Annotated in this window: 114 protein-coding genes and 2 tRNA genes (1 of these 116 running past the window's edge); 70 read left to right on the plus strand and 46 right to left on the minus strand. The window is 56.7% G+C overall.

What is annotated here, in order from left to right; all coding sequences use genetic code 11:
* Positions 1-261 carry the start of an ABC transporter ATP-binding protein gene (locus BSK21_RS04505; RefSeq protein WP_067549307.1) on the minus strand. 738 nt of this gene lie to the left of the window's left edge, so 261 of the gene's 999 nt are visible here — the first part of the coding sequence; the start codon lies at positions 259-261; its stop codon lies off the left edge, out of view.
* A gap of 273 nt (positions 262-534) precedes the next feature.
* Here BSK21_RS04505 and BSK21_RS04510 point away from each other — a divergent pair, with 273 nt between their 5' ends.
* The 5 genes from BSK21_RS04510 (at position 535) to BSK21_RS04530 (ending at position 5572) form a co-directional block, all read left to right on the plus strand.
* The gene (locus BSK21_RS04510) at positions 535-1875 is read left to right on the plus strand and encodes an FAD-binding oxidoreductase (RefSeq protein ID WP_067549304.1); all 1341 of its coding nucleotides are present in this window, start codon (positions 535-537) and stop codon (positions 1873-1875) included.
* A gap of 64 nt (positions 1876-1939) precedes the next feature.
* Positions 1940-3103 (plus strand): M20 aminoacylase family protein, encoded by a 1164-nt coding sequence (locus BSK21_RS04515; RefSeq protein WP_067549723.1) that lies wholly within the window; start codon positions 1940-1942, stop codon positions 3101-3103.
* A 57-nt stretch (positions 3104-3160) separates the two neighbouring features.
* The gene (locus BSK21_RS04520; protein WP_067549301.1) at positions 3161-4084 is read left to right on the plus strand and encodes a Gfo/Idh/MocA family protein; all 924 of its coding nucleotides are present in this window, start codon (positions 3161-3163) and stop codon (positions 4082-4084) included.
* Complete coding sequence (locus BSK21_RS04525; RefSeq protein WP_067549298.1) at positions 4081-4788, plus strand: acylneuraminate cytidylyltransferase family protein; 708 nt, start codon at positions 4081-4083, stop codon at positions 4786-4788. The genes BSK21_RS04520 and BSK21_RS04525 overlap by 4 nt, the downstream gene beginning before the upstream one ends.
* Positions 4781-5572 (plus strand): SDR family NAD(P)-dependent oxidoreductase, encoded by a 792-nt coding sequence (locus BSK21_RS04530; protein ID WP_067549295.1) that lies wholly within the window; start codon positions 4781-4783, stop codon positions 5570-5572. The genes BSK21_RS04525 and BSK21_RS04530 overlap by 8 nt, the downstream gene beginning before the upstream one ends.
* Here the strand turns inward: BSK21_RS04530 and BSK21_RS04535 are convergent.
* From BSK21_RS04535 to BSK21_RS04550, 4 genes are read right to left on the minus strand one after another with little or no spacing between them, the layout of a single operon-like run.
* The gene (locus BSK21_RS04535) at positions 5559-6857 is read right to left on the minus strand and encodes a 3-deoxy-D-manno-octulosonic acid transferase (RefSeq protein WP_067549292.1); all 1299 of its coding nucleotides are present in this window, start codon (positions 6855-6857) and stop codon (positions 5559-5561) included. The genes BSK21_RS04530 and BSK21_RS04535 overlap by 14 nt on opposite strands.
* Before the next feature lie 4 nt (positions 6858-6861).
* Positions 6862-8103 carry a 3-deoxy-D-manno-octulosonic acid transferase gene (locus BSK21_RS04540; protein WP_082959407.1) on the minus strand — a complete coding sequence of 414 codons (1242 nt, stop codon included), beginning with the start codon at positions 8101-8103 and terminating at the stop codon, positions 6862-6864.
* Complete coding sequence (gene neuC / locus BSK21_RS04545) at positions 8096-9217, minus strand: UDP-N-acetylglucosamine 2-epimerase (protein ID WP_067549290.1); 1122 nt, start codon at positions 9215-9217, stop codon at positions 8096-8098. The genes BSK21_RS04540 and neuC overlap by 8 nt, the downstream gene beginning before the upstream one ends.
* A 34-nt stretch (positions 9218-9251) precedes the next feature.
* Entirely contained in the window at positions 9252-10280 is a 1029-nt protein-coding gene (locus BSK21_RS04550; RefSeq protein WP_067549288.1) for an N-acetylneuraminate synthase family protein, read from the minus strand.
* A gap of 104 nt (positions 10281-10384) precedes the next feature.
* On the opposite strand from BSK21_RS04550, the gene BSK21_RS04555 reads away from it, so the two are divergent.
* Positions 10385-11089, plus strand: coding sequence for a tyrosine-protein phosphatase (locus BSK21_RS04555; RefSeq protein WP_082959406.1), 705 nt, complete (start codon positions 10385-10387; stop codon positions 11087-11089).
* Here BSK21_RS04555 and moaA read toward each other — a convergent pair.
* The 6 genes from moaA to glmU all read right to left on the minus strand — a co-directional run bounded on the left by moaA (position 11086) and on the right by glmU (position 17162).
* On the minus strand, positions 11086-12090 hold the full coding sequence (moaA, locus tag BSK21_RS04560; RefSeq protein ID WP_067549716.1) for a GTP 3',8-cyclase MoaA: 1005 nt from the start codon (positions 12088-12090) through the stop codon (positions 11086-11088). The genes BSK21_RS04555 and moaA overlap by 4 nt on opposite strands.
* Positions 12091-12172: 82 nt before the next feature.
* Positions 12173-12856, minus strand: a complete 684-nt coding sequence (locus BSK21_RS04565; RefSeq protein WP_067549285.1) for a DNA alkylation repair protein — start codon at positions 12854-12856, stop codon at positions 12173-12175.
* A gap of 1 nt (position 12857) precedes the next feature.
* The gene (locus tag BSK21_RS04570) at positions 12858-13448 is read right to left on the minus strand and encodes a GNAT family N-acetyltransferase (protein WP_156529562.1); all 591 of its coding nucleotides are present in this window, start codon (positions 13446-13448) and stop codon (positions 12858-12860) included.
* Positions 13448-13996 carry a pyridoxamine 5'-phosphate oxidase family protein gene (locus tag BSK21_RS04575; protein ID WP_067549279.1) on the minus strand — a complete coding sequence of 183 codons (549 nt, stop codon included), beginning with the start codon at positions 13994-13996 and terminating at the stop codon, positions 13448-13450. The genes BSK21_RS04570 and BSK21_RS04575 overlap by 1 nt, the downstream gene beginning before the upstream one ends.
* Complete coding sequence (glmS, locus tag BSK21_RS04580) at positions 13996-15813, minus strand: glutamine--fructose-6-phosphate transaminase (isomerizing) (protein WP_074038966.1); 1818 nt, start codon at positions 15811-15813, stop codon at positions 13996-13998. The genes BSK21_RS04575 and glmS overlap by 1 nt, the downstream gene beginning before the upstream one ends.
* Before the next feature lie 2 nt (positions 15814-15815).
* On the minus strand, positions 15816-17162 hold the full coding sequence (glmU, locus tag BSK21_RS04585; protein WP_067549275.1) for a bifunctional UDP-N-acetylglucosamine diphosphorylase/glucosamine-1-phosphate N-acetyltransferase GlmU: 1347 nt from the start codon (positions 17160-17162) through the stop codon (positions 15816-15818).
* Positions 17163-17279: 117 nt separating this feature from the next.
* Between glmU and BSK21_RS04590 the strand changes: the two genes are divergently transcribed.
* From BSK21_RS04590 to BSK21_RS04635, 10 genes are all read left to right on the plus strand, one after another.
* On the plus strand, positions 17280-17942 hold the full coding sequence (locus BSK21_RS04590; protein WP_067549272.1) for an HAD-IA family hydrolase: 663 nt from the start codon (positions 17280-17282) through the stop codon (positions 17940-17942).
* Positions 17943-17981: 39 nt separating this feature from the next.
* Positions 17982-19187 carry a DegT/DnrJ/EryC1/StrS aminotransferase family protein gene (locus tag BSK21_RS04595; protein WP_067549269.1) on the plus strand — a complete coding sequence of 402 codons (1206 nt, stop codon included), beginning with the start codon at positions 17982-17984 and terminating at the stop codon, positions 19185-19187.
* Positions 19184-19687, plus strand: coding sequence for a hypothetical protein (locus tag BSK21_RS04600; protein ID WP_067549266.1), 504 nt, complete (start codon positions 19184-19186; stop codon positions 19685-19687). Before BSK21_RS04595 ends, BSK21_RS04600 begins: the two co-directional genes overlap by 4 nt.
* Before the next feature lie 88 nt (positions 19688-19775).
* A complete protein-coding gene (locus tag BSK21_RS04605) occupies positions 19776-20936 on the plus strand; it encodes an isovaleryl-CoA dehydrogenase (protein WP_067549264.1) in 1161 nt (386 codons plus the stop codon).
* On the plus strand, positions 20933-22525 hold the full coding sequence (locus BSK21_RS04610; protein WP_067549261.1) for a carboxyl transferase domain-containing protein: 1593 nt from the start codon (positions 20933-20935) through the stop codon (positions 22523-22525). The genes BSK21_RS04605 and BSK21_RS04610 overlap by 4 nt, the downstream gene beginning before the upstream one ends.
* An 8-nt stretch (positions 22526-22533) precedes the next feature.
* Positions 22534-23019 carry a hypothetical protein gene (locus tag BSK21_RS04615; protein WP_067549259.1) on the plus strand — a complete coding sequence of 162 codons (486 nt, stop codon included), beginning with the start codon at positions 22534-22536 and terminating at the stop codon, positions 23017-23019.
* Positions 23020-23046: 27 nt separating this feature from the next.
* Positions 23047-24972, plus strand: coding sequence for an acetyl/propionyl/methylcrotonyl-CoA carboxylase subunit alpha (locus BSK21_RS04620; RefSeq protein ID WP_067549256.1), 1926 nt, complete (start codon positions 23047-23049; stop codon positions 24970-24972).
* Positions 24969-25628 carry a glutathione S-transferase family protein gene (locus BSK21_RS04625; RefSeq protein WP_067549253.1) on the plus strand — a complete coding sequence of 220 codons (660 nt, stop codon included), beginning with the start codon at positions 24969-24971 and terminating at the stop codon, positions 25626-25628. Before BSK21_RS04620 ends, BSK21_RS04625 begins: the two co-directional genes overlap by 4 nt.
* The gene (locus tag BSK21_RS04630) at positions 25625-26491 is read left to right on the plus strand and encodes a hydroxymethylglutaryl-CoA lyase (RefSeq protein ID WP_067549250.1); all 867 of its coding nucleotides are present in this window, start codon (positions 25625-25627) and stop codon (positions 26489-26491) included. Before BSK21_RS04625 ends, BSK21_RS04630 begins: the two co-directional genes overlap by 4 nt.
* A 4-nt stretch (positions 26492-26495) precedes the next feature.
* Positions 26496-27275 (plus strand): crotonase/enoyl-CoA hydratase family protein, encoded by a 780-nt coding sequence (locus tag BSK21_RS04635; protein ID WP_067549247.1) that lies wholly within the window; start codon positions 26496-26498, stop codon positions 27273-27275.
* On the opposite strand, the gene BSK21_RS04640 is transcribed toward BSK21_RS04635, so the two are convergent.
* On the minus strand, positions 27272-27925 hold the full coding sequence (locus BSK21_RS04640) for a GGDEF domain-containing protein (RefSeq protein WP_198039380.1): 654 nt from the start codon (positions 27923-27925) through the stop codon (positions 27272-27274). The two genes, BSK21_RS04635 and BSK21_RS04640, sit on opposite strands and share 4 nt — an antisense overlap.
* A gap of 258 nt (positions 27926-28183) precedes the next feature.
* Here BSK21_RS04640 and BSK21_RS04645 point away from each other — a divergent pair, with 258 nt between their 5' ends.
* The 26 genes from BSK21_RS04645 to BSK21_RS04770 all read left to right on the plus strand — a co-directional run bounded on the left by BSK21_RS04645 (position 28184) and on the right by BSK21_RS04770 (position 50877).
* On the plus strand, positions 28184-28549 hold the full coding sequence (locus BSK21_RS04645; RefSeq protein WP_067549241.1) for an NADH-quinone oxidoreductase subunit A: 366 nt from the start codon (positions 28184-28186) through the stop codon (positions 28547-28549).
* Positions 28540-29073, plus strand: coding sequence for an NADH-quinone oxidoreductase subunit B family protein (locus BSK21_RS04650; RefSeq protein WP_197498147.1), 534 nt, complete (start codon positions 28540-28542; stop codon positions 29071-29073). The genes BSK21_RS04645 and BSK21_RS04650 overlap by 10 nt, the downstream gene beginning before the upstream one ends.
* A 12-nt stretch (positions 29074-29085) precedes the next feature.
* Entirely contained in the window at positions 29086-29691 is a 606-nt protein-coding gene (locus BSK21_RS04655; RefSeq protein ID WP_067549238.1) for an NADH-quinone oxidoreductase subunit C, read from the plus strand.
* Positions 29692-29695: 4 nt separating this feature from the next.
* On the plus strand, positions 29696-30592 hold the full coding sequence (locus BSK21_RS04660; RefSeq protein ID WP_067549234.1) for a sulfotransferase: 897 nt from the start codon (positions 29696-29698) through the stop codon (positions 30590-30592).
* Positions 30592-31806: an NADH-quinone oxidoreductase subunit D gene (locus BSK21_RS04665; protein WP_197498156.1), complete on the plus strand. Its 1215-nt coding sequence runs from the start codon at positions 30592-30594 to the stop codon at positions 31804-31806. Before BSK21_RS04660 ends, BSK21_RS04665 begins: the two co-directional genes overlap by 1 nt.
* Positions 31806-32066: a hypothetical protein gene (locus BSK21_RS04670; RefSeq protein WP_067549229.1), complete on the plus strand. Its 261-nt coding sequence runs from the start codon at positions 31806-31808 to the stop codon at positions 32064-32066. Before BSK21_RS04665 ends, BSK21_RS04670 begins: the two co-directional genes overlap by 1 nt.
* A gap of 70 nt (positions 32067-32136) precedes the next feature.
* Positions 32137-33216: an NADH-quinone oxidoreductase subunit NuoE gene (gene nuoE / locus BSK21_RS04675; RefSeq protein WP_067549227.1), complete on the plus strand. Its 1080-nt coding sequence runs from the start codon at positions 32137-32139 to the stop codon at positions 33214-33216.
* 165 nt (positions 33217-33381) lie between these two features.
* The gene (locus tag BSK21_RS04680; protein WP_067549224.1) at positions 33382-34224 is read left to right on the plus strand and encodes a hypothetical protein; all 843 of its coding nucleotides are present in this window, start codon (positions 33382-33384) and stop codon (positions 34222-34224) included.
* A gap of 10 nt (positions 34225-34234) precedes the next feature.
* Positions 34235-34450 carry a DUF5337 domain-containing protein gene (locus tag BSK21_RS04685; protein WP_067549222.1) on the plus strand — a complete coding sequence of 72 codons (216 nt, stop codon included), beginning with the start codon at positions 34235-34237 and terminating at the stop codon, positions 34448-34450.
* A 13-nt stretch (positions 34451-34463) separates the two neighbouring features.
* Positions 34464-35744, plus strand: a complete 1281-nt coding sequence (nuoF, locus tag BSK21_RS04690) for an NADH-quinone oxidoreductase subunit NuoF (protein WP_067549219.1) — start codon at positions 34464-34466, stop codon at positions 35742-35744.
* Positions 35745-35876: 132 nt separating this feature from the next.
* Positions 35877-36380, plus strand: a complete 504-nt coding sequence (locus BSK21_RS04695; protein ID WP_067549216.1) for a DUF5333 family protein — start codon at positions 35877-35879, stop codon at positions 36378-36380.
* Between the two features lie 117 nt (positions 36381-36497).
* A complete protein-coding gene (locus BSK21_RS04700) occupies positions 36498-36887 on the plus strand; it encodes a DUF5333 domain-containing protein (RefSeq protein WP_067549213.1) in 390 nt (129 codons plus the stop codon).
* Between the two features lie 4 nt (positions 36888-36891).
* Positions 36892-37074: a hypothetical protein gene (locus tag BSK21_RS16015; RefSeq protein ID WP_198039381.1), complete on the plus strand. Its 183-nt coding sequence runs from the start codon at positions 36892-36894 to the stop codon at positions 37072-37074.
* A gap of 154 nt (positions 37075-37228) precedes the next feature.
* Entirely contained in the window at positions 37229-39250 is a 2022-nt protein-coding gene (gene nuoG, locus BSK21_RS04710; protein WP_067549207.1) for an NADH-quinone oxidoreductase subunit NuoG, read from the plus strand.
* Between the two features lie 39 nt (positions 39251-39289).
* The gene (locus BSK21_RS04715) at positions 39290-39646 is read left to right on the plus strand and encodes a hypothetical protein (RefSeq protein ID WP_231924775.1); all 357 of its coding nucleotides are present in this window, start codon (positions 39290-39292) and stop codon (positions 39644-39646) included.
* A gap of 10 nt (positions 39647-39656) precedes the next feature.
* Positions 39657-40694, plus strand: coding sequence for an NADH-quinone oxidoreductase subunit NuoH (gene nuoH / locus BSK21_RS04720; protein WP_067549197.1), 1038 nt, complete (start codon positions 39657-39659; stop codon positions 40692-40694).
* A gap of 3 nt (positions 40695-40697) precedes the next feature.
* Positions 40698-41192, plus strand: coding sequence for an NADH-quinone oxidoreductase subunit NuoI (gene nuoI / locus BSK21_RS04725; RefSeq protein WP_067549194.1), 495 nt, complete (start codon positions 40698-40700; stop codon positions 41190-41192).
* A complete protein-coding gene (locus tag BSK21_RS04730) occupies positions 41189-41602 on the plus strand; it encodes a carboxymuconolactone decarboxylase family protein (protein WP_067549191.1) in 414 nt (137 codons plus the stop codon). The genes nuoI and BSK21_RS04730 overlap by 4 nt, the downstream gene beginning before the upstream one ends.
* Positions 41599-42204 carry an NADH-quinone oxidoreductase subunit J gene (locus BSK21_RS04735; protein ID WP_067549188.1) on the plus strand — a complete coding sequence of 202 codons (606 nt, stop codon included), beginning with the start codon at positions 41599-41601 and terminating at the stop codon, positions 42202-42204. Before BSK21_RS04730 ends, BSK21_RS04735 begins: the two co-directional genes overlap by 4 nt.
* A 40-nt stretch (positions 42205-42244) precedes the next feature.
* A complete protein-coding gene (nuoK, locus tag BSK21_RS04740; protein ID WP_074038967.1) occupies positions 42245-42547 on the plus strand; it encodes an NADH-quinone oxidoreductase subunit NuoK in 303 nt (100 codons plus the stop codon).
* A 6-nt stretch (positions 42548-42553) separates the two neighbouring features.
* On the plus strand, positions 42554-44674 hold the full coding sequence (nuoL, locus tag BSK21_RS04745) for an NADH-quinone oxidoreductase subunit L (protein ID WP_067549182.1): 2121 nt from the start codon (positions 42554-42556) through the stop codon (positions 44672-44674).
* On the plus strand, positions 44674-46227 hold the full coding sequence (locus tag BSK21_RS04750) for an NADH-quinone oxidoreductase subunit M (protein WP_074038968.1): 1554 nt from the start codon (positions 44674-44676) through the stop codon (positions 46225-46227). Before nuoL ends, BSK21_RS04750 begins: the two co-directional genes overlap by 1 nt.
* Before the next feature lie 12 nt (positions 46228-46239).
* A complete protein-coding gene (gene nuoN, locus BSK21_RS04755) occupies positions 46240-47676 on the plus strand; it encodes an NADH-quinone oxidoreductase subunit NuoN (RefSeq protein ID WP_074038969.1) in 1437 nt (478 codons plus the stop codon).
* 67 nt (positions 47677-47743) lie between these two features.
* Positions 47744-48427, plus strand: coding sequence for a biotin--[acetyl-CoA-carboxylase] ligase (locus BSK21_RS04760; protein WP_067549712.1), 684 nt, complete (start codon positions 47744-47746; stop codon positions 48425-48427).
* A 12-nt stretch (positions 48428-48439) separates the two neighbouring features.
* The gene (locus BSK21_RS04765) at positions 48440-49213 is read left to right on the plus strand and encodes a type III pantothenate kinase (RefSeq protein WP_067549176.1); all 774 of its coding nucleotides are present in this window, start codon (positions 48440-48442) and stop codon (positions 49211-49213) included.
* On the plus strand, positions 49210-50877 hold the full coding sequence (locus tag BSK21_RS04770; RefSeq protein WP_067549173.1) for a ribonuclease J: 1668 nt from the start codon (positions 49210-49212) through the stop codon (positions 50875-50877). Before BSK21_RS04765 ends, BSK21_RS04770 begins: the two co-directional genes overlap by 4 nt.
* A gap of 53 nt (positions 50878-50930) precedes the next feature.
* Here the strand turns inward: BSK21_RS04770 and BSK21_RS04775 are convergent, their stop codons facing one another.
* The 4 genes from BSK21_RS04775 to BSK21_RS04790 all read right to left on the minus strand — a co-directional run bounded on the left by BSK21_RS04775 (position 50931) and on the right by BSK21_RS04790 (position 56493).
* On the minus strand, positions 50931-52415 hold the full coding sequence (locus tag BSK21_RS04775; protein WP_067549171.1) for a DEAD/DEAH box helicase: 1485 nt from the start codon (positions 52413-52415) through the stop codon (positions 50931-50933).
* A gap of 145 nt (positions 52416-52560) precedes the next feature.
* On the minus strand, positions 52561-54168 hold the full coding sequence (locus BSK21_RS04780; RefSeq protein WP_067549169.1) for a peptide chain release factor 3: 1608 nt from the start codon (positions 54166-54168) through the stop codon (positions 52561-52563).
* Positions 54169-54215: 47 nt separating this feature from the next.
* Positions 54216-55400, minus strand: a complete 1185-nt coding sequence (locus BSK21_RS04785) for a globin-coupled sensor protein (RefSeq protein WP_067549166.1) — start codon at positions 55398-55400, stop codon at positions 54216-54218.
* Positions 55401-55494: 94 nt separating this feature from the next.
* Positions 55495-56493, minus strand: a complete 999-nt coding sequence (locus BSK21_RS04790; protein WP_067549163.1) for a Hint domain-containing protein — start codon at positions 56491-56493, stop codon at positions 55495-55497.
* 117 nt (positions 56494-56610) lie between these two features.
* Between BSK21_RS04790 and BSK21_RS04795 the strand changes: the two genes are divergently transcribed.
* Positions 56611-57390 carry an SDR family oxidoreductase gene (locus BSK21_RS04795; protein ID WP_067549160.1) on the plus strand — a complete coding sequence of 260 codons (780 nt, stop codon included), beginning with the start codon at positions 56611-56613 and terminating at the stop codon, positions 57388-57390.
* A gap of 79 nt (positions 57391-57469) precedes the next feature.
* Positions 57470-58552, plus strand: coding sequence for an ABC transporter ATP-binding protein (locus tag BSK21_RS04800; RefSeq protein ID WP_067549157.1), 1083 nt, complete (start codon positions 57470-57472; stop codon positions 58550-58552).
* Here the strand turns inward: BSK21_RS04800 and BSK21_RS04805 are convergent.
* Positions 58542-59204 (minus strand): YafY family protein, encoded by a 663-nt coding sequence (locus tag BSK21_RS04805; RefSeq protein ID WP_067549153.1) that lies wholly within the window; start codon positions 59202-59204, stop codon positions 58542-58544. The genes BSK21_RS04800 and BSK21_RS04805 overlap by 11 nt on opposite strands.
* A gap of 178 nt (positions 59205-59382) precedes the next feature.
* Here BSK21_RS04805 and BSK21_RS04810 point away from each other — a divergent pair, with 178 nt between their 5' ends.
* The 4 genes from BSK21_RS04810 to BSK21_RS04825 are packed head-to-tail and all read left to right on the plus strand — an operon-like array spanning position 59383 to position 61741.
* Positions 59383-59598, plus strand: a complete 216-nt coding sequence (locus tag BSK21_RS04810) for a twin-arginine translocase TatA/TatE family subunit (protein WP_067549150.1) — start codon at positions 59383-59385, stop codon at positions 59596-59598.
* A 21-nt stretch (positions 59599-59619) separates the two neighbouring features.
* Positions 59620-60054 (plus strand): Sec-independent protein translocase protein TatB, encoded by a 435-nt coding sequence (tatB, locus tag BSK21_RS04815; protein WP_067549147.1) that lies wholly within the window; start codon positions 59620-59622, stop codon positions 60052-60054.
* The gene (tatC, locus tag BSK21_RS04820) at positions 60051-60905 is read left to right on the plus strand and encodes a twin-arginine translocase subunit TatC (RefSeq protein ID WP_067549144.1); all 855 of its coding nucleotides are present in this window, start codon (positions 60051-60053) and stop codon (positions 60903-60905) included. Before tatB ends, tatC begins: the two co-directional genes overlap by 4 nt.
* Positions 60902-61741 carry an ATP-binding protein gene (locus BSK21_RS04825; protein WP_067549141.1) on the plus strand — a complete coding sequence of 280 codons (840 nt, stop codon included), beginning with the start codon at positions 60902-60904 and terminating at the stop codon, positions 61739-61741. The genes tatC and BSK21_RS04825 overlap by 4 nt, the downstream gene beginning before the upstream one ends.
* Positions 61742-61795: 54 nt before the next feature.
* Here the strand turns inward: BSK21_RS04825 and BSK21_RS04830 are convergent, their stop codons facing one another.
* The 16 genes from BSK21_RS04830 to pyrC all read right to left on the minus strand — a co-directional run bounded on the left by BSK21_RS04830 (position 61796) and on the right by pyrC (position 76803).
* Positions 61796-62992, minus strand: a complete 1197-nt coding sequence (locus BSK21_RS04830) for a LysM peptidoglycan-binding domain-containing M23 family metallopeptidase (RefSeq protein WP_067549137.1) — start codon at positions 62990-62992, stop codon at positions 61796-61798.
* Between the two features lie 46 nt (positions 62993-63038).
* A complete protein-coding gene (locus tag BSK21_RS04835; RefSeq protein ID WP_197498145.1) occupies positions 63039-63677 on the minus strand; it encodes a protein-L-isoaspartate(D-aspartate) O-methyltransferase in 639 nt (212 codons plus the stop codon).
* Entirely contained in the window at positions 63674-64459 is a 786-nt protein-coding gene (surE, locus tag BSK21_RS04840) for a 5'/3'-nucleotidase SurE (RefSeq protein ID WP_067549135.1), read from the minus strand. The genes BSK21_RS04835 and surE overlap by 4 nt, the downstream gene beginning before the upstream one ends.
* Positions 64460-64525: 66 nt before the next feature.
* Positions 64526-65179 carry an SDR family oxidoreductase gene (locus tag BSK21_RS04845; protein WP_067549132.1) on the minus strand — a complete coding sequence of 218 codons (654 nt, stop codon included), beginning with the start codon at positions 65177-65179 and terminating at the stop codon, positions 64526-64528.
* A gap of 64 nt (positions 65180-65243) precedes the next feature.
* A complete protein-coding gene (locus tag BSK21_RS04850) occupies positions 65244-65498 on the minus strand; it encodes a hypothetical protein (RefSeq protein WP_156529560.1) in 255 nt (84 codons plus the stop codon).
* A gap of 208 nt (positions 65499-65706) precedes the next feature.
* Positions 65707-67158 (minus strand): amidophosphoribosyltransferase, encoded by a 1452-nt coding sequence (gene purF, locus BSK21_RS04855; protein WP_067549126.1) that lies wholly within the window; start codon positions 67156-67158, stop codon positions 65707-65709.
* 112 nt (positions 67159-67270) lie between these two features.
* Positions 67271-67822 (minus strand): CvpA family protein, encoded by a 552-nt coding sequence (locus tag BSK21_RS04860; RefSeq protein WP_067549123.1) that lies wholly within the window; start codon positions 67820-67822, stop codon positions 67271-67273.
* A gap of 8 nt (positions 67823-67830) precedes the next feature.
* A complete protein-coding gene (radA, locus tag BSK21_RS04865) occupies positions 67831-69207 on the minus strand; it encodes a DNA repair protein RadA (RefSeq protein WP_067549120.1) in 1377 nt (458 codons plus the stop codon).
* 43 nt (positions 69208-69250) lie between these two features.
* Positions 69251-69700, minus strand: a complete 450-nt coding sequence (locus BSK21_RS04870) for a paraquat-inducible protein A (RefSeq protein ID WP_067549117.1) — start codon at positions 69698-69700, stop codon at positions 69251-69253.
* A 39-nt stretch (positions 69701-69739) separates the two neighbouring features.
* Positions 69740-70441 carry a DNA repair protein gene (locus BSK21_RS04875; protein ID WP_232230450.1) on the minus strand — a complete coding sequence of 234 codons (702 nt, stop codon included), beginning with the start codon at positions 70439-70441 and terminating at the stop codon, positions 69740-69742.
* A 308-nt stretch (positions 70442-70749) separates the two neighbouring features.
* Positions 70750-71496: an ABC transporter ATP-binding protein gene (locus BSK21_RS04880; RefSeq protein ID WP_067549112.1), complete on the minus strand. Its 747-nt coding sequence runs from the start codon at positions 71494-71496 to the stop codon at positions 70750-70752.
* Positions 71493-72269, minus strand: coding sequence for an ABC transporter permease (locus BSK21_RS04885; protein WP_067549110.1), 777 nt, complete (start codon positions 72267-72269; stop codon positions 71493-71495). Before BSK21_RS04885 ends, BSK21_RS04880 begins: the two co-directional genes overlap by 4 nt.
* Complete coding sequence (gene alr, locus BSK21_RS04890; RefSeq protein ID WP_067549109.1) at positions 72266-73303, minus strand: alanine racemase; 1038 nt, start codon at positions 73301-73303, stop codon at positions 72266-72268. Before alr ends, BSK21_RS04885 begins: the two co-directional genes overlap by 4 nt.
* 43 nt (positions 73304-73346) lie before the next feature.
* Positions 73347-74837, minus strand: coding sequence for a replicative DNA helicase (locus tag BSK21_RS04895; RefSeq protein WP_067549105.1), 1491 nt, complete (start codon positions 74835-74837; stop codon positions 73347-73349).
* A 193-nt stretch (positions 74838-75030) separates the two neighbouring features.
* Complete coding sequence (locus BSK21_RS04900) at positions 75031-75705, minus strand: orotate phosphoribosyltransferase (RefSeq protein ID WP_067549102.1); 675 nt, start codon at positions 75703-75705, stop codon at positions 75031-75033.
* 45 nt (positions 75706-75750) lie between these two features.
* The gene (gene pyrC, locus BSK21_RS04905) at positions 75751-76803 is read right to left on the minus strand and encodes a dihydroorotase (protein ID WP_067549099.1); all 1053 of its coding nucleotides are present in this window, start codon (positions 76801-76803) and stop codon (positions 75751-75753) included.
* A 136-nt stretch (positions 76804-76939) separates the two neighbouring features.
* On the opposite strand from pyrC, the gene BSK21_RS04910 reads away from it, so the two are divergent.
* From BSK21_RS04910 to BSK21_RS04925, 4 genes are read left to right on the plus strand one after another with little or no spacing between them, the layout of a single operon-like run.
* The gene (locus BSK21_RS04910) at positions 76940-77845 is read left to right on the plus strand and encodes a MoxR family ATPase (RefSeq protein WP_067549096.1); all 906 of its coding nucleotides are present in this window, start codon (positions 76940-76942) and stop codon (positions 77843-77845) included.
* A gap of 9 nt (positions 77846-77854) precedes the next feature.
* The gene (locus tag BSK21_RS04915; protein WP_067549093.1) at positions 77855-79114 is read left to right on the plus strand and encodes a VWA domain-containing protein; all 1260 of its coding nucleotides are present in this window, start codon (positions 77855-77857) and stop codon (positions 79112-79114) included.
* 2 nt (positions 79115-79116) lie between these two features.
* Positions 79117-80088 (plus strand): XdhC family protein, encoded by a 972-nt coding sequence (locus BSK21_RS04920; RefSeq protein ID WP_067549090.1) that lies wholly within the window; start codon positions 79117-79119, stop codon positions 80086-80088.
* Positions 80085-81077 carry a molybdopterin-binding protein gene (locus tag BSK21_RS04925; protein WP_074038971.1) on the plus strand — a complete coding sequence of 331 codons (993 nt, stop codon included), beginning with the start codon at positions 80085-80087 and terminating at the stop codon, positions 81075-81077. Before BSK21_RS04920 ends, BSK21_RS04925 begins: the two co-directional genes overlap by 4 nt.
* A gap of 51 nt (positions 81078-81128) precedes the next feature.
* Here BSK21_RS04925 and infC read toward each other — a convergent pair whose 3' ends face one another.
* Positions 81129-81644: a translation initiation factor IF-3 gene (gene infC, locus BSK21_RS04930; RefSeq protein ID WP_067549087.1), complete on the minus strand. Its 516-nt coding sequence runs from the start codon at positions 81642-81644 to the stop codon at positions 81129-81131.
* A 226-nt stretch (positions 81645-81870) separates the two neighbouring features.
* On the opposite strand from infC, the gene BSK21_RS04935 reads away from it, so the two are divergent.
* The 4 genes from BSK21_RS04935 to BSK21_RS04950 all read left to right on the plus strand — a co-directional run bounded on the left by BSK21_RS04935 (position 81871) and on the right by BSK21_RS04950 (position 83267).
* Positions 81871-82581: a hypothetical protein gene (locus BSK21_RS04935; protein WP_067549084.1), complete on the plus strand. Its 711-nt coding sequence runs from the start codon at positions 81871-81873 to the stop codon at positions 82579-82581.
* A gap of 188 nt (positions 82582-82769) precedes the next feature.
* Positions 82770-82846: transfer RNA gene (locus BSK21_RS04940), tRNA-Asp, on the plus strand.
* A 31-nt stretch (positions 82847-82877) separates the two neighbouring features.
* Positions 82878-82954 (plus strand) — tRNA-Asp (locus BSK21_RS04945).
* Between the two features lie 94 nt (positions 82955-83048).
* Positions 83049-83267: an RND transporter gene (locus BSK21_RS04950; RefSeq protein ID WP_067549081.1), complete on the plus strand. Its 219-nt coding sequence runs from the start codon at positions 83049-83051 to the stop codon at positions 83265-83267.
* A 38-nt stretch (positions 83268-83305) separates the two neighbouring features.
* Here BSK21_RS04950 and BSK21_RS04955 read toward each other — a convergent pair whose 3' ends face one another.
* Positions 83306-84046, minus strand: coding sequence for a DsbA family protein (locus tag BSK21_RS04955; RefSeq protein ID WP_067549078.1), 741 nt, complete (start codon positions 84044-84046; stop codon positions 83306-83308).
* A 126-nt stretch (positions 84047-84172) separates the two neighbouring features.
* On the opposite strand from BSK21_RS04955, the gene BSK21_RS04960 reads away from it, so the two are divergent.
* Positions 84173-85321 carry a pyridoxal phosphate-dependent aminotransferase gene (locus BSK21_RS04960; protein ID WP_067549075.1) on the plus strand — a complete coding sequence of 383 codons (1149 nt, stop codon included), beginning with the start codon at positions 84173-84175 and terminating at the stop codon, positions 85319-85321.
* Entirely contained in the window at positions 85318-86538 is a 1221-nt protein-coding gene (locus BSK21_RS04965) for an N-acetylmuramoyl-L-alanine amidase (RefSeq protein ID WP_067549072.1), read from the plus strand. The genes BSK21_RS04960 and BSK21_RS04965 overlap by 4 nt, the downstream gene beginning before the upstream one ends.
* Here the strand turns inward: BSK21_RS04965 and BSK21_RS04970 are convergent.
* On the minus strand, positions 86525-87139 hold the full coding sequence (locus tag BSK21_RS04970) for a class I SAM-dependent methyltransferase (RefSeq protein WP_067549069.1): 615 nt from the start codon (positions 87137-87139) through the stop codon (positions 86525-86527). The two genes, BSK21_RS04965 and BSK21_RS04970, sit on opposite strands and share 14 nt — an antisense overlap.
* 153 nt (positions 87140-87292) lie before the next feature.
* Here BSK21_RS04970 and BSK21_RS04975 point away from each other — a divergent pair, with 153 nt between their 5' ends.
* From BSK21_RS04975 to BSK21_RS04985, 3 genes are all read left to right on the plus strand, one after another.
* Positions 87293-89812, plus strand: a complete 2520-nt coding sequence (locus tag BSK21_RS04975) for a penicillin-binding protein 1A (protein WP_067549066.1) — start codon at positions 87293-87295, stop codon at positions 89810-89812.
* 91 nt (positions 89813-89903) lie between these two features.
* Positions 89904-91031: a peptide chain release factor 2 gene (prfB, locus tag BSK21_RS04980; protein WP_067549063.1), complete on the plus strand. Its 1128-nt coding sequence runs from the start codon at positions 89904-89906 to the stop codon at positions 91029-91031.
* A gap of 155 nt (positions 91032-91186) precedes the next feature.
* The gene (locus tag BSK21_RS04985; protein WP_231924766.1) at positions 91187-91909 is read left to right on the plus strand and encodes a DUF2189 domain-containing protein; all 723 of its coding nucleotides are present in this window, start codon (positions 91187-91189) and stop codon (positions 91907-91909) included.
* Positions 91910-91959: 50 nt separating this feature from the next.
* Here the strand turns inward: BSK21_RS04985 and BSK21_RS04990 are convergent, their stop codons facing one another.
* The 4 genes from BSK21_RS04990 to bcp form a co-directional block, all read right to left on the minus strand.
* Complete coding sequence (locus BSK21_RS04990; protein ID WP_067549057.1) at positions 91960-92457, minus strand: polymer-forming cytoskeletal protein; 498 nt, start codon at positions 92455-92457, stop codon at positions 91960-91962.
* Complete coding sequence (locus tag BSK21_RS04995) at positions 92447-93745, minus strand: M23 family metallopeptidase (protein WP_067549709.1); 1299 nt, start codon at positions 93743-93745, stop codon at positions 92447-92449. The genes BSK21_RS04990 and BSK21_RS04995 overlap by 11 nt, the downstream gene beginning before the upstream one ends.
* A 167-nt stretch (positions 93746-93912) precedes the next feature.
* Positions 93913-94752: a ferritin-like domain-containing protein gene (locus BSK21_RS05000; protein ID WP_067549054.1), complete on the minus strand. Its 840-nt coding sequence runs from the start codon at positions 94750-94752 to the stop codon at positions 93913-93915.
* A gap of 75 nt (positions 94753-94827) precedes the next feature.
* Positions 94828-95301, minus strand: a complete 474-nt coding sequence (gene bcp / locus BSK21_RS05005; RefSeq protein ID WP_067549051.1) for a thioredoxin-dependent thiol peroxidase — start codon at positions 95299-95301, stop codon at positions 94828-94830.
* A 94-nt stretch (positions 95302-95395) separates the two neighbouring features.
* On the opposite strand from bcp, the gene BSK21_RS05010 reads away from it, so the two are divergent.
* The 5 genes from BSK21_RS05010 to lpdA all read left to right on the plus strand — a co-directional run bounded on the left by BSK21_RS05010 (position 95396) and on the right by lpdA (position 103179).
* On the plus strand, positions 95396-98674 hold the full coding sequence (locus BSK21_RS05010) for a DUF3971 domain-containing protein (protein ID WP_067549048.1): 3279 nt from the start codon (positions 95396-95398) through the stop codon (positions 98672-98674).
* 12 nt (positions 98675-98686) lie between these two features.
* Complete coding sequence (gene queA, locus BSK21_RS05015) at positions 98687-99739, plus strand: tRNA preQ1(34) S-adenosylmethionine ribosyltransferase-isomerase QueA (RefSeq protein WP_067549044.1); 1053 nt, start codon at positions 98687-98689, stop codon at positions 99737-99739.
* Positions 99740-99836: 97 nt separating this feature from the next.
* Complete coding sequence (locus BSK21_RS05020; RefSeq protein WP_067549041.1) at positions 99837-101096, plus strand: MFS transporter; 1260 nt, start codon at positions 99837-99839, stop codon at positions 101094-101096.
* Positions 101093-101659: a DUF924 family protein gene (locus tag BSK21_RS05025; RefSeq protein WP_067549038.1), complete on the plus strand. Its 567-nt coding sequence runs from the start codon at positions 101093-101095 to the stop codon at positions 101657-101659. Before BSK21_RS05020 ends, BSK21_RS05025 begins: the two co-directional genes overlap by 4 nt.
* 125 nt (positions 101660-101784) lie before the next feature.
* On the plus strand, positions 101785-103179 hold the full coding sequence (gene lpdA / locus BSK21_RS05030; RefSeq protein WP_067549035.1) for a dihydrolipoyl dehydrogenase: 1395 nt from the start codon (positions 101785-101787) through the stop codon (positions 103177-103179).
* Between the two features lie 71 nt (positions 103180-103250).
* Here lpdA and BSK21_RS05035 read toward each other — a convergent pair whose 3' ends face one another.
* The gene (locus BSK21_RS05035; RefSeq protein WP_067549032.1) at positions 103251-103613 is read right to left on the minus strand and encodes a rhodanese-like domain-containing protein; all 363 of its coding nucleotides are present in this window, start codon (positions 103611-103613) and stop codon (positions 103251-103253) included.
* 181 nt (positions 103614-103794) lie between these two features.
* Here BSK21_RS05035 and uvrA point away from each other — a divergent pair, with 181 nt between their 5' ends.
* A complete protein-coding gene (gene uvrA, locus BSK21_RS05040; protein ID WP_067549029.1) occupies positions 103795-106650 on the plus strand; it encodes an excinuclease ABC subunit UvrA in 2856 nt (951 codons plus the stop codon).
* 25 nt (positions 106651-106675) lie between these two features.
* Here uvrA and BSK21_RS05045 read toward each other — a convergent pair whose 3' ends face one another.
* The 5 genes from BSK21_RS05045 to BSK21_RS05065 form a co-directional block, all read right to left on the minus strand.
* Positions 106676-106879, minus strand: coding sequence for a DUF2892 domain-containing protein (locus BSK21_RS05045; protein ID WP_067549025.1), 204 nt, complete (start codon positions 106877-106879; stop codon positions 106676-106678).
* 75 nt (positions 106880-106954) lie between these two features.
* Positions 106955-107830 (minus strand): 3-hydroxyisobutyrate dehydrogenase, encoded by an 876-nt coding sequence (mmsB, locus tag BSK21_RS05050; RefSeq protein ID WP_067549022.1) that lies wholly within the window; start codon positions 107828-107830, stop codon positions 106955-106957.
* Between the two features lie 14 nt (positions 107831-107844).
* A complete protein-coding gene (locus BSK21_RS05055) occupies positions 107845-108876 on the minus strand; it encodes an enoyl-CoA hydratase/isomerase family protein (RefSeq protein ID WP_067549019.1) in 1032 nt (343 codons plus the stop codon).
* Entirely contained in the window at positions 108873-110012 is a 1140-nt protein-coding gene (locus BSK21_RS05060; protein ID WP_067549016.1) for an acyl-CoA dehydrogenase family protein, read from the minus strand. Before BSK21_RS05060 ends, BSK21_RS05055 begins: the two co-directional genes overlap by 4 nt.
* A gap of 103 nt (positions 110013-110115) precedes the next feature.
* Positions 110116-111615, minus strand: a complete 1500-nt coding sequence (locus BSK21_RS05065) for a CoA-acylating methylmalonate-semialdehyde dehydrogenase (protein ID WP_067549008.1) — start codon at positions 111613-111615, stop codon at positions 110116-110118.
* A 110-nt stretch (positions 111616-111725) separates the two neighbouring features.
* On the opposite strand from BSK21_RS05065, the gene BSK21_RS05070 reads away from it, so the two are divergent.
* The 3 genes from BSK21_RS05070 (at position 111726) to coaD (ending at position 113657) form a co-directional block, all read left to right on the plus strand.
* Positions 111726-112607: a LysR family transcriptional regulator gene (locus tag BSK21_RS05070; protein WP_156529570.1), complete on the plus strand. Its 882-nt coding sequence runs from the start codon at positions 111726-111728 to the stop codon at positions 112605-112607.
* A 56-nt stretch (positions 112608-112663) separates the two neighbouring features.
* Positions 112664-113098, plus strand: coding sequence for a CBS domain-containing protein (locus BSK21_RS05075; RefSeq protein ID WP_074038974.1), 435 nt, complete (start codon positions 112664-112666; stop codon positions 113096-113098).
* A gap of 64 nt (positions 113099-113162) precedes the next feature.
* Complete coding sequence (gene coaD / locus BSK21_RS05080; RefSeq protein ID WP_067549002.1) at positions 113163-113657, plus strand: pantetheine-phosphate adenylyltransferase; 495 nt, start codon at positions 113163-113165, stop codon at positions 113655-113657.
* Positions 113658-113702: the final 45 nt, after the last annotated feature.

The following is a 113702-nucleotide window of genomic DNA, read 5'->3' on the forward strand; positions in this document are numbered from 1 at the left end:
ATCATCCGAAAGTTGTAAAAGGTCCCGCCCGTCGAACATCGCGCGGCCATTTCGGACCTCTGCAGGTGGCATCGGCAATAGCTTCAGCAACGACATCATGGTGACCGATTTGCCCGATCCGCTCTCACCGACCACACCCAATAGCTCCCCTGCGCGGAGATCAAAATCGACGTGGTTGACCGCATGGATTTCACCCTTGCGGGTGTTAAAAACGGTCTGAAGCCCCTCCACACTGAGGATGGGCTTAACAGTGTCTGGCACGAGGCGACCCTCCGCAAGTGGTTCAAATCAAAGTAGAAAACGTCTGTTCTTTGATCTGTGAAACGTAGAATTTGACCAAACGGTAGCATGAAAAAGCTGACTCGCAAGACGAATTTGTGACAGTCGTAGGCTGACCTTACGAAACTATGAGGTGTGATCGCTGAAACCCTTTGCTGCTAAAGATTTAAGCGTTTGGTCAAAAATTTTCGTTGCCTCACGCTAAAGACTTGCGAAGGTGAAATCGGCGGGTCAGCTTTGGGATGAGAGGTAAAAATGATCAAATTCCCGATTCTCGACTCATCTCCAGTTGAACACGATGCGCCGCTTCCTGATGCGGCCGACGTCGTGGTGATTGGCGCTGGTGTGGTCGGTGTGATGACCGCGTGGGAACTGGCGCGCCAGGGGCAAAAGGTCGTGCTCTTGGAAAAAGGGCGCGTGGCCTGTGAGCAGTCGTCGCGGAATTGGGGCTGGATACGGGCGCAGGGGCGCGACCCTGCAGAGCTTCCGATCGTCATGGAAGCGCGGCAGATGTGGCGCGATATGGCGGCCGAAGCTGGCGAAGATATTGGTCTGCGGACAAGCGGCGTGGCTTACCTCGCGAGACGTGAAAAGGACTTGACCGATTACGAAGCGTGGATGCCCTATGCCCGCGATGCGGGGCTCGATACTCGAATGCTGACGCGGGCTGAGGCCGCTGATCTGCTGCCCTCACAGAAATGGGCGGGGGCTATGTATACGGCCTCTGACATGAAGGCAGAGCCGTGGTTGGCCGTTCCAGCGATGGCACGTGCTGCTGCGCGTGCGGGCGTTATGATCCGCGAAAATTGCGCCGTGCGTGGGTTGGACATCGCGGCAGGTCGCGTGGTTGGTGTTTTGACCGAGGTGGGCCGTATTGCGGCGGATCGTGTTGTTCTGTCGGGCGGGGCGTGGTCGTCGTTGTTCTTGCGACGTCACGGTATTTCGATCCCACAACTTTCCGTGCGGGCGACCGTTGCCGCGACGACGCCGTTGCCAGAGGTCTTTGCGGGCGGAGGCGTCGACGATCAGATCGCATTCCGTCATCGCGCCGACGGTGGCTATTCACTCGCGGCTGGTGGGTTCCATGAGTTGTTTATCGGACCAGACGCGTTTCGGGCGCTGCCGAAGTTTCTGAAACAATTGGCCAAGGACCCTTTTGGGACGCGCTACAAACTCTGCGCGCCAAAGGGCTACCCCGATGCGTGGACGACCCCTCGAATCTGGTCAGACGATGAAGCGTCGCCGTTTGAGGTGATGCGTATTCTGAACCCTGCGCCGAACCTGCGCAAAATCGAGGATGTCCGCCAAAAATTCGCCGAATCCTTCCCGCAATTGGGTGCGGTGAAAATCGCGACCGCTTGGGCGGGGATGATTGATACGATGCCCGATATGGTGCCGATAGTGGATCATGTTCCGAACCTGCAGGGTCTGACGCTTGCAGCGGGTATGTCTGGTCACGGGTTTGGCATCGGGCCAGGGATCGGGCGGGTGACGGCACAGTTGGTCAACGGGCAAACACCGTCGCATGACCTGACACGTTTCCGATTTGACCGCTTCACGGATGGCAGCCCTATCTGCATGGGGCCGAGCCTCTGACCCCTTGAACCGCTGCGTGCTTTGCACCAGTTTTGAATAAATGATCAAAAGAATGGAGGGGCACATGCCCGTCAAAAATCGCCTAGCAGAATTGCACCATGAGATCACCGAATGGCGACGTGATCTGCACGAACACCCCGAAATTCTGTTTGAAACCCATCGCACCGCCGCTGTTGTTGCTGAAAAGCTCGAGAGCTTTGGCTGTGATGAGATCGTCACGGGCATCGGTCGTACGGGCGTTGTCGGTGTGATCAAAGGTAAGACCGACACCAAAGGCATGGTGGTTGGCCTGCGGGCGGACATGGATGCGCTTCCGATCCTTGAGGCAACAGGTCTGCCCTATGCGTCGAAAACCGAGGGCGCGATGCATGCCTGTGGTCACGACGGCCACACCGCGATGCTCTTGGGCGCTGCGAAATACCTTGCAGAAACGCGGAACTTTGACGGTACAGTCGTCGTGATCTTCCAACCCGCCGAAGAAGGCGGCGGCGGTGGTCGCGAAATGTGTGCGGACGGCATGATGGATCGTTGGAATATCCAAGAGGTCTACGGCATGCACAACTGGCCGGGTGTTCCTGCCGGATCGTTCGCCATTCGTCCGGGTGCATTCTTTGCTGCGACCGACCAGTTTAAGATCGTCGTTGAAGGGCGGGGCGGTCACGCAGCAAAACCGCATGAGACGATTGATCCGGTTGTCACATCGGCGCAGATCATTACTGCGCTTCAATCCATCGCGAGCCGTAATGCCGATCCCGTCGAGCAGATCGTCGTTTCGGTCACATCCGTTGAGAGCAGCTCGACCGCGTTTAACGTGATCCCGCAGCGCGTCACACTCAAAGGTACCGTGCGCACCATGTCCCGTCACAACCGCGATCTGGCCGAGGATCGTCTAAGCAAAATCGCTGATCTTACCGCAGCTGCGATGGGGGCGAAGGCCGAGGTGAATTATTATCGCGGTTATCCTGTGATGGTGAACCACGAAGAACAGACCGCCTTTGCGGCTGAGGTGGCGACATCTGTGTCGGGTGCCTGTGCCGAAGCGCCTCTTGTTATGGGCGGTGAGGACTTTGCCTATATGCTGGAGGAACGTCCTGGGGCCTATATCCTCGTCGGGAACGGGGACACCGCGATGGTCCACCACCCCGAATATAACTTTAACGACGAAGCCATTCCTGCGGGCTGTAGCTGGTGGGCGGAAATCGTTGAACGGCGGATGCCAGCCGCCTGATCCCGTTGCAGAAACGCGCCGCATGTGCCATTCCAGAACAAAGTAATGGGAGGTCACATGCGGATTGCGGTGATCGGTGCTGGCTCAATCGGTCGGCGCCATTTTGATAACCTTGTTTCTCTCGGCATTGACGCGGTTCAGGTGCCATATCGCAGCTATCGCCCTGATGTTCTGGATGACTGTGACGCTGCGGTCATTGCGACCGCGACTGATGTGCGCACGGGTCCGATTGCGGATGCGGCGGATCGCGACCTCCCGATGTATATCGAAAAACCGCTCGCCTTTCGGGCGGCTGACTTGGCAACGATCGAATGCCTGACAGCGAAAGTTGCAGATCGCACGATGCTGGGTCTGATGATGCGCTATCACCCCGCATTCCGTGCATTGGCTGATATGGACATGTCGACTGCGGTGCGTTTTAGCCTCGATATCGGGCATGACGTTACGCAATGGCGGCAGAACTGGAAATTCTCGGAAAGCTATGCGGCCAAGGCTGACGGAGGCGGAGTACTACTGGACCTCTGCCATGAGATCGACATGGCCTCGGTTCTGTTCCCAGACCTCATGCTCAAATCGGTCACGTCTGTCGGTCATTCAAACTATGACGGCGTCGATTTTTCATCGCGTCTGACCGTGCAAACAGGGGCGGGGGCCGAAGGGTCGATCGGGATGGACTATCTGACCCCGCAGCTTCACCGTCGGACCATCGTTTATGGTGTCGATGCGATTTATGATTTCGATTTCGCGGCACAGCGCTACGAAGTCAAAGATGCCGCAGGGTCTCGCCTGATTGATCTGCCGCTCGAACGGAACGAGATGTTCGTGGGGATCACGCGCGATTGGATTGCCCTTCTTGAGGGGCGCGAGATTACAAATCGACTGCTGCCACGCATTGACCGTGTGACCACCAGCACAGCGCTCACCGCTGCCGCGTGGGAAGCGCGGCAGTTCGTTGGGCACATCACAAAGGAGATCCCATGATTTTGGGTCATATCGGCGTCCGCAAGGGCTCTAAGGGCGTTCCGCGTAAGAACTTTAAGCCGATCTGCGGCAAGCCGCTGATCGATTGGTCGCTTGAACAATTGCTCGAACATCCGCAAGTGGATGCAGTTGTTGTCTCGACCGATGACGAAGAGATTTACGAACACGCCGTTGCCAAGGGCACGCTGGCGATTGGGTTGCGCCCCGATCACCTCGCCACGGACGCGGCAGGTAAATGGGGCGTGTGGCAGCACGCGCTTGATGCGTCTGAGGCGCTGATCGGCAAAGTCGACGCGTTTCTGGACCTCGATGCGACATCGCCACTGCGGTTGCCATCAGACATCACCGATGCGCTGGCACTCTATGAGGCAGAACACCCCGATATGGTCATGTCCTGCTGTGAGGCGCGCAAGAACCCGTATTTCAACCTCGTTGAACCCGATGAAACAGGCGCTTTGCACGTGTCGAAACCTCTCCCTGGTGGGGTGGTAGCGCGTCAGGCGGCGCCGACCGTCTATGAACACGCGGCAAGCACATATGTGGTCAAACCAGACTACCTCAAGACCGCGAAATCGCTCTACGAGGGGCGCGTCATTCCCTATCTGATGGATGCTGATCGTTGCGTCGACATCGATAGCCCCTTTGATTTCAAACTCGTAGAATTCTTACTTAACGACCGACTGAAAGAGGCATCTAATGGCTGATCAACTCAAGGGCCGCACGGTTTTCATCACTGGCTCTGGCGGTGTTCTGGGCTCGACCTATGTGCGGCGGATGCTGGATGAAGGTGCGCGCGTCATCGCCTCTGACCTCAAGGGCCATCGTGCGGATGCGCTGGTTGAAAAACACGGCTCGAACGAGAACTTCCGTTTTTATGACCTCGACGTTGGCGATGAGGACGGCTGTTCCGAGATATTCAAACGCATTCTGGCCGATGGTTGGGAGCCGAACGTGGTTCTCAATAACGCGGCGATCACGGGCGAGTTGTTAATGGGAGCGGGCAAACCGTTTCCTGATTTCGCAGACACCAGCGTCGAAGATTTCGAACGCACCCTGCGTACCAACCTGACAGGCGCGTTCATGATTGCGCGTCAGATGGACCGTGACATCGTCGGAAAATGGCCTTGCACGCTGATCAACGTCGCGTCGATGTATGCGCTGAACGGCGCCCACCACCCGATTTATGACGGCATGCCGTTTAAGAACTTCTCGGCCTATGGCGTGACCAAAGCGGGTATTCACGGGCTGACCGTTTGGCTGGCTGGCTACTGGGCACCGCGCAAGGCGACGGTGAACACCATTGCGCCTGGGGCTGTGTTCAACAACCATTCCGAGGAATTCCAACGCCGCGTCGGCGAATTGATCATGGCGGGCCGTATGTGCGAGCCTGATGAGATCGCGGACGTGATGTTGTTCCTTGCCAGCCCGCAGTCGGGGTACATGACAGGCCAGTTGGTCAACGTTGATGGTGGCTTTAGCGCGTGGTAAAGGCGTCTATCGCGGTGAGCGTTTTTTGAACGGCGCCCGTATGTTCGGTAAAGAACGCTTCAATTTGATCGGGGTCGGCCTGCGGGTCGGCCCCGATTGCGTTTATCAACTCTGCCGTTGACTGAACGTGGGTGCAAACGCCTGCGGCAATTGCCTCAACTGCGGGGTATTCGATGGTGTGGATGTCTGGCCCAACGATCACGGGTTTCTTCATCGCCAACGGTTCGATGACGTTATGGGCGCCGAAGGGTGTAAAGCCACCGCCAACGATGACCTTATCCGCCATGGCGAGATAGAAATACATCTCGCCAATGCTGTCGCCCAAGAGGACATCGACCTGCGGTGCGTTGCCTCGGCCTTGCAATAACGCATCGAAACAGGCTGTGCGATTCACCACGTAAAGTCCCGCGTCGCGGAGCATCGTCGCCACCTCGGCAAAGCGCTCTGGCTTGCGGGGCACGTAGACAAAGAGCGGGGCATTCTCGCCGCGCGTCGCCTTGATCGCGTCGATATAAACCTCGTCTTCGCCCTCAACGGCGCTGGCGATGGTGATCACAGGACGATCGGGGGCCAACCATGCGCGCGCCGCGACACCAGCGACGGGCAGCTCAGCAGGGATCGGCTGTTCGAACCGTGTTTCACCCGTGATTGCGATGTTGGTGACACCCACGCTCGCGAAACGATCCTGTTGCAGCGCGGATTTCACCAGCGCACCCGCAAAGCCGCGCATCAGGTCGGCACGGGCAGGGGTTTTGATTTGATCGCGTTCATAGCTCTTGGACGGATATTGCGCGTTGCACATAAAGAGCGGCACTCCCTTGCGACGACATTCGGTAATCATCGCAGGCCAAATCTCGACTTCCATCACCAGCCCGTATTTGGGCGTGAAGGCGCGAAAGAACTTGGCATAGGTCCAGCGATATTCGAACGGCACCCAAACAGCGCGAAGTCGCCCAGCGGCAATTTCTTCGGCAAAGACACGCTCGGCCTCGCGACGTCCTGTGGGAGTGAAGTGGGTGGTGACAACCGTTTCGCCACGGTCAAGGAGCGCCCGAACCAGAGGGACTGCGCTGCGCATTTCGCCCAGTGAAACCGCATGGATCCAGACCGATTTCGGCATCGGCTTGTGCATGCCAAAGCGTTCCTTAAGGTGCTGAAAATACAGTGCATCCTTTTGTCCACGACGCCACAGGTAGATCAGGATCAGCGGAAATCCGACAATCCAAGCCGCCTTGTAGAGCGACAGCCAGCGGCGCAAGCGCGGAGTGGGGAACTGTGCAATCATTGCGTTAGTTTATCAACGAAACGAGACGGGCCGCCAGAACAAGTTTTCGATCCCGCTCTGCAGCGATCAATGCCGTTGCGGCACGTGTTTGCGCAGAGAGCGTCGCGGGGTCCAAGGCGACGATCTCTTTCGTCCCATTGATGGGCAAGGCACCGCCAACACCGTTGAGCATTTTGTAATCTGCGGCGAAATTCGCGGTGCGCGGGCCGTGTAGAACAGGGCAATTCAGGTTAACGGATTCCCATGGATTATGGCCCTCAATGTCGCAAAAGGTACCACCGATCAGCGCGAACTCTGCCAGCCGATACCAGAGCCCCATTTGCCCAAAGCTGTTGTCGATGATGACATCGGCATCTCGGAGCGATGCGCTATCTGCGCCTATCGCCACCTTCAATCCGCGCTCTGTCGCCGCCGCGACGATGTCATCGGTGCGTTCGGGACGACGCGGCGCAATGACCAAGAGGCTGCCCGTTCGTCGGGTTTGAGCATCGAGCGCAATCGCCTCGTCCGCAGGGTGGCTCGACGCGCAGAGCCATAGTGACCGTCCGTTCAGGCCTCTTTCAATCGCAGCGCTTTCGTTTGGCCAGTCTGACAAAGGCGGGGCAATCGGTTTGAGCGATCCCGAAACCGTCACATCGCGGCCACCCAGTTTGGTCAGGTTCGCTGCGGTTTCATTGTCTTGGGCGTCAATGATCGCGATCCGAGCGAGCGCTGCGCCGTATAGCTTAGCGGCCTTGGCTCTTTTCGCAAATGCATCGTTGTTAAGGCGCGCATTGACGATGGCTTGACCGATCCCACGTTCCGCTACCCGCCAGACCATCGCAGGCCAGAGGTCCTGTTCTGCCCAGATTGCAAGGTCAGGTTTCCAATGCGTCAGGAAGCGATTCATCGCGTTCGGGAGATCAATCGGAAGGAACTGATGAACCGCACCCTCAATCGGGTTACGATCCCATGCTGTGGCCGAATTGAGCGCGGTAGAGGTGATCAAAAACTGCAGGTCTGGACGCATCTCGCGCATCATGAGGATTAACCCGCGCAGGGCCATAACCTCGCCCACTCCAACGCCGTGCATCCAAACGAGTGCCCCGTTGGGGCGGGGCGCGCTTGGGTAGCCGAGCTTTTCACGCCAACGCGTTGGGTGTTCTTTGCCGAGTTTGAGCCTGCGTCTAAGGATAATCGGCGCGATGGGTTCGATCACCCCCGTCGCAATCATCAAAAGACGCAGGGAAAACGGCGGCTTACTCACTGTCCGTAAACGCTTTTTGCAAGGACCCTGACCAGAAGCTCTCTGTCCCGAGGATCGTCATGAAACGCTCTGCTGCGCTGCCTTCGCCAAAGGCCGCATGGCGGTCGTAGCGTTTACCCCAGTTCGAGGCGAGGAACTCTGCAATTGCGGGGCGGTCATAAGCAGAGACGTGGCGGATGCTTTCTGCCTGCGCGCGGTTGGTCTGGCGGCTGCCCACGTCTAACGATGGGATGCCGATAAACGGTGCCTCGCGCACGCCCGCGCTGCTGTTCCCGATCATTGCCGAGGCATTGCGCATCAGTTCCGAGAAATGGGCAAAGCGCATGGAGGGCAGGATGCGGAACCGATCCTTTGGCAGGGTGTCCATCGCGGCGAGAATACCATCCGTCCCCGGATCGTTGTTCGGTGCGATCACAACATAGGATTTCTCAGAGGCCACCAGCTCCGCGTAAAGCGATGCAGCCTGATCACCCATCGTTTCTGCCTCAGAGGTGACGGGATGGAAGACCACGATGCCAAAGTCGTCAAACGGGATGGCATAGCGCGCTTTCACGTCCTCAATCGTCACGCCCGACGGTTGGGAGTGGAAGTCCAACTCAGGTGAGCCGATCACATGGATCGCCCCTTCGGGTTCACCCAGTGCCATCACACGGCGGCCTGCATCCTGCGAGGACACAAAATGGTGGCTCGCGAGTTTGGAGTTGCAGTGGCGGAAGACCTCATCAATCGTGCCCGACACTTCACCGCCCTCAATATGCGCCGAACGAATGTAGTTCGTAGCACAGACCAGCGCACAAGCGAGTGCTTCGATCCTGTCGCCGTGGATAACGACGAGGTCGGGTTTGTGCTCCATACAGAAGTCAGAAAACCCGATCACAGTTTTCGCTAGGATCATATCCTGCGGATCGCCTGCCCGTTGGTTGAGGAACTCATGCACCTGAACGCCAGGGACACGATGAACCTCAATCTTCGTCATGCCGTATTGTTCGAGCATATGCATGCCCGTGACAAAAAACGATACATCAAAGCCCGCGTCGCGGCACGCAATCGCAAGTGGCTCTAGCTTGCCAAAATCGGCACGAGTGCCAGTGACGAAGAGAATGGAACGGGTCATGACTGCTCTTTTAGCGCAATAGGCTAGTGAAATGCTAACGCAAATCGCTCCACTTAAGCTGGGTGTTCCGTGTTACAGAACGGGTCAGCGTCTTGCCAACGACCTTATCAAACTCGTAGCCAGCAATTTCACCAGAGCCAGGGCGACGGGCCCAGATGTCGGCTTCGGTGATGACGTGACCTTCGGGAAGGTCCTTATCCGCAACGACCGAGGCACGGGCGAAGGCGTAGACAGGCTCTTCGGCTTCGGTGCGTTGTTTGGGGTTGTTGGCTGCGATCCAAATCTCTTTGGAACGGTCGATAATGTGGCGCAGTTCGGACGGGTCCATTGAGTTGATGATGTCTGGTCCCTTGCGGTAGCGCGTATCGGTGTAGTGACGTTCAAGGATGCAGGCACCCAAAGCCACCGATGCCAGTGCCATTTCCGGCCCGATCGAGTGGTCAGAGAAGCCAACAACCGCGTTCGGGAATGCATTTTTCAGGTCGGTGACGCCACGCAGCGAAACGATTTCGGCAGGCGACGGGTAGAGGTTCGTGCATTCGAGGAGAGCATATTCAACGCCCGCATCCTCAAGGATTTGAACCGACGCGCGGATGGTGTCGATGGTCTGCATGCCTGTCGACATAATGACTGGCTTGCCCTTTTTCGCGATGTGACGAATGAGCGGGAGGTTATCCGCCTCACCAGAGCCGATCTTATAGGCGGCAACGTCGAGTTCCTCGAGGAAATCGGCTGCGGCGCGGCTGAACGGGGTCGAAATCCAGATCATCCCCAATTCTTCGGAATAGCGCTTTAGCTCTGCCTCTTCGTCTTTGGACAGGGCGCAGCGTTCCATGACATGCCAGATCGAAACGTCCGCGTTCGGCGGAAAGATCGACTTTGCCTCATCGGTCATTTCATCTTCGATGATATGGGTCTGGTGCTTGATCATCTCACAGCCAGACAAAGCAGCGAGGCGCACCATTTCCTTGGCCACGTTCAAGTCGCCGCCGTGGTTGATACCGATCTCAGCGATGACGAGAGGGGGGTGGTCAGGTCCGATTTTGCGGCCAGCGATTTCCATGGGTAACTCCAAAACGAATTTGTTCTAGACCTAAGCGGGAACGGGGCGTCCTGCAATCGGCAATCTGGGCATGAAAGGTTGCATTCTGAGGCCCCATAGCCCAAATGATCCCAGCGAACGACAAAGGGCAGGGTATGCTAAAGAACCTCTGGAATAAGGCGAAGGCTTGGGAGAAAGCCCGCAATAAATCCTATGAAAAGCCCATCGTGACCGCAGAAGACCGCGAGCGTGCACACTATTACGCAAAGTGGATCGACCATGGGTTCCTACGCGTACGCTGGACGAATTTCGACCAGATCGCCGAAGGAGTTTATCGGTCTAACCATCCTAGCCCCGAACGTATGGCCGAAATGGCGGAGATGGGCATCAAGACGGTGATCAACCTTCGGGGTGGTGCGAATATCCCGACATCGCTGCTTTCGGCTGAGGCGGCTGAAAAATACGGCATGAAGGTTATCACGATTGGCATGTCCGCCCGCAGCGCCCCCAATCCGCGTCAGATCGTCGAGTTTATGGATGTCATGGAAACGGCGGAAAAGCCTGTTCTGATCCACTGTAAATCGGGCGCAGATCGCACGGGATTGGCTGCTGTGATTTACTTGACCGAGATGCTCGGCGTGTCGGTCGAGGACGCCAGCGCGCACCTCAGCAGCAAGTATCTGCATTTCAAATGGTCGAAGACGGGCGTGCTGGACCTGTTTTTCGAAAACTATCGCAAAGCCCATGACGCGACAGGCATCGGTCTGCGCGAATGGGTGACGACCGTCTACGATCAGGACGCATTGAACCGCGAGTTTGCTTCGCGTTAACCGCCTGTATGGCTCATGTGGCGGCTGACGCGGCCATCGACCGTTTGACGCGAATAATCGAAATCGTGGCCCTTGGGTTTCAGACCGATAGCGCGGTGAATGGCGGCCTCTAGGACATCGTCGTCGTTTGACGCGCGGAGCGGTTCGCGCAGGTCGGAATGACCCTCTTGCCCCAGACAGGTGTAAATTTCGCCCGTGCAGGTGATCCGCACGCGGTTACAGCTTTCGCAGAAGTTATGGGACATTGGCGTGATGAGGCCGATCTTTTGGCCTGTCTCTTCGATGCGAATATACCGCGCAGGCCCGCCAGATCGTTCGGCTAAATCGGTGAGGGTAAACCGTTCGCCCAGTTGCTTGCGCAGATCATTGAGCGACCAATATTGGCCCAGACGATCCTCGTTTCCGATATCGCCCATCGGCATCACCTCGATAAAGGTGAGGTCCATGTCACGGTCGGCGCACCAGCTCTGCAGAGTAAAGAGTTCGTCCTCGTTGAAGCCTTTCAGCGCAACCGCGTTGATTTTGACGCGCAGCCCTGCCTTTTGGGCGGCATCAATCCCCTTGATCACTTGGGGCAAGCGGCCCCAGCGAGTGATGTCAGCGAATTTCTGATCGTCAAGCGTGTCGAGCGATACGTTCACGCGTCGCACGCCTGCCGCATAAAGGTCGTCCGCGTATTTCGCCAACTGACTACCGTTTGTGGTCAGCGTCAGTTCCTTGAGCGCTCCACTGTCGAGGTGGCGCGTCATCGCGTTGAAAAACGTCATGATCCCGCGCCGAACGAGCGGTTCACCCCCCGTGATCCGCAACTTTTCGACGCCAAGACCGATAAAGGCGCTGCACAGTCGATCCAACTCTTCGAGCGTCAGGAGGTCCTTTTTGGGGAGAAACTCCATATTCTCTGACATGCAATAGACACAGCGAAAATCACATCGGTCTGTGACGGACACCCGAAGGTATTTGATCGCGCGTGCGAAGGGATCAATGAGCTGCTTTTCCATGATCGCGAATGTAGGGCGGTGCATGGGGTCCTGCAAGGGGTAAGCGATAGGTGATTTTTATCTATTCGACCAAAGTCGCGCTCTAGTTTTTTATCAAACGGAGGGCTTCTTTGCGGGCAAAGGGCTTCATCGCGGTGCCATGAGCGTCGATAAAGCTACGCACCCGTTCAGGGTCGCGCTTCGACAAATCCCGCAGCCACCAGCCGATGGCCTTTTGAATAAACCAGTCGTGGTCGCGCACATAGCTGCCCGCCCAATCGAGAACGCGTTCGCGGATCGCGAGGTCGGCCTCTTTGGGGAATGTCATTTTCGTCCACGGTAAGGTGATGACGAGGGCCGCGCGGCGGGTCCACATATGGGGTGAGACAGTCCAATTTTCGACCTGATCAATCCGCGACGGATCGGCAATCAGGCGTTTCTCGCCGGATTTGCAGACGTGATCCGCGATGGACCAACCATCAAAATCGGGCACCCAGCTCGCGATGAGGTCCCATGCCGCTGTGTCGTCAGGACGAATTCGGGCTTGCTCTAGCAGTTTTGCTGCCAGGACACGGGTCTCGTGAATATCTGCTGACCAAAGGTCGGAACAGAGTGCGAGACGTTCGTCCAAGGTTACAGCTTCGCGGATCTCTTTGGACATATCCGTGAGCACAGGCACCTTGATCCCCAAAACGCGGCGCGTGGTTTTGTGGTATTTCGCCATTTCAACCGCGTCGGCGGGATTAGCCAGCGCGTCGAGTTGGGCAAGGATATCGTCGATGGTCATATTAATTCCGTGGCTTTTCTAGTTGCCAAGTGAGGTGCGTTTTCACCGTGGGCCATTCGTGCGCAAGGATCGAATAGACGCAGGTGTCCCGCAGCGAACCATCAGCCATCACCATATGCGACCGTAGAACACCATCAAGTTTCGCGCCAAGCCGTTCAATCGCAGCGCGGCTTTGATGGTTCATGAAATGAGTGCGGAATTCGACGGCATTGCAGCCCAACGCCTCAAACGCGTGGGTGAGCATTAGACGTTTGACTTGGGTGTTCATCGGGCCGCGCTGGACCGATTTTCGATACCACGTTGATCCGATTTCCAGCCGCTTATTGGCGGCGTCAATATTCATATAGGTGGTCATGCCGACGGCCTGACCCTTGGGCGTGAGGATCGCGAAGGGCAGCATCGCCCCTTTTTCCAAGAGACCCAATCGGCGATCAATTTCTGCCTCAACCCCATCGGGGGCCGGGATCATCGTGTACCAGAGCTTCCACAATTCGCCGTCAGCGGCAGCCTCAATCAGGTCGGCTGCATGGCCTTGGCTCAATGGTGCGAGCGTAACGCTGGTATCAGAAAGCGTAATAGGTGCGGGCCACATCAGATGTAATCCTCAATTCCCGTGGGTTTTCCGTCAATGGTGACGCGGTTCTTCTCGTCCCAATAGTCGTGAATGCCAGCCTCGCCTTTGCCGTCCGACCACGTGTCCAAGGTCTCACGATGCCCTTGGTGATCGAAATAAGGGACGGCATAACCGCAAGAGGTCTGCACGAGGTCGACGTTCAGGTCGTATATTTGCCGTGCACCCACGTGGGCATCAAAATGGCTGTTCAGCTCTGCCCAATCCACATCCCCCACATGAACCGCGCGAGCGGTGCCATAGGCGCGCAGTATGAGGGGGCGCTTTTCAAAGCCGCACCACATAACCGTCATGCGGCTGTTTTCCCGAAGGTGCCCCGCCGTTTCATTGCCAGACCCCGTCAGGTTCCGCCAAATCAACCTATTTGGTCCCAGAATACGCAAACTATCGCCGCCCTTAGGTGACAGATTGACCCGACCGTCGGCCGCAGCGGTTGCTACAAAGTAGATATGCTGCGCTTCGGCAAATCCTCGGGTGTTGTCATCAAAGGACGGAAACTGTTTCGCCATTATTCCACCGTCACAGACTTCGCGAGGTTGCGTGGTTGGTCCACGTCGGTGCCTTTGGCAACAGCGGTATAGTAGGCCAACATTTGCGCAGGGACCGCATAGAGGATCGGGGCAAGGAAGTCGTCGACCTCTGGCATGATCAATGTCTGCCAAACGCCTTCGCCAGCCTCATCCGCGCCTTTCTTATCCGTGACCAAGAGGACCTGACCACCACGGGCCATGACCTCTTGCATGTTGCTAACGGTCTTGTCGAAGAGCGCATCGCGAGGCGCCATGACGATCACTGGCACGTGCTGATCCACAAGGGCGATAGGCCCGTGTTTCAATTCGCCCGACGCATACGCCTCGGCGTGGATGTAGCTGATTTCTTTGAGTTTCAGCGCCCCCTCAAGCGCGAGCGGATACATCTGCCCGCGACCCAAGAACAGAATGTCACGCGCCTCTGCCAATTTGTGGGAGAGCGTCTCACAGCGGGTTTCAATTGTCAGGGCAGTGTTCAAGATCCCCGGCAGAGCACGCAGGGCCGTAATCTTTTCCGCTAAGTCCGCATCGGTCAATCGTCCACGCTGACGGGCGGCACTTAGGACCAGCATGGCGAGCGTCATCAACTGATTGGTAAAGGCCTTGGTCGAGGCAACGCCAACTTCAACGCCAGCAAGGATCGGAAGGACCAGATCGCTTTCCCGCGCGATAGAGCTTTCTGGGACGTTGACGACAGCGACGATCTTGTCGGCTTTGCCAGCGCAATACCGCAGGGCTGCGAGGGTATCAGCGGTTTCGCCAGACTGGCTGACAAAGAGTGCAACAGTGCCTTCGGTGATCGGCGGCTCGCGGTAGCGGAATTCTGATGCCACGTCGATTTCGACCGGCAAACCAGCGATCTGCTCGAACCAATATTTGGCAACATTACAGGCGTAGAACGCGGTGCCACAGGCAACCATCGTCAGACGATTGATCCGTGTGAAATCAAGCCCGCCATCAGGCAAAGTGACGGTATCACCTTTGAGGTAGCGGTTCAGGACTTCGGACATGACGACCGGCTGTTCCGCGATCTCTTTGGCCATGAAGTGTTTGTAGCCACCTTTGTCGATACGGGCCGCGTCGATGTTGACCTTGCGCACGTCGCGGTTGACCTGCTCTCCATGCGTGTCCCGAATTTCGAGCGATGTGCGCGTGATCACCGCCCAGTCGCCTTCGTCGAGATAGGTGATGGTGTCGGTCAGCGGCGCCAGCGCAATCGCATCAGAGCCGACAAACATCTCACCCTTACCGTGGCCGATGGCGAGGGGGCTGCCCTTGCGTGCTGCGATCAACAGGTCTTCTTCGCCTTCAAACAAGAGGCAGAGAGCGTAGGCGCCCTCAAGGCGAGCGATGGTGTTCTGTGCGGCCTCACGGGGGCTTTGCCCTTGCGCCACGAAATGCTGCGCGAGGAGGGCGACCGTTTCCGTATCGGTGTCGGTTTCATGAGCGATGCCGTGTTCCGCTAGGAATTCGCGCAGCTCGCGGAAATTCTCGATGATGCCGTTATGAACAACGGCTACTTTGCCCGAACGGTGCGGGTGCGCATTGACTTCGGTGGCGGCACCATGCGTGGCCCAACGGGTATGGCCAATACCTGCCTTACCAGCGAGAGGCTCATGCACCAAACGGTCGGACAGGTTTACCAATTTACCAACCGCCCGACGACGATCCAGAACGCCGTTGTTCACGGTCGCAATACCCGCCGAGTCATACCCGCGGTATTCGAGCCGTTTCAAAGCTTCTACCAAAATTGGCGCGGCTTCGTGGTTGCCGAGAACTCCTACAATCCCACACATAATTAGGACCCCTTTGCCTTTTTGGCTTTGAGCATTTCAAATAATTTAACAGCGAACCCAGCTTTGTTTTCTTGCTTGGTCCGCGCGATGGCCATTGCACCATCTGGAATATCTTTGGTCACAACAGTGCCCGTGGCGGTCATGGCGTTGTTGCCAACCGTGACAGGGGCAACCAGCATCGTTGCAGAACCGATAAAGCTGTTCGCGCCAATGGTGGTCTTATGTTTGAACACACCGTCGTAGTTGCAGGTGATTGTGCCTGCGCCAACGTTGGTCTTTTTGCCGATGAAGGCGTCGCCGATATAGGTGAGGTGGTTAACCTTCGCGCCCTCATCAACCGTCGCGTTTTTGATCTCAACAAAGTTGCCGATATGGACGTCTTCGTTGAGTTCCGCACCGGGGCGGAGACGTGCGAATGGACCAACAGTAGAACCACGGCTGACGTGGCAACCTTCGAGGTGCGAAAAGGCACGGATGGTCGCGTCGGATTCCACCGTCACGCGGGGGCCAAAGACAACGTTCGGCTCAATAATCGCGTCACGGCCAATGACGGTATCATGAGCAAAGATCACGGTGTCTGGGGCGTGTAAGGTCACGCCGTTTTCCATCGCTTCTGCCCGCATCGCGTTTTGGAACAATTGTTCGGCCCGAGCGAGCTCAGCGCGTGTGTTGATGCCGAGCGTTTCAGCCTCATCACAGCGCACAACGGTTGCGGACAGACCACGGTTGCGCGCGATACCCACGATGTCGGGCAGGTAGTATTCGCCCGATGCATTGTCGTTGCCCACTTCGTCAAGCAGGGAGAACAACAGCTGGGTATCAACGCAGATCACACCTGAATTGCAGAGCGGGATTTCGCGCTGCGCCTCTGTTGCGTCCTTGAATTCGACAATCCCCGTCAGGTCATCGCCGTTGGTGACCAAGCGGCCATAGCGGACAGTCGGGTCATATACCTCGAACCCGAGGACGATGACGTCATGGGTTGCGCGAGCGTCGAGCATGGACTGTAGTGTTTCAGGGCGAATGAAAGGCGTGTCGCCGAAAGCTACAAAAACGTTGCCATCAATCCCAGCCAGCGCCTCACGCGCTTGAAGCGCCGCGTGACCCGTGCCGAGCTGTTCCTCTTGGGTCACTACGACCGCATCGGGGTTCCAGTCTTTTACCGCAGCTTCAACCGCTTCACCACCGTGACCGACAACGACAACCGTATGATCGAGTCCCAGAGCCTCGCCTGATTTCATCGCGTGAACGACGAGCGGGGCACCCGCGATTTTATGCAGAACTTTGGGCAGGTCGGAGTTCATCCGTGTCCCCATACCCGCAGCCAAAACGATCAAAGAATTGCTCATATTCGCCTCTTAAAATTTGCCCCTGTATGGCGTTCCTTGGGGCTTACCGCAAGATTTGGGGCTTCACATCACCTTTCGCTTCGTTACACCTGTGGCAAAACTGAAATGGGGATGACTATGCGCACTGTGATTTTCGACTTGGACGGGACCTTGGCGGATACCAGTGTCGACCTCATCAATGCCGCAAACACCTGTTTTCGTGGGCTCGGGCTGGGAGATTTGCTTGATCCAACGCAGGATGCAGCGATTGCGGTCCGCGGTGGCAGAATGATGCTGACCGAAGGGTTCAAACGCGCTGGTAACATCGATCCAGCAGAGATCGACCGTCAGTATCCTGTTTTGTTGCAGGCCTACGCGCAGGATGTTGCCACTCATACGACACTCTATGACGGTGCGATGGATGCGGTAGAGCAGTTGAAATCCGATGGGTTCGCTGTGGGTGTTTGCACGAACAAACCCGAAGGCCTCGCGATTGCCGTGCTCGACGCGCTGGGCGTGCGGAGCGCGTTTGGATCGCTGATCGGTGCTGACACTCTGCCTGTTCGCAAGCCCGATCCAGCACCTCTCCGTGCAGCGGTCGAACGAGCAGGGGGTGATCCGATGCGGTCGCTTCTGGTGGGCGACAGCATCACTGACCTCGATACGTCGCGGGCGATGAATGTCCCGAGCGTGATGGTCACCTTTGGCCCTGCAGGGATGGCGGTCGCCGACCTGAAACCTGATGCGCTGATCCATCACTATAACGAACTGCCTGCTGTTGCGGCAGAACTCCTGTCGTAACCCATTGACCCTTTGGGGGCGATCAGCCACCGTATTGGTATGACTGAAGTATTCACAGGCTCTTTCACCCAGCAGGAACCGATCCCCGAAGAGGCGATCGGGGCCGCCGTTCGTGTCATGCAGACGGGGCGCTTGCACCGTTACAACACGGTCGGAGATGAAATTGCGGAAGCCGCGCTCCTTGAAGAAGAATTCGCCGAAGCGATGGGGGCGAAATATTGCCTCGCTGTCGCCTCGGGTGGGTATGCGATGACAACCGCACTCAGGGCGGTTGGGGTGAAACAAGGTGATCCTGTGCTGACAAATGCCTTCACGCTCGCCCCTGTTCCGGGTGCGATCGCGGCAGTAGGGGCAAAGCCGATCTATGTCGATGTGGACGAGGGGTTGGTGATCGACCTCAATGATCTGCGTGCAAAGATCGGGCAGGCTAAGGTTCTGCTCTTGTCCCACATGCGCGGGCACATCTGCGATATGGACGAACTGATGCGCATTTGTGGCGCGGCAGGTGTGACCGTGATCGAGGATTGCGCCCATACGATGGGGGCCACGTGGCATACGATCCCATCTGGGCGGTTTGGCACCTTCGGCTGCTATTCGACCCAGACCTACAAACACATGAATTCGGGCGAAGGCGGTTTGCTGATCAGCGATGACGCCCAAGCCATGGCACGGGCGATCATGCTGTCTGGGAGCTATATGCTCTTTGATCGGCATCGCGCGGCACCCAAGCCAGAGATTTTCGCGCAGATCAAATATGAGACCCCGAACATCTCGGGCCGCATGGATAACTTGCGAGCCGCGATTTTGCGTCCGCAGTTGCGGCGGCTGAACGAACAATGTGGGAAATGGAACGCACGATATCGCGTGGTTGAGGCAGGATTGCGCGGTACCACGGGTTTGACGCTCATTGATCGTCCCGAAGAAGAAGGCTTTGTCGCGTCCTCTTTCCAGTTTTTGCTCTTGGACTGGGCGCCCGATAAAATCCGTGATGTTATTGGACGCTGTGCGGCGCGTGGGGTTGAACTGAAATGGTTCGGCAACGATGAACCTGTTGGATTTACGTCGAAATACAGCAGTTGGCGCTATGCCGATTGCGAACCGATGCCAAAGACCGACCGTATCCTCGCAGGGATCATGGACATGCGGTTGCCGCTGACATTCTCGCTTGAGGATTGTGCACAGATCGCGCGGATCATTCGGGCCGAGGTGAATGCCGTGTGGCAGCAAGAGGCAAAAACACCGTGAAACGGTCCGAAGTCGAAGAGGAAATTCGTGGATTTTTGGCGCAGTTGAAACGGCCAATGCCTGAGTTTGCTTTGGCGACAGAACCCACAGGCGACGGCTGGCCCGCCGTTTTGGGTGATGGCCCTGTATTCACTTGGGTGATCACCGAACGCGGCGTCGAACGGGATCGCCGCGTTGTCGATGGGCACGAGGTCGTGTTCCTTTGCATGGAAATTCTGACCGCTAGGTTTGCCCGCGAAGCCGAGAAAAAGACCCGTCAAACCAAACGCGCCAGCCTATGGACTAGGCTAAAGGCGCGCGGCGATTTTGGGGTCGGTTTGGATGATTATTCGCGTCAAACGTGGATGGAAGGGCATGTTCGTTTGATGAAATCGCTTCATTCTGGATGGGGCACGCGGGTTAAGCTAAATTACGAAATGATCCTGCGAAAATATCCGCTTACGGCCAATGAACGCCGTGATGCGCGGGTGCTCGACCTCTCTGAATTCGGTCTGAACTAACCGTCATGTGAAAACGGTGGATTGACGCGACTCGAATTCTGCGCCTAGAAATGAACGAGCGTTCAATAAAGCGCAGGGAGGAATGCATATGTTCACCGCGTCGATGAGATTCGATCTGGGAGAAGAGGTCGAGGCCATTCGCGATACCGTCCATTCGTGGGCGCAGGATCGGGTCAAGCCGATGGCGGCCCATGTGGATCAGTCCAACGAATTTCCCGCAGAGCTGTGGAAGGAAATGGGCGACCTTGGTCTTTTGGGTATCACCGTGCCCGAGGAATACGGCGGCGCTGAGCTGTCCTATCTTGCCCACACCATCGTGGTCGAAGAAATCGCACGGGCGTCGGCTTCGGTATCGCTGTCCTACGGCGCGCACTCGAACCTCTGTGTGAACCAGATCAAACTGAACGGCACGCACGAACAGAAACAGAAATATCTGCCCGGTCTGATCTCTGGCGATCATGTCGGTGCGCTGGCTATGTCCGAAGCGGGCGCTGGTTCGGACGTTGTGTCCATGTCGCTGCGTGCGGAAAAGCGGAACGATCATTACCGTCTGAACGGCAACAAATATTGGATCACCAACGGTCCAGATGCGGATACGCTGGTCGTCTACGCCAAGACCGATCCTGCCGCTGGTCCCAAAGGCATCACCGCCTTTATCGTCGAAAAATCGATGAAGGGTTTCAGCACGTCTAAGCACTTTGACAAAATGGGGATGCGTGGATCGAATACGGCTGAGCTGGTGTTCGAGGATGTCGAGGTCCCCTTCGAAAATGTTCTCGGCGAAGAGGGCAAGGGCGTTCGGGTTCTGATGTCTGGTCTAGACTATGAACGTGTTGTTCTGGCAGGCATCGGTACGGGTATCATGGCGGCCTGTATGGATGAAATCATGCCCTACCTCGCGACCCGCAAACAGTTCGGTCAGCCCATCGGGAACTTCCAGTTGATGCAGGGTAAAATCGCGGACATGTATACCGCCCTGAACACCGCGCGTGCCTATGTTTATGAAGTGGCCAAAGCCTGTGACCGTGGTCAAGTGACCCGTCAGGATGCGGCGGCCTGCGTGCTTTACTCTTCTGAACAGGCGATGGTTCAGGCGCATCAGGCTGTCCAGGCGATGGGCGGTGCAGGCTTTATGAACGACAGCGCTGTCAGCCGTCTGTTCCGTGACGCCAAGCTGATGGAGATCGGCGCGGGTACCTCGGAAATCCGTCGTATGTTGATCGGTCGCGAATTGATGGGGTCGATGTGAAACTCTCGACTACATTCATTCCCAACCCCGAAGGTCGTGCGCGTCACCTAGATATGATCGCACTCATCGCCGATGCTGCTGAAAAGGCTGCGGCAGGCGGCGGGGAAAAGGCACGGGAACGCCATGTGTCACGCGGTAAAATGCTGCCGCGTGAACGTGTCGCCAATGTCTTGGATGCGGGATCTCCGTTTCTGGAAATCGGCGCGACGGCGGCGCATGGGCTCTATGATGGGGCGGCGCCTTGCGCTGGTGTGATCGCGGGTATTGGCCGTGTGAACGGGATCGAATGTATGATCGTCTGCAATGATGCCACCGTCAAAGGCGGCACCTATTACCCAATGACGGTGAAAAAGCACCTTCGTGCCCAAGAGATCGCAGCCCAGTGCAATCTGCCCTGCGTATACCTCGTAGACAGCGGCGGTGCGAACCTCCCGAACCAAGACGAAGTGTTCCCGGATCGTGACCACTTTGGCCGGATCTTCTTTAATCAGGCGAATATGTCCGCGGCGGGTATCCCGCAAATCGCAGCGGTCATGGGGTCTTGCACGGCCGGTGGCGCCTATGTGCCTGCGATGTCCGATGTGTCAGTGATCGTGAAAGAGCAGGGGACGATTTTCCTTGCAGGTCCGCCACTGGTCAAAGCGGCAACGGGCGAGGTCGTCAGTTCCGAAGATCTGGGCGGCGGTGATGTGCATACGCGCCACTCTGGTGTTGCGGATTATCTGGCAGAAGATGACGCCCATGCGCTGTGCCTCGTGCGTCAAGCTGTGGCGTCAACCTCGCGTCAGACCCCGATGACAGTAAAACGCGAAGCGCCCGAATTGCCTGCTTGTGATCCCGAGGAACTGTTAGACATCGTGCCGCCAGACCTAAAGACGCCTTATGACATCCGGGCCGTGATCGCGCGGATTGTGGACGGCTCGCGGTTCGATGAGTTCAAGGCGCGGTTTGGCGAAACGCTGGTCACGGGATTTGCTCATATCGACGGCTGGCCCGTGGGCATCGTCGCCAATAACGGAGTTTTGTTCTCTGAGGCCGCGCAGAAGGGTGCGCACTTTGTCGAACTGTGTTCGCAACGAAAAATCCCGCTGATCTTCTTGCAGAACATCACGGGCTTTATGGTGGGTCGCAAATACGAAAACGAAGGTATTGCTCGCCACGGTGCAAAGATGGTGACAGCCGTTGCAACGACCAAGGTTCCAAAGATCACCGTGTTGGTCGGCGGGTCGTTTGGCGCGGGCAATTATGGCATGTCTGGAAGGGCTTACAGCCCGAACTTCTTGTGGTCATGGCCCAATTCGCGCACCGCGGTGATGGGGGGCGAACAGGCTGCTGGCGTGTTGGCGACCGTGAAACGCGATGCGATCGAACGGGCTGGCGGCACGTGGTCGGCAGACGAAGAAGCGGCCTTCAAGAAGCCAACTCTGGACATGTTCGAGGAACAGTCGCATCCGCTTTATGCATCGGCGCGGCTCTGGGATGATGGCGTCATTGACCCGCGCAAAACGCGCGATGTGCTTGCACTTTCGTTGTCAGCATCGTTGAACGCCTCCATTGAAGACACGACATTCGGCGTGTTCAGGATGTGAGGGCGATCATGGCAAAAATGCCGGAAGAAGGCCGTTTCGAATACGGCAAGATGGACAAACAGACGGGCGCTCAGTGGGTGCATGTCACGCCAGAAATGGCGCGGGCACATCCGCAGGGGAAACTCAACCTCCCGCTCTGGCTGATCACTGGCGTTTTTGCAGCTTTCGGCCTGTTGCAACTGGTTGAGTTCGCTCAGTTTGGAGACTGGCTGGCCTTGTTCAAGGCCGTTCTCCAACTGCTCACCGCGATCATGTTGGTGATGCGGGCGCCGATTTCCCTGATGTTGGCGGGGGCACAGCTTTTGCTCTCGGTCTTTGGGGCTGTCACGGGCGGAATGCTGAAAAACATGTCCGAGTTGAGCGGGACGGGTGGCTTCGTTGTGCTGGCCTATCTGATCTTTTGCGGTTTGTCGCTGTTCTATCTGTTTGAGGGCGACCGCCCCAACCTGATTTACCGCCACCGCTTCCGCAGTTTTCGCGGCGCGAAGGACTAACACGAGGGGTAGGGAGGCCCCGCTGGTATGTTCGGAAAAATTCTGATTGCCAATCGGGGCGAAATTGCGTGCCGTGTGATCCGCACAGCGCGGGCGCTGGGTGTGAAAACTGTTGCGGTTTATTCCGATGCCGACGCGAATGCGCTGCATGTCGCCATGGCGGACGAAGCCGTGCGTCTGGGGCCAGCGCCTGTCGCCGATAGTTACCTGCGCGGTGACCAGATTATCGAGGCCGCCTTGAAAACGGGTGCCCAAGGGATCCATCCTGGATATGGGTTCCTATCTGAGAACCCTGATTTCGTTGAGGCAGTCGAAAAGGCTGGCCTGACATTTATTGGACCTTCGGCCACCTCTATTCGGGCGATGGGTTTAAAGGACGCCGCTAAGGCGCTGATGGAAAAGGCGAACGTGCCTGTGGTCCCCGGTTATCATGGCGCCGATCAGTCGCCAGATTTTCTCGCTCAGCAGGCTGCAGAAATCGGCTATCCCGTCCTGATCAAAGCCGTCGCAGGTGGCGGTGGTAAAGGGATGCGCCGCGTTGATGACGCAGCCCACTTTGCCGAGGCGCTGGCCTCTGCGCAGGCCGAGGCGCGGACAGCTTTCGGCAATGCGGACGTTCTGATCGAGAAATACATTCTTAGCCCGCGCCACATTGAGGTGCAGGTTTTCGGTGATGGCACCTCTGCTGTGCATCTGTTCGAGCGGGACTGTTCACTCCAGCGTCGTCACCAGAAAGTCATCGAGGAGGCGCCCGCACCGGGCATGACGCCTGATCTGCGCGACCGGATGGGGGCCGCTGCGGTCAAGGCGGCTGAAGCTATCAACTATTCCGGTGCGGGCACGGTCGAGTTCATTGTCGATGGCACGACGATGGATTTCTGGTTCATGGAGATGAACACCCGCCTTCAGGTCGAACACCCTGTGACCGAAGCGATCACGGGCGTTGATCTGGTGGAATGGCAATTGCGTGTCGCCTCGGGTGAGCCGCTACCGATGTCGCAATCTGATCTGACGATCACGGGGCACGCGTTTGAAGCGCGCCTTTACGCCGAAGATGTTCCAGCGGGTTTCCTCCCCGCAACGGGTCGTATCGCCCACTTGCAATTCGCTGACGATGTTCGCGCCGACAGTGGCGTGCGTGCGGGCGATACGATCACCCCTTGGTACGATCCGATGATCGCCAAACTGATCGTGCATGGTCCTGACCGTGACACCGCTTTGCGCCAACTGGCCCGCGCCTGTGCAGAGACTGAAGTGGCGGGCACTGTCACCAACCTCGGGTTCTTGGGTGCGCTTGCACGGCATGATGGCTTTGCGGCAGGTAAGGTCGATACGGGCCTGATCGAGCGTGACCTCGATGCACTGACCCATTGTGCGGCACCTACGGCCGAGACGATTGCCTTGTCCGCGTTGATCGCGATGGGGCTGGATGCGAACCCCGCACCACAAACAGGGTTTACGCTCTGGGCACCTGTTCCGCAGACCATCACGCTGTCGGTCGAAGGGGATGAGGTTGCGGTAAAGGTCACGACTATCTCTGGTGACCGTTTCGAGGTTGCCGTGGGGGACATCACCGTGGCTGTTCGACGGTCGAGCGGTGGCTTGCGTCTGAACGATCAGGCCGCACCCAACTACATAAAACATGGCGACCGCATTACGATCTTTGCTGACCCTGTACTTGAGGTCACGATCCCAGATCCGCTGGACCGTGGCAGCGCAGAAGCAACAAGTGACGCGATTTTGTCCCCGATGCCCGGTCTCCTCCGTGCGATGGAGGTCATAGCGGGCCAAATGGTCAAGGCTGGCGACCGCCTAGCCGTGCTAGAGGCTATGAAAATGGAACACATCCTTCGTGCCCCACGCGATGGTGTGATTGCAACGGTCGGCGCCACGGCAGGGTCGCAAGTCGAAGCAGGCGCGTTGCTCATTGCGCTAGAAGAGGAAGTCGCATGATCCGTCTACACCACTGTGCTGAAACCCGCTCCATGCGGACGCTCTGGCAGCTCAACGAGATCGGCTGCGAGTTCGAAATCCAACGCTACGACTTTGGCAAGGCTCTGCGCTCGGATGAATTCAAGGCGATCAACCCCGTCAGCCGAGTCCCTGCGTTGGAAATCGACGGTGAAGTGCTGATCGAAACGGGCGCAATCGCGGAAATCCTCTGCGAGAAGTTCCCTGAAGCTGGCTTGGGTCGTCCGATTGGCGATCCTGAACGCAATATGTTCCTCCAGCTTATCCATTTCGCAGAGACGATCAGCCAGCATTGCGCAATCCTCACTCAACAGCATGTGATGCTCTATGAAGATCACATGCGGTCCCCGATCCTGACGCAGTTGGAGCCCAAGCGGCTCGCGAAAACCATCGGCTTTATCGAAGAGCGGATGGCGGGCGATTTCCTTCTGTCCGATTTCAGCGCGGCGGATATTTGCGTCGGGCAGGCGATCTACATGGCGCAGCGCTTTGTTCGGCTCGACCCGTTCCCGCGTGTGGCGTCATGGATGGCGCGGATGACCGAACGGCCTGCGTTCCGTGCCTCACTCCCGCTGGAAGGGGAACCGCGTCTATATAATCAGTCGTTCTTTGAACCGATCCCGTCGGAGGGTGCATGACCCACGTCCGCATATATGAGGTCGGCCCACGAGATGGTTTGCAGAACGAAAAAGCTGTTATTGCGGTCGACGATAAGGTCGCGCTGATCAAAGCCTTGGTTGACGCGGGGCTTAAGGACATCGAGGTCGGGTCGTTCGTGTCGCCCAAATGGGTGCCGCAGATGGCAGACACCGACCGCGTGATGGCCGCTCTCGATTATACGAACGATGTCAACTACGCGACCTTGGTCCCGAATGTTAAGGGATGGGAGGGGTTCGTTCAGGCCTCTGCCAATTTGCCACGCAACGCGGGAGAGATCGCTGTTTTCATCGCGGCATCCGAAGGGTTCTCTAAGGCCAACCTCAATTGCACGGTCGAGGAAAGCTTGTCGCGCCTCGCCCCGGTGGTGGAGGCTGCGCAATCCGCAGGCGTTCCCGTGCGGGGCTATGTGTCTTGCATCACCGACTGTCCGTTTGACGGACCGACCCCGCCAGAAGCCGTCGTTCGCGCGGTCGAAGGGTTGCGTCGTCTGGCACCTATGCCTGTCTCGTTGGGTGATACGATCGGGGCAGGGACACCAGAGACCGTGACCCGCGTGATCAAAGCGGTAGCGGAGACGATGCCAATTTCTGATGTCGCAGGGCATTTCCATGACACGGGCGGACGGGCCTTGGACAATGTTCAGGCGTCGCTCGAGCTCGGTGTTCGGGTGTTTGATGCGGCTGTCGGTGGTTTGGGCGGATGTCCCTATGCGCCCGGTGCGCCGGGGAATGTCGCGACCGAAGCGGTGGTCGAACGTGTCGAGGCGCTCGGTTATTCGACGGGGTTAGACCATGCAGCCTTGGCACGGGCTGGGGTCATGGCGCGAAAGCTGCGAGGGTAGGGCGATGGAAACGATCCGCATTGATATTGATGACCGTGGGGTCGCGACGCTGACCTTGGCTCGCTCGGAAAAGCACAACGCACTATCTGCGCAAATGATGGATGAACTGACCGAGGCGGCGCGGAACTTGGGCGCTGATCCTGCCGTGCGTGTCGTGATCCTCGCCGCTGAGGGCGCGAGTTTCTGTGCGGGCGGTGACCTCGGTTGGATGAGAGCGCAGTTTGATACCGATGCGGCGGGACGCGATGTTGAGGCTCGCCGACTTGCCAATATGCTCAGGGCGCTGAACGAAATGCCAAAGCCGTTGATTGGGCGTGTGCATGGGAATGCCTTTGGTGGCGGGGTCGGTATGGCCTGCGTTTGCGATATTGCGATTGCGGCTGATACGGCACTGTTTGGTTTGACAGAGACGCGGCTCGGTCTGATCCCCGCGACCATTGGGCCTTATGTCCTTGCTCGGATGGGGGAGGCGATGGCACGCCGCGTGTTCATGTCGTCGCGGCGGTTTGGCGCGGATGAGGCCGTCACGCTGGGGATCGTTGCAAAGTCGGTTGCGGCAGATGATCTGGATGCTGCTGTTGAGGCCGAGGTCGCGCCTTACCTGTCCTGCGCCCCCGGTGCGGTGGCCGAGGCCAAGGCGCTGGCCCGTCGTTTGGGGCCGCCGATCAATGATCAGGTTATCGACGACACCATTGCGGCCCTCGCGCAGCGTTGGGAAAGCTCTGAGGCGGTCGAAGGCATCGGTGCCTTTTTCGACAAACGCAAACCGCAGTGGCAGAGTTAAGCCGCGATTTCCATTCGTGCACGGCCTGCAGTTTTCGCCCGATAGAGGGCGATGTCTGCGTCCCGCAGAGCCTCGTCCAATGTCATATGCGGACCAACGGTTGCCGCCCCGACAGAAACGGTGACCTGCAATGACGCACCCGTGCCAGTTTCGACCAACAGGCCCATACTGATCTGCTGTCCGATTTGGCGCGCGGTTTCCATCGTGACGTCGGGGAGGAAGATCGCGAACTCTTCGCCTCCGACACGGCCAATGACATCATTCGACCTCAGCAATCCTTGCAGGTGATCGGCCATGACCTGAAGACAATGGTCGCCCGCCGCATGGCCGTAGTTGTCGTTGATGTCCTTAAAGTGGTCCGCGTCCAGCAACAGCATAACACCCTTGTGGCGTGACAGCGCTGACCGTGCCCGCTCCATAAAGGCGCGACGATTTGGGAGACGGGTGAGCATATCGGTGGTCGCCATTTCAACCAATCGGTCCTTGGTCGCGACCTGCCGAGCCCCAATGAATTGCCCACCCAGCATGAACGGCGTTCCGACGATTGATGTCAAAAGAACGATATCCACCAACGGAATCGCATTGGAGCCAAGAACAAAGAACTGAACCACAATCGCCAACAGATTCAGCGGAACAAGTAAAACAACCAAGTTGAAAATTGCACGGCGAACAGACCGAGGTGACATAAAGAAAATGAGGAGCCTTAACACAATATACCTATAATAAAGGGCGATTGGGCGACCCTAGTTCGAAAGTGTTAAGAGTTCCTTGTCATTTGGCCCTGAATTTTGAGTGAGAAAAACAGCGTCAACTATAGCGGCGCTTGGTTGACCCTCTGACGCGGCAGGGGTAAAGCCATGTCGAACGAACGGACCGTGATAGGTCCGTCCTGCAGGAAAGGACCTGTCGTGGAAGAGATGCTTCGCGAATACCTCCCCATTATCGTGTTCCTTGGCCTAGCCATCGCTATCGGCTTGATTCTGGTTCTGGCCGCTGTGGTGGTTGCCGTGCGGAACCCTGACCCAGAAAAAGTGTCGGCCTACGAATGTGGCTTTAACGCCTTCGACGATGCGCGGATGAAATTTGATGTTCGGTTCTACCTTGTGTCGATCCTCTTCATCATCTTCGACCTCGAAGTCGCGTTCCTCTTCCCATGGGCCGTCGCATTCAAGGATCTGAGCATGGTTGGCTTCTGGTCGATGATGGTATTCCTCGCCGTTCTGACGATCGGCTTTGCCTATGAGTGGAAAAAGGGAGCTCTGGAATGGGAGTGATGACTGGCGTCAACACCGCCGGCGTAGACAAAGAAGTTGTCACGCAGGAGATCAACCGCGAGCTTCAGGACAAGGGTTTCCTTGTTACGTCCACTGCTGACATCATCAACTGGGCGCGTACCGGTTCGCTGCACTGGATGACCTTTGGTCTGGCGTGCTGTGCGGTTGAAATGATGCACACCTCTATGCCGCGTTACGACCTCGAACGTTTCGGCACCGCACCGCGCGCATCTCCGCGCCAGTCGGACCTGATGATCGTTGCGGGCACGCTGACCAACAAAATGGCGCCTGCGCTTCGTAAGGTTTACGACCAGATGCCAGAGCCGCGCTATGTGATCTCGATGGGGTCCTGTGCAAACGGCGGTGGGTACTACCACTATTCCTATTCGGTTGTTCGTGGATGTGACCGCATTGTTCCGGTTGACGTTTACGTTCCGGGCTGCCCTCCGACAGCAGAAGCTCTGCTCTACGGTATCCTGCAGCTTCAGCGCAAAATCCGCCGCACCGGCACTATCGTTCGCTAAGAGGGGGTTGTCATGTCCGAAGCACTAAAGGAACTTGGCGCTCTACTCGAGCTGAAGAAGTCCGATGCCGTTCTCGGTTGGGATGTCACCTATGGTGAGCTGAACGTCGATGTTGCGCCGTCGCAATTGGTAGCTTTTGTCGAGTTTCTGAAAACCGACCAGTCCTGCCAGTTTTCGTCGCTTGTCGATATTACTGCTGTTGACTATCCGGGCCGCGCAAAACGGTTCGACGTGGTTTACCACTTCCTGTCGATGTATCAGAACCACCGCATTCGTCTGCGTGTGTCGATCCGCGAAGAAGAAATGGTTCCGTCGATCATTGAAGTTCACCCCTCGGCCAACTGGTTCGAGCGTGAAGTCTTTGACATGTTTGGTATCCTGTTCTCGGGTCACCCAGACCTGCGCCGCATTTTGACCGACTACGGTTTCCGTGGTTATCCGCTGCGCAAGGACTTCCCTACCACTGGTTACACCGAGGTTCGCTACGACGAAGCGCAAAAGCGCGTTGTTTATGAGCCCGTTAAACTGGTTCAGGAATATCGTCAGTTCGACTTTATGTCGCCGTGGGAAGGTGCTGAATACATCCTTCCGGGTGACGACAAGGCAGCGGCGAAGTAATCGAATGACCGATCAGACCCTCCTTTACTGTGTAGGCGCGACGAAGGCAGGCACGTCCTGGCTTTATCGTATGCTGCATGGTCATCCGGAGTGTCTGGTACGCGACGTGAAGGAAGCCCACTATTGGGATACCTTCGACGCGAAACGCTGTGCGGGCCAGTTGTCGGCCTTCGCTGCCAATCATTCGAAAATGCTCGAGACCCGCGAAATGGTGCGCCGCAATGGCAACAAGCACCGTGAGGCTAACCTGACCCGTCAAATCGACGATATGGTTGGTCTGGTCGACGTGCTGGAGAGCCCACGTGACGATGATGCTCGCTATTGGGCATGGTTGTCGAGCGGCGGAGAGGGCAAACGTGTGGTGGCAGAGATGACCCCTGCGTATGGTCTCTTGGATGAGGCGATGCTGACACGCATGTCTGCGCTGCGTCCGATGACAAAGTTTGTCTATCTGATCCGTGACCCGCTTGACCGTTTGTGGAGCCATATTCGCATGGTGGTCTCGCGCCAGCATGGTGATGCCAACCTCGAGGCGCGCGCCAATGATGCGATGGCGAAAGTGATCGCTGGGCAGAAGCACGCGGATGTCGCTGAACGCGGTGACTATCGCGCGACCATCGAAAAACTGCGCCGCGTAGTTCCGGCATCGCGGTTGCTGGTAGAATTTTCCGAACGCCTGATGACGGCGGAGGGCTGGGCGCGTGTTTGCGCGTTTCTGGGCCTGACCCACATCGCGGCGGACAAAGAACGCAAAGTCCATGAAGGCGCCAAGGCCCGCATGGACGCAGGGCTGGCAGCGGATGCTGTTCGGTTCCTCAAAGATCAATACGATTGGGTCGCCGAAAACGTCGGCCCGCTGCCATTGAACTGGCAGAATAACCTTGCGAGGGCATACGCATGATGGATGGTGGCAAAGGCTTCGAGGACGCTCAGACGGGCGAACAGAAGATCCGTAACTTCAACATCAACTTCGGCCCGCAGCACCCTGCGGCTCACGGCGTGTTGCGTCTGGTTCTGGAACTGGACGGTGAGATTGTTGAACGCTGCGACCCGCATATCGGTCTGCTGCACCGTGGCACCGAAAAGCTGATGGAAAGCCGCACCTATCTGCAGAACCTTCCGTATTTCGACCGTCTCGACTACGTGGCGCCGATGAACCAAGAACACGCTTGGTGCTTGGCCATCGAACGTCTGACCGGCACTGAAGTTCCGCGTCGTGCTTCGCTGATCCGCGTTCTCTATTCCGAGATTGGCCGCGTCCTGAACCACCTTCTGAACGTCACAACGCAGGCTATGGACGTTGGTGCGCTGACACCGCCGCTCTGGGGCTTTGAAGAGCGTGAGAAGCTGATGATTTTCTACGAACGTGCCTGTGGCGCACGTTTGCACGCAGCATATTTCCGTCCCGGCGGTGTTCACCAAGACCTGCCAGACGCGCTTCTGGACGATATCGAAGAGTGGGCGAACCACTTCCCGAACGTTCTCGATGACATCGACGGCCTGCTGACCGAGAACCGTATTTTCAAACAGCGTAACGTTGATATCGGCGTTGTGACCGAAGAAGACATCCAGAAATGGGGCTTCTCGGGCGTGATGGTGCGTGGCTCCGGCCTTGCATGGGACCTGCGTCGTGCGCAGCCCTACGAATGCTATGATGAGTTTGAGTTCCAAATTCCCGTTGGCAAAAACGGCGACTGTTTCGACCGCTATCTCGTCCGCATGGAAGAGATGCGTCAGTCGACGTCGATCATCAAACAAGCGATTGCGAAATTGCGGGTTGAAGGGGGCGACGTTCTGGCCCGTGGTAAGATCACGCCGCCGAAACGTGGCGACATGAAGACCAACATGGAATCTTTGATCCACCACTTCAAACTTTACACCGAAGGCTTCCACGTGCCTGAGGGCGAGGTTTACGCAGCGGTTGAAGCTCCGAAAGGCGAATTCGGCGTCTACCTGAAGGCCGACGGCTCGAACAAACCATATCGTGCTAAACTGCGCGCACCGGGCTATCTGCACCTGCAGGCAATGGACCACATTGCGTCTGGTCACCAGCTCGCTGACGTGGCTGCCATCATCGGTACGATGGACGTTGTGTTCGGGGAGATTGACCGCTGATGAAGCGTTTTGGGTTGGTTGTGTTAGCCTGTCTGCCCGGTAGTGTGTTTGCCGATGTTACGGCTGATAAGGCCGCGCTGTCCAAGGCTATTGAGGCCGCAGGTTGTGTGGTTACCGCCGATAACGGCGATGAGATTTTTCAGGCCTCTGGTCTGACCGAAGAGCAAGTATTTGCTGCCGTAGCCGCGCTTTATGAGTCGGGGCAGGCGGTTCTTCAACCCGACGGGAGCATGTCGCTCCAGACTGAGGCGTGCAAGTGAGCCGCCGCGCAGAAATTGAAACCAAGGTTGGTGCATACCGCGCCGCCGAAAAGACCGGAGCCTGACGCCGATGCTTCGCCGTTTGCACCACGAACAGCCCTCGTCCTTTGCTTTTACCCCTGCGAACCTTGCATGGGCTGAAGGTCAAATTCAAAAGTACCCCGAAGGCCGTCAGGCATCAGCGATCATTCCGCTGCTGTGGCGTGCCCAAGAGCAAGAAGGTTGGCTGACCCGTCCAGCAATCGAAACGGTCGCTGATATGCTCGGTATGGCCTACATTCGTGCGCTTGAGGTGGCATCGTTCTACTTCATGTTCCAACTGCAACCCACGGGTTCGATCGCTCATATCCAGATCTGCGGTACGCTGTCGTGCATGATCTGCGGTGCTGAAGACCTGATCGGAGTCTGCAAAGAAAAGATCAACGAAGCGCCGTTCACTCTGTCTGCTGATGGCAAATTCACTTGGGAAGAAGTGGAATGTCTGGGTGCTTGCACCAACGCGCCGATGGCTCAGATCGGTAAAGACTACTACGAAGACCTCACCGCTGATGGCCTGCGTAAACTGCTCGACGATCTTGCTGCTGGCAAGGTTCCGACACCGGGTCCGCAGAACGGCCGTTACGCGGCAGAGCCTCTGTCGGGTCTGACCTCGCTGACCGATCACGAGAGCGGTAAGCACCAGTACAACGCCTCCGCTCAGTTGGCTGTTGATATCGGTGACACAGTAAAACGCATCGACGGCACCGAAGTTCCGCTTTTGACACCGTGGATCAAATCTGGCGCGACCGCTGCAAAAGCACCTGCCAAAAAAGTAGCTACGAAACCTGCTGCGAAGAAAGCTCCGGCAGAGAAGGCGGCAAAGCCTGCTGCTGCACCGGCGAAAGCGGCTGAGGTTACTTCGGTTGACGAAAAACAGCCGGAAGTTCTGACCGCACCGCGCGCGTCTGGTAAAGACGACCTCAAGAAGATCTCTGGCGTTGGTCCGAAGCTCGAGGCGCTGTTAAACGAGCTCGGCTTCTATCACTACGACCAGATCGCGAAATGGACTGCTCAAGAAGTCGCATGGGTTGATGCCCGTCTGACCTTTAAGGGTCGCATCGAGCGTGATGATTGGATGGCTCAGGCTGCGAAACTCGCCTCTGAATCGTAAGAATATCGCCTCAGGTCGCGCCTAGACTGTGTAAATATTACACTTTAGGCGCGATCTGAGGTGGATTTGCTATCAAATTTTACAAATTTGAGTAGTCTTCCTTTAGAAGGGCACAGAGGCCTCCAGCAAATGAGAGGCTCATGGGACGTTGAAGGAGTTTAGACTATGACTAATTCGAATACAGGTTGGGGTTGTCGGCAGATCAGCTGGCTCGCTGCCGCTATTATTGGTGTTGTTGCAGCCATCATTCTTGGCGTTGCTGCACACTGGGGATGGTTCCTCGCTGTTCTTGCAGGGATTGTTGTGGCTGTGATTGCGGGCCTGATCCTGACGTATTTCTTCTGCGGCGAGGCCACTGCGCCTGCAAGCAGCGCATCTACATCATCCACACCTGCGGCCTCAGAGGCTCCCGCTCCGGTTGCTGCGGCACCTGCTGAACCCGCACCGACTGCAGCTCCTGCCGCGGTACCCGCTGCCGCACCTGCTGCTCCTGCCGCTCAGATCAAACCGTCCAAAGCTCTCGCTGGCGAAGAAGAACTCGCCTCTCAGAAGGGCGATTGGAAATACGAAGCGCCTGCTGCTGAGCCAGCAAAACCAGCTAAGAAAGCCGCAGCAAAACCAGCCGCCAAAGCGGCGCCGAAAGCTGAAAAAGCCGCGAAGCCTGCTGCGAAAACGACCAAGTCAAAGGCTACTGCTGCGAAGGCACCTACTCCAGCTGCCGACGGGGGTAAACCAGCGGCGCTGAGCGCACCGCGTGGTGGCAAAGCGGACGACCTGAAGGTCATCGAAGGCATCGGCCCGAAATTGGAAGAATTGGTAAACAGCTACGGCGTGTATCACTACGACCAAATTGCGGCTTGGAGCGCGGAAGAGGTTGCTTGGATGGATAGCAACATGCCGCGCTTTAAAGGGCGTGTGACCCGTGACAAATGGGTGGCACAGGCTAAAATTATTGTTGAAGAAGGCATCGAAGCATTCCTTGAACGTGCCAAGACCAACGATTACTAACTGACTCACCATGACCCACGATCCGAAACAACCGACACCTCAAAATGGCCAACGTTCCGCGTTGTTCCTCGCTGGTGTGGGTGTGTTTTGGATCGTGGCGACATGGGCCGGAGGTCAATTTGGGCTGTCCAATCGGACTCGTGCCCTTTTTGATATTATCGCCCTCGTCGGATTCGGCTGGGCTTTATGGATGACTTATGGCATCTGGCGGTCACGCCAGAAGTGATGAAAGGTGAGCCATGCTCAAGGATCAGGACCGGATTTTCACCAACCTCTACGGCATGCACGACCGCACCCTCGCTGGTGCGAAGGCGCGCGGGCATTGGGATGGTACTGCGGATATTATTAAAAAAGGCCGCGACTGGATCATTGATGAAATGAAAGCCTCCGGTCTGCGTGGCCGTGGTGGCGCGGGCTTCCCCACCGGTTTGAAGTGGTCCTTCATGCCGAAAGAATCAGATGGTCGCCCCAGCTACCTTGTCGTTAACGCCGACGAATCAGAGCCGGGCACCTGTAAAGACCGTGAAATCATGCGCCACGATCCGCATACGCTGATCGAAGGCTGCCTGATTGCGTCTTTCGCAATGAATGCACATGCCTGCTACATCTACATTCGTGGTGAATACATCCGCGAACGTGAAGCGCTGCAAGCTGCGATTGACGAAGCTTATGACGCTGGCCTTCTGGGTAAGAACGCTGCTGGCTCTGGCTGGGACTTCGATCTTTATCTGCACCACGGTGCAGGCGCTTACATCTGTGGTGAAGAAACCGCGCTGCTCGAAAGCCTCGAAGGTAAAAAGGGTATGCCGCGCATGAAGCCGCCGTTCCCTGCTGGTGCAGGTCTCTACGGATGCCCGACCACTGTAAACAACGTTGAATCGATTGCTGTTTGCCCGACCATCTTGCGTCGTGGTGCGTCGTGGTTCTCTGGCATGGGGCGTCCGAACAACGTCGGCACCAAACTCTTTGCGATCTCTGGTCACGTCAACAACCCCTGTGTTGTTGAAGAAGAGATGGGCATCACCTTCGAAGAGCTGATCGAAAAGCACTGCGGTGGCATCCGTGGCGGCTGGGATAACCTTCTTGCCGTTATTCCGGGTGGTTCGTCTGTTCCCTGCGTTCGCGGCGAAAAGATGAAAGACGCGATCATGGACTTCGATTACCTGCGCGGTGAACTGGGCTCTGGCCTAGGTACTGCGGCGGTGATCGTCATGGATAAATCGGTCGACATCGTGAAAGCGATCTGGCGTCTTTCCAAGTTCTACAAACACGAATCTTGTGGTCAGTGCACTCCGTGCCGTGAGGGTACAGGTTGGATGATGCGCGTGATGGAACGTCTGGTTCAGGGCAATGCATCGGTTGAAGAAATCGACATGCTTTGGGACGTGACCAAACAGGTTGAAGGCCACACTATCTGTGCGCTCGGCGACGCGGCGGCTTGGCCGATCCAAGGTCTGATCCGCAACTTCCGCCCAGAGATCGAAGAACGTCTCAAGGGTCGCGCCATCGCAGCAGAATAATCGAGACTGACAGAGTTTCATGAGGCCACCCTTCGGGGTGGCCTTTTTCGTTACGGATGGGCTGAAAATCCTTGCTTGTTATGGGTGAAATATAGAGTGATAAATCGCCAATAGATTTAATTGGAGGATATTATGAGATCTTTATTTGGTGCAGGATTTGTTGCTGTTTTGGTCGTGGCTGGGTGTGTTGAAACTCAAGCACCAATGACGACGGTCGCCGCTTCGGCTCAAGCAGCGCCAGTGGTGAGCCAGACAGATCGTGTTCGCGCAGGCGCGAATGGGAATCGGTCCGCGCTACGGAGCCAGCTCGAAATCGAAGTGTTGGATGCTGTAATGCCCGTTGTTCTAGCGCAGCGCATCAGTCGCAATTGCGGGCGACAGTTCACGTTCCTGTCGAACAAGGCGGATACATATTACGCCGACCTTGAGGAACAAATGCGAGATCGTGGATATTCTTCGCAGGATTTCGAACACGTAGTCCGCAATCTTCCTGAAGCAGAGGCACAAGCGCGTGTAATTTCCTGGGTTCAAGAGCGAAGTGTCGTGATTACGGACAGCGCGACTTGGTGTCCTGCTGGACAAGCGGAAATTGCTGAAGGCACAGAGATTGCTAATTTCCTTCGCGCTCGTGGTTAACGGCGAAAACTGACCGATAAACACGATAACGCGCCGTTGCTATTGAATAGCAGCGGCGTAAGTCTTTTTTATCCGCACATGATCCGGACCGATCAACGCCGGAAGATCGGATATTAGATGCGTTACCTCTTGCCGTTCACTTTTGCGCTTATGGCAACCCAAGCCTCGGCTCTGCCGCCTCTCAAGGACGTTGCTGAAATCCGCGACGGGATTATCGCGGCAGGGATGGCGATTGAGATTGGGGATAAATGCGACAGCATCTCGGTTCGGTTGCTGCGTGGGGCGTTGTTCTTGAACAGTCTCAAATCGCGGGCCGAAGAGCTGGGGTATTCGCGGGCCGATATAGATGCCTATGTCGATGATAAGGTCGAGAAGGCTCGGCTCGAAGATATCGCACGGGCGCAGCTCGCGGATCTGGGTGCGGTGACGGGGCAGGGGGACACCTATTGTGTCGTTGGACGGTCCGAAATGGATGCGCAAACCGCCGTTGGCCGACTGTTGCGTTGATTCTATGTTCAAATCAGAGTGCTGCGGGGACTGTGGCGTTCCCCTTTACAAAACCGATGTCGATTGCCCCGTTTGTTCGGTCAGAAGCACCGCACAGGCCCCAGCCCCCTTTTTCATAGCGGTTTTCGTTGTTTTGATCGCAATTTTCGCCGCTGTGCCGATCTTTGCCGCAATGCTGCTGATCTAAAAGAAATCGGTAAAACCTGAAATTTACCTCAGTTTTGGTGACGTTCGCGCTGGCATAGCGCGGCAAGCCGCGTTAGAACCGCCGCGACTGTATGCATCTGCGTGCGTGCCATGCGGAGCTTTGGGTCGTAGCGACAAGAACCAAAAGGCTGGCCATGTCCGATCTTAAGAAAATCATCATCGACGGGATTGAGGTAGAAGTGCCCGGTGCCATGACCCTGATTCAAGCCTGTGAAGAGGCTGGGGTTGAAGTTCCGCGTTTCTGCTATCACGAGCGTTTGTCCATCGCGGGCAACTGCCGCATGTGCCTCGTTGAGGTGGTCGGCGGCCCGCCGAAACCTGCGGCTTCCTGTGCGATGCAGGTCAAAGACTTGCGCCCTGGCCCTGAGGGTCAGCCGCCTGTTGTGAAAACCAACAGCCCGATGGTTAAGAAGGCGCGTGAAGGTGTGATGGAGTTTCTCCTGATCAACCACCCGCTGGACTGCCCGATCTGTGACCAAGGTGGCGAATGCGACCTTCAGGATCAGGCGATGGCCTATGGCGTCGACTTCTCGCGCTACCGCGAACCCAAGCGTGCGTCGGACGACCTGAACCTCGGTCCTCTCGTTGAAACACACATGACCCGTTGTATTTCGTGCACCCGCTGCGTGCGCTTTACCACCGAGGTCGCTGGTATCACGCAGATGGGCCAAACCGGCCGTGGCGAAGATGCAGAGATTACATCGTACCTGAACCAGACGCTCGACTCGAACATGCAGGGCAACATCGTTGACCTCTGCCCCGTTGGTGCTCTGGTTTCGAAGCCTTACTCGTTCACCGCTCGCCCGTGGGAACTGACCAAGACCGAAACCATCGACGTGATGGATGCGCTTGGTTCGAACATTCGCGTTGATACCAAAGGCCGCAAGGTCATGCGTATTTTGCCGCGCAACCATGACGGCGTGAACGAAGAGTGGATTTCGGACAAGTCGCGTTACGTTTGGGACGGCCTGAGCCGCCAGCGTCTCGATACACCTTATATTCGTGAGAACGGCAAGCTGCGTAAAGCGGGCTGGGACGAAGCACTGACCGCTGTTGCTGCAGCGATGAAGGGCAAGAAAGTCGCTGGTCTGATTGGTGATCTGGCGAACGTCGAATCCGCATTCAGCCTCAAAACCCTGATCGAAGGTCTGGGCGGCAAGGTTGAGGCACGTACCGATAAGGCGCGTCTGCCTGCTGGCAACCGCTCTGCATATGTCGGCACCGCGCTGATCGAAGACATCGATCACGCTGATAATATTTTCATGATCGGTACCAACCCACGTGTTGAAGCGCCGGTTCTGAACTCCCGTATCCGCAAAGCGTGGCTGCGTGGCGCAACCGTTGGTCTGGTGGGTGAAGCTGTCGATCTGACTTACGATTACACCCACGTGGGCACCGATCGCGCAGCGCTTGAACAGCTGATGGCGATGGACCACTCTGACAAACAAGGCACCAATGGTGTCATTATCGTTGGTCAGGGCGCATTGAACGAAGCTGATGGTGAGGCTGTTCTGGCTGTTGCACAATCGCTTGCTGAAAAGGGCGGTGCTAAACTTCTCGTGCTGCACACTGCTGCGGCTCGCGTTGGTGCGCTGGACGTAAACGCTGTGACCGAAGGTGGCCTTGAGGCTGCTCTTGATGGCGCGGAAGTTGTCTACAACCTCGGCGCTGACGAAGTTGAGATCGGTGACGGCGCATTTGTGATTTACCAAGGTTCGCATGGCGACCGTGGCGCTCATCGCGCTGACATCATCCTGCCGGGTGCTGCTTACACCGAAGAAAACGGTCTCTTTGTGAACACCGAAGGTCGTCCGCAGCTCGCAATGCGCGCGGCATTTGCACCTGGTGAAGCAAAAGAGAACTGGGCGATCCTGCGTGCACTGTCCGCAGAGCTGGGCGCAACCCTTCCGTGGGATTCACTGGCTCAACTGCGTCAGGCACTGGTCGCTGCGGTCCCGCATTTGGCTGATATCGACGTTGTCGCTGAAAACGCTTGGGCTCCGCTTCCTTTGGCGAAGCTGGGCAAAGCGACCTTCCGCAACGCAGTTAAAGATTTCTACCTGACCAACCCGATTGCTCGGTCGTCTGCATTGATGGCTGAACTTTCGGCAGCGGCCAAGGCTCGCGCCGAATCGACCAAGGTCGCGGCGGAGTAAAAAAACATGAGAGCCATCGTCATATCGGCGTTGGCTCTTATGGGGTGCACCGCATCCCACGACACTGGAGCAGGGCAGGGACCATCGGTCCCAACTTACAAAGGTGTCGAAACACGGCTCTTAGACGGCGACCTTGTTGGTTTTAAGGTTGCAATGACAGGGGCAAGGGGGCCAGAGGACGTAGAACGCTACGCCCGATGTGCCGCCGCACAATACACGCTGATCCGTGGATACGGGTTTGCACGACACGTTCGCACTCTAGTCGATGAAGAGGCTGGAACTTGGGTCGCGGATGCTGTTTACACCATCTCGCCGGCGCTACCGCGCGGGTTAAGAACAATAGACGCCGAAGTTACGGTGGCCGATTGCGGCGCATCGGGCATACCGACGGTGTAAGGGGACGAATATGGTTGAATTTTTCACCACGACCAACCTTGGGATCCTTCTGCTGACAGTGGGTCAGTGCCTTTTGGTTCTGGTACCGCTTCTGGTGGCTTTGGCCTTCCTGATGTACGCCGACCGCAAGGTCTGGGCTGCGGTGCAGATGCGTAAGGGCCCGAACATCGTAGGTGCGTTTGGTCTGCTGCAATCCTTTGCGGACTTTATCAAATATATCGTGAAGGAAATTGTCGTGCCGGCTGGCGCTGACAAATTCGTCTTCTTCCTCGCGCCACTGATTTCGTTCGTGATGGCCGTGATCGCGTGGGCGGTGATCCCGTTCAACGACGGTTGGGTCCTCGCTGACATCAACGTCGCGATCCTCTACGTCTTTGCGATCTCGTCGCTCGAAGTTTATGGCGTGATTATGGGCGGTTGGGCGTCGAACTCCAAATACCCGTTCCTCGGCTCGCTACGTTCGGCTGCACAGATGATCTCTTATGAGGTCTCGATCGGTCTGATTATTATCGGTGTGATTATCTCGACCGGTTCCATGAACTTTGGCGACATCGTTCGTGCGCAAGACGGCTACGGCATCCTTTCGTGGTACTTCATCCCGCACTTCCCGATGTTGTTCCTCTTCTTCATCTCGGCATTGGCTGAAACCAACCGTCCGCCGTTCGACCTTCCCGAGGCGGAATCGGAACTGGTTGCCGGTTATCAGGTTGAATATTCTTCGACCCCGTTCCTTCTGTTCATGATCGGCGAGTTGACCGCTGTTGTGCTGATGTGTGCGTTGGTGTCTCTGTTGTTCCTTGGCGGCTGGTTGTCGCCCGTAGAATTCCTGCCCGATGGCATCCTCTGGATGGTCGCTAAAATGGTATTCTGCTTCTTCATCTTCGCGATGGTTAAGGCCATCACTCCTCGTTACCGTTACGACCAACTGATGCGTCTGGGCTGGAAAGTGTTCCTGCCGATGTCTCTGGCTTGGGTCGTTCTGGTGTCGTTCCTCGCTAAATTCGAAGTCCTCGGTGGGTTCTGGGCCCGCTGGGTGATTGGAGGCTAATCCATGACGCAGATCGATTACGGCCGCGCGGCCAAATATTTCCTGCTCGCTGACTTCATCAAAGGCTTCCGTCTCGGGTTCAAATACTTCTTCGCGCCCAAGGCGACGTTGAACTACCCGCACGAAAAGGGCCCGCTTTCGCCGCGTTTCCGTGGTGAACACGCGCTGCGTCGTTATCCCAACGGCGAAGAGCGTTGCATCGCATGTAAACTCTGCGAAGCGATTTGCCCGGCTCAGGCGATCACCATTGACGCGGAACCCCGCGAAGATGGCTCGCGCCGCACCACGCGCTACGACATCGACATGACTAAATGCATCTACTGCGGCTTCTGCCAAGAAGCCTGCCCAGTTGACGCAATCGTCGAAGGTCCGAACTTTGAATTCTCGACTGAAACCCGCGAAGAGCTGTTCTACGACAAGGCGAAACTCCTGTCGAACGGCGACCGTTGGGAAGCCGAGATTGCGCGTAACCTCGAAATGGATGCGCCTTACCGATGACCTCTGGATCTAACCCTTTTGAAGCCATGATGAAGGCGGGGCAGGACTGGGCAAAATCGCTCAACCCTGCGCTTGAGTCGTTTATGCCCAAAGGGTTTGAGACCATGTGGCCCACCATGTCTGCGGATATGATGGAAGCAACTATGGGCAAGACCTTTAATCCTGAAGGTCTGGATGCCAAAACCCGTCTGCTTTTGACCCTGACCGGATTGACGATCATGGGTGCCCAAGCCGACGCACAGATCCGCCTGACTGTCCGCCATGCGCGCGAGGCAGGGGCCACCAAACAGGAGATCGCTGAGACCATTGCACAATCCGCAATGTTCGGAGGCGTTCCCGCAATGACCAAAGCCATGACACTCGCGAACGAGGTTATGGAAGAGGACGCTAAAAAGGACCGGGACGAATGAGTGTAGCCGCTATCGCCTTTTATTGTTTTGCGCTGACCACCGTTGCAGGCGGCCTGTTCACAGTCGTGAGCCGGAACCCTGTCCATTCGGTTCTCTGGCTAATCTTGTCGTTCCTCTCTTCGGCGGGGCTTTTTGTTCTGCTGGGCGCGGAATTCATCGCGATGCTCTTGATGATCGTTTACGTCGGTGCGGTCGCAGTTCTGTTCCTCTTTGTGGTCATGATGCTCGACATCGACTTTGCCGAGTTGAAAGCAGAGATGGCGAAATATATGCCGCTCGCGCTTCTCATCGGTGTGATCATCCTCCTGCAGCTTGCGATGGCTTACGGCTCTTGGGCATATTCGGACGGTTTCGAAACCCGTCTGGCCGCACCGCAGGGCGATATGCAAAACACCGCCGCGCTGGGTCTCTTGGTCTACGACAAATACATCATGCTATTCCAACTGGCAGGTCTAATCCTGTTGGTCGCGATGATCGGGGCCATCGTGCTGACCCTGCGCCACCGCCAAAACATCAAACGTCAAGACGTTCTTGCCCAGCTTTACCGTGATCCGGCCAAAGCAATGGAGCTGAAAGACATCAAACCGGGGCAGGGGCTGTAATGCCAAAATTCGCGAAAAACAAAAGCGAGGGACGGAAGAAATGATCGGAATTGAACACTATCTCACAGTTGCTGCGGCACTGTTCGTCATCGGGATTTTCGGGCTGTTCTTGAACCGCAAGAACATCATCATCCTGCTGATGTCGATTGAATTGATCCTTTTGTCGGTCAATATCAACTTCGTCGCTTTCTCGTCCTTCCTGAACGATCTGGTTGGTCAGGTGTTCACCCTCTTCGTGCTGACCGTTGCTGCTGAAGCGGCGATCGGCCTCGCGATCCTCGTCTGTTTCTTCCGCAACCGCGGGACCATCGACGTTGAAGACGTCAACGTGATGAAAGGCTGATCCGACATGGAAAAGTTTATCCTTCTTGCCCCCTTTGTCGGGTCGCTTATCGCGGGTTTCGGCTGGCGCTTTATCGGTGAAAAGGGCGCTCAGTGGCTGACCACTGGCATCCTGTTCCTCTGTGCTGCGCTAAGCTGGGTGCTGTTCTTGAATTTTGACGGCCAAGCCTACACGATCCACCTGCTGGACTGGATCAACTCTGGCACCCTGAGCACCGATTGGGCGATCCGTATCGACCGCCTGACCGTTATCATGCTGATCGTTGTGAACACAGTTTCGTCGCTCGTGCACCTCTATTCCATGGGCTACATGGCACATGACGAAAACTGGGGTCATCACGAACACTACAAGGCTCGTTTCTTTGCCTATCTGTCGTTCTTTACCTTCGCCATGCTCATGCTGGTTACGTCTGACAACCTCGTTCAGATGTTCTTTGGCTGGGAAGGCGTGGGCGTCGCATCCTATTTGCTGATCGGTTTCTATTACAAAAAGCCGTCTGCAAACGCTGCTGCGATGAAGGCCTTCGTTGTAAACCGCGTTGGTGACTTCGGCTTTGCTCTGGGTATCTTTGGTCTCTACATGCTGACCGACAGCATCCAGTTCGACGTGATCTTTGATAACGCGCCACATCTGGCTGAAACCCAGCTTCACTTCTTGTGGAGCGATTGGAACGCTGCAAACCTGCTGGCCTTCCTGCTCTTTGTTGGTGCGATGGGTAAATCGGCTCAGCTGATCCTGCACACTTGGCTGCCTGATGCGATGGAAGGTCCGACACCTGTTTCGGCTCTGATCCACGCTGCAACAATGGTGACCGCAGGTGTGTTCCTCGTTTGCCGCATGTCGCCTCTGTTCGAATACGCACCGGAAACCAAATCGTTCATCATGTACTTGGGCGCTGCGACCGCATTCTTTGCGGCAACCGTCGGCCTCGTTCAGAACGACATCAAGCGCGTAATCGCATATTCGACCTGTTCGCAGCTGGGCTACATGTTTGTTGCGGCTGGCGCGGGTATCTACGGCGCTGCGATGTTCCACCTGTTCACACACGCGTTCTTTAAGGCGATGTTGTTCCTCGGCGCTGGTTCGGTCATCCACGCGATGCACCACGAACAGGACATGCGGAACTACGGTAACCTGCGGAAGAAAATCCCGTTCACCTTCTGGGCGATGATGATCGGCACGCTGGCCATTACAGGTGTTGGTATCCCGCTGACCTACTACGGTTTCGCTGGCTTCCTCTCCAAAGACGCGATTATCGAGAGCGCTTATGCTTCGGGCAACGGTTTTGCCTTCTGGGCACTTGTTATCGCCGCTCTGTTCACCTCGTTCTACTCGTGGCGCCTGATGTTCATGACCTTCTACGGCCAAGAACGTGGGGATCATCACGCACATGAACACGCACACGAAAGCCCGCTGGTTATGCTGGTGCCGCTCGGTGTTCTTGCAATGGGCGCGATCTTTGCTGGTATGATCTGGCTGAAGCCGTTCTTTGGTGACCACGAAAAGATGACCGAATTCTTCGGAATGCCGCACCATGTTGCTGCAACTGAAGAGGGCGCTGCAACCGATCACGCTGCACCTGCAGCGGAACACGGCGCGACTGACGCGGCCCATGGTGAGGTCGCTGCAGATGCGTCGCACGCAGCAATGGCCGCAGAACATCACGGTGCAGAGCGTGGCGCGATTTACATGTCGGACGCTTCAAACGAAGTTCTCGACGCTGCGCACCACTCGCCGGTTTGGGTCAAGGTTAGCCCGTTCATTGCGATGCTGATCGGTTTCGTCACCGCTTGGGTGATGTATATCCGCAAGCCGCACCTGCCAGCACAGCTGGCAGCGAACCAGGCTCCGCTTTACAACTTCTTGCTCAACAAATGGTACTTCGACGAGCTGTATGACTTCGTTTTTGTCCAGCCTGCCAAGGCCATCGGTCGCTTCTTCTGGAAACGCGGTGACGAGCAAACAATCGACGGCGGGATCAACGGTCTTGCGATGGGTATTGTGCCCTTCCTGACCAAACTCGCAGGCCGCGCCCAGTCCGGTTACGTCTTTACTTACGCCTTCGCGATGGTTCTGGGCATCGCGGTCATTCTGACCTGGGTGACGCTCACCGGGGGATCGCACTAATGGAAAATCTTCTTTCGATCGTAACCTTCATCCCGCTCTTGGCCGCGGCCATTCTGGCCCTGTTCCTGCGTGGGGACGATGAAGGCGCCCGTAAGAACGCCAAATGGGTGGCGATGATCGCGACCGTTGCGACCTTCCTTGTCTCGCTGTTTATTCTGACTGGTTTCGATCCGTCGAACACTGGAATGCAGTTCGTCGAAGACCGCGAGTGGCTCTTTGGTCTGCACTATAAAATGGGTGTAGACGGTATTTCGCTTCTGTTCGTGATGCTCTCGACCTTCCTCATGCCTTTGGTGATCTGGTCGGCATGGGATGTGACGCACCGCACCAAAGAATACATGATCGCGTTCCTGATGCTGGAAACGCTGATGCTCGGCGTGTTCATGGCGCTTGATCTGGTCCTGTTCTACGTTTTCTTTGAGGCAGGCTTGATCCCGATGTTCCTGATGATCGGTATCTGGGGTGGTAAGAACCGCATTTACGCGTCGTTCAAGTTCTTCCTTTACACCTTCCTCGGCTCTGTGCTGATGCTGGTTGCGATGGTTGCGATGTATGCAGACGCGGGCACCATGGATATCCCGACCCTGATGACCCACGAATTCTCGACCGCTGGTTTCTCGGTGCTCGGTATTCAGGTGGTTGGCGGTCTTCAGACTATGCTGTTCCTTGCGTTCTTCGCGTCCTTCGCCGTGAAAATGCCGATGTGGCCTGTTCACACTTGGTTGCCTGACGCACACGTTCAAGCACCGACCGCTGGTTCCGTTGTTCTGGCTGCTATCCTGTTGAAGATGGGTGGCTACGGCTTCCTGCGCTTCTCGCTTCCGATGTTCCCCGTTGGCTCTGCCGTGATGGGTGATCTAGTTCTCTGGATGTCTGCGATTGCGATCGTTTACACCTCGCTCGTTGCGCTGGTCCAAGAGGACATGAAAAAGCTGATCGCTTATTCGTCGGTTGCACACATGGGCTACGTGACTATGGGCATCTTTGCGATGAACCAGCAGGGTATCGACGGTGCGATCTTCCAGATGATCAGCCACGGGTTTATCTCTGGCGCACTGTTCCTCTGCGTAGGCGTGATTTACGACCGCATGCACACCCGTGACATCGACGCATACGGTGGTCTCGTGAACCGGATGCCGGCTTACGCGCTGCTGTTCATGTTCTTCACAATGGCTAACGTTGGTCTGCCGGGTACGTCGGGCTTTGTCGGTGAATTCCTAACGCTCATGGGTATCTTCCAAGTAAACACTTGGGTGGCTGCTGTAGCGGCGCTCGGCGTGATCTTCTCGGCGGCTTATGCGCTGTGGCTTTACCGCCGCGTCGTCATGGGTGAGCTGATCAAGGAAAGCCTCAAATCCATCACCGACATGACTGGCCGTGAAAAGATGATCTTTGCACCGCTCGTCATCATGACCTTGCTCTTGGGTATCTACCCGAGCCTCGTGACCGACCTCATCGGGCCGAGCGTTGAAGCACTGGTTCACCACGTCCACACCGCCATCGAGGCGAGCGACCTAACCGTCGCCGCTGTGGCCGAAGTCGCTGCACACTAAGGAGCCGGACAAATGATCTCGAGCGATATCCAAATCGTCCTTCCGGAAATCATCCTAGCGCTCTTTGCGATGGGTGCACTGCTGGGTGCAGTCTACACCGGCAAAGACAAAACCGCGTCTTTCCTGACATGGCTCACCGCTGGTGTGTTCCTCGTGCTCGGCGCGTGGATTGGCCTAAATGGGCAGGGCACACAAGAAGCCTTCGGTGGTATGTTCATCAACGACAGCTTCTCGCGCTTTGCCAAGGTTGTGATCCTGTTCTCGGCAGCTGCGGTTCTGATCGTCAGCATCGATTACATGGCGAAACGCGACCTTCTGCGCTTTGAGTATCCGATCCTCGTTGCCCTCGCGACTGTGGGTATGATGGTCATGGTTTCGGCTGGTGACTTGATGTCCCTCTATATGGGCCTCGAACTGCAATCGCTCGCTCTCTACGTCGTGGCTTCGCTGCGTCGTGACAGTGCGAAATCGACTGAAGCTGGTCTGAAGTACTTCGTCCTCGGCGCTCTGTCTTCCGGTCTGCTGCTCTACGGTGCATCGCTCACCTACGGCTTTGCTGGCACCACGCTGTTCTCGGGAATCCTGACTGCTGTTGGTCATGACGTCTCCATCGGCCTGCTGTTCGGCATGGTCTTCATGATGTCGGGTTTCGCTTTCAAGGTATCGGCAGCGCCATTCCACATGTGGACCCCTGACGTTTACGAAGGTTCCCCGACCCCAGTGACTGCGTTCTTTGCGACCGCACCCAAAGTCGCTGCGATGGGCCTGTTCGCGCGTGTTGTTTATGATGCCTTCGGTGGTGTTGTTGGCGACTGGCAGCAGATCGTGATGATGCTCTCGATCCTGTCGATGTTCGTCGGTGCAATCGCTGCGATCGGTCAGACCAATATCAAACGTCTGATGGCTTACTCCTCGATCGCTCACATGGGTTTTGCCCTGATGGGGCTGGCTGCTGGCACCGCAATGGGCGTCGAAGCAATGCTGGTCTACATGTCGATCTATGTGACCATGAATATCGGTACATTCGCCTTCATTCTGTCGATGGAAAAAGACGGCAAACCAGTCACCGAGATCAAAGCTCTTTCGATGTATTCGAAAAAAGAGCCGCTCAAGGCACTGGCCTTGCTGGTCCTGATGTTCTCGCTCGCGGGTGTGCCACCGATGCTTGGCTTTATGGGCAAGCTGGCTGTGTTCCGTGCAGCGCTTGAGGCCGATCTGGTCTGGCTCGCTCTGGCCGCTGGTATCGCGTCGGTGATCGGTGCGTTCTACTACCTGCGTGTCGTTTACTACATGTACTTCGGCGAAGACTCCGATGCTCTTGATGGCACCATGTCTCCCGTTGCATGGGGCATGTTGGTGGCATCCGCTGTGATCATGCTGGTTGGTATCGTGAACCTCTTTGGTATCGTGCCGATGGCAGCTGAGGCGGCGCAGGCGCTTGTCAACTGATCTAAACGCAGGGCCACGTTGGCCCACGGGCGTTGACCTTGTCGTCTTGGACGAGGTTGATAGCACAATGACCGAGGCTGCCTTACGGGCGGCCTCGATCCGTGTTCCGACATGGATTATGGCCAAACGCCAAACCGCAGGGCGGGGACGGCGTGGAAAGCAGTGGATGGACCCGCGCGGAAACCTCGCTGCGACGCTGGTCTATAAGCCCCAAGCCACACCACAGGACGCTGCCCTACGGTCGTTCCTCGCCGCGGTTGCGTTGTTTGAAACGCTGGCTTTCTGGGTGCCGCGCGAACGGCTTTCGTTGAAATGGCCGAATGATGTTTTGCTCGATGGGGGCAAGGTAGCGGGCATTTTGCTTGAAAGCAGTGGCACGGCAGAGAGTGTGAATTGGTTGTCAATCGGCGTGGGTGTGAACCTCGCGATGGTTCCTCAAGGCGTCCAAGATGCCGCATTCCCACCGGTGAGCGTTTCGTCCGCAGTGGGGCATGTGATCCGGCCCAAGGATTTTCTGAGCCTCCTTGCGACGAATTTCATTACCCAAGAAAACAAACTGACCTATTTCGGGTTCGAACGTATTCGTGCGGATTGGCTCCGCAATGCGGCGCGGCTGGGGGAAACGATCACAGCCCGCACCGCCCAAGAGACTTTGACAGGTATCTTTGATACCATCGACCGCGACGGTAATTTGGTGCTGATCACAGGGCGTGGCCCCGTTACGATCAGCGCAGCCGACGTGCATTTCTAGAGGGGGCAGGCCATGCTTTTGTGCATCGACTGTGGCAACACAAATACCGTGTTTTCTGTCTGGGATGGGCAGGACTTTATCGCGACGTGGCGGACCTCAACGGAACACCAGCGGACGGCGGACCAGTATTTTGTCTGGCTCTCGACACTGATGGCCCACCAGAAGATCAACGTAGAAATCGATCAGGTCATCATTTCGTCCACGGTCCCACGTGTGGTCTTTAACCTGCGCGTTCTGGCCGATCGTTATTTCAACTGTCGCCCGCTCGTTGTGGGTAAACCAGAATGCTTTCTCCCGCAGCAACCGCGTGTGGATGCAGGTACGACCGTTGGTCCTGACCGCTTGGTCAACTCTGCCGGTGCGTTTTCGCGGCACGGTGGGAACTTGATCGTTGTGGATTTTGGCACTGCGACCACCTTTGACGTTGTGGCAGAGGATGGTGCCTATGTGGGCGGCGTGATTGCTCCCGGTGTGAACCTCAGCCTAGAGGCACTGCACCGTGCGGCTGCGGCCTTGCCTCATGTCGATATCAGCCGTCCCCAAGCGGTGATCGGCACCAATACCGTTGCTTGTATGCAATCGGGCGTGTTCTGGGGCTATGTTGGCCTCATCAAAGAAATCTGCGCGCGCATCCGCGATGAATATGATGCGCCGATGAAAATCATCGGGACAGGCGGGCTCGCTCGTCTTTTTGAACAGGTCGATAACCTCTTCGATGTGATCGAGGATGACCTGACCATGCACGGTCTGACCGTGATCAATGATTACAATAAGGAAACTACATGAGCAGTGAACGACTGATTTACCTGCCGCTCGGCGGCGCGGGCGAGATCGGCATGAACGCCTATGTCTACGGATATGGTGCACCAGATAAGGAACGTTTGATCGTTGTCGATCTGGGCGTGACCTTCCCTGATATGGACGGGAGCCCCGGCGTTGACCTGATTTTCCCTGACATCACGTGGCTCGAAGAGCGTAAGGATCAGATCGAAGGGATCTTTATCACCCACGCGCACGAGGACCACGTGGGGGCTGTTGGCCTCTTGTGGGAACGCCTCGGCGCGCCGATTTATGCGAGGACTTTCACTGCGAATATAGCGACCCGTAAGCTGTCTGAGAAACACCTGCCCGAAGGCATCGTGCGCACTGTTGGGGCATATCCTGCGGTCACGAAATGCGGCCCGTTTACCGTTTCGGTCGTACCGATGAGCCACTCGATCCCAGAGAGCGGCGGCCTGTTGATCGAAACGCCGACCGAACGCGTGTTCCACTCGGGCGACTTCAAGATCGATAAAACGCCAGTTGTTGGTGAACCCTTTGACGAGGACATGCTGTCTGAGATCGCGAAGGGTGGCATCAAGGCGCTTGTCTGCGATTCCACCAACGTCTTTTCAGAACACGCAGGGCGGAGCGAGGCGGAACTCGCCAAACCGCTTCAGGCGTTGATCGAAGAGCAAAAAGGCATGGTCGTGGCGACCACCTTTGCGTCGAACATCGCGCGTTTGAAAACGCTGGCCGTTGCCGCGCAGAATGCGGGTCGTTCGATCTGCCTCTTGGGTCGTGCGATGCGTCGGATGGTCGAGGCAGGGATCGAGACGGGTATTCTGTCAGACTTCCCTTCCGTCATTTCGCCCGAAGATGCGGCGAGCATTCCGCGTGAAAACGTCATGCTGCTGGTCACAGGGTCCCAAGGCGAACGTCGCGCGGCCTCTGCCCAATTGTCCCAAGGCAAATACCTCGGCCTGTCTCTCAAAGAGGGCGATACGTTCATCTTTTCGTCCAAGACCATTCCGGGCAACGAACGCGGTGTGATCCGCATCATGAACGCGCTGTCGGAAAAGGGTGTTGAGGTGATTGATGATCGTGGTGGCCTCTACCACGTCTCAGGCCATGCGAACCGTCCTGATCTGAAGAAATTGCACCAGATTATGCAACCGCAAATGCTGATCCCGATGCACGGTGAACATCGCCACCTGCGAGAACATGTAAAGCTTGGCGCAGAGAGCGGGATCACGGGTGTGATTGCGGTGAACGGCACGATGGTGAACCTGTCTGCCAATCGCCCAGAGGTGTGTGGCTATGTCGAAACAGGTCGCACATACTTGGATGGTTCGGTGCAGATTGGTGCGCTTGATGGCATCGTGCGCGACCGTATCCGAATGGCGCTGAACGGTCATGTGACAGCGACGCTCATCATCGATGAACATGATGAACCGCTGGGTGATCCGTGGTGCGAATTAATGGGGCTTCCTGAAATGGGCCGCAACAACGCGCCGCTCGTTGATGTTCTCGAAGAGGACCTGAGCCAGTTCATCAACCGCGCGGATGATAAAACGCTCTTGGACGATGATGAGCTGGAAACTCAGTTGCGTCGCATCATTCGGAATTCTTGCCAGAATGAGATTGGTAAAAAGCCCGAAGTGACGATCATCATCAGCCGATTGAACTGATCGGCGAGACAATAAAAAAGCCCGCGAAGAGTGATCTTCGCGGGCTTTTTTGTTTAGGCTTTGCGGCGTTCGTCAAAGCTGAGCCGGATAAACGCGGGGGCATCGTCGCCCATTCCGATGACCTGATCGTCGCGATCACGCCGGCGGTCACGACGCTGGCCACGGTCACGATTGTTGTCTCGGTTGTTGTCGCGCTGCGGACGCTGGTCGCGCTCCACCGGCTTTTCAATGGCAGCTACGTCTTCGACGACCTCAGGGGTAGGGGCCTCAACCACCTGTTCCTGCGGTTTCACTTCGTCGTCTTTCTTGCGCGCTCCACCACGGCGGCTACGGCTGCGCTTTGGTTTGTCGTCAGACGCTTCAGGCTTGTCCTCGGACGCTTCAATTTGGCCCAGCGGGTTTTCCAGAACAGGAATGTCCTTGCCCAACAGCTTTTGAACGGCGTCAAAATTCTTTTCGTCGCGCGGTTCGCAGATCATGATCGCCTTACCGTCGCGGCCGGCGCGACCTGTGCGGCCAATACGGTGCACGTAGTCCTCTGGGTGACCCGGCACGTCAAAGTTAAAGACGTGGGTCACGGACGGCACGTCCAGACCACGAGCCGCCACATCAGAAGCCACCAAGATCTTGATCTTGCCTTCGCGGAAGGATTCAAGGGTGGAGTTCCGCTGGCTCTGGTCCAGATCGCCGTGGATCGGGGCCGAGTCATAACCATATTTGCTCAGCGATTTGTGGCAGATATCAACGTCCGACTTGCGGTTACAGAAAATCACACCGTTCTGCAGTTTATCGCCTTCAGCGTCGATCAGCGCGCGGAGGAGCTGACGTTTCTCGCTCGCTGCGCGGTCACGACGGGACCCTTTGAAATGCACGACGTGCTGTTCAATACGCTCGGACGCGGTCGCCTGACGGGCAACTTCGACCTTGGCGGGCGTGTGTAGGAAGGTATTCGTGATGCGTTCAATCTCGGGCGCCATTGTGGCCGAGAAGAACAGCGTCTGACGGGTGAACGGCGTCAGGTTAAAGATGCGTTCGATGTCAGGGATAAAGCCCATGTCGAGCATACGGTCAGCTTCGTCGACGACCATGATCTGCACGCCAGTGAGCAGCAGTTTACCGCGCTCAAAATGGTCGAGCAGACGGCCAGGGGTCGCGATCAGAACGTCAACACCACGATCGATCGCAGCGTCTTGGTCTTTGAACGACACGCCGCCGATCAACAGGGCCTTTGTGAGTTTCGTATGCTTTGCGTAAACGTCAAAGTTCTCAGCCACCTGAGCCGCCAATTCGCGGGTCGGACAAAGAACGAGTGAACGCGGCATCCGTGCACGTGCGCGACCACGACCCAGAAGGGTAATCATAGGCAGCGTGAAAGATGCGGTTTTTCCCGTGCCCGTTTGCGCAATGCCTAGAACATCGCGGCCTTCGAGGGCGGCGGGAATGGCGCCAGCCTGAATAGGGGTTGGGGTTTCGTAGCCAGCTTCGGCAACCGCCTTGAGAACCTTTGCATCAAGGTTCAGATCGGAGAATTTTGTCATATGTGTCCATAGTCGCGGCCCGTCGGGGGCCGAAGGTTATGGGACGCAACATGCCAACGCGCCCCGCGTCAATAGTTCCCGCAAGCGGGCTGCGGCCTTCTATACCGAAAACCGCCTTCAGGTCAATCGGAGCGGCATTTGCCCCTCAAACCATCATTTCCTTGGTCGCGGTCAGTTTGACATCGGGGTAATCGCGTTCCACGCGGTCGATGTCCCACTGCAGGCGGGTTAGGAACACAACATCGCCGTCGTTGTCATGGCTGATGTGCTGTTTGTTGGCTGCGATGAATTTATCGACCGCCGTTTTATCTCCCTGAACCCAACGGGCAGAGGTGAACTGCGACGGTTCAAAGCGCACGGGCAGGCCGTATTCCAACTCGATCCGGCTAGCGAGAACTTCGAACTGAAGCTGGCCGACGACGCCGACAATAAAACCAGACCCGAACGCGGGTTTGAACACCTTTGCAGCGCCTTCTTCGGCGAACTGCATGAGTGCCTTCTCAAGGTGTTTGGCCTTCATCGGGTCGCCCGCGCGGCAGTTCTGCAAAAGCTCTGGCGCGAAAGACGGGATTCCCGTGACCTTGAGGTTTTCGCCTTCGGTGAGGGTGTCACCGATGCGCAATTGCCCGTGGTTCGGAATGCCGATGATATCGCCAGCCCAAGCCTCTTCGGCCAATTCACGGTCCGAGGCGAGGAACAGAACAGGGTTCGAAATCGCCATCGGCTTCTTGGAGCGGACGTGGGTCAGCTTCATACCGCGATGGAAGTGACCAGAGGCCAAACGGACAAAGGCCACACGGTCACGGTGTTTCGGGTCCATATTCGCCTGCACCTTGAACACGAAGCCAGCGACCTTGTTTTCTTCGGGCATAACCTGACGCGGGTCAGCGGACTGCGGCTGCGGTTCGGGACCGTATTTGCCGATGCCGTCCATCAGTTCTTTGACGCCAAAAGAGTTGATCGCAGAGCCGAACCAAATCGGGGTCATGTGGCCCTCAAGGACTGCTTGATGGTTCAGTTCTGGCAGCAGTTCGCGAGCCATTTCGATCTCTTCGAGGAATTTCTCCAGAAGATGCGCTGGAATGTGTTCCTTCAGCGCGGGATCGCTGAGGCCTTTGATCTCGATGCTCTCGGCGACGCGGTTACGGTCCGCACGATCCATCAGTTCGAGACGGTCGTTAAGTAGGTCGTAACAGCCCATGAATTCTTTACCCATCCCAATGGGCCAAGACGCAGGCGTCACGTCGATCGCAAGGTTTTCCTGAATTTCGTCGATGATGTCGAACACATCGCGGCTTTCGCGGTCCATCTTGTTACAGAAGGTCAGGATCGGAAGGTCGCGTAGGCGGCACACTTCGAACAGCTTTTGGGTTTGGCTTTCCACACCCTTTGCGCCGTCGATCACCATCACGGCGGCATCAACAGCCGTCAGCGTGCGGTAGGTATCTTCGGAGAAGTCCGAGTGACCGGGGGTGTCAACGAGGTTGAACCGAAAGTTCTTAAAGTCGAACGACATCGCAGATGCGGACACGGAAATCCCGCGATCCTTTTCCATCTGCATAAAGTCCGACCGAGTGCGTCGTGCTTCGCCCTTTGCGCGGACCTGACCTGCCATCTGGATCGCACCACCGAACAACAGAAACTTTTCGGTAAGAGTGGTCTTACCAGCGTCAGGGTGTGAAATGATCGCGAACGTGCGGCGACGTGCGATCTCAGCGGGCAGGGCGGGGCGATTTGAAGCGGTATCGAGCATGCTCGTGCCTATAAGGTGACGGGCATGCCCTGACAAGTTAATCCGCGTCAGTTGGTGTCAAGACTTTCCATGCGGCGAAGGTAATCGTCCGCGGTCGCGCGGAGTGTGTGGGCCTGTTCCGCAACGTGTTCAGATCCGATGCGAGACTGATCGACGCTAGACATGATGACGCTGTTTAAAGCCTCTCCTTGAACGCGAAGCGCATCTTGGACAGAGACGGAGGCGTTGTTCACTTGAGAGACTTGTTCAGAGATCGCACCTACGCTCTTTACAGCGGAATTCGTCTCGACACGTACGGCCTCAATCAGGCTATTGATGTCTTCAGTGACTTTGGTGGTCTGCGCCGCGAGGTTTTTCACCTCACCCGCAACCACATTGAAACCGCGACCAACGGCACCTGCACGCGCCGCCTCGATTGAGGCGTTCAATGCCAACAGGTTGGTTTGGTTCGCAATATCATTGATCATCTGAACCGCTTTCGAAATATTTTCGACTTTTTGAGCTAGGCGTTCCACCTGATCCGTCGCAGTCTGGGCATATTGCGCTGCCGTTGTTGAGAGCAAAGTGGCTTTTTCCATCTCACCACGAATGCCGCTTGCGGAGTTCGACAGTTCTGATGCTGACATTGAGGCTTGTTTCACGCTGGCCGAAGTTTGTTCAGCCGCACCCGCAAGTGTCTCAACAATCTTGCCTAACGAGTCCGAGAAATCGCGGCTCATCTCGTGTTTTAGCGAGGCAGAGCGTTCGGCTGACGTCGTCAGGTAGCTGCTTAGGGACAAATCCATGTCAAAGGTCACAGCGCGACTGATCGCATCGGCCAAGGCATTGTTGCGTTTGCGGAAAAAACCACTGTGACCTGCGTGTTCGATCAGGCCGACCCTCATGTGTGTGTAGCCCGCAATTTGAAGGGAGGGTGCGAGATTGATGCGGGTATGCACCGCTGCGATGTGCTTTACCGATGCAAGGTATTCTTCGCCAAAGTCTGCGTTCGCGATGAACGTCCAGTGTTTGATGAAACTTGCACCAACACGTTCGAGACGGTTTTTTTCGCTAAGCATCGTGCCGAACGGCTGCTTATCATCAATGAATTTCAACAGGCTATCCAAGGCAAGCGGAATGGCCTTTTGAATGTTATGGTGATTTTGACGAATGAGGCCCAAGCGAGCGTCATTCAAGCCATGGTTCAAAAGCCGTTTGCGCATTTCGGCGATGTCGAGCGAGCTCGGTTCCAACGGTGCAGTCCTCGGTGCAATGTACATACGTGTCCGAGGGAACGGCGTTTATCCGAAAAAATGTAGGATTTCATTCAAATAAATTGAATATTTGTCAGCTACTCGACGCCTTACGTAAAACCTCGGCTGCGTTTTGGTGTGGCAGTAAGGTTTCGGTCACTTCGAAATCGTGGTGATGGCGATAAGTGTGACGTTGTGTGTCGACTGTTGCCGGAATGGCGGATCGGGTGCGTGGGTCGATAAGCAGGGATTCCGCAGCGATCCCTTCGGCATAGATGATTTGGTGTTCGTCAAAGAGGACTTGGAAGTAATCAACATAACCACCGTCCTGTTGGTACACGGTGTCGCCGTTAATCAGGTGGCGAACCCGCACCAAGACCTCGGCTCGACCTGCGCCCAAATGATCCTCGCGCTGGTAGATGAAGACACGGTGATCGGGCGACAGCATAAGATCATTTTCGTTGTGCAGCGTGCCCTTGCGGATGACGACGGGCGCAAACTCGCCCACAGCGCGGAGCGTTGTTTGACCGATCCAGCGCACGGATTGCGCGCCGTCGTCACGCGTTAGGACGCGGTCGCCGACCTTGAGGTCTTCGATCTTCCGCTGCTCACCTGAGGCCAGCGTAATATGAGTGCCGCGTGCAAACGATACGCAGGCCATTTCGGCAAAACGGCTCAGCGCAGCATCGCGATTAATGCCGACGAGCCGGAAATCTTTGCGAGCAGGCATGGGGGCGAGCGGAAGGATATACACCTCCTCGACGCCACCATCTTCGACTTCGACGAGAACGATGACCTCGCAAGTGGTGCTGTCGGACATCATAAGCGTCAGGCAGGAGTCGAGGTAAATCGCATTGCCCGCCGATCCGATTGCGGATTGCATCGCGACGGTCAGCGCGCCTGTTTCAGGGTCCATTGCCACCGACAAGGGTAAACGCTGCGCCGTTTCGGTGATCTGGTAGATGTCATCCATCAGCAGTTCGTCGGCAAAGCTTATCGGGTCCCCTTCGGCAACGCCATTGGTCACGACAAAATCACGGCTCCGATGAACGGGCAGGGTTTGGGACGTGTGAGCGTTTTTCAAATGAGACATAAACCAACCTTAAAACTCGTGATGCTATTGAAACGGGTAACTAGTGAATAATCTATATATTCGTCAACGAATGGGAAACATAAAGCAACCCAACAAAAAGATCAGGGAGATTGAGCTGTGGAACTAGGGATATCTGGTAAACGAGCATTGGTCTGTGGCGCTTCCAAAGGTTTGGGGCGCGGCTGTGCAGAGGCATTGGCCGAAGCAGGGGTGAATCTGGTGATCAACGCGCGGACCGCTGAGACGCTTGAACAGACGGCTGCTGAAATCCGCGCGAAATATGGTGTGACAGTAGAAACGGTTGCCTGTGACGTTACCACCTCAGAGGGGCAAAAGCAGGTGATCAATGCGGCGCAAGGTGTTGATATCCTTGTCACCAACGCCGGTGGCCCGCCTCCGGGGATGTGGTCGGATTGGAACCGCGACGATTTCATCAAAGCGCTTGATGCAAACATGTTGACGCCGGTTGCGCTAATGACCGCCCTGATGCCTGCAATGATTGAAAAAGGTTGGGGCCGCGTGGTGAACATCACCTCTCAGTCGGTGAAGGCGCCGATACCGCAATTGGGGCTGTCGAACTCTGCACGAGCGGGATTGACAGGGTTTGTTGCTGGGACATCGCGTCAAGTCGCGCCCTTTGGTGTGACGATCAACAATATGCTGCCCGGTTTGCATGACACGGATCGCGCACTCTCTCTCGATACTGGCGTGTCCAATGCCGAAGGGATCACCGTTGCCGATGCGCGTGCCAAACGCGAGGCCACCATTCCAGCGCGGCGCTATGGAACGACGACCGAATTCGGGGCTATGTGCGCGTTTCTCTGTTCGGAAAAGGCGGGCTTTATCGTGGGGCAGAACATCATGCTCGACGGGGGTGCGGCGAATATGACCATGTGATCCATGGACTTGCCCAAGGCCGGCGAGGTTGATAGGACGGGCCTATACCCGATTGAAGCTGTCGGAAATAGGAACCATCGTGCCGAACCCACCCCGCCTTGAAATCCGCAACATTCGCCGTTCGTTTGACGGACTGCCTGTTGTGGATGACGTATCGCTCTCGGTGATGCCGGGGCAGGTGACTTGCCTCTTGGGGCCGTCTGGCTGCGGTAAATCGACGACACTGCGGATCATCGCGGGTGTTGATATGCAGGACAGCGGTGAAATTTATGTCGACGGCCAATTGGTTTGCGACACAGTTTACCGTGTCCCGCCCGAAGGCCGCTCCATCGGTTTGATGTTTCAGGACTTCGCCTTGTTTCCGCATCTCAGCGTCGCGGGCAACGTTGCTTTTGGCCTCAAAGGGGACAAACAGGACCAACGCCGTCGAGTCGAGGAACTGCTCGATAAGGTCGACATGCTCCGTCATATCGACAGCTATCCGCACGAATTGTCTGGTGGGGAACAGCAGCGCGTTGCGCTAGCGCGGGCCCTGGCGCCGCGGCCTCGTATCATGCTGATGGACGAACCGTTTTCGGGCCTCGATAACCGCCTGCGAGACGGCATCCGCGATCAGACGCTAGAGGTTCTCAAGGACGAAGGCGCGGCTGTTCTGCTCGTCACCCACGAACCCGCTGAGGCTATGCGTATGGCGGATGAGATCGCGCTCATGCGCCGTGGTAAGATCGTTCAACAGGGTGCGCCCTATAACGTCTACAACGCGCCCGTAGATAAATCTGCTGCAGCTTTTTTCAGCGATATCAATGTGATACACGGTAAAGTTCAGGGTGCTTTGGTCGAAACGGCCTTTGGTCAGTTCTTTGCGCCGGGGCAGGCCGATGGCACTGATGTGGACATCGTTATTCGGCCTCAGCACCTTCGGATCGACTTTGATCGACATGGGCGCGGCCCGAACCCGACCGTTGGCGACGGCGCACCTGCGCGGGGTATCGTCACTCGTTCGCGGTTCATGGGGGCGGAGAGCCTCGTTGAGTTCAAGATGGATTTCGACGGATCCGTTTTGAAGGCTCAGGTCCCGAATGTATTCCTGCCTAAACCTGGAACGGCTCTCTGGCTTATGATGCGGCGCGATCGCTGTTTCGTTTACCCTGTTAAGAAATAGAGCGCGCCGCCCTGTAGTCCGCCAGCGTTTTGCCCGTTTCGTTCACAAAGAGCGATGGGAGTTTGCGCAGTGCCGTGATGTCCTCAATTGGCAGATCATCAAACCCACGGGTCGTTTCGCACCACACCGTGCAGGTCCAAACCCGCCCCCAATAATCCAGCCGCAAGGGCCGTACCGTGCGATCCTGTCCGTTGAGAGTTACGACCAGTTTTTGCCGCGCACGGATCGCTTGCCGAAGGGCGGGCAGGTGAACGACGCTCTGCGTGCGGCTTGTGAAGGGGTAAATGGCAAGCCCATTCGTTGTCGTATGATCCACGTCTTCGGGCAGGGCAGCATCGAGTTTGTCGGCCAAGGTCTGTGCGGCTTCGGTCAGATCGGCCTCGCCCGATTGGGCGACGGCCATAAGACCGAGGTGCAGCGCTTCAAGCTCTGCCATTGAGAGGTTCATCGCGGGCAGGGTGATCGGCGCGGTGATCCGATAGCCCGTTCCGCGAGCCCCAACCATCGGCACGCCCGAGGCCATCAGTGTTTCCATGTCGCGATAGACTGTGCGCACGGTGACGCCCGTTTTCTCAGCAATATCAACGGCACGGTGCAGATCACCGTCCCGCAAAATCCGTATCAACTGTCGCAATCGATCCGTTCGTTTCATACGGCTTTGTCGCAGCAGAATTCACTACTGACAAGTTTTTGTCACAAATATCGACAAACTTTTCAGAAACTCGCCGCCAGAAGCGATTTCGCGCTTTTCACCGCTTGGGAAACTCGCAACAGTCGGGGTCACAGAATTTTCGGGCGGCAGAGGCCGACCCGCACATAGGGAGACTATCATGCTCAACAATATCGGCCCGATGGGCCTCATCCTGATCGCAGTTGTTGTTCTGGTCATGTTTGGCCGCGGCAAAATCTCGGGCATCATGGGCGAAGTGGGTAAAGGCATCACCTCGTTCAAAAAAGGCATCAGCGAAGGCGAGAAAGAGCTGGAAGCTGCAAAAGCTGAAGCAGCGAAAGACGTCACCCCCGAGTCTGAAAAAGACAACGCCTAATCAACGCGAAGGAACGCCGCTATGTTTGGCATGGGCTGGAGCGAGATGGTCCTCATCGGCATCGTCGCGCTGATTGTGGTTGGACCGCAGGAATTGCCGGGATTGTTCCGCACCGTCGGGCAATACGTCGGTAAGGCCAAAGGGATGGCCCGCGAATTCAGCCGCGCGATGGATCAAGCGGCGGATCAGTCGGGGATGAAGGACATCAACAAAACCCTGAAGGCCGCGTCGAACCCGACGCAGTTCGGCAAGGATGCGATCAAATCGACCTTGGATACCTCTTCGCTCACACCTGAGCGAGCAGAGACCAAGGAAAAGATGGATGCAGCCATGGCGAAGGCCGCTGAAGAGCGCAAAGCCCGCGAGGCTGCCGCAGCAGAGGCCGCTCTTGACGAGGCCGAAGCAGACTTGGCCGCGCTGCGTGACCCAAGCCCCAAGACCGAGGCACAAGAATGAGCAACGCAGACGAAATCGAAGATACCTCTGCCCCGTTGATCGAACACCTTGCAGAACTGCGGTCGCGGCTGATCAAGTCGCTCGGCGCTTTCGTAGTGGCGATGGTGATCTGTTTTACTGTTTGGAACCCGATATTCGATTTCCTGACGCAACCGCTCTGTGATGCTCTGGCTGAGAACGGCCAGCAGGATTGCGGCCTCGTGATGATCGCCCTCCAAGAGGGTTTCTTTGTCGCGGTGTCAATCTCGATGCTTGGTGGTTTGGTCCTGTCGTTCCCAGTGATCAGTTACCAGCTTTGGCGGTTCGTGGCGCCTGGTCTGTATAAGTCGGAAAAGAATGCGTTCCTGCCGTTCCTTTTGGCCTCGCCGATCATGTTCATCCTCGGTGCTGCCTTTGCGTTCTACGTTATCACGCCGATGGCCTTCACGTTCTTCCTGAACTTCCAACAGGCAGGGGCGACCGCTGGGACCGAGGCAACTTCGGCAGGGATCAATTACCTCGGCTCGGCCCAGTCCTATCTGTCGTTAACGATGAAGTTCATCATCGCCTTTGGCCTCTGTTTCCAGTTGCCCGTTCTGCTGACCCTTATGGGCAAGGCGGGGTTGGTTTCTGCGAATGGTCTGCGGTCGGTTCGCAAATATGCGGTGGTCGGTATTCTGATCCTCGCTGCGATCGCGACTCCGCCTGATGTGGTGAGCCAGATTATCCTCTTCTCGGTCGTTTATGGCCTGTACGAAGTGTCGATCCAACTGGTGGCCCGTGTTGAAAAAGCGCGCATCGAACGCCTCAAGGCCGAAGGTCTGTATTTCGAGGACGATGAGGACGAAGCCGACGACGAGGCAAAGGCATGAACGACGCGACCTTAACGCGTATCGCAGAGGCGCTAGAGCGGATCGCTCCGGCGCCTTTGGCCGCTCCGGACTTTGCCGCTGCCCAAGGGTTCGTTTGGCACACCAGCCCCGACCGGCTCGAACCAGTGACCAAGGTATCGCGGGTTGATGTCTCGCTCCTCGTTGGGGTGAACAGATCGCGCGACACGTTGATGGCCAACACCGAACAGTTTGCCCGTGGGATGCCCGCCAACAACGCCCTTCTGTGGGGCGCGCGTGGTATGGGGAAATCCAGTTTGGTTAAGGCTGTGCATGGGAAGCTGGGCGAAACCTATCCCGACCTCAAGCTGATCGAGATCCAGCGCGAAGACCTTCCGTCGATTACGCGGTGCCTGAACTTGCTACGCGGCCGTCCTGAACGCTTTGTCCTGTTCTGTGACGACCTGTCGTTCAGCAATGATGATGCCCATTACAAATCGCTGAAGGCGGTGTTGGATGGCGGGATTGAGGGGCGTCCTGACAATGTGGTGCTCTATGCGACGTCGAACCGTCGCCACCTTATGCCGCGCGACATGATCGAGAACGAGCGCTCCACCGCGATCAACCCTGCGGAAGCGGTCGAAGAGAAGGTATCGCTCTCGGACCGGTTTGGTCTGTGGCTCGGTTTCCATCCGTGTTCGCAGGATGATTACCTCAATATGATCCGCGGATATTGCGCGTCCTATGGCGTCGAAATCGACGAAGAGACGCTCTGGGCCGAAGCCATCGAATGGCAAGCCACCCGAGGGAGCCGTTCTGGCCGTGTGGCGTGGCAGTATTTCACGGACCTTGCTGGGCGCAAAGGCGTGACACTCTAACGAAAACGGGCGGGGATTTCCCCGCCCGATTTATATCTTGGTGCTATGACCTGATTAGGGCAGGTAGTCTTCGGGGTTGGCCGATTTCATACCCGACAGGCGCACTTCAAAATGGACGACCGCAGGGTTCGTGGCTTTCACCACGCCGATTTTTTGTCCCTGACGGACGTTTGCGCCCTCAGCGACAGTCAAACCGTCGAGGTTGGTGTAAACGGTCAACAGATCGGTCGCGTGACGGATCACAACAATCGCAATACCGTTGGTATCGCGGGTGATGGCTGCCACGGTCCCAGCGGCGGCGGCAACCACTTCGTCGCCCGCGCTCGCCGCGATGTCGATGCCTTCGTTGCTTCCAGCGGAGTAAGCGCGCACGATGTTACCGCGTACTGGGTAAATCAGCGGAGCATTCGGGTTTGCCGCTGGCGTTGGCGTGCCGAGGTCAGGCGCAGCCACTGGGGCCACGGTTGCGGCTGCTGCAGGCGTTGTTGTCTCGGTCGGAAGTGGTGTTGCAGCCGACGGTGGAACTGGCGTTTGTGTGCCTTCACCCGGGGCGCTTTCTGGCTCTGTGATGAGCGTCACGCCGCTTTGCGGGATCAAGAGCGACTGGCCTTCGCGGACGGAAAGGTCAGACCCTAGACCGTTCCATTCGGCCAAGGTCCGCACAGGCAAATTATAGAGACGCGCGATAGAGTATGCGGTCTCGTTCGGGCGCACGGTGTGGCGCAGTGGTTCAACGCCATCCATGATGGTCGCGGTTTGAGGTGCCGCCGCTGCGGGGGCGGTCGTGGTGGCTTGCGGACCAGCGCGGTCAATTGCGGCGGCGGCAAGCGTTGTCACATCAACCTCGGTCGGCTGGATAGGACCAGAGATGACAGCGCCCGTAGCAGCCGAGGGTTCAGCCACGCGGTTCGGCAAGAGCAGTACAGCGCCTTGGTTCAGTGCAGTATCAACGCTGAGTGCGTTGGCACGGGCCAGCTCTGCTGCGTTGATGTCCAGACGTTGGGCCACGGTTGTGACGGTGTCGCCGCGGATCGCTACGACCACTTGATAGTTCGGGTAGGAAATCACACCGCGATTATCGGGCTCTGGACGGGGCGGCAGGTTGCGCGCCGCATTCGTGGTATCGAGCGTGTTGCCGCCCAAGTCCCGCATGTCCAAATCGAAATTCTCAAAGGTGTCTGCGCAGCCTGCCAATAGCGTCAGTGCGGCACCTGTGAACAGCGCAGTGCGCAGGGAATTTGCCTTGATCATCACTCGATCCTCGTCTCTCTCGCCCTGTTGATCAGAGCTGTTTAGGTCAGTCGCCCAAGCCCTCGACCAGAGGGACAAAGCGGACAGGGCGTAATTCGTCGTAGTCAAATCCGTCCTCAGTGCGGGTGACACGGATCAGGCTCTGAACCGCATCGGATTGCCCCACTGGCAATACCATAATACCGCCAACGCGCAATTGCGCCAAGAGCGGACCGGGCGGGTCTTCGGCGGCTGCGGTCACGAGAATGCGATCAAACGGGGCCTGATCTGGCAAACCAAAGCTGCCATCGCCCACAAAAGGGATCACATTCGTCAGGTCGAGCCGTTCAAAAATCGCCTTCGCGTCGGTCACAAGGCGACGATAACGGTCGATGGTATAGACGCGGCGGGCGAGGTGGCTGAGGATCGCGGCTTGATACCCAGAGCCTGTACCGACCTCCAAAACCTTATCGCGGTTGGTGACATTGAGGGCTTGGGTCATGATGCCAACGACCGACGGCTGGCTGATAGTTTGACCTGACGCGATGGGCAGCGGCATGTCCTCGTAGGCACGATCCGCAAAGATGCCTTTGACGAACATTGCGCGGTCGACCCGTTCCATCGCCGTGAGCACACGTGCGTCCGTCACGCCCTTTGATCGTAGGGCATAAAGGAATTGCATCTTGGCTTCGGCGTCAAAGGTCACTCGAGCGCATCCCGCAGTTGGGCGAGGGTCGCGTGATCGGTGAGGTCCGCGCGCATCGGCGTCACGCTGATGTAACCATCAAGGTTGAGGGCCACGTCCGTGTCGGGCAGGGTGCGAACCCGCTGATCGCCACCTTTGACCCAAAGGAACTTGCGGCCCGAAGGCGATTGATGCGGCTCAACGGTAAAGGCGGTACCACGGCGGAAGCCCTGTGCGCCAACCTTCATCCCTTGAACATCGGCAGCGGCGACGGGAGGGAAGTTGACGTTGTAGAAGAGGCGATAATCCTCATCACCCCAGAGGCCGTTTTTCAGCAAACGCCTCACAACGTCAGCACCGTGCTGGGCTGCGGCTTCGAACGGTTGGTCGAGGTCGGCATTGGCAGGGCCAAAGAACTGCGACATCGCGATGGCAGGGACACCCTGTAGCGAGGCTTCAATCGTGGCGCCGATGGTGCCCGAATACATGACGTTTTCGCCTGCGTTGTTGCCACGGTTCACACCAGAGAGCACGAGATCGGGCTTTTTGTCTGACATTACATCATAAAGACCAGCCAGAACGCAGTCCGCAGGCGATCCTTCAGCAGCGAAACGTCGTTCACCCAATTGCGCAATCATCGTGGGATGGGTGTAGCTGATGCAATGTCCCACGCCCGACTGTTCAAAGGCAGGCGCGACGGTCCAAACTTCACCATCGGGGCCAGCAACCTCTTGTGCGATTGCGTGCAGCACCTTTAGGCCCGGTGCGTTGATCCCGTCATCGTTGGTAATAAGAATGCGCATGCTCACCTCTTTTGCTGACCTTCCTAAGCAGTTGAAGGCAAAGCGGCAAGCATTGTCAGACCTGTTTTACGATAGGATTTCTGGCAGGAGACGTGCCGCCTCTTCGCGGATGTCGGTCAGTGGCGCGCGGTCTTCACCAGGGAAGAAGCGTGCACGCACGGCTGTCGGCATCGGGCGCGGGGTTAAAATCTTAACCATCGGGCCGATTTTAGCGGTTTCAGTCTGCCAGCTGCGCGCCATTGCGATCTGTGCGGCCTTGGACGCGCCATAGGCGCCAAAGAACGCCTCGCCCGCGCGTGGATCATCAAAGAACACTGCGCGGCCAGTGTTGCCCAAGAGTGGGGCCACATAGCTGATCAAGCGCTGGGTTGCTTTGACGTTGGTCAGAAATGCCTTGTCGTAGTCTTTTTCCGGCATGTCCGGAGCAGGCGACAGGGGCGGGGAAAAGATCGCGGAGTGGATCCAGAGGTCCAGTTTGCCCCAGCGGTCATAGACCGAGCGGCACAGCTGCTGCATCGCGGCTTCAACGGTGATGTCCATCGGCGCAAGTGACGCTTCACCACCCTTGGCCTGAATGCGATCATCCAGTTCCTCAAGCGCGCCGGTGGTTTTGCCCACGGCGATAATGTGGTGCGTTTCGGCAAGCTGTTCGGCCAAGGCAGAGCCAAGTCCGCGGGAAGCGCCGGTGATCAGAGCGGTGGGGCGTGTATCTTGCGTCATAGGCTCCATTTCGCACCTTGTTGCGTTTGGTGCAAGTGGGCTGTGATGCGGCGCTTTGGTCGGGTTAGTTCACCATCTGCAGAACAAGCTGCCCGTCCATTCCGGTGAGGATCACCGACTGTTCATCAATCGCGGTAATGCGGCCCGACAGTGTCGTGTCTCCCACCGAAACAAGGCGGACATATCCGATCCTGTTGCGCAGGATCGCTTGAGTGCCATCTGGTTTCACAATCGTGCCAATGAGTGCCATTTGATCCAAAGGCAGCACATCGACGACCGTTGCCGCTTGCGCGACAACGTTGTTGGTCATGCTCGTCATTTTCGGTCCATTACCCGTGAGTGGTCGGACTGAGGTGGCATGTGGAAAACAGTAAAAAAACCCCACCTTGCACGTAAGGATAGGAGGCATAGGCGGGGAACTGCCAGTTCCTTGATTTCGATATATGCAAAAGAAATAAGGGCCGCCACATTGGGCGACCCTGATCTTGCACGACCGAGCAAGGTGATTTCCGAACGGTTAAGTCACCTTAGGACTTCAGTTCGAATCCCTTGGCGATCATATCGGTTGGTTTGATCGGATATTCACCCGAGAAACACGCGTCACAGAATTGCGGACAGGCGGTGTTGCGGCCCTCTGCGTGACCCGCTGCGCGGTAAAGACCGTCGAGCGAGATAAAGCGCAGGCTGTCGACACCGAGGTGTTCGCGCATTTCGTCTTCGGTCATTGTTGCAGCAATCAGTTTTTCTCGCTGCGGGGTGTCCACACCATAGAAGCACGGCCACGCGGTGGGTGGGGAGGCGATGCGGAAGTGTACCTCTGCCGCGCCCGCATCGAGAAGCATATCCTTGATCTTGCGGGTCGTAGTGCCACGCACAACCGAGTCGTCCACAAGGATGATCCGTTTGCCAGCGATCAGCGCTCGGTTCACGTTCAGTTTGAGACGAACACCCATGTTTCGGATCGCATCGGTCGGCTCAATAAAGGTGCGGCCCATGTATTGGTTGCGAATGATGCCCATGCCGTAGGGAATGCCGCTCTCGTGGCTGAAACCAATCGCTGCTGGCGTGCCCGAATCTGGCACGGGACAAACGAGGTCTGCCTCTACAGGTGCTTCGCGAGCGAGCTCTACACCGATCTGGCGGCGAGTTTCATAAACCGAACGACCAGACAGGATCGAGTCAGGACGTGAGAAGTAGACCTGTTCAAAGATACAGAAGCGTGGTTCCTGACGGCGGAAAGGGAAATGGCTCTGCACGCCGTCTTTGGCCGAAATGACTACCATTTCACCCGGTTCGATTTCACGGACGAATTCGGCGCCAATGATGTCGAGTGCACAGGTTTCCGATGACAGCGCCCAGCCATCACCGATTTTGCCCAATACCAGCGGACGCACGCCCAGCGGGTCACGAACGCCCATCAGTTTCGTACGGGTCATTGCAACGACGGAAAACGCACCTTCGGCTTTGCGAAGAGCTTCTTCCATACGATCAGGAATATTGCGACCCATAGAGCGCGCCATCAGGTGGATGATGCATTCAGAGTCCGACGAAGATTGGAAGATCGCGCCACGATCAATCAGGTCACGGCGCAGCGCGGCTGCGTTGGTCAGGTTGCCGTTGTGCGCAATCGCAGCACCGCCCATCGAGAATTCGCCAAAGAACGGCTGAACGTCACGGATCGCGGTTTGACCTTTGTTGCCTGCAGTCGAATAGCGGACGTGACCGATACCGATGTTGCCAGGAAGGGTCTGAAGCAGCTCTGCACTGGTAAAATTATCGCGGACATAGCCCATGCGACGCGCAGAGTTGAAACCGTGCTCTGCATCGTGCACCACGATCCCGCCAGCCTCTTGGCCGCGGTGTTGCAGGGCATGGAGGCCAAGGGCGACAAAGTTGGCCGCATCGGCAACGCCGACAACGCCGAAAATCCCGCACTCCTCCTTTAGCTTGTCATCGTCAAAGGGGTGGGCGAGGGGCATCGTTCTGGACACGAGTGTTTGCTCCGAATCCGATATGGGAAGGGTTCGCCCCCTGATAAGCGTTCAGGGGGCCAGTGTCACGAAACTATCATACACTTTATGCGACGATAATTTATTCGCAGGTTCCGAGAAGGTCGTTGTAGTGGCTGGTCAGCCAACCCAATGCAGCTTCGGGGTCTTGCTCTTCGATCTGACCCGTCAAGTTGTTAAAGATTTTGGCCGAGCGACTGTCATCCACGATCGCCATGCCCTGCGAGGCGAGGATCGTGTTGTACAGAAAGAACGCGACAGCGATCAGGATGATCCCGCGCACCACGCCAAAGAGGAACCCGCCTGCCTGATCAAACGCATCCAGAGCGGTGTTCCGCACCAGCGACGACAAGAGAGGCGTGAAGATCGAAAAAATCGCCAGAGCGACGGCAAAAACTGCGGCAAATCCGACGATAAGTTGCAATTCGCAGCTGCTATCAATCAGACTGCCGATCACGGGAAGGTTTCCGACGAACACGCCGGCAGGCGCCGCAAAGCTGAACGCGACAACCGCCGCGGCAATCCAGCCGAGGATCGACAGCGCTTCGCGGACGATGCCACGGCTATAGGCCAAGAGGGCCGAAACTACGATGACGATGGCAACAACGCCGTCGATAATGGTGAAACCGTCCATTTTGTCCCCTATACCGTCCCGTCTCGCGGGCCGAAAATGTCGTTCACGAAGCCAGAGAGGTCCTGCATCTGTTTCAGGTCCATCTCTGGTGCCGCTGCTCTTTTGGATAGGTGCGGCAGAATTGCCGACGTGAAACCAAGTTTTTGCGCTTCTTTCAACCGATTTTCGGCCTGAACCACCTGTCTGATGCTACCAGAGAGGCTAATCTCGCCAAAGATGACACAGTCAGACGGCAGCGCGGCATCTTCTCGTGCTGAAATGAGAGCGGCCGCGACCGCGAGGTCTGCCGCAGGTTCGGTGATCCGCATCCCGCCTGCGACATTCAGATAGACATCGAGCCCCGCAAAAGCGATCCCGCACCGCGATTCCAGAACTGCGAGGATCATGCCCAAACGTCCCCCATCCCAGCCGACGACCGACCGACGGGGCTGTGGCGTTGGAGAGGGGGCGACAAGCGCTTGAATTTCGCAGAGCATGGGGCGCGATCCCTCAACGCCCGCGAACACCACCGAACCAGGGGTGGGTTTGCCACGTTCGGACAGGAACAAGGCGCTGGGGTTCTTCACCTCTACCAGCCCTTTTCCCGTCATTTCGAACACGCCAATCTCCGACGCTGGGCCAAAACGGTTTTTGACAGCCCGCAAAATACGGAACTGATGGCCGCGCTCGCCTTCGAAATAGAGGACTGTATCGACCATATGTTCGACAACACGCGGCCCCGCGAGAGCACCTTCTTTGGTGACGTGACCCACGAGGATCGTCGCGATTCCGCTCTTTTTGGAGAAGGTTACGATCTCATGCGCCGAGGCCCGCACCTGACTGACCGACCCCGGCGCGCTGTCAACGGTATCGGCCCACATGGTTTGGATCGAGTCGATGATCACCAAATCAGGCTGTTCGGCCTCAAGAGTGGTGAGGATATCGCGCAAGTTGGTTTCTGACGCGAGTTTGACGGGGCTTTTCTCGAGCCCCAACCGCCGCGCACGCATCTGGACCTGAGCCGCCGATTCCTCGCCCGAGATGTAGACGACCTTTAGACCATTGCGGGCAAAACGCGCGGCAGCCTGAAGAAGCAGAGTGGATTTCCCGATCCCTGGGTCGCCGCCAACCAAAATCGCCGAGGCCTTAACCAAGCCACCGCCAAGTACGCGGTCCAACTCTGCCACGCCCGCTTCTGTGCGGGGCGGTTCGGCCTCTTGAGCGGCAAGATCGGTGAGGGCGATTGTTTGTCCTCGCCGACCAGAGAGGCTCTTGCTCCCGTGGCTGGTGGCGAGTGGTTTTTGTTCGCTGATCGTGTTCCACGCACCACAGGCGTCACAACGGCCAGACCATTTTGTGGAACTCGCGCCGCAGTCGGAACAGATGAAATTGGGTTCTTTTGCCATGCTCGCCTTGTCCCTTATTCGACCCGCCACAGCAACGAAAAAGTCAGTCTTTGTGCGGGACGAGCGCGATCAAAACCGATGCAATCACACAGCCCGAGAACAGATAGAGCCCCCATGCAGTTTCCAATCGCCCGACGCCCACGCCCTTGACGATAACCACGTAGAGCGCCAGCAGGAAAACATCGGCCATGGCCAGTTTGCCCAGCCATATCAGGACAGGTTTGACGCGTGTGTCGAGCAAGCCAAAGTGGAGTAGTGCGAGTCCGATGGTTTTTAGATAGGGCGCAAAAATCGCTAGGACGGTCACTAGTAGCGCCAGATAAACATCCGTTTCCCAGAGACTCTGTAGACCAGAAACGACCGAGATTTCATGCGTTCCGAAGAGTGGCAAAAAGCCCGCACGCATGAGCGGGGCAAACCACGCCAGCGGGAAGAGAACCAACAGGCACAGGTTGGCGAATTTGGCGAGAGAACTGGTGCGAGAAACTGTCATATCCGATGAAGTGGCCAGAGCGCCCCAATTTGGCAAGCGTTATTCTGCTGCCGGCTTGGCCGTCATTGGGACCACATTGGTTTCAGGTTCTTCAATTTCTTCCTGCTCGAACCCATAACCGAGGGTCGGCAGCACGGCTTGAAGTTTATCGTCGAGACGCGCCAACTGGTTGGCGATCACGCTCTCTTCGGTATCGAGTTGCTGCGCCCATTTTTCGATTTCCTGACAGGTGTGCAGGGCTTCAATGATCTGGCGTTGTTGCCGCTCAACCTCTTCTTGGCGCTGGCGCAGGAAGGTACGTGCATGGGCGACTTTTTCGTCGGAATAGATGTCGGCCAGACCTCTGGACCTCTCGCTCATTTGTGCGGCGACAGTCAAAATATCGCTTTCCAGATCGGATAGATCAGGATGGTCGCGCATGAACTGGATGCGTTCGCGCACGGCATCAAATTCTGACGACATGGTAAATACGCCCTCACGGTCAGCGGCATGGCAGCGGTAATAAGCGCGGGCAACGTCGTCCATATTGATGCGAAAATTCCGATGCGATTTTTCCAGTGACATGATGCGGCCATTGGCGGGGGCAAAGAACATCATCGAAAAAAGGAACGCCGTAATGGCCAACTGGATATACATGCCCGCGTCTTCGATCTGAATATCGCCGAATGCCACTGATGCAGTGAGCCAAGGCGCGAGGTCGAAGGCACACATCACCGTGTAGCCGACCACGAAAGCGGACATCAGAACCAAAACCAAAAATGAAAACGCATGAAATGTGCGGACATATAAGCCCGATTCAGCCGTAAAATTCATAACTCGGCTTCCCCAAAAACCTCGTTGCACTATACCTTAAAGGATAGGTTAATTAATCCATGTGGGCGAAGGATTTTGTCGTGAAATGGGCAAAATCGATTGGATTACTGGATAATCACGTTTTGGGTGTGTGATTGTTTCTATTTGCCGCACAGTTTGCAGCGCAGCCGCGAAACACTACTCACTTCGGCGAGCAGCTGTTTCCAATCCGACCGCGACGCGTCTTTCCGATTCGATCAGCGCAGGGTTTCGATGGGACCTGAAGCACGACCGTGGATGAATTGATCGACATAGGGGTCGTTGCTGTGATCCAGATCGGCAATTGGACCTTCCCAGCGGATTTTACCCCGATGTAGCATCGCCACCCGATCCGAAATTGCCCGAACGCTGGTCATGTCATGGGTGATAGTGATCGCGGTCGCGCCCATCTCAACCACAATTTCGCGGATCAAGTCATTGATCACGCCCGACATAATCGGATCGAGTCCGGTGGTTGGTTCGTCGAAAAAGATAATCTCGGGTGAGGCGGCAATCGCCCGCGCAAGGCTGACCCGTTTTTGCATGCCGCCCGACAGTTCTGCGGGTAGACGATCCGCTACATCGGGACCCAGTCCCACGCGGCGTAGTTTTTCGATGGCGATCTCGCGGGCTTCTGCTTTGGGGCGTTTCAACGCGCCGCGCATCAGACGAAAGGCTACGTTTTGCCAGACGGGGAGGCTGTCGAATAGCGCGCCGCCCTGAAACAACATCCCGAACCGAGCGAGGAACGCATCACGTGGTTGGCGGGTGACATCGACGCCGTCAACTTCGATCACGCCACTGTCGGGTGTCACAAGGCCAAGAACGGATTTGATCAAGACGGACTTCCCCGTGCCCGACCCACCGATGACGACCATCGATTTACCCTTAGGCACGTGCAGATCAACGCCACGCAGGACGTCGTTGGTGCCAAAGGATTTATGAACGTCAGTGAGCCGGATCATGCGGAAAAGAAGGCCTGTGTGAGAAGGAAGTTCGCAGCGAGGATCAAGATCGCCGCCGCAACAACAGAGGTTTTGGTGGCGCTGCCCACGCCTTGGGCGCCGCGACCAGAATTCATGCCGTAGTAGCACCCCATCAGTGCGGCGATGAAACCGAACACGCCGCCTTTGATCAGAGATGAGAAAATATCCATGAATTCAAGGAAGTCAGCGGTATTTTTGATATATGTCGAGGCGTTAAAGCCCAGCGTTTCGGTGGCAACAAGATAGCCACCCAGAATACCGATGGTATCGCCGATCCCTACCAGAACAGGCATAACGAGCGTAGCGGCCAGAACGCGCGGTAGGGTCAGATACTTCATCGGATTCGTTGAGAGCGTAATCAGCGCGTCGATCTGTTCGGTCACACGCATCGTTGCGATTTCGGCCGCAACAGAGGATGTGACCCGTGCCGCGATCATAAGACCTACCAGAACTGGCCCCAATTCGCGGACCATCCCGATCGCGACGATCTGGGGCACGACGGCTTCGGCACTGAAACGTGCGCCACCTGCGTAAATCTGGAGCGCAAGGGCGCCACCCGTGAACAGGGCAGTTAGCCCAACAACAGGCAGAGAATAGAACCCGATTTGGATCAGGGCCGTGCCCAATTCACGCGGGTAAAACGGGGGCCGCACAAGGTGGCTGATCGTTGCCCCAGCGAACAAAGTCAGCCGACCGACAAAGGCCAAAGCCCCAAGAACAGCACGACCGAGGGCAGCAATCGGATTGGTCACGATAGATAGGTCCGTTTGTAACGGCCCCCCAGCGAGGTCAGGATTTCATACCCGATGGTACCCGCAATATCGGCAAGGTCATCGACAGTTTGTTGCGGGCAAAGGAGGCTGAGCGCGTCTGGTGCCTCATCAAGGTCAGTGACATCGACGGTGATCAAGTCCATCGATACGCGCCCGACGATGGGGCACGGGATCGAACCCGCCCAGAGCTTTGTATTCTTATTCGACAGCGACCTCAGGATACCATCGGCATAACCACCTGAAACGGTTGCGATTTTGCTGTCACGTGCGGCTTGCCAAGAATTGCCGTAACCTACAACCTCGCCTTCTGTCAGGTCGCGGATTTGGATCACAGGTAGGTCAAGTTTGACGACGGGGGACGCATCGGTGAAGGGCAGGCCACCATACATCCCGATCCCGGGGCGCGTGACGTCGAAATGATAATCCTTGCCCAGTAGGATACCGCCCGTAGCAGAGAGCGAGCGTGGCACATTCACGCCGTCCGTCATCTTACGGAAGGTTTCCAGCTGGTAGGCATTCATTGGGTGATCTGGTTCATCGGCACAGGCCAGATGGCTCATGATCAGGGCAGGGGATTGGGCCATCACGATGGACGCGACCGCCGACCATTCCGACCACTCCATCCCCAGACGGTTCATGCCCGTGTCGAGCTGGACGCCAAAGGCCTTACCTGGGAGCGATTCAAACTGGCGCGTCAATTGGTCGAGCGAGTTGATCATTGGGATCAGATCAAGCTGGAGGATGGCATCGGTATCGCCCGCCATATGCCCACCGAACACGTGGATCAGCGCATCGGGGCCAACGGCCTGACGGACCTTTGCACCTTCTTCGACGGATGCAACAAAGAACCGATTTGCGCCTGCAGTTTTGAGCGCGGCGGCAACGCGGTCGGACGAAAGTCCGTAACCGTCTGCTTTGACGACCGCACCTGTTTCGGCGTCAGACATCGCTGCCAAGGCACGCCAGTTCGAAACCAGCGCATTCAGATCAATATGTAGAGAACCAGTAGCCATGGGCGTCTTGTGCTGCGCCGTTGCCCGCAGGGCAAGGGAAAAATCAGTAACCGTCCTCTGCGCCTTGCTGCCAAGGTTTGACGAGGTTGCCAAAGCGGGTGAAGCGACCTTCGAACGACAGGTCAACAGTGCCAATCGGACCGTGACGCTGTTTGCCTATGATGACCTCGGCTTTGCCGTGCAAACGGTTCATCCGATCCTGCCATTCGGCAAAGTTCGGGCTATCCTCGGAGGGTTTTTCGCGTTCCACGTAATATTCTTCACGGAACACGAACATAACAACGTCGGCGTCCTGCTCGATCGACCCCGATTCACGAAGGTCGGACAGCTGTGGGCGTTTATCGTCGCGGCTTTCAACGGTACGGCTGAGCTGAGACAAGGCGACCACGGGGATTTGCAGTTCTTTCGCAATCGCTTTGAGGCCCATCGAAATCTCACCGATTTCTTGAACGCGGTTGTCACCGCGACCTGTGCCGCGCAAAAGCTGAAGGTAGTCGACGATCAGAACGTCGAGGCCATGTTGGCGTTTCAGGCGACGCGCCCGCGCAGCCACCTGTGAAATCGGCAGAGCAGGGGTGTCGTCGATGAACAACGGGCAGCTTTCCAGCGCCTTTGCCGCCTCAACAAACCGACGGAATTCCTGTTCGGTCATGTCGCCGCGACGGATTTGTTCCGATGGAACCTCGGAGGCCTCAGACAGAATACGCGCAGCGAGCTGTTCCGCACTCATCTCGAGGCTAAAAAAGCCAACAACGCCACCTTCAATCGCACCCTCGGACCCGTCTGGCTTGCGGCCTTTTTTATAGGCCTTTGCGATGTTGAAGGCTACGTTCGTCGCGAGCGAGGTTTTACCCATCGACGGACGACCCGCGAGGATCAAAAGGTCGGACGGGTGCAGACCGCCTAGTTTCTTGTCCAGATCAATCAGGCCCGTCGAGATACCCGACAGGCCACCATCACGCTGGTATGCTGCGTTCGCAGTGTTCAAGGCTTCTGTTACAGCCTTCACGAAAGAGGTAAAGCCGCCTTCCGAGTTGCCCTTTTCCGCCAAGGAATAGAGCGCCTGTTCCGCCATCACGATTTGTTCGTTGGCCTCTGTGCCGACTTCAACCTTCGTCGCGCGGTCCGCAATGTCTTTGCCGACCTTGATCAATTCACGGCGCACGGCGAGGTCATGGATCAGCTGCGCATAGTCTCGTGCCGCAAAGGCCGAGATTGCGGAGCCCGCGAGTTTGACGAGGTATGCAGGGCCGCCAAGTTCCTGCAGGCCCGCGTCGTCCTTGAGGTAGGTTTTCAGCGTAACAGGCGAGGCGAGCGCGTTCATCGAAATCCGCGCTTTGGCGGTTTCGAAAATGCGGCGGTGGACAGGATCGTAGAAGTGATCCTCGGTGATCACAGCTGCGATTTTGTCAAAGATTTCGTTGTTTGTCAGGATCGCGCCGAGAAGCTGTTGTTCAGCCTCAATCGAATGCGGGGTTGGGTCTTCCGCTGCCGCTTCGACCCCTGTTGCGTTGAATGCTGTAAGTTCGTTCATTGTTATTGCACCCAAACTGCCCTGAAACCTGATCCAAGTGTGATAGCCAATTCAGCCGTGAAGGGCAAAATGTATAACCCTGTGGATGGCCTGTGGGTATCCTTGGTGCCTACTTTATCTGGTTGGGGCGCAAAATGCGACACCCATATCTGGATAGAAAAAGGGCGGCAGTTTCCTGCCGCCCCTTAAATAATTAGGCGCGTGCCGCAGCCCAGCCCGCTGGATCACGCAGATACGACTCGACCTCGGAGAGGGTGTTCGCATCAAACGCGCCGCGCTCTTTCGCTACTTCGAGGACGTCCCACCATGTGCAAAGGTGGATCAGTTGAACCCCATGATCGCCGAGCGTTTTCTCAACACCTTCAAAGATGCCGTAGTAGAAAATCACGGCTGTCGCAGAACAGGTCGCGCCAGTGTCACGGATCGCATCAACGAACGAAAGTTTAGAGCCGCCGTCAGTGGTCAGATCCTCAACCAAGAGAACGCGCTGGCCTTCGGTCATTGCACCTTCGATGCGGGCATTGCGACCGTAGCCTTTGGGTTTTTTACGGACATAGGTCATTGGCAGCGCCAGACGTTCAGCCACCAGTGCCGCAAAGGGGATACCTGCGGTTTCACCGCCAGCAATGTTGTCGAAGGCTTCAAAGCCCGCTTCGCGCATGATCGAAACCGAGAGGAAATCCATCAGGGTCGAACGGATGCGCGGGAAAGAGATCAGCTTGCGGCAGTCGATATAGGTCGGTGCCTTTTTGCCAGAAGCGTGGGTGAACGGTTCTTCTGCGTTGAAATGGATTGCGCCGATTTCAAGCAGCATGCCAGCGGTCAGTTTCGCCATTTCGGCTTTGGTCGGATAGGAAGAGGGGATCATCGCACGTCCTTATTGGTTTCGTAGGTTTTACCGGAGGTCCGGTTTTTAGGCCTCAACACGCCAGTGTAGCGGGAAGCCGGCATCAAATACGGTGACCGGACCAGCGCCTGTCTCAATGCGGTCCGGATAGCTGACCGGTTCCCCTTTGACGAGGGTAATGGTCTCTTCGTTCACGGGAAGCCCGTAGAACTTCGGTCCGTTCTTGGACGCGAAGGCCTCAAGGTTTTTCAGCTTACCAGCGGCCTCAAACACTTCAGCTAGGCAGGACATGGTGTTCGGTGCGGTAAAGCAACCAGCGCAGCCACAGGCTTGTAGTTTTGCGGGGTCGGTGTGCGGTGCCGAATCCGTCCCGAGGAAGAACCGTTCGTCGCCCGAGGTCGCCGCTTCAACCAGCGCAATGCGGTGTTGTTCGCGCTTTGCCACGGGCAGGCAATAGTAATGCGGTTTGATCCCGCCCGCGAGTATGTGGTTGCGGTTGATGATCAGGTGGTGCGTGGTGATCGTCGCGCCGAGGTTTTTATGGTGGTCCCGCACGTAGTCCACCGCGTCCTGGGTTGTAACGTGTTCCATCACAACGCGCAGATCGGGCACTTTCTTACGGATCGGGTGCAGTACGCGATCAATGAACACCGCTTCGCGGTCGAAAATGTCGATGTCGCTGTCTGTGACTTCGCCATGAACGCAGAGCGGCATACCGATCTCTGCCATCTTTTCGAGCACGGGACGGACCTTATCAAAGTCACGTACACCCGAGGCGGAGTTGGTCGTCGCGCCCGCAGGGTAGAGTTTGACCGAGGTCGCGATGCCAGCCGCATGTGCTGCTGCAACATCCTCTGGATCGGTTTCTTCGGTGAGGTAAAGAACCATCAAAGGCTGGAACGACATGCCTTCGGGCAAGGCAGCCATGATCCGCTCGCGGTAGGCTGCGGCCTGCGCACCTGTCACAACAGGGGGCACAAGGTTAGGCATCACAATAGCGCGGCCGAAATGTGCAGCAGTATGCGGAAGAACGCCCTCAAGCATCGCACCATCACGCAGGTGAAGGTGCCAGTCATCGGGGCGGCGGATGGTCAGGCGGGTGAGGGCTGTATCGGTCATGGGCCGTCTTTACACCTTTGTCCCGCACCGCGCCATAGGGGGATAAGGGCTTTTCGGGTCGAAAAATGCCTCTGCGACCAAGGCATGACTTGACGCCTCCTGTCAGCGGTGCAGCATACCCCAAACGGAGGAAACTATGCAGATCGACAGTATCGACGACGTCCAGACGATTCTGGCCGGTCAGGACTACGTATGCGGCCGCGCTCTAGCGACGGTGGTGTTCTTATCCCTGAAACTTGGCCGTCCGCTCTTTCTCGAAGGGGAGGCAGGCACGGGTAAAACCGAAATTGCCAAGGCGATTGCTGCGTCTCTTGGTCGGAAATTGATCCGTCTTCAATGCTACGAAGGTCTGGATGCGGCCTCTGCGGTGTATGAATGGAACTTTGCCGAACAGATGATCGCGATCCGCACAGCAGAGGCGACAGGTGGGGCTGATCGGTCGGAACTGAAATCCGAACTCTTTACAGAGGACTATTTGATCGAACGTCCGCTCTTGCAAGCGATGCGTCCCCAAGAAGGCGGTGCGCCTGTTCTCTTGATCGACGAAATCGACCGCACGGATGAACCGTTCGAGGCGTTCCTTTTAGAGGCGCTGTCGGATTTTCAGGTGACGGTGCCAGAGCTCGGCACGATCAAAGCGCCAGAGCCGCCGATTGTGATCCTAACCTCGAACCGCACGCGAGAGGTGCACGACGCATTGAAACGCCGCTGCCTCTATCACTGGGTCGATTATCCGACCTTTGATCGAGAGTTGGAAATCCTCAACGCGCGCGCACCAGAGGCCCAAGATACCCTGAGCCGTGAGGTCGTTGCCTTTGTTCAAAAGCTCCGCACTGAAGACCTGTTCAAAAAACCTGGTGTGGCGGAAACCATCGACTGGGCGAAATGTTTGCTCGCCTTGGACGTGATCGATTTATCGCCAGAGGTTATTGCTGATACGCTGGGAGCTATCCTGAAATATCAGGACGACATTGCCCGCATTGAAGGGTCCGAGGCGCAGCGTATCCTCAAAGACGCACGCGCCGAACTCGCGCCGGCGTGATGGTCGTTTATGGCTGAATATATCCCGCTCTCAATCCCTGAAGATGGGAAGCTCGCGCACAACATCACGCACTTTGCCCGTGCGCTGCGCAAGGCTGGGCTACCTGTTGGTCCTGGGCGTGTGATTGATGCCATTCGGGCCGTTGAGGCAGCGGGGTTCACGGAAAAGAACGATTTTTATTGGACATTAGAGGCCTGTTTTTGTTCGCGGCCCGAACATCGTGTCGTCTTTGGTCAGGTGTTTCGCCTCTATTGGCGTGATCCGCGCTACCTCGAACATATGATGTCGATGATGTTGCCCTCTGTGCGTGGTGTTCAGGAAGAGCGTAAGGCCAAAGCAGGAGAAAAACGTGCAGCAGAGGCATTGTTGGATGACCAGAACATCCCCATGCCGAAGGAAGAGGACGAAGAGCCGAACGAAGAGGCCTTGATCGACGTTGATGCCTCGAAAACGATCTCGACCGAAGAAAAGCTACGGTCCCTCGATTTTGAGCAGATGAGTACGGAGGAAATGGCTGAGGCGAAAAGGATCCTCGCCCGCATGACCTTGCCTGTGCGCCCAATTAAATCCCGCAGGACTGTGGCAGGCTATGGGGATATCGCCGATTGGCGGGCCACGATGCGGCGGGCGATGCGTCAGGGTGGGGAGATCACGTCGTTTGAGACGCGTAAAAAACGCGAACGGTATCCGAACCTCGTGGTGATCTGCGATATTTCAGGGTCGATGTCGCAATATTCGCGGGCCGTTCTGCATTTTCTGCACGCTGTGTCCAATGCCAAAGGTCAAGGATGGGCAAAGGTGCACGCGTTTACTTTCGGGACGCGCCTCACCAACATCACGCGTCATCTGAAACATCGCGATGTTGATGCGGCATTGGCGGCGGCAGGTGCAGAGGCGCAGGATTGGGAAGGTGGCACGCGGATCGGTGAGTGTATCGACCGTTTCAACCGCGACTGGTCGCGCCGTGTTCTGGGACAAGGCGCTGTTGTTCTACTGATCACCGATGGTCTGGACCGCGATCCCGAAGGCGGCTTGGGTAAGGCAATGGAGCGGCTACATCTCTCATCGCGGCAGCTCATTTGGCTCAATCCCTTGCTCCGTTGGGAGGGGTTCGCCCCCAAAGCCCGTGGAATTATGGAAATGTTGCCCCATGTTACCAGTTTCCGCGCTGGGCATAATATCGCCTCGCTTCAGGGGCTGGCGGATGCCATCGCGCGGGGTGATGATACTGGGGAAAAAGATCGCCTCATGGCGATGATGGGGAGGTAGCGGTGTCCGATAAGACAGACATTCCCGCCTTGGCGCTCGACTGGCATCGGTCTGGCCGCGGCGCTGTATTGGCAACGGTAGTGGAGACATGGGGGTCTGCCCCGCGTCCAATCGGGTCCCAATTGGTCGTCGACCGTGATGGCGCGATGGAAGGCTCCGTCTCGGGTGGTTGCGTCGAGGGAGCGGTGATCACCGAGAGCTTTGATGCAATCGAAGACGGCAAGGCCCGTTTATTGGACTTTGGCGTCAGCGATGACACCGCCTTTGCCGTGGGGCTGGCCTGTGGTGGGCGCATCCGTGTTCTGGTTGAACCAGTTGGGGGCGAAACATTACATGAAGACCTCTTGATCGATCTCGTTGCCCGCCGTGCGCGGCGCGAGGCGGTGGCCTATGTCGCGGATCTGGAAACAGGGGCGCGTCGGTTGGACGGCTTTGCCCAACATGAAGATCGATTCCGTGGCGATAAGTCGGGTGTTGAAGAGGACGGTCAGACCTTTGTCGCCATCCATAACCCGCCGCTTCGAATGATTGTGGTCGGTGCCGTGCATATCGCTCAACCCCTCGTCCAAATGGCTCGCGCTTGTGGTTATGACCCGATTTTGATCGATCCGCGTCCTGTTTTCGGCTCCGAAGATCGTTTTCCGAATGAGATGATTTCGGATGATTGGCCAGATGAGGCGATGGAAAAAATCGGGCTCGACCCGCGCACGGCTGTTGTCACGCTGACCCATGATCCGAAATTGGATGACCCAGCGATCCGTGCGGCGCTGAGGTCTGATGTGTTCTATCTCGGCTGTTTGGGGTCCACACGCACCCATACGAAACGGGTTGAACGGCTAAAGGCGGATGGTTTTACAGACGATCAGATTGTCCGCATCCATGCGCCTGTTGGTTTGAATATCGGTGCGAAATCGCCTGCAGAGATTGCGGTCAGCATCATGGCTCAAATCACCGAAAGGCTGCGTAAAGGATGAAATTCGGGCCAGTTCCTTTATCTGACGCCGTTGGCGCGATCCTAGCCCATTCCATCACTTTGCCCAAAGGCAAGCTGGCAAAAGGACGGTGGTTGACCGAGGATGATATTGCGCAGCTCGCGGCGCTGGGCATGGATGAGGTCATTGTCGCGTGGCTCGAAGCTGACGATATTCACGAAGATGAGGCTGCAACCCGCCTCGCACAGGCTTTGGTTCCCAATCCAGAGGCACAGGGGCTGCGATTATCCAAGGCGACGACAGGACGTGTGAACCTTATTGCGACGGGCGCGGGTATTGCTCAGATCAATGTAGCGGCCGTGAATGCGCTCAACGCCGTTCATCCAATGATCACCCTCGCTACTGTCCCCGCGTGGCACCGTTGCGATCCTGATACGATGGTTGGGACGGTTAAGATCATTTCCTATGGCGTGCCTGAGGAGGCGATCACTGCCGCGGTCGAGGCTGCACAGTCTGCAATACATATCCGTCCGCCACAGTATAAGACGGCGACCCTGATCGAAACCCGCACCAGCGACGAAACCCCATCGGACAAGGGGCGTCGCGCTGCAAACGGTCGGTTGTTTCGCCTCAATATGTCCTTGACGGAACGCGTCGTGGTGCCCCATCGCACGGACGACATTGCGGCCGCGATTGCTGAGGCTTCGGGCGATGTTGTGCTGATCCTGACGGCCTCTGCGACCTCTGACCCGATGGATGTTGCGCCCTCGGCGGTCCGTGTGGCTAGAGGCACGGTGACTCGTTTTGGGATGCCTGTGGATCCCGGAAACCTGCTGTTCCTTGGCGAAGTCGGTGATCGTCCTGTGATCGGCCTCCCTGGGTGTGCGCGATCCCCTGCGCTGAATGGCGCAGACTGGGTTCTGGAGCGGGTGATATGCGGTGTGCCCATCGGCGATGCCGAGATCTCGGCCATGGGGGTAGGGGGATTGCTTAAGGAAATCCCGACGCGCCCGCGTCCTCGCGAAGGCTGAAACGAAAAAAGCCGCCCAAAGAGGCGGCTTTCTCATTCGATTGTCCGAACCTTACTTCGGAAGCGGCCCGATCATCATGACCATCTGGCGGCCTTCCATTTTCGGCATGTTTTCGATTTTGCCGAATTCGGTGATGTCTCCAGCGATCTGTTCCAGCAGTTGGCGGCCCAAATCTTGGTGCGCCATTTCGCGTCCACGGAATCGCAGGGTCACTTTGACCTTGTCGCCATTGCCAAGGAATTTCAGCACGGAACGCATTTTAACGTCATAGTCGTGCTTGTCCGTACCAGGGCGGAACTTGACCTCTTTGATCTCGATGATCTTCTGCTTTTTCCGCGCTTCGGCCTCTTTCTTCTGCTGTTCATATTTGAACTTGCCGAAGTCCATGATCTTACACACGGGCGGCGTCGCGTTAGGCGAGATTTCAACGAGGTCTAAACCAGCCTCTTCCGCCATTTGGAGCGCTTGCGCTGGCGTTACAACGCCGACGTTCTCTCCTTCGGCGCCAATGAGGCGGATTTCGGGGCACCGAATGCGTTCATTGATACGGGGTCCAGTGTCACGCACCGGCGGTGCGTTATGAGGTCTGCGGGCTATGGCCTTAGTCCTTTCGGCGGTTGTAATTTGGCACGCAACCTAGTCTCGCCTGCGATTTTCCGCAACCCGCAAATGCGTTTGCCACAAGGTCGTAGTTATTCTGCTCCACATGTGACTTTAAAGTTGCGTGATGTCGTGCCATTACACGCATGGGGGCCTGAGTTGGGGCCGATCTGTAGTTTGGAAGGACGATATTATGAGAGCGTTTGTTATTATTGTGGTCGCCGCGATTCTCGGCTTTTTCGGTTATGAATTTGCCGCCAACGGTCGCACACCCGTTGAAGCCGTAAAAGGTCTGGTCGGGATTGCTGCCGAAGTTGCTGACGATGCCGCCGGTGCTGCCACGGATGCAGTCGACGCCGCTGCTGAGGCCGCCACCGATGCAGTCGAAACCGCAACAGAAGCAGCAGAGACCGCTGCTGCCGCTGTTGAACAAGCAGCAACCGCTGTCACCGAAGCAGCAGATGCTGCGACGACCGCTGCGACCGAGGCTGTTGATGCGGCCGCGACTGCTGCAACGGATGCGGTCGAAGGCGCGACCGAGGCCGCAACAGCTGCGGCTGATATGACAACCAGCGCAGCTACAGAAGCTGCCGAGACCGCGACCGAGGCTGCAACTGAAGCCGTTGATGCAGCGACTGAGACTGCAGTTCAGGCCGCAACCGATGTAACCACGAGCGCAGGTAGCCTGATGGAAACCGCAACAGGCGCACTTGGCGCGCTGGACCCGTCGGCAATTCTCTCGGTCGAAAACTTTGATCCAGCCAAAGTAACTGCCCTCATCGAAGGGTCGTCGCTGTCTGATGGCATTAAAACCCAACTTGTTACTGCGGTTGAGGCTGCTGGAAATAACCCTGAGATGGTTCAGGGCGTGATTGACCAGATCAAGTCGGCGATGGGTCTATAATTTCAGGCACATTCAGCTTTGGCTGAATTTCGATAACTTCTTGGAAACGGGGCAGTTTTTCTGCCCCGTTTTGTTTTATTTGGTGGTCTGCGCGAAGAGTTTCATTTTTTTGTCATAGGGCGCTTGACGCGCCACGACGCACCGCTTAGAAGCCCCACACGTTCGGTGAGATACCGAAAAGAAGATACGCGGTTGTAGCTCAGTTGGTTAGAGTACCGGCCTGTCACGCCGGGGGTCGCGGGTTCGAGCCCCGTCAACCGCGCCACTTCTTTTCAAGACCTCACAGACGCAAGTGCGCGGTTGTAGCTCAGTTGGTTAGAGTACCGGCCTGTCACGCCGGGGGTCGCGGGTTCGAGCCCCGTCAACCGCGCCACTTTCCTCCCTTTTCAATTTTGAAAACGCAAAATGCCCTTGGCAATTTGACGTGCTTTCATATATCACGTTTTCAAAATATATTGGAGGACGCGATGGCGTTTCTGGATACCCTGCCTTGGAACCTTGTGATTTTGGCCTGCTTGACGCTGGGCCTCGCACCGTTTTTTCCTGAACCGCATATTTGGGAAAAGCTAAAGATGTTGGCTGCGGGCGAGTTGGCGAAGCCGATTGATATCTTTGACTTGGTTATGCACGGCGCACCGTTTGTGGTGCTCTTTGCAAAGGGGCTGCGCACGGTGATGGCGGGCTAACGAAAAAGGGGGCCAAGGCCCCCTTTTGTTGTGTCGTATCAGTTGGCGCGTAGTTCTTCGACGATCGACGCCATCTGTTCGAGCGGCACATACCCTCTTACGAGTTGGTCATCAAAGACGAACGTCGGTGTGCCGCTGATCTGCAAACGCTGCGCGAGTTCCATGTTTGCCTGCAGCACGCGCGAAACCTCTGGCGATGCCATCCGCTCAAAGATTGGCGCCGCGTCAAAGCCAACGGTTGATGCAAGCTGAGACAGGCTGTCTTGGGTAATGTCACCACGCATGTTCATCAGGGTGTCGTGGACAAATTTGTAGGCGTCATCGCCATGAAGCTGCTGCACGGCAATTGCGAATTGTGATGCGAGGGTCGACTGATCGCCGAGGATTGGAAGTTCTTTGACGATAAAGCGAATATTGCCGTCAGTTTCCAAGAGGCTCTCGACCTCAGGGAAGGCGCGTTTACAGTATCCACAACGATAGTCCATGAATTCTACGATGGTGATGTCACCGTCGGGATTGCCACCGACCCATGAAAACCCGTCGTTCTGGATCGCGTCCATGTTGGTCTGGGCCATTTGCTGGTCGGCCATCGTTTCGGCCTGAGCTTGACGCTGTTCGAGAACGCCGATGGCTTCCATCAGCACTTCGGGATTGTCGAGCAGATAGGCGCGGACTTCGGCCCGAAATGCGCTGCGTTCGGCGTCGCTCATGGCCTCCAGATCGGTGGCGGCGGCTTGGGTGGCTAGACCCAAGGTCAGGGCGAGGGCGAGGCGTTTCATAGAGTTCTCCGATTTATAGTCCGGCAGAGTTGTGCATATCTGGGCGGTGGTGCCAAGGGTCCGATTGACGCGCCGCCCATGCAAAGGCAAACAGGGGCAGAGCAGATAGACCATAAGAGGCATGACATGCGTGTTTCAAGACGCGGGGCCGTTGATCCCTTTATCGTGATGGACGTGATGGAATCCGCCCGCAAGGCCGAGGCCGAGGGGCGCCACATCATCCATATGGAGGTTGGACAACCGGGAACGGGTGCGCCCAAAGCGGCACTGGATCGGTTGGCGCGGGATATGGCTGAGGGTCCGCTTGGATATACGGTGGCTCTGGGGATGCCAGAACTGCGGGCGCGCATCGCGCAGCATTACGGTGATTGGTATGACCTCGACATGAACCCAGAACGGATCGTTGTGACCGCTGGGGCGTCTGGTGCGTTCTTGCTGGCGTTTACCGCGCTCTTTGATACGGGCGATCGCGTTGGTCTCGGTGCGCCGTGTTACCCCTCCTATCGCCAGATACTTCGGTCGTTTGACCTGAACGCGGTTGATATTCCGACAACGCTTGAGGCGCGGTTCCAACCTGTCGCGGCGGACGTGGCGAACTACGATCTCCAAGGTCTGATCGTGGCCTCACCTGCGAACCCGACGGGCACCATGTTGGGGCAGGGTGAATTGACCGACCTTGCCGCAGCCTGCGCGGGTCGCAATGCGGCGTTCATCTCAGACGAGATTTACCACGGGCTGGACTACGGCATTAAACCCGTCACCGCAGCGTCGGTGACCGACGAGGTCTATGTCATCAATTCGTTCAGCAAATACTTCAGCATGACGGGCTGGCGCGTGGGTTGGATGGTCGTGCCCGAAGACCACGTTCGCGTCGTGGAACGCATTGCACAGAATCAGTTCATTTGCCCGAGCCACGCGGCGCAACGGCTCGCGCTCTATGCTATGGATTGCAAAGAGGAACTGGATGGCAATGTCGCAAGTTACGCTCGCAATCGTGAGCTGATGATTGAAGGTCTGCCCAAGGCAGGCTTTACCAAGATCGCCCCGCCTGATGGTGCGTTCTATGTTTACGCTGATGTTTCCGAATACACCGATGATAGCCTGAGCTTTGCTGCGGAAATCCTTGATAAAGCTGGCGTTGCGGTGACCCCGGGCTTGGATTTTGACACGGTGAACGGCAAACATTGGCTGCGGTTCTCATATGCCCGTTCAACTCCCGATATCGAAGAAGGGCTACGCAGGCTCACCAAATTCATGGAGGACCGTCGGTCATGATCCGCATCGTGGGGGCAGCGGTTCTGGCATGTGTGGGAATGGCATCGCAGGCGCAGGACTTTACGGGTCTGGCGCGGCTGGATGTGACCCATTCGGTGATCGAGGATTCGTGGGGCAAAACAACGGTCGATTTGTTCCTGTCGCAGCCTGTGCCGTGGCGCGTGTTTACGCTAGATGACCCGCGTCGACTGGTTCTGGACTTTCGCGAGATTGACTGGCGAGGCGCGGACAAAGCGACCTTGGATCAATCGGACCGCGTGAGCGACCTTCGGTTTGGAGCGCTGCGTCCAGGGTGGTCACGGATGGTGGTAGATCTGTCCGACGCCATGATCGTGAGCCAAGCAGGGATGCAGGTGAACACGGTCGACGGGACGGCGCGACTGACGGTGAACTTGTCGCCGAGCTCAGACGCGGACTATGCCGCCGCCGCAGGTGCGCCCAGCGATCCAGGTTGGGATATGCTGAATACCGTAGATCCTACTGCGCCGCCTGTCGCGACGGTCGATGATGGTATCCTGACCGTTGTGATCGACCCCGGGCATGGTGGCATTGACCCCGGTGCCGAACGAGATGGCCTGCGCGAGGCGGACCTCATGCTGCAACTCGCTGTCGAAGTGGCGCAAACGATGAACCGGATGGAGGGGATGCGCGCCGTGCTGACCCGCCAGACGGATGTTTTTGTGCCGCTCGAGGAACGGATTTCCATTGCCCGCAGGTCAGGTGCGGATGTGCTGTTGTCGCTCCATGCCGATGCTTTGGATGGGGATGAGATTACCTCAGGCGCATCGGTCTATACCCTCAGTGATCAGGCTCAAGAGGACGCATCCTTGCGCATGGCAGAGCGTCATGACCGTGGGGATCTCTTGGCCGGTTTGGATTTGACGGGCCAAGACGATACGGTCGCGACGGTGCTGATGGACCTTGCTCGCACGGAAACCGCGCCGCAGAGCGATACCTTAGCGGATGCGTTGGTTCAGGCGCTGATGGATACGAATGCACGTGTGAACAGCACGCCGCGTCGCGAGGCGCTCTTGGCCGTTTTGAACGCAGCGGATTTCCCGTCGGCTTTGGTTGAGGTCGGGTTCCTGTCGAACCCGCATGACCGTGAGGCGCTACGTTCTGCCGAAGGGCGGGCTCGGGTCGTTGCGGGGATTGTCCTCGCCGTTCAGCGTTGGGCCAATTCCGAGGCTGCAAAAGACGCGCTTAGACGCCAGTAAACCGAGCGAGCCACACCGTGCGATCGCCGCAGTCGGGGTCTTCGGCCTTGTGCGCGACAACGGTAAAGCCTGCTGCTTCGAGTTCGTGGCGATATCCCGCCTCGGACAAAGAGGCGTGGTAGATTGGGGTGCCTTCGACTGATCCGATTGAGACGCCTTCATCAGGCCCACTGGTGAACATCAAGGCCGCGTTGTCGGCGGCATGGGCTGCAAAAACTGCGAACATGGCGCGTTGATCTGCGGGGGAAAGGTGAAAGAAACTATCCCACGCGAGGATCGCATCAAATTTCTCGCCCAGATCAAGTCTACGCATATCGGCACGAACGGAACGGGCGTTGGGTAAGTTAGATTGGAACAGGGCGATCATGCTCTCTGCCCCGTCAACACCAGTTACAGCGATGCCACGATCAATGAGGTATTCCGCGATCGGACGCCCTGAACCGCATCCCAAGTCCAAGACACGGCGTTTGCCGCGATCATGGGGCGCAACCGCAATCATTCGGTCCAACCAGCGGCGTTCTGTCAAACGGCGGTCGCGGGATGTGGCCCAAGCAGGGCCGACTCGGTCGTAGGTGGCAAGGATGCTTTCTGGCGTGCTCATGCGGCTGATTTGGTCCGTGGATCGCCAAGGGGCAATCCCTACTGTTCAAACCTATGCGAAAGCGGCGTTTTCATGCCGAAAGTGGTGCTTGCGGTTTTGACCTGACCCGCGACCCGCCCTATAAGCGGCGCACCAACCAAAGGGGTCAAACGCGTGCTGCGATTTATCATGTCGTTCTTCGGGGCTATCTTTACGATGGTCACGCTTGGTCTTGTGATGTTCGCGCTGATGCTCGGCGCGATTTTCACATTCTATGGCCGCGATTTACCGTCTTATGAAACTCTGTCGCAATACACACCCAAAACGATTAGCCGTGTGTATTCGGGCGAAGGTCAGATCATCGACGAATTTGCCGTAGAACGCCGTCTGTTTACTCCCTTTGATGAGATCCCGCCGCTGGTTCAATACGCTTTTGTGTCGGCGGAAGATCAGAATTTTTTCACTCATCCGGGTTATGACATCCGCGGTATTGCAGCGGCTGCTGTCGAAGCGATTAAATCCCGTGGCGGTGAGGTACGCGGTGCGTCGACGATCACCCAGCAGGTGATGAAGAACTTCCTTTTATCGTCCGACCGCACGGCAGAACGTAAAATCCGCGAACTGATCCTTGCAACGCGGATTGAGCGGGTGATGGACAAGAGCCGCATCCTCGAACTCTATCTAAACGAAATCTTCCTTGGTCAGAACTCGTATGGGGTCGCGGCTGCGGCACAAACCTATTTCAACAAACCGCTGGCGGACCTGTCACCGGGTGAGGCTGCATATCTCGCTGCTCTGGCACAGCGTCCGGGTAACTTGCATCCCGTGCGCCAGTATGACGATGCGGTTGCTCGTCGGAACTATGTTCTTCGTCGCTTGGCCGAGGATGGGTATATCACTCAAGCGGTTGCAGAGGCCGAGCAGGCGCTGCCGCTGCGCACGGTGCAGTCGGGCGATTACGAAAGCTTCCGTTCGCAGCTACCACCGCGCAACTACTTTACAGATGAAATTCGCCGTCAGCTGAGCCGAAACTTCGGTGAGGACGAGTTCTTTTCGGGTGGTCTGTCAATCCGCGCGACCGTTGATCCCGACCTCCAGACCGTTGCAGAGCAATCGCTCCAGCGTGCGTTGGAAGAATACGACCGAAATCTAGGTATCTGGAATGGCACAGGAAAAACCGTGCCCGCTGATGCACTGGGGAGCGAAGATGATTGGCGTGCCGCACTGGCCGATGTCACCGTCCCGCGTGATATCGAACTGGTGAGCCATTGGTATCCCGCAGTCGTTCTGGCTGTTGAAGATCAACAATTGCGTATCGGGATCGAAGGCGTTCCGACGTCAGACGCCGAACCGCAGGTGGTTCCGCGCGCTGACATCGATTGGATTCGCGGCAACTTCTTTGACAATTTCGACGTCGGCGACGTGGTTCACGTCCGCCGTATGACTGCTGACGCCGATGGGTCGTTTATCCGTTGGACGCTTCGTCAGGTGCCCAAAGTGCAGGGTGCCTTCATGGCGATGGACGTGAACACGGGCCGCGTTTTGTCGATGCAGGGCGGGTTCAGTTATCAGTCAACCGAGTTGAACCGCGCCACCCAAGCCCGTCGCCAACCAGGTTCTGCCTTTAAACCCTTCGTCTATGCGGCGGCTCTTGATAGTGGCTACTCGCCCGCAACGATCGTTGTCGACGCACCGATTGAGATCAACACGCCTCAAGGTCTCTGGCGTCCGCAGAACTCGTCTAACCAATTCTACGGTCCGACACCGCTTCGCACGGGGATCGAACAATCGCGTAACCTTATGACCATTCGTCTTGCCCAAGAGGTGGGGATGGATGTTGTCGCGGAATATGCCGAACGTTTCGGTGTCTATGAGAACATGAACCAGTATCTCTCGGCCTCGCTTGGGTCCGAAGAAACAACGCTGTTCAAGCTCGTCGCTGCCTATTCGATGTTTGCGAACGGTGGCGAACGGGTTGAGCCAACGCTCGTTGACCGTGTTCAGGACCGTTTTGGCAACACCGTTTACCGCCATGACGCCCGTACATGCCTCGATTGTGGTGAGGCGTCATTGCCGTCAGGGCAGGGGCCGACGATCTTATCGAACCGCGACCGTATCATGAACGCTGTGACGGCGTATCAGCTGACTTCGATGATGGAAGGTGTGGTTAAACGCGGCACAGCGTCGAGCGTGATCAACCTGCCTGTGCCGATTGCTGGTAAGACAGGGACGACCAATGACGCCAAAGATGTTTGGTTCGTGGGGTTCTCGTCCAATATCGCGGCTGGTTGCTATATCGGTTATGATAGTCCGACACCGTTGGGCCGTGGCGCTTATGGTGGTTCGATCTGTGGTCCTGTGTTCCAACGCTTTATGGAACAAGCGATCCAAGAGTTCGGTGGTGGCCGCTTTAAGGTGCCTGAGGACTGTCAATTCATCAACATCGACCGCTTTACGGGCGCCCGTTTGCCCGAAGGTGCAGAAGGCCCGAACGTGATCGCAGAGTGTTTCCGCGTTGGCGAAGAGCCGATCTTTGGTGTGATGTTCGATGGTGGTTTTGCAATGTCGGCTGATCTTCCGCTCTTTGAAGAGGTGCAGCAGCAGACCCGCAACGTGACAACTTCGGACGGCAATACCGCGACCGTTGGCCCGAATGCGTCCTTTGGGACGTTGTCGTCGGGTGGACTTTACTGACACTGACTTGCCCGTGCCGCTGGCAAGGGCTATGACGCGACCTAATCCGTCGGGGCCTGTCGCCCTGACCCTAAGACAGACGAGTTGACCCATGCGCGCCGAAACGCAGAACATTGTGAACGCCATCGAGAAATCGATCGACCTTCTTGCTCAGCGGATGGACTGGGAAACTGCGGAATACCGTTTGGAAGAATTCAATGCCCGCGTTGAGGACCCGACCCTTTGGGACGATCCAGAAGGTGCGCAAAAACTGATGCGTGAACGTCAGATGTTGGTGGATCAGATCGCTGGTCTGCGAGCGATCAAACAGGACCTCTCGGATAACCTCGAACTCATCGAACTGGGCGAAATGGAAGATGACGCCGATGTCGTAAAAGAGGCCGAGGACGCGCTGAAGGACCTGAAAGTGCGCGCCGCTGAAAAAGAGCTCGAAGCGCTTTTGGACGGTGAGGCGGACGGCAACGATACCTTCCTTGAAATAAACTCTGGCGCAGGCGGCACGGAATCCTGTGACTGGGCATCGATCCTTGCACGCATGTATGTGCGTTGGGCGGAAAAGAAGGGCTACAAGGTCGAACTTCAATCCGAAAGCCCGGGCGAAGAAGCTGGCATTAAATCGGCTGCCTACAAGATAAGCGGACCCAATGCCTATGGCTGGCTGAAATCAGAATCGGGCGTGCACCGTCTGGTTCGCATTTCGCCCTATGATTCCGCTGCGCGTCGTCACACCTCGTTCTCGTCCGTTTGGGTGTACCCTGTTGTGGACGACAATATCGAAATCGAAGTCAAACCGAACGACATCCGCATCGACACCTACCGTTCGTCTGGTGCGGGCGGTCAGCACGTGAACACCACGGACTCTGCGGTGCGTATCACCCACTTGCCTACGGGCATCGTGACGACCTCGTCGGAAAAGTCGCAGCACCAGAACCGTGATATCGCCATGAAAGCGCTGAAATCCCGTCTGTATCAGATGGAGTTGGATCGCCGTAACGCCGACATCAACGCGGCCCATGAAGCCAAAGGTGACGCGGGTTGGGGCAACCAAATTCGGTCGTACGTCCTGCAGCCCTATCAGATGGTCAAAGACCTTCGCACTGGATACGAGACCTCGGATACCCAAGGCGTGCTTGATGGTGCGCTGGATGGTCTGATGGCGGCAACGCTTGCGCATGGTGCATCGGGTAAATCCCGCGCAGAGGCCAATGCCGACGACTAAGGGTCATCCCCTTAATTCCATATCATAAATACTACTTTGCGACTTGCGTCTCACCCCTTAGCCTTTGACATAAGGTCAAGGGGAGAGGACCATTAATGACGCAAACTGTAGACACACCACCTCCATCACAGATCCCGTTGATCGGGACCCTTGGTATGGCTGATATTTTCGCGGCGCTCAAAGCGGGGATCTACGATTTTCGCCGCGCACCGCAGTTCGGCCTGTTCTTTTCTGCTGTCTATGTAGTGATCGGTTTTGGCCTCATCACTCTTGGGGCAGGGCACGTGAGTTGGGTTCTGGCCACCTCACTTGGCTTTCCGCTGGCAGCACCTTTTGCGGCGGTCGGCCTCTATGAAGTGTCTCGGCGTTTGGAAAATGGACAGCCCCTGATTTGGAGAGACGTTCTTGGTGTGGTCTGGCAGGAACGCACCCGCCAAATCCCGTGGATGGGCGCGATCATTGTGATCTACTTTCTGTTCTGGACTTTCCTCGCTCATATGCTCTTTGCGCTGACGATGGGGCTGTCGGCGATGCGCAACGTGATGACGAGCTTTGATGTGTTTTTGACCGCAGAGGGCTTGCGGATGATCGGGCTCGAACTGATTGTTGGCGCGGTTCTCGCGTTCCTGCTGTTTGCGATGACCGTCGTCAGCCTGCCGCTCCTTCTCGAAAAAGAGATCGATTTCATCACGGCCATGCTGTTGTCGATTCGGACTGTTGCTTCGAACCTCATCGTCATGCTGATCTGGGCTGCGATGATCGCGATCCTTAGTTTGATCGCGCTCGCCCCCGCGTTTTTGGGGCTGATGGTGGTTCTGCCTGTGTTGGGGCACGCCACATGGCATCTCTATCGGCGGGTCCTCTACGATCCCGTCTAACGCAAAAAGGGCGCCCAAGGGCGCCCTTTGTCATTCCATGAAACAGCTGATTACTCAGCGTCTTTGGCAGCTGGAGCAGCTGGCATTTTAGGTTTTGCAGCACCACTGGTCGACAGTGGGTCGTCCTGACGCTGAACCGAGCCTTCAAAGTGCGCGCCAGATTCGATTGCGATGGTTTTGTGGATGATATCGCCTTCGACGCGTGCCGACGAAGTCAGGCGCACTTTTAGGCCACGAACACGACCGATTACGCGGCCATTGATAACAACGTCGTCAGCAACCACTTCACCACGGATCGTTGCGGTTTCTCCAACGGTCAGAAGGTGCGCACGGATATCGCCGTCGACCTGACCTTCGACTTGAATGTCGCCAGTGGTTTTCAGGTTACCCTTAACATGCAGGTCAGACGACAGAATCGAAGCCGGTGCTTTGGGCTTGGAAACAGGCATGTCCATCTTTGGCGCAGAAGCCGGCGCAGGCACCGAAGTTTGTGCTGCGGTTTCGGTCGCTTTCGGACCCGGTTCGTTGATTTTGCTCTTAGAAAACATCTTGTCCAGCTCTTATGTAGATCATCGGATTGATTGCTTCGCCGCCGACGCGAACCTCGTAGTGAAGGTGAGGTCCGGTTGAACGTCCGGAGTTCCCCATATCACCAATACGGTCCCCGCGCGAGACTCTTTGACCTTCTTGGACGCGGATCGCGTTCAAGTGACCGTAACGTGTTTCGATTCCGAACTCGTGTTGGATTTTAACAAGGCGCCCATAACCCGACGACCATCCCGCGTGAGTGATTACGCCGTCAGCGGTTGCGTAGATCGGAGTGCCGACGGGACCAGCAAAGTCGGTGCCATAGTGCATACGACCCCAGCGCATCCCGTAGCCCGACGTAAAGCGGAAGTTATCCCGCACAGGCATAGAGAACGGCGCGCGCTCGGCGGCAATACGGTAGAGGTTGATGCGGTCCATCGACGATAGCAGTTCGTTTGCCCGCGCCGTGTCAGGGTCAGCTTCGCCGCCATTGGTCGAGAACTGCAGCGGGGTGAGCGGACCACCGGTGCCCGAATACCCGCGACGCACTTGATCCAATAGTGTGTCGGTGTTCAGGCCGGCCGCACGGAACATATTGTCGAGCGGCTCAACAGACACCATCATAGCTTCTTCGAGTTGGCGGAAAATCTCGTCGTTGCGCTCTTCCATGAGGCGCAGGTCCAGTTCCAACTCTGCCGCGCGATCGATAGCGCTCTGTGCGTCCGCCTCAATCTGGTCACGCTCTGCTGCGGTGTCAGCCAATGCCGATGCCAGAAGGTCGAGCGCTTCGTTCGAGACGCTGCCTGTTGCGCCAGCTACCGACGTGCCATTCTGAACGGCCGCTTCAAGCGCGGTGATGCGCTGCGATAGATCCTGACGTTGGTTCATAGTGCGGCGCAGGGTGGACTGAATCACCTCAATGCCTGTTTCCAATTCACGACGACGGTCCTCAGAATTTAGCAATTCTGTCTGCATCACCGAAATCTGCGCGAGGGCAGAGCTAAACCGTGCTTGCGCTGCTGCGGCCTCTTCGGCGCGGCGGTCACGTTCGGTTACAAGAGCCTGAAGGCGGGTTTCGTATTCGATCTGATCGCGACGGGCTTGATCGCGGAAGTTTCCCGCGCCAATGCTGTCCATCATTACGATTGCAGTAGCGATAATCGTCCAAGCGAGCACCATTGCGCCAGCGGTCCAAACGAAAAGCTGCATCTCTGACCGAAGGCGAATGAACCGCGTTTCGGTGTCAGAGCGTAAAAACAGCCGCCGTTCTGGAAAACGCTTTTCAAGCGCTGCGTGCAATCTGGCCATCATTCGAGAGCGCAAGATCGTCGTCCTTGTTCTGTCCCAACCCATACAGACAGGGTCCCAACCTATCTATGCGGACGGTGTTAGCGGGCAGGGAGTCGTGGTGCAACGCTTTTGCGCAATTTTGCACAAATTGACGCGCTTTCATGGGGTTGTGCGCGGTTTTTTGCCTAAATTCCCGATGCGCGAGCGGTGCGATCGGGCGTTTCTTCTGCAAGGGGCCAATAAAAATCTGGCGGCAATCCAGCCTCGGCCCGTTTTTCTTCGTTGAAAGGGGGCTTGAGGGCACCGTGAAAATATCGCTGAACCAAAGTGTGGAACGCAACCTTAGGGTCGAGGTCGTGACGACCACAAAGGAAGTGAAACCACTTTGACCCATAGGCCACGTGATGGACTTCTTCGGCGTAGATAACGTTCAACGCCTCAACAGTTGCGTGATCTTTGGCCTGTTTGAACAGTCCGATCATGCCGGGGGTCACATCTAGCCCACGCGCCTCGAGCACCATTGGAACGACCGCCAACCGCCCCATCAGGTCGTCTGCGGTTTCTTCGGCGGATTGCCACATGCCAGCGTGCGCAGGACAGTCACCGTAATGGCTGCCTTCTGCGTGAAGTCGGTCGCAGATCAGGTTGAAATGTTTGGATTCTTCGTCGGCGGACTTTACCCAGTCGTCATAGAAACCAATCGGCATTTTGGTATCGGTGAACCGCGCGATGATGTCCCAATGCAAGTCAACTGCGTTCAGTTCGATATGGGCCACCGCATGAAGCATCGCGATGCGACCTTCTGGCGAACCGGGCTTGCGGCGCGGCACATCTCGTGGGTCCAGCAGGTCAGGCTTTTCGGGGCGTGCAGGCCGCATGGGCGGGGAGGCCGTGCCAATCTCGGGCACGAGACCTTGGGCGCGCGCCTCAAACCACTCTGCCGCATAGCGGCGCGAGAGCGCGGTCTTTTCATGGCCATCTGCCGTGGTCAGCACGTCGCAAGCCATCTGCGCAAGTGGTTTCATTGGTCACCCTGTCGATCGATCATAGGGCAGAGGTGCCTTCCTCTGCCCAAGAGGTCAAGGGCAGAGGTTGCTCTGTCAAAGCGCCTTAACAGCCTCGAGAACTTCCTCGACATGACCCGCAACTTTGACCTTGTTCCAGACGCGCGCAATTTTGCCATCCGCGCCGATCAGGAACGTTGCGCGTTCAATGCCCATGTAGGTCTTGCCATACATGTTCTTTTCAACCCACACGCCATAGCGTTCGCACACATCGCCTTCTGCATCGGACAGGAGCGCGATTTTCAGCCCATGTTTGGCGCTGAACTTTTCATGTTTTGCGACAGTGTCTTTGGAGACGCCCAGAATGACGGCGCCAGCCGCGTCAAAGGCATCAACCATCTCGGTAAAGCCGATGGCTTCTTTTGTGCAGCCGGGCGTGTCATCCTTGGGGTAGAAATAGAGGACGACAGGTTTTCCGCGAAAGTCTGACAAGCTGACGCTATTGCCGCCATCGCGGGGCAAGGTTACGTGAGGGGCAATATCACCGATGTCGGGGCGCGATTGGCTCATTTTATCCTCCGATTGGTTTTGAAATGCGCAGCAGCGCGTGGCAATCTGTGTTCTAGAGCAGAACACCACAAATAAAAGGGGCCATCGGCCAAGGATGTCTGAGGCAGAGGAAAACACGTCTACCAAACCAAAGGTGAAGCCGGTTTGGCGCTCTGTCGTGCGCGGGCTTGCAATATTGTTGGCGGTGCCTGTGGTCTTTGCCATTGTGGCCGGCGTTCTTCTTATCGACCGAGATGTCCGCGCGCCCCAGTGGTTGCAGACCCGGCTAGAGTCCAGTGCGACGCAGATGCTCAACGGTGGGTCGTTGGAGTTCGGCGAAATTCGTTTGAACGTTGGGCGCGACCTGCACCTGCGTGCGCGACTGTCCAATGCGGTATTGCGGGATGCGGATGATGTGACGCTCGCACGTTTGCCCTCCGTTGACGCGCTGATTTCCCCGCGTGGATTGCTGTTCAGGCGTGAAGTCCTTGTCCAAGAGGTGATTGTCTCTGGGGCTCAGGTTGGGTTCTTGCGGGCAGCTGATGGTTCCGTCGCCCTATCGTTCGAGACGAATGGCGCTGCCGTTGGACAGGCTGATAACTTTGTTGAATTGCTAGATGATATTGACGCTGTTCTTGCTGGGCCTGCTCTCGACGCGCTGGAACTGGTGCGGGCGGAGGGGCTGATTGTCAACTATTCTGATGCCCGCGCAAACCAAAGCTGGACGGTCGACGGTGGCGTTGTGACCTTGGACTTATCGAGCGGCGTGACCTCATTGCGCGGGGCGTTCTCGCTTTTGTCGGGGCGTCCTTTTGTGACGGATGTTTCACTGTTCTTTGACAGCCCTGACAATCGCCGCGCGGCCAGTATGGGGTTTACGGTCCGAAATGGCATCGCCCGCGACCTTGCCGTTCAGACGCCAGCTTTGGGGTGGTTGTCGGTGCTTGATGCGCCTGTGAACGCGTCACTTCGGGCCAGCATTGATGATGAGGGTGGGTTAGGTCCTGTCTATGCGTCGCTCGAACTCACTGACGGTTTGATCCAGCCAACACCCGAAGCCCGTCCGATCCCGTTGCGCTATGCGCGGGCATATCTGTCGTATTTGCCGTTACAGGGCAGAGTGTCGTTTGATCGTGCGGAACTGGATACAGATTGGGGCACCATGTCCGCTTCTGGCCAAGCGTTTTTGCGCAATTGGAACGACGGCGGATGGCCAGAGTCGTTCGAAGGCCAATTCAGTCTGCGCGATATCGCCTTGAACCCAGATGGCATGTTTGATGAGCCGCAAACGATTGACGCGGCCTCTGCGGTGATGCGGATGACACTATCGCCATTTGCCATCGATATCGGATCGGTCGACCTACGACTGTCTGATCAAGATATCCATGCCAGCGGCCGGATCACGGCGGACTCCAAAGGTTGGGGCGTGGCGGTTGATGCTTCTGCGGCGGCACTCCATATCCCTGATTTCATGCCGCTTTGGCCTGAGGAAGTGAAACCAGACACCCGCCGTTGGTTTGCGGAGAACCTCACGGATGGTTGGATTCGTGATGCGACTGTCGGCTTACGGATTGTGGCCAACCATCCGCCTGTCATTGCAACGACGGCGAGCTTTGACGGGGCCCGTTTCAGACCGACACCGAAACTCCCGTATATTGACGATGCTGCGGGTTTTGTTTCGATCGCGGATAATCGTTTGGCGATCATGCTCGATCAAGGGACGACCACACCGCCACAAGGGGGATCGATTGACCTGTCAGGCACTGTCATGCAAATCGATGACGTGCGGATCAAAGGAAACGACGGACATTTCACGATCCGCACCGATAGCACGCTAACGGCAGCGCTGTCTTTTTTGGACCAGCCGCCGTTCGAATTTCTGACCAAAGCGGGGCAGCCCGTGACTTTGGCTGATGCACGCGCAGTCGGTGTGACAGAGCTTGTGGTGCCGCTGATCAATCCGATGCCGCCAAACAGCCTGCAGTTTCAGTCCGACTACACATTGCGGAACCTTCGGTCAGATACGTTGGTCCCGGGGCAGCGGCTCACGGCGGCTCAGGCCAGTGTTGATGTGAACAACTCGGGCATTACGGTGTTGGGCAACGCGCAGGTCGGACAGGTGCCTCTAACCGTGGAGTGGAGCCAAGCGTTGGGTCGTGACGCGCCAAAGGTCAGCACGGTGGTCGGGCAGGTCGAAGTTTCGCCGACCTTCTTGTCTCAGTTCAACATCAATCTCCCCGCAAATACGGTGCGCGGCTCCACAATGGCCGATCTACGGATCGATTTGGAACGGGATACGTCGCCTGCGTTTTCGCTGTCCTCGGATATGATCGGGGCGGAGGTGTCGTTGCCCTCTGTCGGTTGGGTGAAACCTGCGGGTCAATCGGGCGAGTTTTCAGTTTCGGGCCGACTGTCCAATCCGCCGCAGATCGACGCGCTGCGTATTCGTGGGGTTGGGTTTAGTGCAGACGGTGCGATGACGCTGAATACAGATGGCACAATGGAGCGAGCCGATTTCGGCGAGGTCACAATCGGGACTTGGTTCGAAGGTGCGGTTGAGCTTATCGGACGCGGCGAGGGTCGTGCCCCTGATACCCAAGTCACAAATGGTCGTTTTGATTTGCGGGGCGCTAAAACCGCTGGCGGGGCGAATGCGGGTGCGCTCATGGCTCAACTGGACCGCCTGACGATCAGCGATGGTATTTACCTTAGCAGCTTCCGAGGTGAATTCTCGGACGAGGGTGGTTTTCATGGAAGCTTTACAGGCGTCTTGAATGACATTGCGCCCGTGCGGGGGCGGTTGGAAACGACCGCGTCTGGCCCTGCGGTGCGAATTTTGTCCGACAATGGTGGCGTTGTTGCTCAAGCCATGGGGCTGCTCGACAACGCACATGGTGACGCGCTGGAGATGATCCTGACCCCAACGGGCACAGAGGGCACTTATGACGGTGTTCTAACGATCAAGAACCTTCAGGTGCGTCAGGCGCCGACACTTGCAGCCTTGCTAGATGCGATCAGTGTTGTTGGCTTGTTGCAGCAGATGAACGGGCAGGGGCTGACCTTTGCGGATGTGGATGCAACGTTCAGATTGACGCCTGATCAGATCATCGTCACGGAGTCTAGCGCCGTTGGCCCAGGTTTGGGAATTTCGCTCGATGGGGCCTATGACATTGCCCAGAGCGAGATGAATTTTCAGGGCGTGATTTCCCCTGTTTACCTTCTGAACGGCATTGGTGCGGTGCTGACCCGACCGGGTGAGGGTCTCTTTGGCTTCAATTATACGCTGCGGGGGACTAAAGGGGCGCAACGAATTTCTGTAAATCCTCTGTCAGCCCTGACACCGGGGATGTTCCGCAATATATTCCGTCGACCACCGCCCCAACTAAGCCAATAGGACCAACGCACTGTGAAGCTAAGCGATTTCGATTTTGACCTGCCCGAAAGCCTGATTGCCACACGCCCTGCTAAGCCTCGGTCGTCAGCACGGCTGCTATTGGCTAAGGGCCGCGAGATCAGCGATCTGCGCGTGACCGACCTCGTCGACGTTTTGCTGGCAGGCGACCGTTTGGTGCTGAACGATACCCGCGTGATCCCTGCGAGGCTCTCTGGTCTGCGGCATCGCGATAGCGCCCAAGGCCACGTATCGGCACAGATCGAAGTGACCCTGCTAGAGCCAAAGGCTGATGGGACATGGGGTGCGCTGATCAAACCGTTGAAAAAGGTCAAAGACGGCGAGGATATCGTGTTCTCTGACCGCCTGACGGCAACGGTTGTTGATCGCATGGACGGGCACGCGCGCGTTCGGTTCAACCTTACGGGCGACGATTTCGATGACGCCTTAGCCAATGCGGGTGCGATGCCATTGCCGCCCTATATCGCGGCGCTTCGGGCTCCTGACGAACAAGATAAAGAAGACTATCAAACCGTTTGGGCGCGCAACACTGGGGCGGTCGCGGCCCCAACCGCGTCGTTGCATTTCGATGATGAGCTCTTGGAGCGGCTCAAGGCCAAAGGGGTCGAGTTTACCTATGTCACCCTGCACGTTGGGGCAGGGACCTTCCTCCCCGTCAAAGTCGATGACATTCGCGACCACAAGATGCATGCAGAGCGCGGGATTGTAACTGCGAAAGCCGCAGAAGAGATCAACGCGACCAAAGCTGCGGGCGGACGGGTTATTCCCGTCGGCACCACTGCACTTCGACTGATCGAAAGCGCCGCGACCGACGATGGTATTGCGGCTTGGGATGGGGCAACGGATATCTTTATTACGCCCGGTTTCAAATTTCGCATCGCTGACGCGCTGATGACAAATTTCCATTTGCCGAAATCAACGTTGATGATGCTCGTCTCTGCGTTGATTGGCGTAGATGAAATCCGAACGATCTATGATCATGCGATTGCAAACGGCTATCGGTTCTTCAGCTACGGCGATGCCTCGCTTTTGATCCCAGATGCATAAAGTCAGAGAACGTAACAGTTCTTTCATCGGTCTTTCATAGACGCGACATGTACAATCGGTATGCTGTCCTGAAATTCTGAGTGAATGAGGGAAAGCGATGATTCAGGTACTTAGCAGATCATGGGCGCTCCTTCTTGGTGTGTTCATGCTTATGATCGGCAACGGCCTTCAGGGGACGTTGCTGGGTCTGCGCGGTGAAATGGAAGGGTTCTCGACGTTCGAGATGTCCGTCGTGATGTCCGCTTACTTCCTCGGCTTCTTGTTCGCGTCGCGTGCTGTGCCAGAGCTGATCCGTCGTGTCGGTCATATCCGCGTGTTCGCCGCGCTGGGCTCTACGATCTCTGCTATTTTGATCCTCTATCCCGCCCTGACCGAGCCATGGGCGTGGGTGCTGGGCCGCCTGCTGATCGGCTTCTGTTTCTGTGGCGTTTATGTGACGGCTGAAAGCTGGCTGAACGACGGGACCGATAACGAAAATCGTGGCAAGGCGCTGTCGCTTTACATGATCGTTCAGATGGGTGGCATCGTTTTGGCTCAATATATCGTTCTTTTGGGCGATATTGGCGGCTTTGTCCTCTTCATTATTCCGTCGGTGCTCGTGTCTATGTCTTTTGCGCCGATCCTTTTGTCTGTGCGCCCGACACCGGCGTTTGAAACCACGAAACCCCTGTCCATTCGACGCCTGATCGAAGTGTCACCCTTGGCCTGTATGGGGATGTTCCTCTTGGGCGGCGTATTCGCAGCACAGTTCGGTATGGCGGCAGTATTCGGGACGCGCGCAGGGCTGACCGTGCCGCAAATCTCCTTGATGATTTCATCGGTCTATGTCGCGGCTTTGTTCCTGCAATATCCGATCGGCTGGATTTCCGACCGCATGGATCGTCGGGTTTTGATCGCGGTTCTATCCCTGATCGGCGGGATCGGAGCTTTCCTCTCGGTCGTGAACGGTAGCTTCGTGATGCTCTTGATCAGCTCGACATTGGTCGGGGGTACCGCGAACCCGCTCTATGCGCTCTTATTGGCTTATGCGAACGACTTCCTTGATCGGTCTGACATGGCTGGGGCCTCTGGTGGGTTCTTGTTCATCAACGGCCTTGGCGCGATCTCTGGCCCGCTGATCGTAGGTTGGGCGATGGATACCGTGGGGGCGCAAGGCTACTGGAGCTACATGGGCATCCTGATGATCGGTCTTTCGATCTATGCGTTCTGGCGGATGACACGGCGGTCGTCGACGATTTCGGTCGAAGACACCAGCCAATACGCGCCGATCATGCCATCGGCCACGCCTGTGGCGCTTGAAGTGGCCCAAGAGGTCTATCTCGACGCGGACCAAAACGCAGAGGAGGCACAGTCATGAGCCAAATAGCCTCGCTGATCGAATTTTGGCGAAACGAAATTGGTCCTAAAGGCTGGTATGCGGGGTCCTCGGACATCGATGATGCGATCACCAAGCGGTATCGGTCCCTCTGGGACGAGGCTGCAGACGGTGGGTTGGGGCATTGGCTCACCGATGCCGAAGGGGCCTATGCCTATCTCCTGCTCACGGATCAATTCCCGCGCAATATGTTCCGCAACGATGCGCGGTCGTTCCTCCTCGACCCTAACGCGCGGGCGGCTGCAAAGCTGGCGATGGATCAGGGGTGGGACATGCAGATCGATGAACCCGAACGGCAATTCTTTTACCTGCCGCTGATGCATTCGGAAAACCTCGTTGATCAGGACCGCTGTATGGCGTGTTTCAAGGACCGGATGCCAAAGATGGGTGCGGACAACCTGCGGCACGCTGCTGCGCACCGCTGGATCATCAAACGATATGGTCGGTTCCCCTATCGGAACGAGGCATTGGGACGAGAAACAACCAGCGAAGAAGCCGAATTTATGCGCCGTGGTGGCTATGCTACTGTATTAGATGCGGCGTAATATTCTGAAAATAATAGGAAAATTCTGCTTTGCGCAGAGGCGATATCTGCCATGTCACAGGGTGGCTAGATCGGCGTGAAAAATTAGTTTAATGTCAAACTAATTTGAAAGCGGAGGAGAAACGAATGGCCGCCAAGAACTTTGACATGATCGTTATCGGCGCAGGTCCGGGTGGCTATGTTGCTGCAATCCGCGGCGCGCAGCTCGGTCTGAACGTGGCTTGCGTGGAGCGCGAGCATCTGGGCGGCATTTGCCTCAACTGGGGCTGTATCCCGACCAAGGCAATGTTGCGCTCGGCTGAGGTGTTCCACCTCATGCACCGCGCCAAAGAATTCGGTCTGTCCGTCGAAAAAGCTGACTTCGACCTCGAAGCTGTGGTGAAGCGCTCGCGTGGTGTTTCCAAACAGATGGAAGGCGGCATTAAGACCCTGTTCAAAAAGAACAAAGTCACCTCGATCATGGGTACTGCGAAACTGGCTGGCAACGGCAAGGTTTCGGTCACCACGGACGCAGGCGTCGAAGAGCTGACCGCGAAACATATTGTGGTGGCGACAGGCGCTCGTGCGCGTGAGCTTCCTGGACTTGAGGCTGACGGCGATCTGGTTTGGACCTATAAAACCGCGCTGACACCGCCGCGTATGCCAAAGAAACTGCTCGTTATTGGCTCTGGTGCGATCGGCATCGAATTCGCGAGCTTCTATAACACGCTCGGTGCTGACACGACTGTGGTCGAGGTCATGGACCGCGTTCTGCCTGTCGAAGACGCTGAAATCAGCGCATTCGCGAAAAAGCAGTTCGTGAAGCAGGGCATGAAGATCATGGAAAAAGCTATGGTCAAACAGCTCGATCGTTCGAAGGGCAAAGTCGTCGCACATATCGAAGTGGGCGGTAAAGTTGAACAGCAGGAATTCGATACCGTCATCTCTGCGGTAGGTATCGTTGGTAACGTCGAAGGCCTCGGCCTCGAAGAGATCGGCGTGAAAATCGACCGCACTCACGTTGTGACCGATGAATACTGCCGCACGGGCGTTGATGGCGTCTACGCGATTGGTGACATCGCTGGTGCGCCTTGGCTCGCTCACAAGGCATCTCACGAGGGCGTCATGGTGGCGGAACTGGCCGCTGGCCTTAAGGCTCACCCGATCAAGCCAAACACCATCGCAGGATGCACCTACTGCCATCCGCAGGTCGCAAGTGTCGGTCTGACCGAAGCCAAAGCCAAAGAAGCGGGCTACGATGTCAAAGTCGGCAAATTCCCCTTTATAGGCAATGGTAAGGCGATTGCGCTCGGTGAACCCGAAGGCTTTGTCAAAACTGTATTCGATGCGAAAACAGGTGAACTGTTGGGCGCCCACATGGTTGGCGCTGAAGTAACCGAGATGATCCAAGGTTACGTTATCGGTCGCCAACTTGAGACCACTGAACAAGACCTGATGGAAACCGTGTTCCCGCACCCGACATTGTCGGAAATGATGCACGAAAGCGTTCTGTCCGCCTTTGGACGCGCGATCCACATATGATCAAAGTGACATAGATAGAGAAAAGGCGCGGATCACTCCGCGCCTTTTTTGTTTTCAGAAGGGAGGGGGAATTACTTTGCGACGGGGCCGCCTGCTTGAACCCAGTGACCAAAGCCACCGATGTTGTGGACATCTTGATAGCCGAGGTTCTCGAGCACCTGCTTTGCCATCGACGACCGTGCGCCAGATGCGCAGTAAACGCCGATGCATTTGTCAGTAGCGAGGCCTTCGACGCATTCTGGGCTGCGCGGATCAACGCGCATTTGGAATGCGGCCAGAGGGATGTTCATTGCACCATCGGCCATACCCGACATGCGAACTTCCATTGGGTCACGGACGTCGATGATGATCATGTCGCCTGCAGCTGCCTTTTCAACGGCTTCGCGGGGGGACAGGCCGGCTGCAGCACCGGCGTTGCGGAAAAGAGAAAACATGTTGCACCTTTGTGGCGAGAGGAACTTTGAATACATAAATACATCTCAATACTGAAATGTAAAGGGGGTTTGTGTAGGATTTACGCAATCATATGTATGTTCTATAAATGTTCCGTAAAATCTGTTGGAGACTCGGTCCCAACCGCCTATGTGTAGGGCGCAGTATCCGCTGGGGGGCAGAATGCCTGAATTAAAGCATATCGAAGTACGTGGCGCACGCGAACATAACCTGAAAAACATCGACGTGGATATTCCGCGCGATGAGCTGGTGGTGATCACTGGCCTGTCAGGGTCAGGCAAATCCTCGCTCGCGTTCGACACGATCTATGCCGAAGGGCAGCGGCGCTACGTGGAATCGCTGTCGGCCTATGCGCGGCAGTTCCTCGATATGATGGAAAAGCCTGATGTGGATCATATCTCTGGCCTGTCGCCCGCGATTTCGATTGAACAGAAAACCACGTCGAAAAACCCCCGTTCGACCGTCGGCACCGTCACAGAGATCTACGACTACATGCGTCTATTGTTTGCGCGTGTTGGCACACCTTACAGCCCCGCCACTGGTCAACCGATTGAGGCCCAGCAGGTCCAAGACATGGTTGATCGCATCATGGCAATGGAGGAGGGGACGCGTGGCTATCTCCTTGCTCCCATCGTGCGGGATCGCAAAGGCGAATATCGCAAGGAAATGCTTGAACTTCGCAAGCAAGGCTTCCAGCGTGTGAAGGTCGATGGTCAATTCTATGAACTCGACGAGCCGCCGACGCTGGACAAGAAATTCCGCCATGACATTGATGTCGTCGTTGACCGTATCGTCGTGCGCGAGGGGCTAGAGACGCGCTTGGCAGACAGCCTTCGCACTGCTCTCGACTTGGCGGATGGTATTGCGATCCTCGAAACAGCGCCGAGTGAGGGTGAACCCGAACGTCATACGTTCAGCGAAAAATTCGCCTGTCCCGTGTCTGGCTTCACCATACCAGAGATCGAACCGCGCCTGTTTTCGTTCAACGCGCCGTTCGGGGCTTGCCCATCCTGTGATGGCCTTGGCGTTGAGTTGTTCTTTGACGAACGTTTGGTCGTGCCTGACGTAACTCTACGCGTGGCGGACGGTGCGATTGCTCCGTGGCGTAAAGGGAAATCGCCTTATTTCCTCCAGACGATTGAGGCGATCGCGAAACACTACGGGTTCGACAAGAACGCGCGCTGGAAAGATATTCCTGAAAAGGCGCAGAATGTGTTCCTCTACGGTTCGGGTAAAGAGGAAATCAAATTCCGCTACGACGAAGGCGGCCGTGTCTATCAGGTCGAGCGTGCCTTTGAGGGCGTGATCCCCAATATGGAACGCCGCTATCGCGAGACCGATAGCTCTTGGGTGCGGGAAGAATTCGAACAATTCCAAAACAACCGTAGCTGCGGGTCCTGCGGCGGCTACCGCCTGCGCGAAGAGGCGCGTGCCGTCAAAATTGCAGGTCTGCACATTGGTCAGGTGGTCGAAAAGTCGATCAAGGAAGCTTATGCGTGGATCGGCGGCGTCATGGAGACGCTTGGTAAGCAGAAACAGGAAATCGCCCGCGCGATTGTTAAGGAAATCAGCGAACGTCTGGGGTTCCTCAACAACGTAGGCCTCGACTACCTCACGATGAGCCGAAACGCGGGCACTTTGTCGGGTGGGGAAAGCCAACGTATCCGCCTTGCCTCGCAAATCGGGTCCGGTCTGACGGGTGTTCTCTACGTCCTCGACGAGCCGTCGATTGGTCTGCACCAGCGGGACAACGATCGTTTGATAGGAACGCTGAAAAACCTTCGGGATCAGGGCAATACGGTGATCGTTGTTGAACACGACGAGGATATGATCCGCGAGGCCGACTATGTGTTCGACATCGGACCGGGGGCAGGGGTGCACGGTGGTCAGGTCGTATCGCACGGAACGCCGAGCCAAGTGGAAGCCGACGAGGGGTCTATCACGGGGATGTATCTCTCTGGAAAACGTCGGATCGAGGTTCCCAGCGAACGCCGCAAGGGGAATGGTAAAACGCTCACTGTGGTAAAGGCCACGGGCAACAACCTCAAAGATGTGACTGCTGATTTCCCACTAGGTAAATTCGTCTGCGTTACGGGCGTATCGGGTGGCGGTAAATCCACGCTCACCATTGAGACGCTCTATAAAAACGCGGCGATGAAGCTGAACGGTGCGCGTGAGACGCCTGCGCCTTGCGAAACGATAAAAGGGTTTGAGCACCTCGATAAGGTGATCGACATTGACCAACGTCCCATCGGGCGCACCCCACGGTCTAACCCTGCGACCTATACGGGCGCTTTCACGCCGATCCGCGATTGGTTCGCTGGCCTACCTGAATCAAAGGCTCGTGGCTACAAACCTGGTCGGTTCTCGTTCAACGTCAAAGGTGGTCGATGCGAGGCCTGTCAGGGCGACGGCGTGATCAAGATCGAGATGCACTTCCTCCCCGATGTGTATGTGGAGTGTGAGACCTGCAAAGGGAAACGCTATAACCGCGAAACGCTGGAAGTGCAGTTTAAGGGTAAATCAATTGCCGACGTGCTGGATATGACGGTGGAAGAGGCCCAAGAGTTCTTCCGCGCGGTCCCATCGATCCGCGAGAAAATGGACGCGCTCGTGCGTGTGGGTCTGTCCTACATCAAGGTCGGCCAGCAAGCGACGACCCTCTCGGGCGGTGAAGCGCAGCGTGTGAAATTGTCCAAGGAGCTGTCGAAACGATCAACGGGGCGGACGCTCTATATCCTAGACGAACCGACCACGGGTTTGCACTTTGAAGATGTTCGTAAGCTACTGGAAGTGCTGCACGAATTGGTTGATCAGGGGAACTCGGTCGTGGTGATCGAACATAACCTTGATGTGATTAAAACGGCGGACTGGTTGATCGATATCGGGCCAGAGGGCGGCGATGGGGGTGGTCGGATCGTCGCGACAGGTACGCCTGAGGATGTGGCGGCGGTAAAGGAATCCCATACAGGGCATTACCTCGCTCCAATGCTCACGCCACGGGTGGCAGCGGAATGAAAAAGGGGCCTCACGGCCCCTTTTCTTATTTTTTCATCGGGCAGGTGTTGATGCCCAGAATTGTATAGAGCGGGCAAGACCCGATAAGGCCAGTAACCAGTGGCACGATACCAATGAGGTAGAGCCAGCTATAGGCACCGCCACCGTTCATGAAATACCCAGCGATCAGAGCAAGGCCTAGGATCACGCGCAGGGCGCGGTCAATGGTACCTTCGTTACGTTTAAACATGGTCAGACTCCCAATCTGAAGAATTACATTTCGATATTGTAATGCAATCTAAGAGCGTCGTCACCAATAATCGTATCAGGCCTGATCACGTCCACGTTTTTCAAACCGCGGTAGCATCGCCGAGAAGTCCATACCTTTGCCGTCCTCGGATTCGACGAACTGTTTGTAAAGCTCCATCGCACGTTGACCCATCGGGGTATCCGCATCCGCAACTTCTGCCGCCATCTGCGCGAGCGTTAGGTCTTTGAGCATCAGTTCAGAAGCGAAGCCCGGTTTGTAGTCGTTGTCCGCTGGGGATTGCGGGCCAACGCCGGGGGCAGGGCAGTAGGCGTTCATGGTCCATGAGTAGCCAGACGAGGTGCTTACCACGTCGAACATCGCTTGGCGATCAAGGCCGAGTTTGTCAGCGAGGGCAAAGGCTTCGCATGTGGCGATCATGGTGACGCCGAGGATCATGTTGTTACAGATTTTCGCCGCCTGACCGTTGCCCGATGCACCACAGTGAACGGATTTTTGGCCCATGATCTCGAACAGCGGTTTCGCTGTCGCAAATGCGTCGTCAGGGCCACCAACCATAAAGGTCAGTGTGCCGTTCGTCGCGCCTCCAACACCGCCCGATACAGGGGCGTCTAGAGCAGTCAGACCATGGTCAGCTGCGGATTGTGCGACCTTGCGTGCGCTCTCTACATCAACGGTCGAACAATCCAGATGCACCGCGCCTTTTTCCATCGCAGGATGGATTTCTGCGGCAACAGCCTGAAGGATCGCGCCGTTCGGGAGCATGGTGATGACAACATCTGCACCGCGCACGGCATCTGCATTGGTGGCTGCAACGGGCATAAAGTCAGGCTTTGCGATAGGGTCACAGCCGACGACGTCATGGCCTGCGTTGACAAGGTTGGCCGCCATTGGCGCGCCCATGTTTCCCAGACCGATAAAGGCTATTTTCATCCTGTTTCTCTCTCTCAAAAGGTCACATCAGGGCCGTCGACAGGGGCCAACAATTGGGCCACCAGATCAGCGGGAACCTCGGACACGTCGGTGTGCATCCACTGCGGGTTGCGGTCTTTGTCGATAATCGCGGCGCGCACGCCTTCGATCAGGTCAGCCAGTTCCAGTGAACGACTGGTAAAGCGGTATTCGAGCTGCAAAGCGTTGCGAATGTCAGGGTTCTTGCGACATTCACGAACCAGCCAGAGCGTCGACGTCATCGCCAGCGGCGAATTTTTCGCAAAAGCGGCTTGTGCCTTGAGCGCTGCATCGGTGCTGGCATGGGACAACCGCTCGGCAATGTCGGCCATGCTATCCCCACCGAACACCGCATCAATTGCGTCTTGCCATTCGCGAAGGGTGCTTTCGGGGACGGGCTGAGCGGTGTGGGCAATGGCCTCAATGTCGCCAGTTTCGATCAGCATTGCCTTTAGGCCATCCCAATCTTTCTCTGCGATATAGGTATCGGCAAAACCCGCATATATCGCGTCGCCGGCCCCCATGCGATCGCCAGTCAGTCCGAGGAATTCGCCTAGGTGCCGTGGCGCAAGTGCCAGTAGACGTGTTCCGCCAACGTCGGGGATCAGCCCGATGCCGCATTCAGGCATAGCAATTTTCGTGGTGTCACCAACGATGCGATGAGACACGTGCCCACCAACGCCGACGCCGCCGCCCATGACAAAGCCCTGCATAAAGCTCACGACGGGTTTGGGATACTCCGCCAGCTTTGCGTTCATACGGTATTCATCGCGCCAGAACTTGCGGGGATAATCAAACTCCTCGCGTTTTCCAGCGGCGTAGATATCGGCGATGTCACCACCTGCGCAGAAGGCTTTCTCACCTTCTGCGTCGATGATGATTAGCTTTACCGCGTCGTTGTCACGCCAGTCGTCGATCGCTGCCTCAATCGACATGCACATGTCATAAGTGAGGGCGTTTAGGGCCTTGGGACGGTTCAAAGTGATCCGTCCCGCGTGCCCTTCGATCCGAGTGAGAACGTCGCTCATCGCCCCACCAGATCCCGTGCCACGATCATGCGCATGATCTCGTTTGTGCCTTCGAGGATTTGGTGAACACGAAGGTCACGCACGATCTTTTCGATGCCATAGTCCGCGAGGTAGCCGTAGCCGCCGTGCAATTGCAGACACTGGTCCGCCACGCGGCTGCCTGCCTCTGTGACGAACTTCTTGGCCATCGCGCAGAATTTGGTCGCATCAGGTGCACCTGTGTCGAGTTTCCACGCCGCCTGACGCAAGAATGTGCGGGCCGCTTGAAGTTCGATTTCCATCTCAGCCAAGCGGAATTGCAGTGCTTGGAACTGGTCGATGGATTTGCCGAAAGCCTTGCGTTCGGACATGTAGACGAGGGTCGAATTGAGCGCCGTTTGCGCCGCACCCAAGGAACAGGCCGAAATGTTCAGTCGACCACCATCGAGGCCGGCCATCGCGTAGCTGAACCCTTTGCCTTCTTCGCCCAAGAGGTTGTTGGCAGGGATTTTAACATCGTCCATCTGAACTTGACGGGTCGGCTGTGATTTCCAGCCCATCTTTTGCTCAAGTCCGCCAAACGACAGCCCCTCTGCGCCATCTTCGATCACGAAGGACGAAATCCCTTTGGGTCCGTCTTCGCCGGTGCGGGCCATGACGACATAGGCATCAGAATAGCCACCGCCCGAGATGAAAGCTTTGGTTCCAGTGACCGTATATCCGTCGTTTGTGCGTGTGGCGCGGGTTTTCAGGGCCGCAGCGTCAGATCCCGAACCAGGTTCAGTGAGGCAGTAAGAAAACACGGTTTCCATAGTCAGCGCCTTGGGCATGTAGCGCGCTTTGAGGTCGTCCGAGCCATAGGTGTCCAACATTTTGAGACACATGTTGTGGATCGACAGGAATGCCGCAACAGAGGCGCAGGACATCGAAAGGGCTTCGAAGACCAGCGTGGCGTCTAGGCGTGTCAGCCCTGATCCGCCAGACTCTTCGCTGACATACAATCCACCGAATCCTAGCTCTGCGATTTTCGTCCAGAGCTCTTTGGGGATCGTTCCCTCAGCTTCCCATTTTTGGGCATAGGGCGCGATGTGTTCTTCGCCAAATGCCTTCGCCATATCGAAAATAGCGGTTTGTTCTTCGGACAATGCAAAGTCCATAGCGCCTCCTCCCAAAGTCACTAATTGAACGATTGTTTAATTAAACGACGAACCGTCAGAAATAGCAAGGGCGGCCAATGGCCGCCCCGCAATGTTTTCGCTATCAGTCCATCGCTTTGAAGTTCAGCGCGACACCGTCTTTGATGCCAGAGAACCAACGCGCGGTCACGGTCTTGGTCTTGGTGTAGAATTTGAACGCATCCGGACCGTATTGGTTCAGATCGCCAAATGCAGACTTCTTCCAGCCGCCGAACGAGAAGTAGGACAGCGGAACCGGGATCGGGAAGTTGATGCCGACCATGCCAACGTTCACGCGGTTAGCAAAGTCACGTGCGGTATCGCCGTCGGCGGTGTAGATCGCGGTGCCGTTGCCGTAGTTGTTCTTCATGATCAGATCGAGAGCTTCTTCGTAGTTCTCGGCACGGACGGTCGACAGAACAGGGCCAAAGATTTCTTCTTTGTAGATGTCCATGTCTGGGGTCACGTTGTCAAAGAGCGACGCGCCAACAAAGAAGCCGTTCTCGTAGCCCTGCATTTTGAAATCACGGCCGTCGACAACAAGGTTTGCACCCTGCTCAACACCAGAGTTCACCAGACCGTTGATGCGGTTTTTCGATGCTTCGGTGATAACGGGGCCAAAGTCCACGTCTTCGCCAGCGGTGTAGGGGCCGACTTTCAGCGCTTCGATTTTCGGAACCAGCTTTTCGATCAGGCGATCAGCGGTTTCTTTACCGACTGGTACAGCAACCGAAATAGCCATGCAGCGTTCGCCAGCCGCGCCATAGCCTGCGCCAACCAGTGCGTCTGCCGCTTTGTCGAGGTCTGCGTCGGGCATAATGATCATGTGGTTTTTGGCACCACCAAAGCACTGTGCGCGTTTGCCGTTGGTTGCAGCGCGACCGTAGATGTATTGTGCAATCGGGGTCGAACCCACAAAGCCGACGCCTTGGATGGTTTCGTGGTCAAGGATCGCGTCAACCGCACCTTTGTCACCGTTCACAACCTGCAGAACGCCAGCAGGAAGACCGGCTTCCATGATCAGTTCAGCAAGGCGCAGAGCTGTCGAGGGAACGCGCTCGGACGGCTTGAGGATCATAGCGTTGCCCGAAACGATCGCAGGCGCCATTTTCCACAGCGGGATCATTGCAGGGAAGTTGAACGGGGTGATGCCCGCAACAACGCCGAGAGGCTGACGCATAGCGTAAAGGTCAATACCCGGGCCACCGTCGTTCATGTATTCGCCTTTGAGCATCGCAGGCGCGCCCATGCATACTTCGACAACTTCGAGGCCGCGCTGAACGTCGCCGCGTGCGTCTGGAATGGTTTTGCCGTGCTCACGTGCAACCAGTTCGGCCAGCTCTTCCATGTGTTCGTTGATCAGTTGACCGAACTTCATCATGACACGAGCACGGCGCTGCGGGTTTACTTTCGCCCATTCGACCTGAGCTTTTTCAGCAGCTTTGATCGCAGCATCCATTTCTTCGTCGGATGCGAGCGGCACCTTAGCGATGATTTCGCCAGTTGCGGGGTTGTAAACATCGCTAAAGCGGCCCGAGGTGCCTTTAACGTGTTCACCGTTAATGAAGTGAGTCAGTTCCTGCATGGTATCCTCCCTAGGGGGTCTGATCTGATTTGACGCTAGAATAGTCTTGCGTTTTGGTCGGTAAAAGAGAAGGTTTGTCAAAATCGTTTTGCAAAAATGCAAAGGTGGGGTTGATGAATTGGGATGACATGCGGGTGTTTTTGGCTGTGGCGCGCGCGGAGAGCCTTTCGGCGGCCGCACCGCTTTTGAAAATGGACCCTGCGACAGTTGGCCGTCGGATCACTCGTCTCGAGGAAACAGTAGGCGCACCGCTTTTTGTCAAATCCCCCCAAGGCTACGCTTTGACTGAACAAGGACTGCGCATGAGGGATCATGCGGCGCAGGCGGAAGCTGCACTATCTCTCGCCATGGACGAAGGGCAGGCGGTCGATAAAGGGCTGTCTGGGCAAGTCCGTATTGGTGCCCCTGACGGCTGCGCGAACTTTCTTCTGCCTCAAGTCTGCGCTGCCATTCAGGCTGAAAATCCGGGGTTAGAGGTGCAAATCCTCGCTCTGCCGCGTGTTGTGAACCTGTCCAAACGCGAAGCCGATATGGCCATCACCGTGTCACCCCCCGATGCAGGACGCCTGACGGTTCAAAAGATCAGCGACTACAGGCTCCACCTCGCGATGCGGCAGGACAGCAGTCTGCCCACAACGATGGCGGACCTGCACGGTGTGCCTGTCGTTGGCTACATTCCTGATATGATCTTTGACAAAGAGTTGGATTACTTGGGCACATTGTCGCGGGATGGGGTGCAGATGGCCTCTAACTCGGTCGCTGTTCAGTTGCAGATGCTTCGACACGGAGGGGTAGGGATCGTGCATGATTTCGCGCTGCCTTGTGCGCCCGAATTGACCCGCGTTCTAATGAATGAACTCTCTTTGCTACGCAGTTTTTATTTGGTGCGTCACTTGTCCGACCGTAAATCAGATCGCTTGAACCGATTTGCCGAAGCCCTTTTGGCGGGCATGCGGGCTGAAATCGCACGCCTGGAGGCTCAGGCCGCTTGACAGGTGGGGGGTATTGCGGAGACGCTGTATGTATCGGCAGTTGAGGAGGACCAGCCATGCTCGTACAGAACATTCTGAATTCCAAAGAAAAAACTGGCATCTATTGGCTAGCTCCAAGCGAGCCTGTGTCCAAAGCTGTGCAGATCATGTCTGACAATCGAATTGGTACAATCGTGGTGTCGCACGACGGCGAAGTCCCAACGGGAATCCTCTCCGAACGTGACATCGTTCGCGAAATGGGCAAGCAGGGCGCAGAAATCCTGTCAGGGTCGATTGAGGCTCTGATGACCAAAAAGCTGATCACAACGACCGTTGATGTCACTGCGGATCAGGTGCTTCAGATCATGACAGACGGCCGTTTCCGCCACCTTCCTGTCATGTCGGATGGCAAACTCATCGGCCTGATTTCGATTGGCGACGTGGTCAAAGCGCGCCTATCCCAGCTCGCGATGGAGAAAGATGCCCTCGAAGGCATGGTGATGGGGCGATAAGTACCCTTGCATTCCCGTGCGCAATATTGTTGCGTGCGGGCAATGAACCAAAGAGGGGCACCCGATGCGTATTGGCCTTTATCCCGGCACGTTTGATCCAATTACAAACGGCCACATCGACATCATACGCCGTGCCTGTTCCCTGGTAGACCGTCTCGTCATTGGTGTCGCCATCAACCGCGACAAGGGACCGTTGTTCAATCTCGAAGAACGCGTTGCGATGATCCGCTCTGAGGTTGCGTCAATTGCGGCCTCCACGGGCACTGAGATCGTTGCGCATCCGTTTGAGAACCTCTTGATCGATTGTGCCCGTGATGTTGGTGCCAATGTCATCATCCGTGGCCTACGCGCTGTGGCTGATTTCGAATACGAATTCCAAATGGTTGGCATGAACCGTTCGCTCGACAATAGCATTGAGACCGTATTCCTAATGGCCGATGCTAAAAACCAAGCCATAGCATCGAAGCTGGTCAAAGAGATTTGCCGCTTGAATGGCGATGTCTCGAAATTCGTGCCGACCTCGGTTAAATCGGCTCTCGAAAGCCGTTTGCGAGGCTGACATGCTGGGGGCGCTGCCCCCAGACCCCCGGGATATTTCAGGCAC

The sequence above is a fragment of the Marivivens sp. JLT3646 genome, assembly GCF_001908835.1.
Taxonomy (GTDB): Bacteria; Pseudomonadota; Alphaproteobacteria; order Rhodobacterales; family Rhodobacteraceae; genus Marivivens; species Marivivens geojensis.

Bases quoted from the DNA above. Each gene is read 5' to 3' on its own strand.
- BSK21_RS04750 (WP_074038968.1), top strand. From the start codon at position 44,674: ATGGAAAATCTTCTTTCGATCGTAACCTTCATCCCGCTCTTGGCCGCG.
- BSK21_RS04915 (WP_067549093.1), top strand. From the start codon at position 77,855: ATGGCTGAATATATCCCGCTCTCAATCCCTGAAGATGGGAAGCTCGCG.
- BSK21_RS04590 (WP_067549272.1), top strand. From the start codon at position 17,280: ATGCGCACTGTGATTTTCGACTTGGACGGGACCTTGGCGGATACCAGT.
- BSK21_RS04515 (WP_067549723.1), top strand. From the start codon at position 1,940: ATGCCCGTCAAAAATCGCCTAGCAGAATTGCACCATGAGATCACCGAA.
- BSK21_RS04895 (WP_067549105.1), bottom strand. From the start codon at position 74,837: ATGAACGAACTTACAGCATTCAACGCAACAGGGGTCGAAGCGGCAGCG.
- BSK21_RS05025 (WP_067549038.1), top strand. From the start codon at position 101,093: ATGAGCCAAATAGCCTCGCTGATCGAATTTTGGCGAAACGAAATTGGT.
- nuoL (WP_067549182.1), top strand. From the start codon at position 42,554: ATGGAAAAGTTTATCCTTCTTGCCCCCTTTGTCGGGTCGCTTATCGCG.
- BSK21_RS04565 (WP_067549285.1), bottom strand. From the start codon at position 12,856: ATGACCATCGACGATATCCTTGCCCAACTCGACGCGCTGGCTAATCCC.
- BSK21_RS04575 (WP_067549279.1), bottom strand. From the start codon at position 13,996: ATGGCGAAACAGTTTCCGTCCTTTGATGACAACACCCGAGGATTTGCC.
- BSK21_RS05055 (WP_067549019.1), bottom strand. From the start codon at position 108,876: ATGAGCGACGTTCTCACTCGGATCGAAGGGCACGCGGGACGGATCACT.
- tatC (WP_067549144.1), top strand. From the start codon at position 60,051: ATGAGCAACGCAGACGAAATCGAAGATACCTCTGCCCCGTTGATCGAA.
- glmS (WP_074038966.1), bottom strand. From the start codon at position 15,813: ATGTGTGGGATTGTAGGAGTTCTCGGCAACCACGAAGCCGCGCCAATT.
- BSK21_RS04875 (WP_232230450.1), bottom strand. From the start codon at position 70,441: ATGTCCGCTTTCGTGGTCGGCTACACGGTGATGTGTGCCTTCGACCTC.
- BSK21_RS04530 (WP_067549295.1), top strand. From the start codon at position 4,781: ATGGCTGATCAACTCAAGGGCCGCACGGTTTTCATCACTGGCTCTGGC.
- BSK21_RS04805 (WP_067549153.1), bottom strand. From the start codon at position 59,204: ATGAAACGAACGGATCGATTGCGACAGTTGATACGGATTTTGCGGGAC.
- BSK21_RS04625 (WP_067549253.1), top strand. From the start codon at position 24,969: ATGATCCGTCTACACCACTGTGCTGAAACCCGCTCCATGCGGACGCTC.
- BSK21_RS05045 (WP_067549025.1), bottom strand. From the start codon at position 106,879: ATGTTTAAACGTAACGAAGGTACCATTGACCGCGCCCTGCGCGTGATC.
- BSK21_RS04605 (WP_067549264.1), top strand. From the start codon at position 19,776: ATGTTCACCGCGTCGATGAGATTCGATCTGGGAGAAGAGGTCGAGGCC.
- nuoK (WP_074038967.1), top strand. From the start codon at position 42,245: ATGATCGGAATTGAACACTATCTCACAGTTGCTGCGGCACTGTTCGTC.
- BSK21_RS04715 (WP_231924775.1), top strand. From the start codon at position 39,290: ATGGGGTGCACCGCATCCCACGACACTGGAGCAGGGCAGGGACCATCG.
- BSK21_RS04955 (WP_067549078.1), bottom strand. From the start codon at position 84,046: ATGAAACGCCTCGCCCTCGCCCTGACCTTGGGTCTAGCCACCCAAGCC.
- BSK21_RS04775 (WP_067549171.1), bottom strand. From the start codon at position 52,415: ATGACAAAATTCTCCGATCTGAACCTTGATGCAAAGGTTCTCAAGGCG.
- BSK21_RS04595 (WP_067549269.1), top strand. From the start codon at position 17,982: ATGACTGAAGTATTCACAGGCTCTTTCACCCAGCAGGAACCGATCCCC.
- BSK21_RS05010 (WP_067549048.1), top strand. From the start codon at position 95,396: ATGTCTGAGGCAGAGGAAAACACGTCTACCAAACCAAAGGTGAAGCCG.
- BSK21_RS04960 (WP_067549075.1), top strand. From the start codon at position 84,173: ATGCGTGTTTCAAGACGCGGGGCCGTTGATCCCTTTATCGTGATGGAC.
- nuoE (WP_067549227.1), top strand. From the start codon at position 32,137: ATGCTTCGCCGTTTGCACCACGAACAGCCCTCGTCCTTTGCTTTTACC.
- BSK21_RS04665 (WP_197498156.1), top strand. From the start codon at position 30,592: ATGGATGGTGGCAAAGGCTTCGAGGACGCTCAGACGGGCGAACAGAAG.
- BSK21_RS04695 (WP_067549216.1), top strand. From the start codon at position 35,877: ATGAGATCTTTATTTGGTGCAGGATTTGTTGCTGTTTTGGTCGTGGCT.
- nuoH (WP_067549197.1), top strand. From the start codon at position 39,657: ATGGTTGAATTTTTCACCACGACCAACCTTGGGATCCTTCTGCTGACA.
- coaD (WP_067549002.1), top strand. From the start codon at position 113,163: ATGCGTATTGGCCTTTATCCCGGCACGTTTGATCCAATTACAAACGGC.
- BSK21_RS04615 (WP_067549259.1), top strand. From the start codon at position 22,534: ATGGCAAAAATGCCGGAAGAAGGCCGTTTCGAATACGGCAAGATGGAC.
- BSK21_RS04910 (WP_067549096.1), top strand. From the start codon at position 76,940: ATGCAGATCGACAGTATCGACGACGTCCAGACGATTCTGGCCGGTCAG.
- BSK21_RS05020 (WP_067549041.1), top strand. From the start codon at position 99,837: ATGATTCAGGTACTTAGCAGATCATGGGCGCTCCTTCTTGGTGTGTTC.
- glmU (WP_067549275.1), bottom strand. From the start codon at position 17,162: ATGAGCAATTCTTTGATCGTTTTGGCTGCGGGTATGGGGACACGGATG.
- BSK21_RS04870 (WP_067549117.1), bottom strand. From the start codon at position 69,700: ATGACAGTTTCTCGCACCAGTTCTCTCGCCAAATTCGCCAACCTGTGC.
- BSK21_RS04995 (WP_067549709.1), bottom strand. From the start codon at position 93,745: ATGGCCAGATTGCACGCAGCGCTTGAAAAGCGTTTTCCAGAACGGCGG.
- BSK21_RS04770 (WP_067549173.1), top strand. From the start codon at position 49,210: ATGAGCAGTGAACGACTGATTTACCTGCCGCTCGGCGGCGCGGGCGAG.
- BSK21_RS04535 (WP_067549292.1), bottom strand. From the start codon at position 6,857: ATGATTGCACAGTTCCCCACTCCGCGCTTGCGCCGCTGGCTGTCGCTC.
- BSK21_RS04780 (WP_067549169.1), bottom strand. From the start codon at position 54,168: ATGCTCGATACCGCTTCAAATCGCCCCGCCCTGCCCGCTGAGATCGCA.
- moaA (WP_067549716.1), bottom strand. From the start codon at position 12,090: ATGGAAAAGCAGCTCATTGATCCCTTCGCACGCGCGATCAAATACCTT.
- BSK21_RS05075 (WP_074038974.1), top strand. From the start codon at position 112,664: ATGCTCGTACAGAACATTCTGAATTCCAAAGAAAAAACTGGCATCTAT.
- BSK21_RS04630 (WP_067549250.1), top strand. From the start codon at position 25,625: ATGACCCACGTCCGCATATATGAGGTCGGCCCACGAGATGGTTTGCAG.
- BSK21_RS04935 (WP_067549084.1), top strand. From the start codon at position 81,871: ATGAGAGCGTTTGTTATTATTGTGGTCGCCGCGATTCTCGGCTTTTTC.
- BSK21_RS04635 (WP_067549247.1), top strand. From the start codon at position 26,496: ATGGAAACGATCCGCATTGATATTGATGACCGTGGGGTCGCGACGCTG.
- pyrC (WP_067549099.1), bottom strand. From the start codon at position 76,803: ATGACCGATACAGCCCTCACCCGCCTGACCATCCGCCGCCCCGATGAC.
- BSK21_RS04965 (WP_067549072.1), top strand. From the start codon at position 85,318: ATGATCCGCATCGTGGGGGCAGCGGTTCTGGCATGTGTGGGAATGGCA.
- BSK21_RS04510 (WP_067549304.1), top strand. From the start codon at position 535: ATGATCAAATTCCCGATTCTCGACTCATCTCCAGTTGAACACGATGCG.
- BSK21_RS04860 (WP_067549123.1), bottom strand. From the start codon at position 67,822: ATGGACGGTTTCACCATTATCGACGGCGTTGTTGCCATCGTCATCGTA.
- BSK21_RS04790 (WP_067549163.1), bottom strand. From the start codon at position 56,493: ATGTCTCATTTGAAAAACGCTCACACGTCCCAAACCCTGCCCGTTCAT.
- BSK21_RS04900 (WP_067549102.1), bottom strand. From the start codon at position 75,705: ATGATCCCCTCTTCCTATCCGACCAAAGCCGAAATGGCGAAACTGACC.
- purF (WP_067549126.1), bottom strand. From the start codon at position 67,158: ATGCCCCTCGCCCACCCCTTTGACGATGACAAGCTAAAGGAGGAGTGC.
- uvrA (WP_067549029.1), top strand. From the start codon at position 103,795: ATGCCTGAATTAAAGCATATCGAAGTACGTGGCGCACGCGAACATAAC.
- bcp (WP_067549051.1), bottom strand. From the start codon at position 95,301: ATGAGCCAATCGCGCCCCGACATCGGTGATATTGCCCCTCACGTAACC.
- BSK21_RS04550 (WP_067549288.1), bottom strand. From the start codon at position 10,280: ATGGAAATCGCTGGCCGCAAAATCGGACCTGACCACCCCCCTCTCGTC.
- BSK21_RS04760 (WP_067549712.1), top strand. From the start codon at position 47,744: ATGACCGAGGCTGCCTTACGGGCGGCCTCGATCCGTGTTCCGACATGG.
- BSK21_RS04985 (WP_231924766.1), top strand. From the start codon at position 91,187: ATGGCTGATATTTTCGCGGCGCTCAAAGCGGGGATCTACGATTTTCGC.
- BSK21_RS04685 (WP_067549222.1), top strand. From the start codon at position 34,235: ATGACCCACGATCCGAAACAACCGACACCTCAAAATGGCCAACGTTCC.
- BSK21_RS04880 (WP_067549112.1), bottom strand. From the start codon at position 71,496: ATGATCCGGCTCACTGACGTTCATAAATCCTTTGGCACCAACGACGTC.
- BSK21_RS04660 (WP_067549234.1), top strand. From the start codon at position 29,696: ATGACCGATCAGACCCTCCTTTACTGTGTAGGCGCGACGAAGGCAGGC.
- BSK21_RS04525 (WP_067549298.1), top strand. From the start codon at position 4,081: ATGATTTTGGGTCATATCGGCGTCCGCAAGGGCTCTAAGGGCGTTCCG.
- BSK21_RS04970 (WP_067549069.1), bottom strand. From the start codon at position 87,139: ATGAGCACGCCAGAAAGCATCCTTGCCACCTACGACCGAGTCGGCCCT.
- mmsB (WP_067549022.1), bottom strand. From the start codon at position 107,830: ATGAAAATAGCCTTTATCGGTCTGGGAAACATGGGCGCGCCAATGGCG.
- BSK21_RS04655 (WP_067549238.1), top strand. From the start codon at position 29,086: ATGTCCGAAGCACTAAAGGAACTTGGCGCTCTACTCGAGCTGAAGAAG.
- BSK21_RS04850 (WP_156529560.1), bottom strand. From the start codon at position 65,498: ATGACGAGCATGACCAACAACGTTGTCGCGCAAGCGGCAACGGTCGTC.
- BSK21_RS04555 (WP_082959406.1), top strand. From the start codon at position 10,385: ATGATCCCAGCGAACGACAAAGGGCAGGGTATGCTAAAGAACCTCTGG.
- BSK21_RS04765 (WP_067549176.1), top strand. From the start codon at position 48,440: ATGCTTTTGTGCATCGACTGTGGCAACACAAATACCGTGTTTTCTGTC.
- tatB (WP_067549147.1), top strand. From the start codon at position 59,620: ATGTTTGGCATGGGCTGGAGCGAGATGGTCCTCATCGGCATCGTCGCG.
- BSK21_RS04990 (WP_067549057.1), bottom strand. From the start codon at position 92,457: ATGTTTTCTAAGAGCAAAATCAACGAACCGGGTCCGAAAGCGACCGAA.
- BSK21_RS04650 (WP_197498147.1), top strand. From the start codon at position 28,540: ATGGGAGTGATGACTGGCGTCAACACCGCCGGCGTAGACAAAGAAGTT.
- surE (WP_067549135.1), bottom strand. From the start codon at position 64,459: ATGCGCATTCTTATTACCAACGATGACGGGATCAACGCACCGGGCCTA.
- BSK21_RS05060 (WP_067549016.1), bottom strand. From the start codon at position 110,012: ATGGACTTTGCATTGTCCGAAGAACAAACCGCTATTTTCGATATGGCG.
- nuoI (WP_067549194.1), top strand. From the start codon at position 40,698: ATGACGCAGATCGATTACGGCCGCGCGGCCAAATATTTCCTGCTCGCT.
- lpdA (WP_067549035.1), top strand. From the start codon at position 101,785: ATGGCCGCCAAGAACTTTGACATGATCGTTATCGGCGCAGGTCCGGGT.
- BSK21_RS04830 (WP_067549137.1), bottom strand. From the start codon at position 62,992: ATGATCAAGGCAAATTCCCTGCGCACTGCGCTGTTCACAGGTGCCGCA.
- BSK21_RS05000 (WP_067549054.1), bottom strand. From the start codon at position 94,752: ATGAAACCACTTGCGCAGATGGCTTGCGACGTGCTGACCACGGCAGAT.
- BSK21_RS04950 (WP_067549081.1), top strand. From the start codon at position 83,049: ATGGCGTTTCTGGATACCCTGCCTTGGAACCTTGTGATTTTGGCCTGC.
- prfB (WP_067549063.1), top strand. From the start codon at position 89,904: ATGCGCGCCGAAACGCAGAACATTGTGAACGCCATCGAGAAATCGATC.
- BSK21_RS04520 (WP_067549301.1), top strand. From the start codon at position 3,161: ATGCGGATTGCGGTGATCGGTGCTGGCTCAATCGGTCGGCGCCATTTT.
- BSK21_RS04925 (WP_074038971.1), top strand. From the start codon at position 80,085: ATGAAATTCGGGCCAGTTCCTTTATCTGACGCCGTTGGCGCGATCCTA.
- BSK21_RS04680 (WP_067549224.1), top strand. From the start codon at position 33,382: ATGACTAATTCGAATACAGGTTGGGGTTGTCGGCAGATCAGCTGGCTC.
- nuoN (WP_074038969.1), top strand. From the start codon at position 46,240: ATGATCTCGAGCGATATCCAAATCGTCCTTCCGGAAATCATCCTAGCG.
- BSK21_RS04670 (WP_067549229.1), top strand. From the start codon at position 31,806: ATGAAGCGTTTTGGGTTGGTTGTGTTAGCCTGTCTGCCCGGTAGTGTG.
- BSK21_RS04570 (WP_156529562.1), bottom strand. From the start codon at position 13,448: ATGTGGCCCGCACCTATTACGCTTTCTGATACCAGCGTTACGCTCGCA.
- neuC (WP_067549290.1), bottom strand. From the start codon at position 9,217: ATGACCCGTTCCATTCTCTTCGTCACTGGCACTCGTGCCGATTTTGGC.
- BSK21_RS05035 (WP_067549032.1), bottom strand. From the start codon at position 103,613: ATGTTTTCTCTTTTCCGCAACGCCGGTGCTGCAGCCGGCCTGTCCCCC.
- BSK21_RS16015 (WP_198039381.1), top strand. From the start codon at position 36,892: ATGTTCAAATCAGAGTGCTGCGGGGACTGTGGCGTTCCCCTTTACAAA.
- nuoG (WP_067549207.1), top strand. From the start codon at position 37,229: ATGTCCGATCTTAAGAAAATCATCATCGACGGGATTGAGGTAGAAGTG.
- BSK21_RS04730 (WP_067549191.1), top strand. From the start codon at position 41,189: ATGACCTCTGGATCTAACCCTTTTGAAGCCATGATGAAGGCGGGGCAG.
- alr (WP_067549109.1), bottom strand. From the start codon at position 73,303: ATGGCTACTGGTTCTCTACATATTGATCTGAATGCGCTGGTTTCGAAC.
- BSK21_RS04810 (WP_067549150.1), top strand. From the start codon at position 59,383: ATGCTCAACAATATCGGCCCGATGGGCCTCATCCTGATCGCAGTTGTT.
- nuoF (WP_067549219.1), top strand. From the start codon at position 34,464: ATGCTCAAGGATCAGGACCGGATTTTCACCAACCTCTACGGCATGCAC.
- BSK21_RS04825 (WP_067549141.1), top strand. From the start codon at position 60,902: ATGAACGACGCGACCTTAACGCGTATCGCAGAGGCGCTAGAGCGGATC.
- BSK21_RS04620 (WP_067549256.1), top strand. From the start codon at position 23,047: ATGTTCGGAAAAATTCTGATTGCCAATCGGGGCGAAATTGCGTGCCGT.
- radA (WP_067549120.1), bottom strand. From the start codon at position 69,207: ATGGCAAAAGAACCCAATTTCATCTGTTCCGACTGCGGCGCGAGTTCC.
- BSK21_RS04700 (WP_067549213.1), top strand. From the start codon at position 36,498: ATGCGTTACCTCTTGCCGTTCACTTTTGCGCTTATGGCAACCCAAGCC.
- BSK21_RS04845 (WP_067549132.1), bottom strand. From the start codon at position 65,179: ATGACGCAAGATACACGCCCCACCGCTCTGATCACCGGCGCTTCCCGC.
- BSK21_RS04735 (WP_067549188.1), top strand. From the start codon at position 41,599: ATGAGTGTAGCCGCTATCGCCTTTTATTGTTTTGCGCTGACCACCGTT.
- BSK21_RS05065 (WP_067549008.1), bottom strand. From the start codon at position 111,615: ATGCAGGAACTGACTCACTTCATTAACGGTGAACACGTTAAAGGCACC.